72 protein-coding genes and 2 tRNA genes (1 of these 74 running past the window's edge) are annotated in these 115,343 nt (G+C 55.7%); 39 read left to right on the top strand and 35 right to left on the bottom strand.

The features are described 5' to 3' along the window. The 3 genes from ACGY09_RS00370 to ACGY09_RS00360 all read right to left on the bottom strand — a co-directional run. Positions 1 to 778: the 5' portion of a DUF1501 domain-containing protein gene (locus ACGY09_RS00370; RefSeq protein ID WP_397570049.1), read on the bottom strand. 602 nt of this gene lie to the left of the window's left edge; the window shows 778 of its 1,380 coding nt (coding positions 1–778); its start codon is at positions 776 to 778; its stop codon lies beyond the left edge, outside the window. 833 nt (positions 779 to 1,611) lie between these two features. After that, positions 1,612 to 2,286, bottom strand: coding sequence for a choice-of-anchor E domain-containing protein (locus tag ACGY09_RS00365; RefSeq protein WP_397570048.1), 675 nt, complete (start codon positions 2,284 to 2,286; stop codon positions 1,612 to 1,614). 320 nt (positions 2,287 to 2,606) lie between these two features. Then, entirely contained in the window at positions 2,607 to 3,239 is a 633-nt protein-coding gene (locus tag ACGY09_RS00360) for a hypothetical protein (protein ID WP_397570047.1), read from the bottom strand. 1,068 nt (positions 3,240 to 4,307) lie between these two features. On the opposite strand from ACGY09_RS00360, the gene ACGY09_RS00355 reads away from it, so the two are divergent. The 4 genes from ACGY09_RS00355 to ACGY09_RS00340 all read left to right on the top strand — a co-directional run bounded on the left by ACGY09_RS00355 (position 4,308) and on the right by ACGY09_RS00340 (position 8,237). Next, a complete protein-coding gene (locus tag ACGY09_RS00355; protein WP_397570046.1) occupies positions 4,308 to 5,258 on the top strand; it encodes a prolyl oligopeptidase family serine peptidase in 951 nt (316 codons plus the stop codon). Positions 5,259 to 5,598: 340 nt separating this feature from the next. Beyond that, positions 5,599 to 6,942, top strand: a complete 1,344-nt coding sequence (locus ACGY09_RS00350; RefSeq protein ID WP_397570045.1) for a Gfo/Idh/MocA family protein — start codon at positions 5,599 to 5,601, stop codon at positions 6,940 to 6,942. Positions 6,943 to 7,060: 118 nt separating this feature from the next. Continuing rightward, positions 7,061 to 7,873 carry a hemolysin III family protein gene (locus ACGY09_RS00345; RefSeq protein ID WP_397571915.1) on the top strand — a complete coding sequence of 271 codons (813 nt, stop codon included), beginning with the start codon at positions 7,061 to 7,063 and terminating at the stop codon, positions 7,871 to 7,873. After that, the gene (locus ACGY09_RS00340) at positions 7,839 to 8,237 is read left to right on the top strand and encodes a DUF4112 domain-containing protein (protein ID WP_373652073.1); all 399 of its coding nucleotides are present in this window, start codon (positions 7,839 to 7,841) and stop codon (positions 8,235 to 8,237) included. Before ACGY09_RS00345 ends, ACGY09_RS00340 begins: the two co-directional genes overlap by 35 nt. A 167-nt stretch (positions 8,238 to 8,404) precedes the next feature. On the opposite strand, the gene ACGY09_RS00335 is transcribed toward ACGY09_RS00340, so the two are convergent. The 3 genes from ACGY09_RS00335 to ACGY09_RS00325 form a co-directional block, all read right to left on the bottom strand. After that, the gene (locus ACGY09_RS00335; protein ID WP_397570044.1) at positions 8,405 to 9,946 is read right to left on the bottom strand and encodes a UxaA family hydrolase; all 1,542 of its coding nucleotides are present in this window, start codon (positions 9,944 to 9,946) and stop codon (positions 8,405 to 8,407) included. 75 nt (positions 9,947 to 10,021) lie between these two features. Next, complete coding sequence (locus tag ACGY09_RS00330) at positions 10,022 to 11,392, bottom strand: ABC transporter permease (RefSeq protein ID WP_397570043.1); 1,371 nt, start codon at positions 11,390 to 11,392, stop codon at positions 10,022 to 10,024. 88 nt (positions 11,393 to 11,480) lie between these two features. Then, on the bottom strand, positions 11,481 to 12,362 hold the full coding sequence (locus ACGY09_RS00325) for an NAD(+)/NADH kinase (protein WP_397570042.1): 882 nt from the start codon (positions 12,360 to 12,362) through the stop codon (positions 11,481 to 11,483). 449 nt (positions 12,363 to 12,811) lie between these two features. Here ACGY09_RS00325 and ACGY09_RS00320 point away from each other — a divergent pair, with 449 nt between their 5' ends. Further along, positions 12,812 to 13,366 (top strand): hypothetical protein, encoded by a 555-nt coding sequence (locus ACGY09_RS00320; RefSeq protein ID WP_373652077.1) that lies wholly within the window; start codon positions 12,812 to 12,814, stop codon positions 13,364 to 13,366. Positions 13,367 to 14,330: 964 nt separating this feature from the next. Here ACGY09_RS00320 and ACGY09_RS00315 read toward each other — a convergent pair. The 7 genes from ACGY09_RS00315 to ACGY09_RS00285 all read right to left on the bottom strand — a co-directional run bounded on the left by ACGY09_RS00315 (position 14,331) and on the right by ACGY09_RS00285 (position 24,630). Further along, positions 14,331 to 18,332: a PAS domain S-box protein gene (locus ACGY09_RS00315; RefSeq protein WP_397570041.1), complete on the bottom strand. Its 4,002-nt coding sequence runs from the start codon at positions 18,330 to 18,332 to the stop codon at positions 14,331 to 14,333. Positions 18,333 to 19,067: 735 nt separating this feature from the next. Next, a complete protein-coding gene (locus ACGY09_RS00310) occupies positions 19,068 to 21,050 on the bottom strand; it encodes a response regulator (RefSeq protein WP_397570040.1) in 1,983 nt (660 codons plus the stop codon). Continuing rightward, the gene (locus ACGY09_RS00305; RefSeq protein WP_397570039.1) at positions 21,043 to 21,954 is read right to left on the bottom strand and encodes a sensor histidine kinase; all 912 of its coding nucleotides are present in this window, start codon (positions 21,952 to 21,954) and stop codon (positions 21,043 to 21,045) included. Before ACGY09_RS00305 ends, ACGY09_RS00310 begins: the two co-directional genes overlap by 8 nt. Before the next feature lie 4 nt (positions 21,955 to 21,958). Beyond that, positions 21,959 to 22,972: an ATP-binding SpoIIE family protein phosphatase gene (locus ACGY09_RS00300; RefSeq protein ID WP_397570038.1), complete on the bottom strand. Its 1,014-nt coding sequence runs from the start codon at positions 22,970 to 22,972 to the stop codon at positions 21,959 to 21,961. Positions 22,973 to 22,976: 4 nt separating this feature from the next. After that, positions 22,977 to 23,387, bottom strand: coding sequence for an anti-sigma regulatory factor (locus tag ACGY09_RS00295; RefSeq protein WP_397570037.1), 411 nt, complete (start codon positions 23,385 to 23,387; stop codon positions 22,977 to 22,979). After that, entirely contained in the window at positions 23,384 to 23,755 is a 372-nt protein-coding gene (locus tag ACGY09_RS00290; RefSeq protein ID WP_397570036.1) for an STAS domain-containing protein, read from the bottom strand. Before ACGY09_RS00290 ends, ACGY09_RS00295 begins: the two co-directional genes overlap by 4 nt. Before the next feature lie 14 nt (positions 23,756 to 23,769). Further along, positions 23,770 to 24,630: an STAS domain-containing protein gene (locus ACGY09_RS00285; RefSeq protein WP_397571914.1), complete on the bottom strand. Its 861-nt coding sequence runs from the start codon at positions 24,628 to 24,630 to the stop codon at positions 23,770 to 23,772. 482 nt (positions 24,631 to 25,112) lie between these two features. Here ACGY09_RS00285 and ACGY09_RS00280 point away from each other — a divergent pair, with 482 nt between their 5' ends. Continuing rightward, positions 25,113 to 25,898: an IS5 family transposase gene (locus ACGY09_RS00280; RefSeq protein ID WP_397571913.1), complete on the top strand. Its 786-nt coding sequence runs from the start codon at positions 25,113 to 25,115 to the stop codon at positions 25,896 to 25,898. 420 nt (positions 25,899 to 26,318) lie between these two features. Here the strand turns inward: ACGY09_RS00280 and ACGY09_RS00275 are convergent, their stop codons facing one another. From ACGY09_RS00275 to ACGY09_RS00265, 3 genes are all read right to left on the bottom strand, one after another. Continuing rightward, complete coding sequence (locus ACGY09_RS00275; protein WP_397570035.1) at positions 26,319 to 28,451, bottom strand: serine/threonine protein kinase; 2,133 nt, start codon at positions 28,449 to 28,451, stop codon at positions 26,319 to 26,321. A 407-nt stretch (positions 28,452 to 28,858) separates the two neighbouring features. Next, positions 28,859 to 31,336 (bottom strand): DUF1549 domain-containing protein, encoded by a 2,478-nt coding sequence (locus ACGY09_RS00270; protein WP_397570034.1) that lies wholly within the window; start codon positions 31,334 to 31,336, stop codon positions 28,859 to 28,861. Between the two features lie 119 nt (positions 31,337 to 31,455). After that, a complete protein-coding gene (locus ACGY09_RS00265) occupies positions 31,456 to 32,262 on the bottom strand; it encodes a TrmH family RNA methyltransferase (protein WP_397570033.1) in 807 nt (268 codons plus the stop codon). Between the two features lie 312 nt (positions 32,263 to 32,574). Here ACGY09_RS00265 and ACGY09_RS00260 point away from each other — a divergent pair, with 312 nt between their 5' ends. The 3 genes from ACGY09_RS00260 to ACGY09_RS00250 all read left to right on the top strand — a co-directional run bounded on the left by ACGY09_RS00260 (position 32,575) and on the right by ACGY09_RS00250 (position 37,487). Further along, positions 32,575 to 35,166 carry a DUF2339 domain-containing protein gene (locus ACGY09_RS00260; protein ID WP_397570032.1) on the top strand — a complete coding sequence of 864 codons (2,592 nt, stop codon included), beginning with the start codon at positions 32,575 to 32,577 and terminating at the stop codon, positions 35,164 to 35,166. A gap of 11 nt (positions 35,167 to 35,177) precedes the next feature. After that, positions 35,178 to 36,581, top strand: coding sequence for a hypothetical protein (locus ACGY09_RS00255; protein ID WP_397570031.1), 1,404 nt, complete (start codon positions 35,178 to 35,180; stop codon positions 36,579 to 36,581). 165 nt (positions 36,582 to 36,746) lie between these two features. Beyond that, positions 36,747 to 37,487: a dienelactone hydrolase family protein gene (locus ACGY09_RS00250; protein ID WP_397570030.1), complete on the top strand. Its 741-nt coding sequence runs from the start codon at positions 36,747 to 36,749 to the stop codon at positions 37,485 to 37,487. A 258-nt stretch (positions 37,488 to 37,745) separates the two neighbouring features. Here ACGY09_RS00250 and ACGY09_RS00245 read toward each other — a convergent pair whose 3' ends face one another. Next, positions 37,746 to 40,487: a tetratricopeptide repeat protein gene (locus ACGY09_RS00245; protein WP_397570029.1), complete on the bottom strand. Its 2,742-nt coding sequence runs from the start codon at positions 40,485 to 40,487 to the stop codon at positions 37,746 to 37,748. A gap of 403 nt (positions 40,488 to 40,890) precedes the next feature. Here ACGY09_RS00245 and serC point away from each other — a divergent pair, with 403 nt between their 5' ends. The 3 genes from serC to rnhA all read left to right on the top strand — a co-directional run bounded on the left by serC (position 40,891) and on the right by rnhA (position 43,064). After that, a complete protein-coding gene (serC, locus tag ACGY09_RS00240) occupies positions 40,891 to 41,979 on the top strand; it encodes a 3-phosphoserine/phosphohydroxythreonine transaminase (RefSeq protein WP_397570028.1) in 1,089 nt (362 codons plus the stop codon). 272 nt (positions 41,980 to 42,251) lie between these two features. Then, the gene (infA, locus tag ACGY09_RS00235; RefSeq protein ID WP_010582529.1) at positions 42,252 to 42,470 is read left to right on the top strand and encodes a translation initiation factor IF-1; all 219 of its coding nucleotides are present in this window, start codon (positions 42,252 to 42,254) and stop codon (positions 42,468 to 42,470) included. 108 nt (positions 42,471 to 42,578) lie between these two features. Continuing rightward, positions 42,579 to 43,064, top strand: coding sequence for a ribonuclease HI (gene rnhA / locus ACGY09_RS00230; protein WP_397570027.1), 486 nt, complete (start codon positions 42,579 to 42,581; stop codon positions 43,062 to 43,064). A 416-nt stretch (positions 43,065 to 43,480) separates the two neighbouring features. Here the strand turns inward: rnhA and ACGY09_RS00225 are convergent, their stop codons facing one another. Beyond that, a complete protein-coding gene (locus ACGY09_RS00225; RefSeq protein WP_397570026.1) occupies positions 43,481 to 43,885 on the bottom strand; it encodes a rhodanese-like domain-containing protein in 405 nt (134 codons plus the stop codon). Between the two features lie 350 nt (positions 43,886 to 44,235). Between ACGY09_RS00225 and ACGY09_RS00220 the strand changes: the two genes are divergently transcribed. The 9 genes from ACGY09_RS00220 (at position 44,236) to ACGY09_RS00180 (ending at position 61,559) form a co-directional block, all read left to right on the top strand. Beyond that, positions 44,236 to 45,678, top strand: a complete 1,443-nt coding sequence (locus ACGY09_RS00220) for an AAA family ATPase (RefSeq protein WP_397570025.1) — start codon at positions 44,236 to 44,238, stop codon at positions 45,676 to 45,678. 312 nt (positions 45,679 to 45,990) lie between these two features. Then, on the top strand, positions 45,991 to 46,968 hold the full coding sequence (locus tag ACGY09_RS00215) for a LysR family transcriptional regulator (RefSeq protein ID WP_373652089.1): 978 nt from the start codon (positions 45,991 to 45,993) through the stop codon (positions 46,966 to 46,968). Positions 46,969 to 46,979: 11 nt separating this feature from the next. Beyond that, on the top strand, positions 46,980 to 51,554 hold the full coding sequence (gltB, locus tag ACGY09_RS00210; RefSeq protein WP_397570024.1) for a glutamate synthase large subunit: 4,575 nt from the start codon (positions 46,980 to 46,982) through the stop codon (positions 51,552 to 51,554). A 405-nt stretch (positions 51,555 to 51,959) separates the two neighbouring features. Then, positions 51,960 to 53,426 carry a glutamate synthase subunit beta gene (locus ACGY09_RS00205; protein ID WP_397570023.1) on the top strand — a complete coding sequence of 489 codons (1,467 nt, stop codon included), beginning with the start codon at positions 51,960 to 51,962 and terminating at the stop codon, positions 53,424 to 53,426. A 290-nt stretch (positions 53,427 to 53,716) separates the two neighbouring features. Beyond that, complete coding sequence (rpiB, locus tag ACGY09_RS00200) at positions 53,717 to 54,178, top strand: ribose 5-phosphate isomerase B (protein WP_397571912.1); 462 nt, start codon at positions 53,717 to 53,719, stop codon at positions 54,176 to 54,178. An 88-nt stretch (positions 54,179 to 54,266) separates the two neighbouring features. Continuing rightward, positions 54,267 to 55,559, top strand: a complete 1,293-nt coding sequence (locus ACGY09_RS00195; protein ID WP_397570022.1) for a DUF1080 domain-containing protein — start codon at positions 54,267 to 54,269, stop codon at positions 55,557 to 55,559. Between the two features lie 199 nt (positions 55,560 to 55,758). Continuing rightward, positions 55,759 to 57,147, top strand: coding sequence for a lactate utilization protein B (locus tag ACGY09_RS00190; RefSeq protein ID WP_397570021.1), 1,389 nt, complete (start codon positions 55,759 to 55,761; stop codon positions 57,145 to 57,147). A 399-nt stretch (positions 57,148 to 57,546) separates the two neighbouring features. After that, complete coding sequence (locus ACGY09_RS00185; RefSeq protein WP_373652095.1) at positions 57,547 to 58,377, top strand: OmpA family protein; 831 nt, start codon at positions 57,547 to 57,549, stop codon at positions 58,375 to 58,377. A gap of 278 nt (positions 58,378 to 58,655) precedes the next feature. Beyond that, positions 58,656 to 61,559: a tetratricopeptide repeat protein gene (locus ACGY09_RS00180; RefSeq protein ID WP_397570020.1), complete on the top strand. Its 2,904-nt coding sequence runs from the start codon at positions 58,656 to 58,658 to the stop codon at positions 61,557 to 61,559. A 61-nt stretch (positions 61,560 to 61,620) separates the two neighbouring features. Here ACGY09_RS00180 and ACGY09_RS00175 read toward each other — a convergent pair whose 3' ends face one another. Further along, complete coding sequence (locus ACGY09_RS00175; protein ID WP_397570019.1) at positions 61,621 to 61,941, bottom strand: hypothetical protein; 321 nt, start codon at positions 61,939 to 61,941, stop codon at positions 61,621 to 61,623. 611 nt (positions 61,942 to 62,552) lie between these two features. Between ACGY09_RS00175 and ACGY09_RS00170 the strand changes: the two genes are divergently transcribed. From ACGY09_RS00170 to ACGY09_RS00130, 9 genes are all read left to right on the top strand, one after another. Further along, positions 62,553 to 62,626, top strand: a tRNA-Arg gene (locus ACGY09_RS00170). Between the two features lie 269 nt (positions 62,627 to 62,895). Next, positions 62,896 to 63,972, top strand: coding sequence for a protease modulator HflC (gene hflC / locus ACGY09_RS00165; protein ID WP_397570018.1), 1,077 nt, complete (start codon positions 62,896 to 62,898; stop codon positions 63,970 to 63,972). Continuing rightward, on the top strand, positions 63,969 to 64,916 hold the full coding sequence (gene hflK / locus ACGY09_RS00160; protein WP_397570017.1) for a protease modulator HflK: 948 nt from the start codon (positions 63,969 to 63,971) through the stop codon (positions 64,914 to 64,916). Before hflC ends, hflK begins: the two co-directional genes overlap by 4 nt. An 80-nt stretch (positions 64,917 to 64,996) precedes the next feature. Continuing rightward, entirely contained in the window at positions 64,997 to 68,416 is a 3,420-nt protein-coding gene (locus ACGY09_RS00155) for a cation-translocating P-type ATPase family protein (RefSeq protein WP_397570016.1), read from the top strand. 87 nt (positions 68,417 to 68,503) lie between these two features. After that, a complete protein-coding gene (locus ACGY09_RS00150; RefSeq protein WP_397570015.1) occupies positions 68,504 to 69,973 on the top strand; it encodes a DUF1501 domain-containing protein in 1,470 nt (489 codons plus the stop codon). 506 nt (positions 69,974 to 70,479) lie between these two features. Beyond that, positions 70,480 to 72,570 (top strand): PDZ domain-containing protein, encoded by a 2,091-nt coding sequence (locus ACGY09_RS00145; RefSeq protein ID WP_397570014.1) that lies wholly within the window; start codon positions 70,480 to 70,482, stop codon positions 72,568 to 72,570. A 113-nt stretch (positions 72,571 to 72,683) separates the two neighbouring features. Beyond that, positions 72,684 to 73,988 (top strand): Gfo/Idh/MocA family protein, encoded by a 1,305-nt coding sequence (locus tag ACGY09_RS00140; RefSeq protein WP_397570013.1) that lies wholly within the window; start codon positions 72,684 to 72,686, stop codon positions 73,986 to 73,988. Between the two features lie 330 nt (positions 73,989 to 74,318). Beyond that, the gene (locus tag ACGY09_RS00135; protein ID WP_397570012.1) at positions 74,319 to 77,321 is read left to right on the top strand and encodes a hypothetical protein; all 3,003 of its coding nucleotides are present in this window, start codon (positions 74,319 to 74,321) and stop codon (positions 77,319 to 77,321) included. Positions 77,322 to 78,030: 709 nt separating this feature from the next. Further along, positions 78,031 to 80,283, top strand: a complete 2,253-nt coding sequence (locus ACGY09_RS00130) for a KUP/HAK/KT family potassium transporter (RefSeq protein WP_397570011.1) — start codon at positions 78,031 to 78,033, stop codon at positions 80,281 to 80,283. 31 nt (positions 80,284 to 80,314) lie between these two features. Here ACGY09_RS00130 and ACGY09_RS00125 read toward each other — a convergent pair whose 3' ends face one another. The 5 genes from ACGY09_RS00125 to ACGY09_RS00105 all read right to left on the bottom strand — a co-directional run bounded on the left by ACGY09_RS00125 (position 80,315) and on the right by ACGY09_RS00105 (position 89,665). Next, positions 80,315 to 81,253: an AAA family ATPase gene (locus tag ACGY09_RS00125; RefSeq protein ID WP_373652106.1), complete on the bottom strand. Its 939-nt coding sequence runs from the start codon at positions 81,251 to 81,253 to the stop codon at positions 80,315 to 80,317. A gap of 131 nt (positions 81,254 to 81,384) precedes the next feature. After that, positions 81,385 to 83,223, bottom strand: a complete 1,839-nt coding sequence (locus tag ACGY09_RS00120) for a glutamate mutase L (RefSeq protein ID WP_373652107.1) — start codon at positions 83,221 to 83,223, stop codon at positions 81,385 to 81,387. A 266-nt stretch (positions 83,224 to 83,489) separates the two neighbouring features. Further along, positions 83,490 to 83,807, bottom strand: coding sequence for a hypothetical protein (locus ACGY09_RS00115; RefSeq protein ID WP_373652108.1), 318 nt, complete (start codon positions 83,805 to 83,807; stop codon positions 83,490 to 83,492). 205 nt (positions 83,808 to 84,012) lie between these two features. After that, positions 84,013 to 87,600 carry an acyl-[ACP]--phospholipid O-acyltransferase gene (locus tag ACGY09_RS00110; RefSeq protein ID WP_397570010.1) on the bottom strand — a complete coding sequence of 1,196 codons (3,588 nt, stop codon included), beginning with the start codon at positions 87,598 to 87,600 and terminating at the stop codon, positions 84,013 to 84,015. Positions 87,601 to 88,807: 1,207 nt separating this feature from the next. Then, a complete protein-coding gene (locus ACGY09_RS00105; protein WP_397570009.1) occupies positions 88,808 to 89,665 on the bottom strand; it encodes a Ku protein in 858 nt (285 codons plus the stop codon). Positions 89,666 to 90,153: 488 nt separating this feature from the next. Here ACGY09_RS00105 and ACGY09_RS00100 point away from each other — a divergent pair, with 488 nt between their 5' ends. Both ACGY09_RS00100 and ACGY09_RS00095 read left to right on the top strand, forming a co-directional pair. Then, positions 90,154 to 91,281 (top strand): cellulase family glycosylhydrolase, encoded by a 1,128-nt coding sequence (locus ACGY09_RS00100; RefSeq protein WP_397570008.1) that lies wholly within the window; start codon positions 90,154 to 90,156, stop codon positions 91,279 to 91,281. 60 nt (positions 91,282 to 91,341) lie between these two features. Beyond that, entirely contained in the window at positions 91,342 to 92,388 is a 1,047-nt protein-coding gene (locus ACGY09_RS00095) for an NAD(P)-dependent alcohol dehydrogenase (protein WP_397570007.1), read from the top strand. A gap of 116 nt (positions 92,389 to 92,504) precedes the next feature. On the opposite strand, the gene ACGY09_RS00090 is transcribed toward ACGY09_RS00095, so the two are convergent. The 4 genes from ACGY09_RS00090 to ACGY09_RS00075 form a co-directional block, all read right to left on the bottom strand. Further along, positions 92,505 to 93,539: an acyl-CoA dehydrogenase family protein gene (locus ACGY09_RS00090; protein ID WP_397570006.1), complete on the bottom strand. Its 1,035-nt coding sequence runs from the start codon at positions 93,537 to 93,539 to the stop codon at positions 92,505 to 92,507. A 195-nt stretch (positions 93,540 to 93,734) separates the two neighbouring features. Continuing rightward, positions 93,735 to 94,499 (bottom strand): gamma-glutamyl-gamma-aminobutyrate hydrolase family protein, encoded by a 765-nt coding sequence (locus ACGY09_RS00085; RefSeq protein ID WP_397570005.1) that lies wholly within the window; start codon positions 94,497 to 94,499, stop codon positions 93,735 to 93,737. Between the two features lie 743 nt (positions 94,500 to 95,242). Then, entirely contained in the window at positions 95,243 to 96,550 is a 1,308-nt protein-coding gene (gene larC / locus ACGY09_RS00080; protein ID WP_397570004.1) for a nickel pincer cofactor biosynthesis protein LarC, read from the bottom strand. A gap of 196 nt (positions 96,551 to 96,746) precedes the next feature. Next, the gene (locus ACGY09_RS00075) at positions 96,747 to 97,547 is read right to left on the bottom strand and encodes an undecaprenyl-diphosphate phosphatase (RefSeq protein ID WP_375314917.1); all 801 of its coding nucleotides are present in this window, start codon (positions 97,545 to 97,547) and stop codon (positions 96,747 to 96,749) included. Between the two features lie 404 nt (positions 97,548 to 97,951). On the opposite strand from ACGY09_RS00075, the gene argJ reads away from it, so the two are divergent. Continuing rightward, positions 97,952 to 99,151, top strand: a complete 1,200-nt coding sequence (gene argJ, locus ACGY09_RS00070) for a bifunctional glutamate N-acetyltransferase/amino-acid acetyltransferase ArgJ (protein ID WP_397570003.1) — start codon at positions 97,952 to 97,954, stop codon at positions 99,149 to 99,151. A 209-nt stretch (positions 99,152 to 99,360) separates the two neighbouring features. Here the strand turns inward: argJ and ACGY09_RS00065 are convergent, their stop codons facing one another. Further along, positions 99,361 to 100,758, bottom strand: coding sequence for a sirohydrochlorin chelatase (locus tag ACGY09_RS00065; protein ID WP_397570002.1), 1,398 nt, complete (start codon positions 100,756 to 100,758; stop codon positions 99,361 to 99,363). Positions 100,759 to 101,509: 751 nt separating this feature from the next. Between ACGY09_RS00065 and ACGY09_RS00060 the strand changes: the two genes are divergently transcribed. Next, on the top strand, positions 101,510 to 102,907 hold the full coding sequence (locus ACGY09_RS00060) for a hypothetical protein (RefSeq protein WP_397570001.1): 1,398 nt from the start codon (positions 101,510 to 101,512) through the stop codon (positions 102,905 to 102,907). Between the two features lie 290 nt (positions 102,908 to 103,197). On the opposite strand, the gene ACGY09_RS00055 is transcribed toward ACGY09_RS00060, so the two are convergent. Together ACGY09_RS00055 and dusB are read right to left on the bottom strand one after the other, a co-directional pair. After that, positions 103,198 to 104,349, bottom strand: a complete 1,152-nt coding sequence (locus tag ACGY09_RS00055; protein WP_397570000.1) for a S1C family serine protease — start codon at positions 104,347 to 104,349, stop codon at positions 103,198 to 103,200. 261 nt (positions 104,350 to 104,610) lie between these two features. Beyond that, the gene (gene dusB, locus ACGY09_RS00050) at positions 104,611 to 105,711 is read right to left on the bottom strand and encodes a tRNA dihydrouridine synthase DusB (protein WP_397569999.1); all 1,101 of its coding nucleotides are present in this window, start codon (positions 105,709 to 105,711) and stop codon (positions 104,611 to 104,613) included. Between the two features lie 175 nt (positions 105,712 to 105,886). Between dusB and ACGY09_RS00045 the strand changes: the two genes are divergently transcribed. Next, positions 105,887 to 105,961, top strand: a tRNA-Pro gene (locus ACGY09_RS00045). A 331-nt stretch (positions 105,962 to 106,292) separates the two neighbouring features. On the opposite strand, the gene ACGY09_RS00040 is transcribed toward ACGY09_RS00045, so the two are convergent. Continuing rightward, positions 106,293 to 107,483 carry an ISAs1 family transposase gene (locus ACGY09_RS00040; protein ID WP_397568819.1) on the bottom strand — a complete coding sequence of 397 codons (1,191 nt, stop codon included), beginning with the start codon at positions 107,481 to 107,483 and terminating at the stop codon, positions 106,293 to 106,295. A 179-nt stretch (positions 107,484 to 107,662) separates the two neighbouring features. Between ACGY09_RS00040 and ACGY09_RS00035 the strand changes: the two genes are divergently transcribed. Further along, positions 107,663 to 108,418, top strand: coding sequence for a hypothetical protein (locus ACGY09_RS00035; protein WP_397569998.1), 756 nt, complete (start codon positions 107,663 to 107,665; stop codon positions 108,416 to 108,418). Between the two features lie 149 nt (positions 108,419 to 108,567). Continuing rightward, complete coding sequence (locus ACGY09_RS00030; RefSeq protein WP_397569997.1) at positions 108,568 to 108,942, top strand: transposase; 375 nt, start codon at positions 108,568 to 108,570, stop codon at positions 108,940 to 108,942. Here the strand turns inward: ACGY09_RS00030 and ACGY09_RS00025 are convergent. Continuing rightward, a complete protein-coding gene (locus ACGY09_RS00025) occupies positions 108,932 to 110,104 on the bottom strand; it encodes an ISAs1 family transposase (protein WP_397569996.1) in 1,173 nt (390 codons plus the stop codon). The genes ACGY09_RS00030 and ACGY09_RS00025 overlap by 11 nt on opposite strands. Before the next feature lie 96 nt (positions 110,105 to 110,200). Continuing rightward, positions 110,201 to 112,333 carry a recombinase family protein gene (locus ACGY09_RS00020; RefSeq protein ID WP_397569995.1) on the bottom strand — a complete coding sequence of 711 codons (2,133 nt, stop codon included), beginning with the start codon at positions 112,331 to 112,333 and terminating at the stop codon, positions 110,201 to 110,203. Between the two features lie 962 nt (positions 112,334 to 113,295). Between ACGY09_RS00020 and ACGY09_RS00015 the strand changes: the two genes are divergently transcribed. Then, a complete protein-coding gene (locus ACGY09_RS00015; protein WP_373652123.1) occupies positions 113,296 to 113,658 on the top strand; it encodes a four helix bundle protein in 363 nt (120 codons plus the stop codon). A 1,000-nt stretch (positions 113,659 to 114,658) separates the two neighbouring features. Here the strand turns inward: ACGY09_RS00015 and ACGY09_RS00010 are convergent. Then, a complete protein-coding gene (locus ACGY09_RS00010) occupies positions 114,659 to 114,853 on the bottom strand; it encodes a hypothetical protein (protein WP_397569994.1) in 195 nt (64 codons plus the stop codon). Between the two features lie 172 nt (positions 114,854 to 115,025). Between ACGY09_RS00010 and ACGY09_RS00005 the strand changes: the two genes are divergently transcribed. Continuing rightward, positions 115,026 to 115,343 carry an ArsR/SmtB family transcription factor gene (locus tag ACGY09_RS00005; protein ID WP_373652124.1) on the top strand — a complete coding sequence of 106 codons (318 nt, stop codon included), beginning with the start codon at positions 115,026 to 115,028 and terminating at the stop codon, positions 115,341 to 115,343.

Here is a 115,343-nt window from a genome sequence, read left to right as displayed (position 1 = left end):
TCAGCAGCGACAGCGCCAGTTCCTGCTGCTCGCCGAATGAATTCATCCGTCCGCCTGAGTCGCGCGAGACAGGGCTGCGATTCATTTCCTCCAGCAACTGCTGTCGAGCTATCAAACGGGGTGACGTAACACCCGGTTGCAGTCGAAGCGAATCGATACCAAAGTTGGGGTCGTTTGGGTCCTGGTTGATCTGCCACGGGTCGTGTTTCGGACCGAGAAATCCCGCATACTGTCCGGGCCAGGTCAGTGGACCTTCGATAAAGTAATTCGGCAGTGAGACCCCATTCGGAATGCCATCATTCCGTGGCCGCATCCAATCCAGGGCCGACGCAAAGTTCGGAAAATCAAACCGCGATTCCACTCGGTCCAGGTCGCTTCCGCCGCGAGGAATGGGGGTCGGTCGACCGGTGAGAGCCACATGAGTCGCCAGCAGATGATTGTGTTCGACATGCGACAGCGAACGAATCATCGACCACCGACCGAGTTGTTCGGCCAACTTAGGCAGATGTTCGCAAACGGCAACCCCGGGAATGGCCGTATCAATCGACGAAAACTCTCCGCGGATTTCCGCCGGGGCATTCGGTTTGGGGTCAAACATATCAAGCTGACTGGGGCCGCCACTGAGCAACACCAATAGCACGGATTTGGCTCGACCAGTACGGTATGACGGATTCGCTGAAGCTCTACGGGACGCACAAGGGAGTACGCTTCCTGCGACGCCTGCTGCACCGATACGAAGGACTTGACGGCGGCTGAGTTCAAAACGGGGTTGAATCATCAGAAAACCTCGCGGGAGTCGGTGGGAAATACAGTGGATTTTTACCGGCAGGGTTCAGCAACGTCGTCAATATTTCATTCATACTCGTAATGAATGCCGGGAACAAGTGCGATTGCCATGCGTACACGACGTCGTCCTCGTTTTGTAACTCCTGACAGGGAGCCAGATGGCGACGCTAGACGGTCGATTGCTCTGCACCGGGCGTCCGGCCCCATGACGACAATATTCGAACTGAAAAACTTCGAGATCAGACCAACCTGCCCGTTCTGGCCCCGATTTCTCTAGCGGGTTGCCATCGGAGTTCCGTCAGTGACGGTTCTGTTATCGGTTTTCCCCCCGTACGGAAATCAGTCCCCTGAGGGAATGTGCAGGCCAGGGGGATCGACAGCAAGTCCCAGAATCCTCAGAGACCTGGATCGACTGGGACGAGCAACGCAGATTGCTGCAGCGGACCGAGCGACTTTCCGCGAAAGTCATGGATCGCGTTTTCCGAGTGTCAGACAGCGCGTGAAAGAGGTCGCGAGAGACAATGAACCTGCCGTGCCATGGGGTGAGAGATCGCGCGGCGCAAAGGGCGTTCGTTTGAAACGAAGGACCAGGGTCAATACAGGTTATCGATTCAGCCGCTGCGGCAGTTCAGAATCGATGATCCTTCGAGATCCCCGGAGAGCGCACAGTTCCTAAAGGGTGCGGCGGCATACGCATTCAATCTGAAGACGAAGCGCAAGATGCCACTGCAGCGTTGAAAGACGATGCAGTGGCAATCAAAAAAAATCGGAACGTGAACGACCACGTCGATCCCGAGGTCCGCGCTCATTCAGCGCAAGTGTCAATCAGACAGCTTGCGTCTGTCGTCGCCGTCGGGCAAATCCAAACCCCGCGGCGGCCAGTCCCGTCGCACCGAGTGCAAAAGTTGACGGTTCGGGAACTGACGTGTACTCGTAGGTGATCGTAATCTCACCGCTGGCGATCGCGTTTCCCCCGAAGTAGACGCCATTGGCAGCAGTTCCATTGAACGTACCTTCGCTCCCAACAAACTTGAAATCGGCGTAAGCCACCCCAGTGCCGATAAAATCAGACCAGTTGGATGAGGCAACAGTATACTGCCCCGTGGTGTGAGTCGGGGTGCCTGGGAAGTTGTACGGGCCAATTCCTGACGCAACGGTTCCGGAACCGAAGAAAGCGGTCGCAGTTCCCGAAACCGATGACCCATCGGGAGCGATCACGCTGAACGGAACCGCTGCCTGAGCGTTGGTGAATCCCTGACTCTTGCCGGTGAAATTCGCGACCGAGACGACGACATTGACGTCGGCACTGAATGACACCGTCACCCCCGTCAACGTTCCCAGTGACGAATCAAACTTTTGCAGCGACACCATCTCTTCAAACGACGTCGGCTGCGGAGACACGGTGGCCGAATAGCTGACGATGCCAGCATCGGCCTGACCGTTCTGCAACACCGCAACCACGGCCATCAATGCAACGAGAAGAGTTTTTTTCAACATCATAGAGCTCTACCTTACCAGCAACACCTGTCGAACATTCTCGGAACTCCCAATGCTTTCCGAGTCTTCCTAAACGATCGAGCATCGAACCCCAATCAGGCTCGTTAACCCTGGCACATCCCGTTACCATTCGGCGTCTGAGCGAATCACGGTCGAGCCCCCGGCTTCGATCAGCGCAGCGATCAAAGACGTTTACCCGGGCATCCCACATTTGGTGGAAGGCCCGGTCACGTCTCACTCATTGCACGATCCCTGTTTGAGATTTCGGGATCGTGCACCGTCCCGACTGTGCGTCGCCGGACGAAAGGTCAGACCACTCACCACTATTCAGCAACACGCTTCCCCAGCCATCGTCGTCGCATTCCAACTGCGACACCCATCAGCGACGCACTCGCGGCCCCGTAGCCAATCAGCGGCATCCCCGAAGACTTCACCGCGGCTTGGGACAGATCAGTCGCTCCTTGCTCACCCGCACTCGCGTGACTTCCACTCAATTCGCTGCTGGGAGAATTCTTCCAGCGTTGAGCGAACTGTCCGAACATCGAGACTGGCTCACTCTCCGAACCAGCCGGTGGGATTGGCGACACGGCAGCCAACTGGGTGACAGACCGACCGGTCTCTTTGAATCCCAGGCCACCTTTCGTGTAGTCGAAAGCAGGCATCGCACTCTTGCGTGGTCCACGGGGACTCAGAATTTCTTTTTCAGGAACCAGCTTCGCATCGTGCAGATCATTAGCGAGCAATTCGGCCGCGTTTGGGAACTGGGCAGCACGGTATTCCAGATCAAACCCAACCACCGTCGCGGTCGAGAGAGCTGCTTTTGATTGAACACCGTCTGGAGTGATCTCTGCGAATTGAATTCGTGGAGCAAGCTCCAGAACAACTTCCGCCTGAGCTTGAGAGGCCCCGAAGGCATACAGAGCGGACAGCGTCGCGAGATTCTTCCAGTTCAACATTTGCAGGCCCTTCCTGGATTTATTGGTGACTGTCAATTTCGGGTGCTGCAGCATCAGCCACCGAATTCCGTCACAAAGATTGAAAGTTAAAATCGTTAACAACACGACATAGCAACAACGCACAAAGCGCACGCCGGGCCTTCACATGAGGCCAGGGCACACAAGACGGACGATGATCCCGAACGCAAACAGATTCGATTCACGACCAGAGTTCAGGACCGTAAACCAGATCGAGCGTCGCATGCTCAGCGAACGACACAGAAGTTGTTGTCTTCGCTGGATGCGCTCCCGGGAGTCATCACTCGCGGGATTGATCTTGAAATCAATGAAGGCTTAATGCCTTTGTGCTCCATCCCGGTGACCTTTGGAAGACGTCTCGGGTTGTGCGACTCATTTCTTTCCGACCACGTTCTGAGTCTAGACCGGTCGTCCGAATCGGCCACCGAATTTTTCAGAATTATTTATGAAAACTTCCAAACCGTGAATTCGCTCGGTCAAAGCAGGGTATTTCGACCATTCTGTCCGCGATCCATTCTGTCCGGAAAAGCTTCAGAAATCCGCATCAACACAGACCGAAAAGGTTCAAAACGGAGTGGCGACTCACTCCGTCGACAGGTCGATTTCGCAGGGGCGAGGTCAACAGCAACCCGACGATTCTGTCCCGCCCATCTCCTGAGACGTGTCGGCTTCGTTTGAGCATTCCTGCGCTGCCCTGTCCCTTACGGCTTTCCCATGTCATTCCCGGACCGCCAATCGCGGTTGTAAACCGGTTAGGTCCCCAGTCGTCTCGTGCATTGCGTTCAGCCAGCGGCGAAGTTCTTCTGCGTAGCAGCGACCTCCGGCTCACGACAACGGGCTGACGGATAGGGCGGTCGGGGGCATCGGAGTCGACCCGGTACCGAACATGTGGACCGAAGCGAAGCGTCCTGAATTCAACAGATCAGTCGCGATCATTCGTTTGCGGAACCGGCGGAATTCGGGGTAGCTTAGGCAACGACCTTTATGCGTTGCGTCTGCCGTTCGTCGCTGATTTTGCCTCGTGTCCCAAAGACCTGCAGGGAGCTATTGATGAAGCAGTTTCTCACCCTTGGATTGTGCCTGACCGTCGTACTGCAATGGACATCGACCGCGTCGATTGCGCAGGAACCACATACAAGAAAAGAGGACGTGATCTACGGTCGTAAGTTCGGCACGGCCCTGACCCTGGATGTCTTCAGCCCCAAGTCCGACGAGGGAAAGCCGGGCAAGGGGGCAGCCATTGTCTTTGTGGTGAGTGGCGGATGGTATTCGTCTCACGACCATATCAACCTTGGCTTCATCAATGAATTTTTGAAGCGGGGCTACACCGTCTTCACGGTCGTGCATGGCAGCCAGCCCAAGTTCACGATCCCTGAAGTCCTCGAAGACATGAACCGCTCGATTCGGTTCATTCGCAGTCGAGCCGCCGAATACAAGATCGATCCCAATCGAATCGGGATCTGCGGAGCTTCTGCCGGTGGCCACATTTCATTGATGATCGGTACAGCAGGAACTGAGGGAAATTCCGCCGCGACAGATCCGGTCGAACGCGAATCAAGTCGCGTCCAGGCCGTCGCCTGCTTCTTTCCGCCAACCGATTTTCTGAACTACGGCAAACCGGGGGAAAACGCACTCGGACGAGGAATTCTCAAGGACTTCCGCGCCCCCTTCGATTTTCACGTCTATGACGAGGCGAAAAAGGCCTTTATCCCGATCACCGACGAAGATCGCATTATCGAGATCGGTAAATCAATTTCGCCGGTCAACCACGTCTCCAAGGACGATGCCCCCACACTGATCGTTCACGGCGATGCGGACTTCCTGGTTCCCATTCAGCAAGCCGAAATCATCATCGAAAAACTCAAGGAAAATGACGTCCCCTGTGAACTCGTGGTCAAAAAGGGACAGGGGCACGGATGGGCCGACATCGGCAAGGATCTGCTGACGCTGGCAGATTGGTTCGACAAACACCTGGCCCAACCAGCCCAAGACAAGGAATAACCGTGTGCAGTCGCGGAGGCGGAGGCATTGAAAACCCGCAACCGCTGCCGGGTTTACTTCCGTCACTTACAGGTCGAGCTCCCTCACTCGTATGAGGCTCCGAATGGAGTGACGGCGAAAAGGACGCGTCCATTGCCATCTCTTCATTCGCCCGCTCGCGGTCCCCGGACGGATGCAACGAGACGAGACCGACGCCGAAACGGTTGCTGTGGGCAAATCTCGTCAGATCAGTATTGGAAAAGGTTGCAGGCCAAGGGAAACTGGCATCAGCGATCTCTCATTCGTGTTAACGTCATGTCGATTTTCGAGTGTCTCTATTCCTTCGGTTAAGGATCAATCGATGTCTGGGATCTCCCGTCGAACGTTTGCTAAAACCACGATCGCTGCGGCCGTCGCGACGGCTGCCAGTTCGCAACGCGTTTTCGGTGCGAATGAACGGGTGCGAGTCGGATTCATTGGACTGGGCAACCGGGGTGATCAGGTCCTCAGCGGTTTTCTCGCTCAGCAGGATTGTGAGGTTGTTGCCTTATGTGATCTGCACGAGCCGTATCGCGAGTACGCTGCGGGCCGGATCGGCACCCGTCCCGAACAGTTCACCGACTATCGAAAATTGCTGGACCGAAACGACATCGACGCCGTGGTCGTTGCCACCCCAGACCACTGGCATGCACTTCAGATGATTCACGCGTGCCAGGCTGGCAAGGATGTCTACGTCGAAAAGCCTGCGTCACTCTACGTCAATGAGGGACGGGCCATGGTGAAGGCGGCTCGCGAGAATCATCGGATTGCCCAGGTCGGAATTCAGCGTCTGTCCTCCGAGCATTGCCGGGTCGCCGCAGAGCTGATCCGCGACGGAGCCATCGGCAAAGTGACGGTTGTCAGATGCTTCCACGTCCAGAACGAATGGCCCAAGGGAATCGGTAATCCTCCCGACGAAGAACCACCACAGGACTTCGACTGGGACGCATGGACGGGCCCCGCCAGGAAACGCAAATACAACAAGAATCGAACTTTCTACCGTTTCCGCTGGTTCTCTGATTTTTCGGGCGGACAACTGACGAATATGGGTGTGCATTATCTCGCACAGATTCATCGTTCACTGGGAGTCGACGCTCCTCTTGCCGTCATGGCGATGGGCGGAAAGTTTGCCAACTTCGACAACCGCGACATTCCCGACACCATGGAAGTCGTCTGGCATTACCCCAGCGACACTCTCGTCATGTTCACCCAGATCAACGCCAACGGAGCATCTCCGAGCGGTCAGCCGTGCGAAATCGAGTTCCGCGGTACCAAGGGAACAATGTATTTCAGCACCCACGGGTTTGAGATTGTGCCCGACAAACTCGCTCCGAATGAGTTCGCGGTCCGTTCCCCCATCGGACGCCATCTGGAAAAATGGCGCGTCGGCGAGGCGCCTGTCATCGAACCGCAGAAGGCCGCAGGGGTGGTTCGCGATGCGGACCATGCCCGCACGTTCCTCGACAGCGTCAAGACGCGGCAGTTGCCTCCTTGCGATATCGAATACGGGCATCGGTGCACGTCAGCCGCACTCATCGCCAATATCGCTCACAGGACCAAATCGTTTTTGGAATGGGACGCCAGCACGGAACGATTCACCAACAATGAATCAGCCAACCAATGGCTGAGGAGCCAGTACCGCAAGCCGTACGAACTGCCAGAATGACACTGAAACAAGTCGGGCCAGGCGACAGAATGGCGTGGGAGTCCGGGCCCTGACCATTTAAGTGATCGTGATCGCAATAAGCGGCTGTTGAAGCGGAGATGCAAAAGGAGGCGTCAGTCTGACACCCGATATCCACCCGATCGACGTCTGGCCCTGGCTGGGAGTTCGTGAGCCATTTTGTTCTCTGAGTCATTACCTGGGCGCAGGCGTCTTTGCGGGATTAACGATCCCCTTGATCAGGCAAGGGAGAGGTGATCCCGTCCGGGTCGCCGGCCTGGCCACGTTTGGGATCGCAACAGTGATCCTCTTACTTCTCAGCGGCACCTACCATATTTTCTGGCCCGGTCCCCTCAGAGAATTCTTTTTGCGGGCTGACGTGGCCGCCGTATTTCTCCTGATTGCAGGGAGTATGACTCCCGTTCATACGATCCTTTTCACTGGCCTTGCGCGCTGGGGAGCGCTGGCACTGATCTGGTTCGTCGCCGTCACCGGAATACTCTGGCGATTATTGTTCTGCGGGACGTCGCCCGGGGTGACGGGAATCGCATTCTTTCTGCTGTTCGGCTGGGGCAGCGTGTTTTCCGCAATCGTCCTCTGGCGGCGTTATGGCTGGAAATTCGTGAAACCCGCCGTCCTTTCGGGACTCTCCTACACCATCGGAGCGATTGTCCTGATCCGCCGCGATCCGGCGCTCGTTCCTGGCTTGATCGGTTCGCACGAAATCTGGCATGTCGCGGTTTTATGCGGTTTGGCATTGCATTGGCAGTTTGTCAGTCAGTTTGCTTGCGGACACGGCCCCGCAGAGATTCGGCGTCCCTCGCTCACGGTGAAGGAAAACGACTATGGCAACTCTGAACCCTTTTGTGATCAATCGGCGTCCCTCGACGCAAGTCGAGGTGATCAGTCCGACTACGAAAAAAGCGACTGTTGAACCCGAGGTCATCTCGAACTCGGAGCGTCAACAGCGGATTCAGCAGCTTCAGGCAATTGCTGAACTTCTGGACGGACAGTTCAAACTGCCTGGAACGAACATCCAGTTCGGCCTGGATGCCCTGATCGGACTTGTCCCCGGCATCGGCGACTTCGTGAGTGGAGGAATCTCCATCTGGCTGGTCCGCGAAGCTCAACGGCTCGGCGCTCCCAAGTGGCTGATTGCACGCATGATGTGGAACGTCGTTGTCGACGTTTCAGTGGGTGCCGTTCCACTGGTGGGCGACGTCTTTGACGCCGCCTGGAAGGCCAACCGCAAGAACATGGCACTCCTGAATCGCCATTTCAGCGGCCAGTCGAAATGACAGGGTGAGCTCGGACCGATCGTGTAACGAATCGGTCAAGAGACCACGCCAATCGAAGGAAAACGTCCCCTGAAGCGTTTATTGATTGCTTCAGGGGATGGTTGTTCTCACGTCACAGCGAGAGAATCATTTGATTCACTCGCCGGCGGTTACGGCCAGATCCGGGATCAGGTTGTAGGACCAAACGTCCATGGGTGGAATTCTTCGTCGCCGATCCCCTGCAGTTCACTCTTCGTCTTCTTACCGCTGGCGACGGCGATGACTTCTTCGAAGATCTCGCGTCCGACTTCTTTCAGCGGAACACCGTCCAGGATTTTGCCTGCGTTGATGTCCATGTCATCAATCATCCGGTCATACATCGGGGTATTCGTGGCAATCTTGATTGTTGGAACCGGCTTGCACCCGTAACAGCTTCCGCGGCCCGTGGTAAAGCAGACCACATGTGCTCCCCCAGCGACCAGCCCGGTCACCGACGCGGGGTCGTAGCCGGGGGTGTCCATGATGACGAATCCTTTTTGATTGATCGCTTCGCCGTAAAGGTAGACTCCCTTGAGAGCAGAAGTTCCTCCCTTGGCGATGGCTCCGAGCGACTTTTCGTAGATGGTGGTGAGGCCACCTTTCTTGTTGCCGACCGATGGATTGATGTCGATCCGCTGACCAAACTTAGCGGTGTAATCGATCCACCACCGAATTCGTTCCAGCAGTGCCTCGCCCACTTCACGTGTGACGGATCGCCGCGTCAGCAGGTGCTCGCCACCGTAGATTTCGGGCGTTTCCGAAAGGACCGAAGTCCCGCCGTGTGCGACCAGCATGTCGCTGCAGTAACCCAATGCTGGATTCGCCGTCGTACCACTGTTGCCGTCGCTTCCACCACATTCCAGTCCCAGCATCAGCTCGGCAACCGGAATCGCCTCGCGACGGGCCCGATTCACTTCCGGCAGCATTTCGCGAATCTGTGCCACCGCCCGCGCCACCGTCTTGGCAACACCTCCCTGATCCTGAATGTTCATCACCAGCGGCTGATTCGGGGAAGGGGAGTTCCCCAGTTGCAGCAGGCCCCCGTTCTCCATCAGGAACGACGCTTGAGCAGTCTCGCAGCCCAGTCCGATGACGATGTAGGCACCGATATTAGGATGGCGGGCCACATTCGCCAGAGTTCTCGTCAACTGCTGATGGTCCTCACCACCGTATTGAATGGCGCAGCCACCTTTGTGGATCAGGGGCACGACCCCGTCGACATTGGGAAATTCGGCAAGCAATTCCTGGTTGAACTTGTCCGCTGCATACTTGGAGGTCGTTGCCGAGCAGTTCACGGTCGAGACAATCCCGATATAGTTTCGGGTCCCGAACTTGCCGTTCTGCCGGCGATACCCCTGAAACGTACGGCCTTCGATCAGACTCGGTTCGGGGGGGACTTCCGAACAGAATGCGTAGTCGAGGCTCAGATTACCTGCGACGACGTTGTGGACATGGACCCAGCTTCCGGCCGGGATCGGCTGCGAGGCAAATCCGATTGTCTGGCCAAACTTCTTGATTGGTTGCCCTTGTTCGATCGGCTGTAAGGCAATCTTGTGCCCCATGTCGATCGCTTCTCGAGCAAAGAACTCGTTCGAGTCGTCAAACCGGAACGATGTTCCCAGCGGAACATGCCTCGCGGCCACGGCGATATTATCATTCAGATGCAAACGAACGAACGGCGAGGGACCCATCTTCAGTTCCGATTTACAAAGAGAGATTTCAACGGACGATCGGTGTCGTTGAGGGATTCAAATCATGGCCAGATCTTATTCGTGCCGCAACGCTTCGATGGGGTCCATCCGGGCGGCAGAACGGGCGGGATAGATTCCGAACATGACTCCGATCGACACCGAGATCCCAAACGCGACTGGAAGACTCCAGATCGCGATCCGGGGTTCCATATCGGTGAACATCTTGGCCATCGGCGAATCGCCCGAAGTTCGATCGAGAATGTAGTTCTGCACCACGTGCTTGATCCCGAAAAACGCCAATGGCGTCGCCAGTCCCATCAAAATGCCGATAATCCCCCCGGCACCGGAAAGCACAATTGTTTCCATGAGAAACTGGTTGATGATGTCACGTTGACGTGCTCCCAGCGCTCGACGAATCCCGATTTCACGCGTCCGTTCGGTGACGGTCGCCAGCATGATGTTCATGATGCCAATGCCACCCACCACCAGACTGATGGCAGCGATCGAACCGAGCACAATATTGAAGATCTGACGAATCTGGTCGGCCTGTTTCAGCAGTTCCAGCGGGACGATGACATCAAAGTCAGCCTTTCCTGCATGCGTCCGCTTCAGTGATTCTTTCACCACTTCCGACGTCGGAACCACATCGTCCCGCGACCGCACTTTCAGCGTGATCTGATTGAGTTCCACCTGCTCTGCAGAGAACGTTCCACTCATGCGGGTGAATACCATGTCCCCGATCCGGCTTCGGAAAGTGCTGAGAGGAATGTAGATATCCTTGTTGTACTCCTGCCCCGAAAAGCTCCCCCCGATGGCTGCCGATGAGGTACGCGACTTCATCACCCCGACAATCATGTAACGGGCGTTTCTGACCAGGACCGCTTTGCCAATCGGATCTTCGAACGGGAAGAGCGTCGCCGCGGTTTCCGCTCCCAGGACCGCGACGTTCGCCACCAGGTCCTCATCTTCATTTGTGAGAAAACGGCCCCGCATGACCACCAGTTGGTTCATGTCCATGTATTCTGCAGTGCTTCCCACCAGACGCGCGTTGATCGTGTTCTGCAGATACCGGGCTTCGCTGACGATTTCACGCATGCGGACGGCGCCGGTAATCGTCGGGATCGTCTTCGTCAACAAATCATAGTCGCTTCTCAGCAGACCGTATTGCGGAACAACGAAGCCAGAGCGTCCACCACGATTGCCACCGCTGCCCGAAGACTGGGTATCTGCCGGGGGCTTCACGGTGAGAATAATGATATTAGTTGCCCCCAGCGCCAGGACCTGCTGTTGAGCCTGAGCACTGGCACCTTCGCCGATCGCGAGCATCGCGATCACAGAGAAGACCCCGAACACGATCCCGAGCATTGTCAGGCCCGACCGGAGCTTGTGCAGAAGCAAGCTCTTCATTGCCAGTCGAATCGTCCGGATTGTTTCGGAAAAGGGCATGGTTCGCTCGAGTAAAGTTCATTGGCGGTCGGCTTGGCCAACTCACAATAGTATACGAAGCTCTCCGGAGCGAGGGAAATTCAACGTTTCACGAGCCCTTCAGGTTGGAACGCTTTTCGTAAACAGTCTGCCCACCCCAGCCCAACTTGCGATGGAGCGTGTCGTAGTAACTGTGATCGAGCAGCCGCGCAAGTTGAAAGCTCACATCGGCCCGCCGGATTTCGATCCGGTCTCCCTCTTGCAGCCGTTCCTTGATCTGGCCATCGATCACCAGCGTCGCCCCATGAGGGACTTCGGGCAGAGTCAGCGTGTAGACACAATCGGCTCGGTCAACCAGCGGACGATTGGTCAAGGTGTGCGGACAGATGGGCGTGATCACAAAAGCCTGCAGGTCCTGACGCAGCAGCGGTCCACCCGCAGCCAGACTGTGCGCTGTCGATCCCACGGGAGTACTGATGATCAAACCGTCGCACCGGTACGTCGTAACGATCTCACCATTGATTGCCAGACGAATGTGCAGGATTCGCAATGCGGAACCGGTGAGGACTGACACTTCATTCAGCCCCAAGTGCCGCTGCTCGGTTCCATCCTCACGGATGAGTCGGCACTCAAACATCAGGTGGTCAATCACCTGGTAATCGCGCGCCAGAAAACGGGGGAACATCACCTGAAATTCGTCCGGTGACAGGTCAGCAAGGAATCCAAGACGTCCGAGATTGACCCCCAGGATAGGACGTTGCTTTGCCCCCAATTGTCGACACGTCCGTAAGATCGTTCCATCGCCCCCCAGGACGATCACGATATCAAAATGTTTGTCACCGATATCCAATTCATCTGGCGTGCCGAAGACATCCAGCTCAACGTCCGCCTGGTTCCGCAGAAACTCGATGATGGCCGGACGGATTGAGTCTACGGCGTCGCCATCGGATCGGCTGGTCAATGCCAGGTAAAGTTTTGTGGGGTTACGCATCGGTAAGAGGCTCAATCGAAGTCAGTCGCTCGAACATGGTCAACGAACCCCCGATGCAGAGAAACACAGTGACACAACTCGCTCAGATCCTCCGACGAAGAGTCTCATAATACACATCGGCTTCCTTCCGCGTGAGCCATACCCGAAGGACGATGACGACGTCACATTGTCCCCGCATCGGGCAGGTTACCCGTCCGAGCCCTCAGCTGGAATTCAGGTTCGTCCTGCGAAGGAAATTACTTCAGGCGCAATCTCGACGAAAACAGAATGGGACGTGAGTTTGATTGGACATCTGTGCGGGTCCGGCATTGGTGTTAAAACCGTTGAAACCCTACGTGTCGCTCGACGATTGAATCCAACTTTGTACAATGGCTGTTGTGGGGTGCGAGTGGAATCTTGCTGGCACCATGAGGTTTCGAATACTGAATTGTTCGACGGAGGAATCATCGATGAAGAAGTGTTTCGCAACGTTTGCAGCCGTGCTTGTCGCCACTGCCAGCTTCGCCATGGCCGCAGAAATCCAGTCAGGTCTTGAAAAGGGAAAGGGCGTTCCCGCATTCAACGTCAAAGACGTGACCGGGCCAAACAAAGACGGTGATGAACTCTGCTATCGCTGCCGCTACGGAAACCAGCCAGTTGTCAGCATCTTCGCAAAAGAAATGACCGAAGAAGTTGCCAAGCTGTCGAAGGAACTCGACAACGTCGTCGCCAAGAACCGTGATCAGAAGATGGCCGGTTTTGTCGTGCTGATGTCTGAGAATCCAGAAAAGGCCGCTGCCAGCCTCACCGCCGCTGCTGAAAAGCACAAAATCAGCCAGATGCCACTGACCACCTTCAAGGGAACCAAAGGTCCAGACGGCTACAAGATCAACACCAAAGCCGACGTCACCGTCATGATGTGGGTCGATGGTAAGGTCAAGGTCAGCCAGGGCCTGAACGCTTCCGACCTCAACAACGAAACCATCGCCAAGCTGGTCAGCGAAACCAAGACCATCCTCGAGTAGTCCCAAGAGCCTGCCTCGAGATTCGATGAATTACGAAGCACCCCATGTCCCCTCGGCATGGGGTGTTTTTTACGCGCTGTGCGCCGGTTGCACCCGCTTAAAATGACGGAGCTCCCATGAAGAGGTCGAACGCGACCTGGAAGCCGCATCGCCCGCCGAATCCCCATCGCATGCGATTGCCGTTCTCCTCAGTCACAACACTCTCCCCAGCGGCGGTAACTGCTCGACGGGAGAAATCACCATCATCATGAACGGCAATGACTGACCAAACGTGTGTGCGGTCAGGTCGTGCATTACCCTGGCCCAGACCCATGCGCGGTGTCGCAACGGAACCTGAACGGCGATTTGCCGCCGGGGGCCGGGTGGCTAGTAATCATGCGGCATGAAGATTGACATCTCCAGATTCGACGCGTTGCTGTACCTTCAGTCCCGGTGGTTGATTACTTGCGGCCGGGGGGGCGGAAATGATCGTGGCGGACATGAGTCGAAAGTCAACTGCGGCATCCACGTCTGGGATGTGGCGGCAAGCGAAGAGATCTCAAGCCTGAGCGAACACACGGGCCTGGTCCGAGATTGGCGTTTACGCCAGATTCGGGTTGGTTGCTGTCGGCGGGCTGGGACAATACGGTTCGGTCATGGAATCTCGCTGCATTGATGTGAGGCGGCGGATCCCAAAGCGCGGCACTCGCCGGGTCGGTACCACAATTCATTCAGACTTCTCGTTCCACGTTGCCGGTCCACAAGTGAACGTCGTGGTTCCATCGACTTGCTCAACATGGTCCGTTCAGGCTGCGTTTTCCTGCATGCAGAATCGACGAAGCTTCCAGCAGATTTGGGCCTGACTCGTGCCTGACAAGAAGTTTCCTCTGATCGCCTGACCGACGTATGGTACGCTCTCTCCTGCGGCGTGCACAACGAGTAGTACAGGTAACCGGCAGAAGGATGAATTTCGAAGTCGGGAAAGCTAGGGATCGACTGCGATCAGCTTCATCAGCGAAGCAGGTTCGACCGGTTTGACGAGATGATAATCGAATCCGGCGTCAGAGCTTTTTTTCCGGTCGTTTTCCTGCCCCCAACCCGTGAGAGCGATCAGAATCATGTCACGTCCCCAGGGCTCGGCTCGAATTCGTCTGGCAACGTCGTAGCCATTCACTTTCGGCATTCCGATATCGCAGACCACCACCCCCGGCCGAAATTCATCGGCCCCGGCGATCCCGGTTTCGCCGTCGTAACGAATCTGGACCTCGTTGTTCATGATTTCGAGAAACTTGCCGAGCGAGTTCGCGGAGTCTGCGTTGTCGTCGATAATCAGAATCCGGCGACTGTCTGACGGGACAGCGTGATCAACCACTCCGTTATCCACATGAGGCACTTCGACGCTCGACGGAAGGGTGGGTAAACGGACCGAAAATTCGCTCCCTTTGCCTTCTCCTTCGCTCTTCGCCTGGACCGAGCCGCCGTGCATCTCGATGAGTCCCTTCACCAGTGACAGTCCGATCCCCAGCCCCCCCGTCGATTTTTCGAGCGTCCGATCCACTTGGATAAACATCTCGAAGACTTCGGAGAGCATTTCCGGCGGGATGCCGATGCCGTCGTCTGCGACCGAGATGACCGCCGTGTCGTCATCGTTGACGAGCTTGAGACGAATGTGACCGCCTCGCTGCGTGTACTTAGCGGAGTTGGTCAACAGGTTCGAGATGACCTGCGCCAGGCGAGTAAAGTCCCCTTCGACATACACCGGTGTTTCTGGAAGACAGACAACCAGGTCCTGGCCCGCCTGCTCCACCACAGGTCGAGTGGTCTCCAGTGCAGCGTCGATCACGGAACGAAGTTCCAGTCGCTCCCGCCGGAGTTGTAATTTTCCGCGTGTGACACGACTCACATCGAGCAAATCATCCACCAACCGGACCATCTGACCCAGTTGGCGTTCCATCATCATGCGAGCCTCGTCAACCGTCCCCGTCGCACCAGCAAGGCGAAGGATTTCCAAGCCGTTCCGAATCGGGGCGAGCGGGTTACGGAGCTCGTGAGCCAGCGTCGCCAGAAACTCGTCCTTTCGCCGGTCAGCTTCACGTAGCTGGCCCACCAGTCGCTCACGCTCTTCTTCGATCAATTTACGAGCCGTGATATCCGCAACCGTCCCATCAAAACTCACCAGCCGCTCAGGTCTCTCGCGATCATAATTGGCTTTTCCTTTAGCCAAGACCCAGCGCACCGCACCGTCCGGGTTAACGACCCTGTATTCTTCATTGTAAAGTGCTCGATCCACGGAACTGGTGGCTGCCGACACCGCTTTTTGGACCCGTTCACGGTCATCCGGATGAATGCGAAGGAAGGTCGCTTCGTAATCCATCGGTTCGGTTGAGCCCCCCACGATGACACGGAATCTCTCGTCTGTCGTAAAATTGCCTGTCACCAGGTCGCGATGCCACGCCCCCAACTCAGCCGCGTCGAGTGCCAAGCGCCGCTGCTCTTCACTTTGACGCAATGCGACTTCAGCGCGGACCTTCACAACCGCGGTCCACGTCCGTTCAGCAGTTTCTTGGATGAGAGCGACTTCTTCCCGTGTCCAGTCTCGTCGTTCCGAAAAATGGACCGTTAACCCCGCCACAAAACGGCCACTTTTGACCAGGGGAACGTCCACATGAGCTCGAACCTGGATCCCCGCAAATGCCGCCCGCTCACTTGCTGACCGCCCGGGTTCGGTGGTTGCATCCGACTCGATATTCGTGTGGCCATCCAGCAACACTTTGTGAAGAGAAGGGCCGAACACCGAGACGTGATACCGTCCGGCCAGTGGACTGACACCGGATGTGTAATCCTGCTCAATAATGTACTCATCATCGCGAATCTCAAAGTAAACGACTCGGTTCGCCTTCAGGTATTCACCCAGTAGTCTGCTGGCCTTCAACTGGACTTCCACCGGATCTGACAGAGGTCGCAACGTATCCGCCAGACGAACGAGAAACGCCTGCTGCTCTTCCGCGCGTTTCCGCTCGGTCACATCCATCGCGACACCGAACAACCTCACACCGCCGTCAGGCTGGTCGAAGACGGTGTGTCCGCGTTCCTCAATCCAGATCGTCCGACCGTCGTCGGGGCGGATTAAACGATAGCACGTGAGGTAACCGGCTCGGGTTTCAATCGCCTGCTGGAAGGTGGCCTGATACTGTCCGACGTCGTCGGGATGCAGCAATGCCAGCCCCTGGTCAATGCCCCTTAAGCTTTCCCCTTCTGGCAGGCCGAAGACGTCCGCCGCATTCGCAGATACTCGAAGTTTTCCGTTACCGGGGGTCCACTCCCAGGCGACCATTCGGGCCGCAGTCAAGGCGGTTCTCAATCGCTCTTCCGTGGATCGAATTGCCTTTTCCGCTTCCCGCCGCTCAGTCACGTCACGGGTCGTTCCTGCGACAGCTTCCACTTCGCCGTCGGCCCCGAAGACCGGCACAAAGATGTATTCATAAAGTCGTCGTCCATTCGTTCCGGTGAAGGGGACCTCACCCCGGATCGCCTGTTTGGTGGCCCTGACTCGATCAATTTCCTGTTCATGCATCTCGGCATGCCACGGCTCATAACCGATCTCAAGAAATGTTTTGCCGATCGCCCCATCCCGGCCCCGTCCCCACATTTTGATGAGAGAGTCGTTGGCGTAGAGAACCCTGTGATCCAGGCTGAAGACATAGACGAAGTCAGGCGTGTTCGACAAGACGGTGTCATAGAGTCGCCGTTGACGATCCGATTCCGCAGCCATGCGAGCAATTTCCTGCTCTGCGCGAATCCGGTCGGAAATATCGATGATGAGCGACATCCCTTCGGACGGCGAGTCATCAAAGCGCGTCCCGGCGATAATCAGGGGCACGCGAGAACCATCTTTGCGGAAGTACTCCTTCTCGTAGGGCATGGCATGACCTTCCGTTCGGATGGTGCGGATGCCTTCCTCATTGCGAGAACGCCATTCACTCGGAGTCATATCGCGGAAGTTCAGACGCCCTGCGGAAATGTCGTCGCGGGTATAACCGGTCATGTGGAGGAACGTGTCATTCGCGTCCAGGATCAGACTGCGGTCAAGATCCCAGCGGATCATACCGACCACGTTCGACTCGAAAACCCTTCGAAGTCGTGCCTCACTGGCGGCGACCGCCTGCTGTTGGGCTTTCTGATCACTGATGTCGCGGAAGACGAGGATACAACCGACGATCTCTTTATCCCCGTGCCGGATCGGTGCCGCACTGTCGTCAATTGGTCGTTCCGCCCCATCTCGACTGATGAGAACAATGTCATTAGTCAACCCGACGACGATATCTGCGTTGATCGCCTTTAATGCGGGGTTTTCGATCGGCTGGCGGCTTCGCTCGTGGACAACGTGGAAGACATCTGTCAGTGGCAGCCCCATTGCCTCGCTGCTAGTCCATCCCGTCAATGACTCGGCGACGGGGTTGAGGCTGATCACGTTCCCCATCTTATCAGTGATGATGACAGCGTCTCCAATGCTGTTGAGCGTTGTTCCCAACCGTTCCCGCTGTTCCGCTTCCCGCATTGCGGTGCGGCGGAATTCGTCGGCCTGAATTCGCGCCTGGTCGATCAACTTCGCGGTTCGCCTCCGCTCAAGACGCAGTGCATGCCCCATCGCCACCATGACAGCACCAATCACACCGAAGAGAGCCAGCCCGACAATTGTTCCAATATCGGACGGCAGAAATGAATACCTTGGCGGTATGAAAAGATACGAAGCTGCGGTTCCGCTGGCGAAAATGCACAGGAGAGCCGGACGAGTTTGTCCCCCCCAGGCAACAGCGGCAACGGCTCCGAAGAAGGTGATGAACGGGTAGTCGTTACCAAGCGCAGCGTCAAGGAGCAGGCGCACAAGAGTCGCGGTCGCAACCGCGGCAATCGCGAATCCGTAGTCAATCCATGTCGCTCGTTGCGCGTCGCCTAACGCGCGCTCGTCAGAGGTCGCAAAGGTCATAAGTGGTCAGCCAAGACCTCGAAGTGACGTGGCCCGCCGGTGGATGTCGCGATGCTGCAAATGCATTCTCTCATTCCAACTCGGCAGTTCAAGCCATCTGTGTGTTGTGGGATCTCGCGTCACCCGGGCTAGACTCGTTACGAAGAGCCCTGTTCGCGAGACGGGAGATTGGTCAAAAAGCGCGATCAGTCGTTTATTCCAGTACCGCGATTCGAGCAATTAGAATGCCAGCGCCGGAATTGCTAGTGAGCAGGCTCGCCCTCGCTCCTCAATTCCTAACCACCTCTGTCGAGCACTTTTCGCATCCTTCTTTGACCACTGCATGAAATGGCGTACTCAGCGTATCGACGATTTGTCGGTGACTGCGGCTACCACAATTCTTCCAAACGGCACTATCGAAGATGAGGACGGCCGAGACGAAATCGAAGTGTACCAAGAAAGGGGCCGATCGGGGTGTAACGTGCGTGGCTTGCAGGTGCCTGAAGGTGCCATAAAACAGTATTCGATCACAGACGGGATTATAAATCGAGTCCTTTTGCGGCGATGGGACTCGTCCTGAGACGCACTGAGCCAAGGCGCCATCACACAGGAGCGTTTGATATTTCTGTTCTTGAAGCGCCAGTCAAACCCAGTAAGCAACAGATCGTCAGGGCCCTCGCAACATTTTTGGGCGCTTGGTTGGGCGTTCTGAACACAACAAGAGCTTTGAAGGGTCATTCACTTCAAAACTGCAGATCAGTGTGCCTCGTTGGTCACTTGGGGCTTCCTCAATAGGCTCGAAATTGCGCTGACGAGTTCGGCCGGGTTCACAGGTTTTTTCAAGTGTAACTGAAACCCAGCGTGTAACGCCTTACGACGATCTTCTGACCTGGCAAAAGCGGTCAGAGCAATGGCTGGGAGGCGGTGAAGATCGATCCCGCGATCTCGGATTTCACGCATGAGGTCATAGCCGTTTCGATTTGGCATTCCGATATCGCTGATGAGAATTTGAGGCCGAATTTGCTCAACATACTCAAGTGCTTCTGCCACACTTGCCGCAGTCGTGACTTCAACGTGGCAGTCGCGTAATAGCCGTTGCAGGAGGACTCGAGTGTCGGCGTCATCGTCCACCACCAGCACTTTCGTCCCCGCGATATTGCCCGCAGCAAGATAGTTGGAAACGAGATCTGGTCCTGAAGACAGTTGCGATTCAATCGACGGCTGGTCAGGGACGGTGTTGGACGTGACAGGTAAGCGAATAATGAATTCTGCACCTGTACCCGGTCCCTCGCTATGTGCTCGAACTGTTCCTCCATGCAATTCAACGAGATGTTTGACAATTGAAAGCCCTAGCCCGAGTCCACCGTGCTTGCGAGTGGAGCTTGCGTCCTCTTGACGGAAGCGTTCAAAAATATGCGGAAGAAAATCGGTCGCGATCCCTGAACCATGATCAATCACTGAGAGCTCAACCGCAGAATCATCCCCCTGCGCCGTCACCACGATGGAGCCACCCGGCTTTGAAAATTTGACGGCATTGCTGATAAGGTTCCAGATCACTTGCTGCAGACGAGAAGCGTCAGCGGTCACGGCTCCCGTATCTGAGGCGAAATGGCGAATGACTTCAACTTCTTTCGCGCGAATTGCGGGAGCCAGAGATTCTAACGCCCCTTCAGCGATCTCACTCAGATTCACAGGTTTAACTTCGAGATGAAGCTTTCCCGAAGTAATACGGGACACGTCCAAGAGATCGTCGATAAGTTGAGTCTGTATTTTGGCGTTTCTCTCAATCGCAGCAACGCCTTCGGCCAATTCGTGCTCTGGAAGTACCCCCGCATACTTAAGAACCTGGGCCCAGCCGACGATTGCGCTTAGCGGAGTGCGTAGCTCATGCGATAATGTGGCAAGAAAATCATCCTTAAGATGATTTGCGCGTTCTGCCGCAGCACGTGCCACTCGCTCACTCTCGAGTAGTTGCTCTCGTTCAGTTTCCACCCGGATCCGTTCTGTGGCGTCAAGGGCAATAGCCAACCAGATTCCTGGGTCGGAATGGGCACAAAACCTCCAATCGATCTCAATGTTTCTTCCGGTTGAATCGGTAAGTGGAAAGCTCCCCTGCCAGGAGTTCTGAGACTCAAGCTGCAACGCAATCTGCTTCAGCAGGTTTTGATCGGCGGGTGCGGCAAACTTGATGAGACGCTGCCCGAGCACGGCATCACGTTTCATTTTCAGTATCTGTAGTAACGATTGATTTATCTCTTCAAACGCGAGGTCCTTGTTGAATAGAGCCAGCCCATCTGCGACCTGGTCAAAGATCGACTTAAACTTGGCTTCACTCGTCAGCATTCCATCTTCGGCCTTCCTGGCTCTGATGAAAGCGTTCACCGTTGCCACGAGGACGAGGGGCTCCACTGGATGAGTCAAGTAGCCATCGGCTCCTGCCTCCAGGCCCTTCACTTTGTCGACATCGCTAGTAAAGGTGGCCGAGAGGTGGATCACAGGCGTCCGCTTGAATAATTCAATCGACCGCAGTTCTCTGCAAACCTGAAACCCATCCATATCCGGGAGGTTCACGTCCAGCACGATTACGTCCGGCCCCTTACTCGCAATCTTCAGTGCTTCCGCGCCCGTAGAAGCCTCTAGAATTGCAAATCCCGCGTTCTTCAGGACTCGACCCGTGGAATAGCGAGTGGCAGGATTGTCATCAACCACCATCACTTTGGGAACGTTAAGATTACTCATGACTGGAGCTCACAGAGTCAGGCGACGCTTCTACTTTTGCCGCCGGATGGCTCGCTACCTTCATCTCGACAGGTAGTCGAAGAGAGAATGAAGACCCTTCACCCAGCTCACTTTCGACGATGATTTCGCCACCGAGCAATTCGGCCAGTCGTTTGCAGAGCGATAGTCCCAATCCGGTGCCCCGTAATCTTTTCTGTATTGGGGAATCAATTTGAACGAAGTCCTTAAAGAGCGATCCGTGATGTTCTTTAGCAATTCCTATCCCAGTATCTTTCACCGTGAAGACCACAAAGCGTCGATCCTCATGAGTCGCTGACACCCGAACTTCTCCCTCCTGCGTGAACTTAAGTGCGTTCGAAATGAAGTTCCGCAAGATTTGAGAAACCTTCTGATCATCATGGTAGAGGCGAGGGACGCTCTGGGGATCGTCAAAGATCAGATTGACCGTGCTGGAAGAGAGGATAGGCTTAAACATCCCTCGGAGTGCAGCGAAAAGGTCGACAAGTTCAAACCACGCCGGGGACACGGTGATTCGTCCTGCTTCAACTTTTGCCAGGTCAAGCAGATCATTTGTCATTACGGTCAGCTCTTCCGCCGAACTTTGAATGAACCGCACCTGCTTTTCCTGTTCCTCGGACAGAGGACCGTCGAGACGGTCCATCAGAATTCGAGACAGGCTAAGAATCGCTCCTAAAGGCGTACGAAACTCGTGACTCATATAGGATAGAAATCGACTTTTCAGTATTGACGCTTGATGCAGTTCTGCTGCCTTATCATCCAGCTCGGAATAGAGCGCCAGAACGCCTGTGTTAGTTTCAGCTAATTCTGTGCGAAGAGCCTCGATTTGCGCCTTCAGCCTTACGTTTTCCTCCAAAAGAGACTCTTCGGAATGACTTGTATGCATTGGTTCATTCCCTCACAGTTTGGAATCTCGTCACGACAACGGTCGCATCATCGCGTGTGCGGCAGTAGTCCCGATAGAGCACCGCCGCGATGAGCGCCGGGTGACGTGTCCGTAGACCAGGATGGTCAGTGAGCGACCACCGGGTCCGCAAGCCATCCGAATGCATGATCAGGAGTCCGTCACCTCCCAACGGGTACTCATACTGCTCTGTCTTTCGCTGCTGCACCCCGACAATCCCGTTGTGCGAGATAAGACCGTAAACTCGGTCACCGATAATCAGATTTCCAGAGATGTTTCCCACACCGGCATATTGGAGTTTTTTCAGTTGGACGTCGACACAGGCGACAGCCGCGGCAGCTCCACGAGTACCGCTCAACGCAAGATGCGCTGACTGCAGGCTTGATTTTGAATCGACGAAGTTCAGCTTCTGGAAAGAGTTCGTCGCACAAAGGGCCGCTTCCTGGGCGAGTGGGCCGTGCCCCAGACCGTCGGCCACAATCACCTGAGCTTTACTCGATATCGTCCGGCAGGCCCATGCATCTCCGCAGACCTCTTCTCCCGGCATCGCAATTGAAACGGATCCGACATCAAAAAAAGGAGACCGGGATGCTCTGTTCCGCTCGCTTCCGACTCGGGCGACCATCACGGTTCCGGTCGCGACTTGGGAATAGATATCAAACTCCATTGACTGACGCTGAACGGCTCCCAGGCCCATACCCATCGTACCAGCCGTGGAGTAGCCATCCTGCAGGCATTGACCGATATTTTGTATACCAGGACCGGAATCAATCGCGATGACTTCGACCTCATCGTTCGAACTCAGAGGAGCGATTTGCAGCAGAATTTGTCCATTCTGCGCATGTTTCACGAGATTTTGGGCCAGTTCATTGACAACGATTGCCAATTTTCCATGTTCGATCTCTCCAAAATTCGCCGCCTTACCAAATGAAACTGCCCGACGACGAACTTCCCCGATCTGGCTCTCCTCGACGACATCGATTGCCAATTGCCGAATCATGAATCTATTTCCATCGTGTTATGGTGACGCGTGTTCCTTGTCCGACTTCAGTTGAAATGTGGAAATCGTTGACAAGGCGTTTCGCACCCGATAGACCTAAACCCATACCCTTACCAGACGTCCATCCATCGGTCATTGCCAGTTCGACGTCCGGAATTCCAGGCCCCTGGTCGACGAATGTCAGCCTGAGCCCCTTGGTCAAATCCTGTACGGGAAATTCGCAAACCATCTCTCCTCCGCCGCCATAAATCAGCGTGTTCCGAGCCAATTCACTTGCAGCGGTGACCATCTTCGTCTGCTCGACGAGGGAAAAACCCAATTGCTGGGCGAAGTGGCGAACGCGCTGACGTGCGAGGACTACGTCTTGTTCACTCCGCAGTGGTATCGTTTCGGACTTTGTGGCTCCAACTGTCATAGGCCTGTCACTCCTGCGTCGCTCAGCCTAAGCATTCGCATCGCTCGATCGACATTCATGGCGGTCTTGACACCTTCAAAGGTAATCCCCAACTCCACAAGTGTAATAGCGACGGCGGGTTGCATACCTACCACGACGACTCGTGCGTCGAGAATCTTGGAGATGTCAGAAATCTGACCAATCATCCTGCCAATGAAGGAATCGACCATATCCAGCGAAGAGATATCGATGAGCACCCCTTTTGCGCCGGTCGCTTCAATCATGGAAGTCAGGTCCTCCTGCAACGCGATCGCAACTTGATCGTGCATATCGATCTGGATGGTCACCAGAAGCAAATCGCCCATTCTCAGAATTGGAATTCTCTGCATTTCCATGTTCTTCTTTAGTTCTGAGTTCCGTTAACCGTCAAACCGAGACGCTTGAAAGCTAATCTCAGGGCTTCGGCAAGAGTCGATTTGGTGGTGATGCCCTGCAGGTCGACTCCCAGATGCACAATCGTCTGAGCAATTTGGGGACGAATGCCGCTGATGATGCAGTCTGCTCCCATGAGCCGGATAGCGGTCACCGTCTTAATAAGATGCTGAGCGACGAGCGTGTCGACCGTAGGAACGCCCGTAATATCGATAATGGCGATTTCGGACTCTGTGTCCACGATCCGCTGGAGCAGGGACTCCATCACAACTTGGGTCCGAGCGCTGTCAAGAGTTCCAATGATCGGGAGGGCCAGTACTCCATCCCACAGTTTGACAACGGGTGTCGAAAGCTCCAAAAGCTCCTCTTGCTGCCGGAGAATGACCGCTTCTCGGGTTTTCTGAAAAGTCTTTATCGTGTGTAGACTCAGCTTGTCGACCACTTCTGAGATCATCAAGAGTTCAACTGCAGACGCCTGCTCACTGGATGCTTGCTGCGTCTGCAATTGGGCGAAGATGTGCTTTTTCGACGACAAAACAAAAAGGGCGGTTTGTTCTGCCGTAAACCCTTGAAGCGCCTGAGACTTAGACATAGCCTCGAGGAAATCAATCGTGGGCTTCCATTCAGAAGTTTCCAGATTCTGAATTTGGCCTGATCGAAATCCGCTTCCAATCAACTTGATGAAATCACGACACTGATTTTTGAGTTCAGCGTCGTTGCTTCGCGCGATTCCGCCCATGAACTCTTGGGCGAGTTCAGCTATCCACCTCGATAGGATCTCATCTTCGTACTTGCGCAGCACATCTGAAATACGGCTCGTACTTTCTGCCATCGTCATAACACCTTTAAACTTCATTGCAAGTCGGGATTAGACTTCAATTCTCTCGTCGCCCCAATGCGAACTCGGACTCTCCGTCTGGAAGAGTTACGAAGTTCTTGGGATTTCTGCAATGAACCGCAGCCAAAGTGCTTGGAAGGGACCACTGTGTCGTCGAACAATGGACCGCGAGAGGGGCATTGGCGGTTAGCGCGAGTGGATCGCGGAGCGATGGCCTGCCTGATCGCTTTCCGACTAAATTTAGCAGCGTATTTTGCACAGAATGGTGGGGATTTCCAATAGCTGCTCTGGCACGTTATTGGAAATCGTTCGTACTTCGTAATCCCTGCAGTGGCAGAGCGTTTTCCACAGTTTCAAGGCGATGAGTGCAAGATTATCTCCTCAGACGAAGTCTTCAAATTGCCTGAAACGTAAAAAATCGCTACGACTCCGCATCCATGGATTCTCAGGTCAAGGAAGACGGAGCCGCAGCGATCATGAAGGATTATCCCAGCAGCCTCACGGATGAGCAATGGAAGGTGATTGAAAAACTGTTACCCAAGCGGGCCAAAGTGGGGCGACCGCCTGTGGACCGCAGAACCATTCTGGATGCGATCCTGTACCTGAATCGAACCGGTTGTCAGTGGCGTTACTTGCCTCTCGAATTCCCTCACTGGAAGACGGTTTACACTGTTTTCTGGCGCTGGCGTCGAGACGGAGTCTGGAATTCGATCCACGAAGCCCTTTGTCGAAAGGTTCGTCAGGCGACTGGCAAGAAGCCAACGCCGAGCGTGGCCATCATCGACAGCCAATCGATTCGTACCGCGGAAGGAGGAGCGGAAAGAGGCTACGATGCCGGGAAAAAGGTTACTGGTCGTAAGCGGCACATCGCCGTTGATTCGCAGGGGCTCATCTGGGGAGTCGTCGTTCATGCCGCCTCCTGGCAGGATCAGGACGGAGCTTGCTACCTTCTGCACAAGCTTGAGCCGTTCGGTCGATTGCGCCGCATCTTTGCGGATAGCGCCTATGGACGAGATGCACTACCGAAGTGGGTCAAAGAGTCATTCGGATGGATCTTGCAGACGATCTTACGGCCGCCGAACACCAGCGGATTCGTCGTCTTGCCAAAGCGATGGATTGTGGAGCGAACCTTTGCCTGGCTGGCGCGACACCGACGTCATAGCAAGGACTACGAGCATAACCCTGAGACCAGCGAAGCCATGATTCAGATCTCCATGATCGGACTCATGACTCGAAGGCTTGCTGACCAAAATCGGGTTTGAAGACTTCTTCTCAGGCTGTGGCGGATCGGGTTCGCGTGGTGTCTATTAAGCCAATCGCGAAAAGCCTCTCCAACGGAATCACATAAGAACTGCGGCAGGCAGTGACTCACTAGTTACCATTACCGCTTCGAAATCCGTTTCCTGCGGGAATAACTACGCAACCTCGCATAACGCCTTTTGCTTCCGGCGAGCATCAACCCGCCGACCCGCCGACCCGTTGCGGCGTCTGCAAGCTAGCCCGACGAAATCCTTCACCAGATCCGAAGTCGGGAAGAGATGTCACTTAAAATCGTTGTTCCTCATTCTTTGAGGAGCCCGTGAGTCGATTGCTGAGGTGGATCTATGGCCGAGGACGAGCCGGTCAGAAACATCGTCGGATGATTGGGGAGCCGACATTCGTGAGTTGAGACTCCGTGGCGGTTACCCGACGGTCGTTGGCGTCGCAATGCGAGTACTTTCTTTACCGACTGCCGCTTTTTCTCCGCGGAGTTGCTTCATTCGAAGTTTTCTTCTTACAAGTTCTTTCCTCAATTGGCGGCGCTGACCCATGCCAATCAGCACTGAAAGTATTGCGGCGGACAAAGCTACCCCGCCCGCGTATTTGAGCCCCCGTAATGCGGATGCCCTGACCGGGCCGACAATGACTTCTTCGGGCACCAGAACAACCGTTATGACCGGGAGCCCCTTTGCCGGTTGAAAGAATTCCATCGCTGCGACATAAGAGTTGCTGTCGTGGAGGAAGCTGAATGTTCGTGGCTCATCGGCCGTCAGGCTGCGAAGACCACCTGGAAAAATGGATTCCAGGCTACGCAAGGATGCTGACAGAAGTTCATCCGCCTCAATCGCTCCACTCTCGGGCGCGGCAAGTAGATTCCCATCCCCATCCAGCAAATAAGCTCTTCCCTGTTTACCGACGCTCGTCTTCGCAAGAAAATTGGACAGGCTGCCGAGGTGATAGTCGGCTGTAAAGACACCCCGTACTTCGCCTGTCTCCAGATCCCGGGTTGCAAATGCCGACGTAATTCCCAGGCCCTCGTCTCCGAACCACTGATATGGCTTTGTCCAGACAGGTTGCTGCGATTCCGAAGCGAGTTGGTAGAAAGGACGATTTCTTGGATCGTAGGTCCATTCGTCATTCCACCGCAGTCGAGCGTGGTCGCCGTCGGCGAACTCTTCACGGATGTGGCCTCCTGTATCGTCAAGCCAGGATCGCTGAATGACGATTCGGCCGCTGGGGTGCCGCCACGCTCCGGTGAAACGCCCTTCGGAGTCGCCATAGGAGAGCCAGGAGAGTTTCGTCTGGTATCGAAATCGCGCCGCAAGATGAGGAATCAATTCCTCTTGATCATCAACGGGCAACAACCCAGCATCGGCGAGCGACGAACACTCTTGCAACAAAGGCAAAGCAGGGTCCAGCAGCGAACGAACCTGCTGCGCCGTGGCCCAGGCGGTCCGTTCTGCGATATCATCCCAAAGTGCCTGGATCTCGCGTGAGCGATACCGGTAATACCCGAAGAGCAAAGCTGCAACGAGTAGAAACGTGGCGGCAATTCCAACAAGCCGCGCGTGGGCGCGAATCCGCTTTACGATCCACCCCAGTTTGCCGAGTTTTCGCGCCCGGGTCGGCAATCCCGTCGAAACGCGCGTCAGATCATCAGCAAACTCCAGTGCAGTCTGGTAGCGGTTTGCTGGATTTTTTTCCATCGCCATCAGAATAACAGCGTTGAAATCCGGACTGACGGTCACGAAATCGTTGAGAGGTACCGGGGGTTCGGTCACCACGCGGATCAGCAGATCTGTGATGGTGGCGGAAACGAACGGCCGGCGTCCCGTTGCCAGCATGTAGAGAGTCGCCCCTAACGCATAGACATCGCTGCGTGCGTCAACCTGTCCACGACGTGGATCAGCCTGCTCAGGAGCCATAAACGCGGGCGTCCCTTGGATCGACTGGTCAGGGTTCGCGGATTCGGGACTATCGCCAGAGATGATGGTCGCTTCATCGATCGAGGATTCCGTCGATTTTTTACTCGCTGTTGGCGGGGAGATCGCTCCTGGCTCACGTGACGTTGGCCGAGAGCTCGCATTCAGATCTTTTGCGATTCCGAAGTCCAGCAAGTGTGGCTCGCCCGTGGGGTCGATGATGACGTTCGCCGGTTTGACATCACGATGCACGAGTCCACGACTGTGCGCGTGATCGAGAGCCAATGCCAGTTGGCGGCCGAGCTCAATCAGTTCCAACTCTGTCAGCAATCCCCGGCGATTCAGCAGGGCATCCAGGGTTTCACCCTGCACATACTCCATGGCAATGTAGGGAGTTCCATCAATAATGCCGGCGTCGAAAACCTGCACAATGTTGGGATGTTTGCCTAACTTCGCTACCGACTTACCTTCTTGAATGAAACGCTCTGCGGCATGCGGATCAGCGATTTTGACGCCGATCGTCTTCAGCGCGCATTCCCGTTGCAGACTGCGATGGACGGCCAGGTAAACCACGCCCATTGCGCCACGACCGAGTTCATGAGAAATGTCATATGGGCCAAATTGTGATTTCATTGGCTCGATCATATCGCCGTATCAGCAGTCCCGACAGCATCAGTCGCGTCGCCGGCCATTCGCTGGAACGGAACACAGAACCTCTTCGCACCTGTCTCAATACTGTTGCTGTATCACCACTCTGATGCCCTGGACAGCACTCTCTTGCCTTAAGGCTCAGTAAAGTACGCGAGCAGAAGGCAACACCGACATTCCTCGCAATTAACAATCCGGAAGGGAACAACTAAGACATCCATCGGCCAGAGTATTCGAGGGGACGGATGTCTCGCCGTGCGAGGCACGTTCAGGGGCGACAATTTTGCTAACCGTGACGGGTGGATCTCGATCAGCGCGGCCAAGATAGCATGGAGAATCTCCGGCAAAAGATGCCTGCTGACGGCAGACATGTGATAACCTGACATTCCCCGTTACCGGTTGAAGAGGAATGCGGGACTATTGATGAGGGCCCACATCAGGTCCTGAGCTCCTTCCGCAGTACCGTTGGCCGCCAGATATTGCTCGCCCTTCGCCCGTTCATCATCCGTCGGTAGTCGATTGAACACAGACATATAGACGTCCTCGACCACCTGTTTGGGTTCGGCATTTGACGCGATGAGCCTCGCGATCAACCCCTGGGGATGGACGATTGCTTCTGAGATCGTCGGACCGTTGATCAAGGTCAACGTCTGAGCCAGACTCACTTCCGACGACCGCTCGCATTCGCAGGGTGACTCACGTGGAGCACGACCAAACATATCGAGAAAGCTGACAGTCTGGGATGAGTCAGGGAGTTGAGACGCATGGAAGCCGCCGGGGACTCCGGGCAGGTTCGTGGGCGCTCCCGTCGCCGTCATGATTGCGTCGAAGAGTTGCTCCGCTGCCAGACGACGTGGAGTCGCGTGGGAGTAATTCACGTCGTCGTCTTCATTCCACTGTGTCGTCGCAAACGTTCGCTGATAAGTATGCGAGTTTGCGATGGTTCGCAGCAGATGCTTCAGATCGAAATTGTGAGCAACGAAGTCAGCCGTGAGAGCGTCCAAAAGCTCCGGATTTGTCGGAGGATTGCTGAGGCGGATATCGTCGACAGGGTCGATGATTCCCTTCCCATTTAGATAACTCCAGTAGCGGTTCGCCAGGCTCTTGGCGAAATAAGGGTTTTCCGGTGCGGTCAGCCACGTCGCCAGTTTCACCCGTGGAATCTCGGACGATAGATCCACACCCTCAAGCGGGAAGGGGAACACAGCGGTGACTGGCTGACCGGTTCCTGCATGCGTCACCTGGACTGGAACGCGCATGTCGTAGATCACTTCTTCTTCCGGCCGCGCACCACCTTTTCGTCCCACACCTCCGAAGAAGGCGGAAAGCTGGTAGTACTGTGTCTGAGTCCATTTCTCGAAGGGATGATCATGACACTGGGCACAAACGAATCGAGTGCCGACGAAAACCTGCGTCATGTTTTCCATGACTTCGCGCGGCTCGCGTGCGATGCGGTAATAGTTGGCGGGTGGGTTCTCAAGCGAACTGCCACTAGCAGTCATCAGGTCGAACACGAATTCGTTGTACGGCTGGTTCGTGGCGATTCCCTGCCGGATCCAGTTACGAAAAGCCCAGACACCCTGTTCGTTGATGAACTTGCGATTCGACAGCAGCAGGTCACTCCACTTGAGCGTCCAGTGATCGACGTAATTCGCCGAATCGAGAAGCTCATCGATCTTGGCGGTGCGCTTGGTGCGGGAATCGCGAGGGTCGTTGAGGAACGCTTTCGTCTGCTCAATCGTGGGAGGCAATCCGGTGAGATCGAGAGAAACGCGACGGAGGAAGTCGGCATCGGTGCACAGGTCGGCCGGCTGAATCTTCAGGCGTTTCAACTTATTGTTGACGTGGGTGTCGATGAAGTTGAACTCTGGAGAATCCTTCCAGACGAAGCCTTCTCGCGTGCCGAGGACGATCGCCGTGTTGGACGCATAGGCCCCCTCGTAGCGAACGAGCACAGCGGTTTCACCCCGGCGTACGGCTTTCACCTGTCCCGTCGAATTGATCGTCGCGACTTCAAAGTTACTGACCTCAAACACGGCATCCCGTGTCACATCACGTGACGTTCCGTCATCAAAGTGAGCGATGACCTGAATCTGCTGAGTCTGTCCGGATCTGTCCATCACAGTCGAATCGGGAAATAACTGTAGCCGGGCAGGGCGGGTCGCTTCGCTGAATTTGCAGCCTTCGGCAATCCATTGCTCGATGATCTTGTAAGCACGAGAATCTTCATCGAAGAGGAAACCCCCTTCGTGCGGAACCCCTTGAGTCGGCTTCAGCAGCATGAGGCTGTCACTGGGGCGAGCGCGGTTGAATCGGCGTCCCGAGACATCATCGACGAGAGCCCGATAGTCGTACAAGGGGTCATAACCGCGAAGACTCAGCTTAAAGCCTTTTCGTCCCTGCTGCGCACCGTGGCAAGTCCCCTGATTGCAGCCGACTTTCGCCATGATCGGCTCAACATCGCGAACGAAGTCGACTTCTTTTGAATCCGTACTGAGAACATCGACGGGAACATTGATCGAGAGCCCTCCGGCCGAGACCGATACAGTCCCTGCACCAGTGGAAACCGGGTTCACGTAGTGATCCTGATCAATACTGATCGAGGGGTGAGCGGCGGTGAGCGTCGCCGAACTGGAGAGGTCGATTGTTTTGCCGGCAGTCGTTTCGCCAAAGACGAGCAGACTGCGAGCGTCTCGGATATCGCTGAGCACCAGTTTTTCTGGCACGGTCCAGATCCGGGTGAACTTCACCTCTTCAGCGACAGACGGCTGAGTACCCGAGTTGTCGTCGGGTTTGTCATTCGACAGCCCCACGAGAGGTAGACAGATGATGAGACCAAACAACCATCCAATCGGAAATCGCCGGCACATCGATATCACTCCAGGATCGGGCAGGCCGTCGCAATGCGACGACAGAGTACATCAGCCTTTTTCGATCCGATAGCGTAATCCATCCTCAGGGCCGGGTCAAATCGTGCTCCTGTGGATTGTCAAGCCTCCGGAGGATCGCTGCGGAAGTGGAACAGCATGATGCCAGCGGTGACGGCCACATTCAGGGAATCAACACCGCGCGACATGGGAATCGTGACCTTCTTGTCACAAAGACTCGTCCACGATTCTCCCAAGCCTGTATCCTCATTTCCCAGCAGAATACCGAAGCGGGGACTCCGCGTGGCTCGCTCAAGCGACTCCGCATCGGGACTGAGAATTGTTGCGGCCAGCTGGAACTGCCATTCTGCTTTAAGCCGCTCCAGGTCGCTGGCCAGGTCGAGTGATTCGATGATCGGTAACGAGAATGCGGCTCCCATGGAAACCCGGATCACGCGCCGAGAGTACGGATCGCAGCATGACTCACCGAGCAGCAGCGCGTCAATTCCGAACGCGGCACCAATCCGGATGATGGCGCCCATGTTTTCCGGATTATCGCAATTCGGGCAGACAACGACCGTCATTCGCTCTGTCTGCTGAGTCAGCACGATCTCGAGTGGCGCCCGGGCGGGTCGGTATCCACAGCCCAGCACACCGACGTGAAAGTCGAATCCCACCGTCTGATTCATGACGGACTGCGGTGCCACGTACAGCGGAACATCCGCCGGGACTTTCGTCGCGTACTCGGCTTCACGCTTCTCACTGATGAATACCGAGGCCGTCCGGAACTGGCTGTCCAGCATCCGTTCGACAACCTTCCTCCCTTCGGCGATGAAAAATTCACCTCCGCGCTGAAGATTCTTCGCCTTCAAGTTGCGATAGGGCTCGACACGAGGATCGTCAAGAGAATCAATTCGGATAATCGGCATAGTCACCGGGCTGCTGGATGGATCGCTTGAGAAACTGCTGCGAACTTGTAACGGCTGTCCGGTTGCAGAATCAATTGAACGGACAGCGGACAGTGAAGGGGAGACTTGATAACCTGCCTGCTGACACATGGCGATCTGACTATGCGCAGCCCCTCCAGTGATCAGGTCGCTGCCTTAAGCTCTTCTCCTCTCACGGGACCACCCGTCAGAGAACGTTATGTCTCAAGAAGTTTCTGTAGCTTAAATACCCGGTCAACTGTGCGGCGGTGACTCGGTGACATCGGCCGATCGCGACCGCGGCGGAAACATTATATGCCAGAAATCACCTGTGTTTTGCTCGGGTTTGCAATCGTCTTCGTGGGTTTGCCGTTCTATGCACTTTCAATTCTGAACAACATTCGTCGCGAACAGGAAGAGAATTTCCAGAAGCTAAGGATCCAAATTCGGGAACTGGAGCGGACGCTGGAAGAAAGGCTCCGGCCGGTCGAAATTAAGCAATCCCCCAAGGAAACCACTCCAGGCCGCGCCAACGAAGCGGACACGCGGCCAGCAGAGACCGCTCAACCGTCGGTCGAGATGCTGTTTCCGCCCGTACCGGGCACGCCCACTCACGTACCACCTCGAATGGCAGAGACCCCGACAGAAGCAGCAGACGTTGTTTTCGACGAGGACATGCCTGTCGTCCCCATGTCGGCGGCAACCTCGCTGCCAACACCCCCAGGACCAGGTCCTTCGCAGATTGCCGCGAGGCTGGAAGAGCTGCACCAAAGTCATCGACCCGCGTCACGTGTGCATGAGCGAGATCCGAGCAAATTCGAACTGGCTGCCAGAGAAACCCTGAACAAGATCTGGAACTGGATCATCGTCGGGGAAGAGCATGCCCCCGTCGGGGTCTCGATGGAGTATGCCATCGCCAGTCAGTGGCTCATGCGAATCGGAATTCTGGTTCTCGTCATCGGCGTCGGCTTCTTCCTGAAATACTCATTCGATCATAACCTGATCAAGCCCGTCGCACGGGTGGCGATGGCGGCGATTGCCGGGCTGGGACTATTGACCGCGGGGACCCGACTTCTGGGGGGACGCTATCAGATTATGGGGCAGGGTCTGATGGGGGGCGGACTGGCCATGCTCTACTTCAGCATTTACGCCGGTGCCAACTTCTATCACCTGATCGAACCGGTCGCGGCGTTCGCGCTGATGGGCGTTGTGACGGTGCTCGCGGGTGGAATCGCCGTTCGATTCGACTCCATGCTCGTTGCCGTAATGGGAATTCTCGGCGGTTACGGAACGCCGTTAATGCTATCGACAGGAAGTGTGGATCTACCTGGGTTGTACACCTACCTGCTGATCCTCGGCATCGGCGTTCTGGCCGTCTGCTACGCGAAGAACTGGCCGCTGGTCAACCTGTTGAGCTTCGTCTGTACCTATGCTCTCTATTTCGCGTCGATCTCAAATTATGACGTGACGCAGTTCTGGGAAGTGATACCGTTCCTGACAGCGTTCTTCATTCTTTTCTCGACGATGACGTTCCTCTATAAGCTCATCAATGGCTCGCCGTCGAACCTGCTCGATATCGGAGCCCTGCTGGTCAACTCACTTGTGTACTTCAGCGAGAGCTATCGCCTGGTCAACGCTGCGTACGGACGCCCCTGGGCCGCAGTTGTGACGCTAGGCCTCGGCCTGTTCTATACACTGCACGTCTACTACTTCCTGATGCGGAAGTTGATCGACCGGGGACTGCTGGTCAGTTTTCTGGGGTTGGCCTCCTTCTTCGTGATCGTGACCGTTCCCCTGGTTCTCTCTCGCCAGTGGATCACATTGAGCTGGGCGCTGCAGGCGCTGGTCCTGCTCTGGATTGCACGTCAACTGAGCAGCAACACGCTCAAACTGATCAGCCACCTGTTGTACGGCATCGTGATCTTCCGCTTCGGATTCATCGACTTGCGGAACCAGTTCGAGCCCTCCATCGATCGCAGTCTGTCATGGAATGGTTACTGGCCTCAGCTACTTGAACGCTGCATCCAGTTTGGTGTCCCCATCGCCTCACTGGTGATGGCTCAGCGGCTCTCGGATGAAAAACCGCCGCAGAAAGAGAGTGAAGGGAAGATCGCCGCCCGAAGTGATCTGCGAAATCCCTTCTCCAACATTCCCTTACCGAACATCCTCGCGATTTTCGGATTTGCGATGCTGTTTCTGTATCTGCATCTGGAAGTCAGTCGCACCATCGGCTTCACCTATTCGCCGCTCAGACTTCCCCTGCTGACAATTTTATGGATTGTCGCGTGCGGCCTCATCCTGCGTGAAGCAATCGTTCGCAACCACGACGTCCTGCTGAACATCGCCGCCCTTGGAATCCTCGCGGTCATCATTAAGGCGGTGGCCGTCGACCTCCGTTCGTGGTCGCTCAATGACAAGCTCATCTACAGTGGTCCTTACTCTTACAGCGACGCCGGCCTTCGACTCCTGGATTTTGGGCCGCTGATTGCCTTCCTGCTGATTGCTGCTTACCTGACAAAGCGGCGAATGAAGCGGATGGATGGTGTCATCGTGTTCGGAACACTCGGCATGGCCACGCTGTTTACGTATCTCACACTGGAACTAAATACGTTTCTGTCCATCTTCGTCCCGGGAATGCGAGCGGGTGGCGTGTCTATTCTGTGGTCGGTGTTTGCGTTGAGCTGGCTGCTGCAAGGGATCTGGCGAAACGTCCGGTCGCTGCGTTATGCAGGGCTTGGCCTGTTTGGAATCGTGATTGCCAAAGTCTTCTTCCGCGATCTGGCCGAGCTGGATTCTTTCTACCGAATTATAGCCTTCATCGTTCTGGGGGTGCTGATTCTGGCAGGGTCATTCATCTATCTGAAATACCGCGAAACATTCGCCGTGAAACAGTCCGAAACGACATGAAGGAACAACCTATGAATGGCAACGGCGTGCAGTTTCACTGGCTGAGCGGATTGCTGGGAGTCCTGCTTGCCTCGACGATCGTGATGGCTGACGGAACCAGCCATTACGAATACCGCTGGCGGCGCACACTCGAACTGCCCGAGCATGATCAGACATCGCTCTTTCGACTGCCGCTGGATGTTCAGTTCCATGATGCGACTCGCAAGGACTGGCCTGACGTGCGCGTCGTGAACGAGCAGCAACAGCCAGTTCCCTTCGTGATTCGGACCACGAAGGACGGAAAATCGCATTCGATTCGCCATTTCTGGCGCGGAACAATTTCAAACGCCAGGCTCGACACCGCCGAGGGACTCATGATTGAGGTCCAGTTGGGTGAAAAGGACCCTGTCCCCAATGGTCTGCGGATCCTCACGCCCCTCAAGGATTTTGAGCATCAGGTCCACGTCGAGTCATCTGAAAACGGGACGATGTGGACACCGCTGGGAGCCGCCTCACTGATCTTTGACTACTCTCGCTATGTCGATGCGAGAAACGTCTTTGTTCCCTTCGAAAGAACAGACCATCGCCAATTTCGACTGATCATCAAAGACGTGACGGCAGAACAACAGCAACTCCTGCTGGAGCTCAATCGTCGTCTGAAAGGGAATGAGGAAGTGGAGCGAGTTGAATCGACGAGTATCACGCTGCGTCCCTTTCGCATTGAGGGAATTGAATTCTATCGTGATGAATCGAAGATCCAGGCGGGACAACCGCAAACCGAGCAGTATTCGCCCGTCAGTCTGTCCGTGATGGAAAACGCGAAAGAGCAACAAACGACGCTCCTGATCGCCGTCCAGCAACAGCCCATCTCGGAACTCCATCTGATCACGAGCGCAGAAAACTTCAGTCGCGTCGTCACGATCGAGTCACAAATGGAAAATGCTGACGGCCTGGAAGAGTGGGTGCACGCGGGGAAGGGGACCGTCTCACGTTTCGCAATCGGCGCGATTCAACGGGAACAAGTCACCGTTTCGATTCCCGAAGTCCGGACCCGTCAATTCCGAGTGAGAATCGAAAACCGGGATAGCCCGCCTCTCCCGATTACCAGCGTCGAGCTGACAGGCCCGCTTTACGAATTGATCGTCGCGGCCCCTCCGCATTCGAAACTGATGCTGGAGTATGGGTCTCCGCACGCAAAAGCAAGACACTACGACGACGCCGCACTTCTCTCGGCATTGGCACAGGGCGAGAGCACCGTCAGTGTGACAGCCTCAATGCCGCTGGAAAATTCATCCGCTTCAACTCAACGCGGGGGGGACTGGCCGATCTGGAACGATACGCGAGTCCTGTTCGGAATGATCGCCGTTCTGACGGTCCTGCTCGGATGGGGGCTGTATCGAGCCGGTCACCGTATCGCGTCAACCAACCAGGAATAAGCCCGAACCGAGCTGGTCCGTGTGCCGATTTCCTACTCTTCCACTCGCAGAATCGAGCGCCGGGGAACGATCCAAGGCCCGTCGGCAAGGCCGTTTCTACCGTGCGTAATTCAACTCCGTTATGATTTCGAATGGATCCGCCCTGTCACTCTTACCGGAGATGAGATGAAACCTGATCTGATCTTGAAGTCGGCGTTACTGGTGTTCGTTTTCGGACCCATGTTCGCATTCGCCGACGAGCCTCCTCAGCAGGCTGCAAAACTTGACGTGCGTGTGCGACTTCAGTTGGACTATCTGATTTACCTTCCCAAGGACTACGACCAGCAGAAATCCTGGCCGCTGCTGGTGTTTTTGCACGGTTCCGGCGAACGGGGCAATGATCTGGAAAAGGTCAAAGTCCATGGTCCCCCGAAACTGATTGATCAGGGGAAAGACTTTCCCTGCATCGTGGTTTCACCCCAATGTCCTTCGGAGCGAGGCTGGGAGCCGATCGAGCTGACGGCACTGATCGACGAACTCGAACGGAAGTACAATATTGACCCCGACCGAATCTACCTGACCGGCTTGAGTATGGGGGGCCTGGGTGTCTGGGAACTGGCGAACTACATCCCCAACCGTATTGCGGCCATTGCCCCGATTTGCGGCATTGGTGAGCCGTTCTGGACGAAGAAATACACACACGTCCCCGTGTGGGCCTTTGTTGGTGCGAAGGACGATGCATCCACTGTCGCGAGAACCCAGGGGATGGTCGATGAGATCACCAAAAACGGTGGCTCACCAAAGCTGACCATCTACCCCGAAGCGGGACATGACGCCTGGACGCAGACGTACAACAATCCGGAATTCTATGATTGGTTATTCGCTCAGTCGCGAGCCAATTTTGCGAAGACAGACAAGAAGAAGTGAACTCGGCTTCCCACTTCGCACATTCGGTCCATCAAACACCAACGTCGCTGGCACCTGATTTAAGGTACCAGCGACGTTTCTTGTGCTGGGTCACGACGACCACGATTGAGACGACCCCGGAAGTCTCTCACGTCGACCGCGACCACGGTGTCCGACAGCCCCGTGCCGCTGACTGGCGAAGGCCATTTCTCGCTACTGTCTTTTCGGAGCAGGGGCAAGCGTGTTATCCATCTGAATCCGGGCTCCTTTGCTCAACTCTCAGTTCGGGATCGGGAGAACCGGGTTCTCATCTTTGGGGGGCTCCGGCGTCGTCAGGTTGGGGTTCAGTGGTGGAGGAGCCGGGGGAACATCGGCTGGCTCCGGAACGGTGTTCTTATTCGTAGCGGGAGGCTCTCCAGGTCCCGGTTTCTGGTCCGTCTTCGGCAGTTTGTCTTCAAACCGGCGAAGCAGGGCTTTGGCCACGTCATCCTCGGGTGCCAGACTCAAACACTTCTCCAGTTGCTTTACCGCTTCGACGGGATAGCCCAGGAATCCGTAGTGATATCCCAGCAGGAAACGCATTGCGGCGTCATCGGCCTTGGCTCGTGCCCCCTTTTCCAAAGCGCGGACCTGAGCCGTATAATCATCACCTTTACCGTAGAGATCTCGAAAGTTCTTGACCACCACATCCCATTTATCCTCAGGAAGTGCCTGCATCCCCGCCTGAATCGCACCTGCTGCTTCGTTGAACTGCTCTGTTGCGAACAGAGCCTGGGCAAGCATCAACATCAATACGCCATTCTCAGGATCATCCACCAGACTGTGACGCCAGGCACGAGCCGCTCCCTTGTAGTCGCGACTCTTGAATGCCGCTTCACCGATCTGAGCGAATTCTTCGGCCGTGGGAAGACCGCTCGCCGCTCCTGACGTCTTGTCCAATTCGGGAGGTGCTGCTGCTGTGGGTGGAACCGCGGGTGGTGCGTCGGTCGCCGTGGAAACCCCCAGTGCTGTCAATTGAGAAAGCGGGGCGTAAGCAACCGCGGACGAACCAAGCCCCAGCCCGCTGTAGCCCGCATAGCCTGGCATCGCACTGGCATATCCGTAGGTGATCGGTTGATAGGCACAGACAGGCTGATACGCCAGGCAACCCCAGTTGGAATAGGCATTGTTTAACCCGTAACCAAATCCATAGTCGTTCAGGCCGTATCCATACCCATAGCCATTGAGACCATAGCCCCCCAGACCATAACCACCGTAGTAACCGAGACCGTAACCCAGGCCACCATACCCCAGGCCGTATCCCAGTCCATACCCTAACCCCAGCCCTAGGCCCCAGCCGAAACCACCGTATCCAAACCGATACGGACGATAGTTATTCCAGTTTCCACCGTACCAGTTCCCATGCCCAGGACCGTTTCCGTGCCCCGGACCGTTTCCATGCCCAGGACCGTTTCCGTGCCCAGGACCGTTTCCATGCCCAGGACCGTTTCCATGCCCAGGACCGTTTCCATGCCCAGGACCGTTTCCATGCCCAGGACCGTTTCCATGCCCAGGACCGTTTCCATGCCCAGGACCGTTTCCATGCCCAGGACCGTTTCCATGCCCAGGACCGTCACCCTTACCCGGTCCTTTTCCGTGACCGGGACCGTCACCTTTACCCGGTCCGTTCCACTTTCCGGGACCGCTGCCACTCCAGTTACCTGGACGGCCGGGATGGTTAGAATTGGAATTTCCCTGGAATCGATTTTTAAAGTCGGATCCCGGACCCGACAGGAAATTCCCGTGATGCGAGGTTGAAACCGACGTCCTGTCATCACCTCGGTGCTTGGACAGGAACTGATTGCTGGAAAGGCTAGCGGTACGGATGGAGGCATTCGGACCGGTTCCTCCACCGGGCCGATCCCCACCACGGCCGATGCCTGAATTCTTGGTCAGAAATTGCCCGCCGTTGGCGTTGCCATTTCCAAGCCCATTGCCACGAGGCCCTGACAATCCACGCTCAAAACTCAAACTTTGCGGTTTTCCCAGGTTCTGGTCCGAATTCCCCCCTCGACTCGGGCCCTCGCTACGTCCCGGATTTCGCCCATGATTCTGGAAGAAGTTCGACTGAGATTGACTGAGCGACCCGGCATCTCGGCCGCTACCGATCGAGCCTGGATTCCCACGCCCGAGCCCCGGCGAACCCGCGTTCCCGCGTTGCGGAATACCGCCGACCGTGCTTGTCGGAGGATTTCCCCCCTGAAGGGCTCTTCCCGGTTGCGCCCCGGTCACTGGCCGTCCGCCCACCGGAGATCCGCCGTTGTTTCTGAAGTCCGATCCCATCGTGGGGTCGCTACCCCGGAAATTCGGACGTGAGTTGGAAATGGAATTCGGGACATTGAGATTAGGTTGACTCCCCCCTTGGCGCGGGGCAAACCCACCTCCCCCCGGATTCGAAGGAGCCCCCGGCTGAACGGAACTACGGCCGATTCGGGATCCCTGGTCGAAGTTTCGGAGTTGAATACCGCTCCCCCCGACGTTTCCACCCATGGGTGAACCACCGGCGCGTCCCCCGCCGATCTGTCCGCCACCGAAGCCCCCTCCGCCGCCGACGGGGCCGCCGCCGCCCATACGAGCACCACCGCCCCCGCCGATGCTTCCTCCGCCAGGACCGCCCCCCATCCGGGGCCCGCCCCCCCCACTGAAACCGCCACCTGAAGGCGCACCACCCATCCGGGCGCCGCCGCCTCCGCCGAATCCGCCGCCGCCAGCAGGTCCCCCGCCCCCCATTCGACCGCCACCGCCACCACCGCTGAAGTGAGCACCTCCTCCTCCGCCGCCACCCATGCGTGGACCACCGCCACCCCCGCCACCCCCGTGACCACCCCCGCCACCCCCGTGACCACCTCCGCCCCCACCGCGACCGCCGCCACCGCGACCGCCGCCACCACCCCCACCGCGGCCGCTCGCCTCAACCAGCGGAGAACCGATCAGAGACGCTCCGAGCAACACAACGATACTTATTCGAATACGGCGATTCATCACCATGTCCCTCTCGGAGACGAAAACCTGCCCTTCTCTTGTTTATCACAGTTCAGTCATCCTAACCGTCGCCCGATCCATTCGCAGGGGCTTTTGTGATCCGATCAGCAGAATATGCATTCTTCGGACCACCACGAAGGAACTGGCTTCTGACAGACGCATTGGTGTGGCGACCGAATTATTCCGATAACCGTCTGTGAACCTCGAAGTCCCATGATCTCTCTGTTCGTTTTGTAACATTTTCCCGGAAAAACAGGCCTGAAGGGGATTCTCTGGCTGCGGTTTGACGTGATTGTCATCCATCGCACATACTTACAGACGCAAGTAAAGATCTGCGACAATCACGTGACGCCATATTGACGACAGTGTGATGCGATCCTGACATGAAAAGGAATTGGTCGGAATGACTCAGCGAATTTGGAATTTCTCGGCGGGCCCCGCGGTACTCCCTGAATCGGTATTGGAAGAAGCACGCGATAATCTGTTGTCATTGGGATCAACAGGGATTGGCATTCTTGAACATTCGCATCGAGGCAAAGCGTTTGTTGCTGTCTACGAAGAGACAGAGGCGCTGGTCCGAAAAGTGGGCGGTGTTCCCGACAATTATCGAGTCCTGTTCCTGCAGGGGGGGGCTTCGACCCAGTTTTTCCAGATCCCGATGAACTTCCTGTCCCAGGATCGCACCGCAGACTACCTCGTCACCGGTTCCTGGTCGGAAAAAGCCGAAGAAGAGGCTCGCCGATTCGGCCAGACCTACATCAGTTGCTCAAGCAGCGACCGGAACTATTCCTACATCCCCGCAACCTGCACGTTCAGCCCGAACCCGGCTTACGCGCACTACACCTCCAACAACACGATCTTCGGTACTCAGTGGCCAGGACTGCCCCCTGTGCCGAAAGAAATCGACCTGATTTGCGACGCCAGCAGCGACATTTTCTCGCGCCCCATCGACGTCGCACGTCACGCGATGATTTACGCTGGGGCTCAGAAGAATCTCGGTCCTTCAGGAGTGACACTCGTCATCATCCGTGATGACCTGATCGAAAAAGGTCCCAAGAACATCCCCACGATGCTTCAGTACCGGACGCACGCCAAGAACGATTCCATGTACAACACGCCCCCCACCTTCGCGATCTACCTGGTGGGCCTGGTGCTGAAGTGGATCGAGCGCGACGGGGGGCTGAGCGGTATTGCGGAACGCAATCAGCGAAAAGCCGCCAAGCTCTATTCATTCCTCGATCAGAGCAAGCTCTTCAAGCCGACGGCCGACGCGAACAGCCGCTCGCTGATGAACGTCACCTTCGTCACGGGTAACGCCGATCTGGATGCCAAAGTCTGTTCGGCAGCCTCGAAAGCAGGCTTCGACGGCTTGAAAGGCCATCGAAGTGTCGGGGGAATGCGCGCCAGCATCTACAACGCTTTCCCGGAAGCGGGTGTCGATGCACTTGTAGAGTTCCTCAAGAACTTTGAAGCAGCGAACCCCTCTGCGTGATTGTGAAAATCGACATCCCACGTTTTGCTCGCCCGAGCAGGCGTGGGATGTTTTATTGATTGAGCGAGCGAGAATTTCTGGCCGCAGCCGGCATCGCTGCGGCCCCTAGCGGTCTGCACGCGGACAGGTCAGGGGAATCGCCGGAAAGTTTCGAAAATCGGTCAAATCCGGCAGTAGTAATGCGATAGTCGCACCGCTACAATGCCATTCGGCGCGTGACCACGGGTAGCTGGTCAGTCTTTCAGAATAACGACTCTCGGAGGTTTTGGTTTATGGCCAAAGAAGAGGCCATTGAAGTTGAAGGCGATGTTGTCGAAGCACTGGCAAACACTCAGTTTCGCGTGAAGCTCAAAACCGGCCACATGGTAATGGCACACGTCGCAGGAAAGATGCGTAAGAATTTTATCCGCATCGTGCCAGGAGATCACGTCGTGGTCGAAGTTTCTCCCTACGACCTGAATCGGGGACGGATCGTCTTCCGCGAACGTTAATCGCTGTGACGCAACTGTGATTTCACAGTCAGTGAACGTTACGCATGAATCGTCGCGTATTGAACATCACAGTGCCGCCGCCCACCTGAGCCCTCCATCCAGCATCCCATGCCTGCACCTCACCCTGACTCGTCCACTTTACCGTTCGTACAGGTCTTTACGGACGGAGCGTGCCGGGGAAACCCGGGGCCGGGAGGTTGGGGTTGCATCCTGCGCCACCCTGCATCAGGAGCGGAAAAGGAAATTTCAGGTGGTGTTCCGCTCACGACAAATAATCAAATGGAGCTTCAAGCGGTCATCTCCGGATTGTCCGCCTTGAAATCCCGCTCGAACGTTGAAGTCATTACTGACAGCAGTTACGTGGCCAAAGGCTGCGCAGAATGGCTTCCCGGCTGGAAGAAAAATGGCTGGCGGAGGAAAGAGGGAACCGCCTTGAAGCCCGTCAAAAACGTCGAGCTCTGGCAGCAACTCGATACCCTTCTCTCACAGCACCAGGTCCGCTTCACTCTCGTCAGGGGGCACATGGGCCACCCCGAGAACGAACGCTGCGACGAACTCGCCGTCGCCGCCGCGATGAAGTTCATGGGCGGCTGAAACTCCTCCGACATTTCTAACAGAGCCACAGTCTCGTGCGTGGCTCAACTCCCGTACGCCACGCAACCTTTCTGCAATTAACAAACGGCGATTACCCAAACCGCGCCTGCCATCAATTGAAGCGAGAATGCCACTGCATGACCGTCCTCGGTTATGCAGTGCCCTGTCTGACTTCAATCAACCAGAAAGCACTGCTTCTGCGAAGACTCCGAACCAGTGGCATTGGAAGGATAACCGCCTTCTCCTGCGCTTTTTAAGCCGAATCGATGGACTCCCGGTGAACTTGCGACTAACGGAGAAGGTCTCCAGATCGTTCGGGATATTGCCGCCACGCTGTAGCCACAAGCAACCCTCTTTTCGATGACTTCAGCGAAACGTCCGAAAGCAGCAATCATTCGCAGTTCGCAGGGCGCGACTTATTTCTCTTTGCTTCCCTGGAAGCCCGCTTCGATCAAGTTGTTATAGCCCTGCTTGAGTGGTCGAACTTCATAGCCGCGCTCAGCCAGGACCTTCGCCGCCTGCAATGATCGCTTGCCCACCGCGCAGTGAGTGTAGACGATTCGATCCTTCGGCAGTTTCTTGAGCTGGTCTTCCGTGACGGTCCCGTTGCGCAGATCGCTCAATGGGAGGAAAACCGCATCAGAAACGTGCCCCTTGTCCCACTCCGCTTTCTCGCGAACATCGACAAGTACCGCCTTCTGATCGGCGACGTTCTTTTTCACGGTCTCAAGTGAGTCATTGGAATGCTCCTGTGCATTCGCGGTGGCGAGGCTGAGACAAATAGCAAAACAGAAGAGATGCAAACTGGTGCGAGACGACACGGAATACCTCCTCCACATCTGAATTCGACACAAAATAACTTAACCCGCCGCGGCAGCTCCCCCACGATCCACGAAGCCACCGTCAGGCGACCTCGGGTGTGCTCCTCGCACAGGGACCGTTTACCAAAGACTTCGCAAGGCGATCACTTTACCACAGTGTCATTTGGAATGAGGAGAGCAATCGCATGTCGGGACGACGTCGATGGAATGGCCCAAGTCCACAATTCGAACCCGATCATCGCTCAAGTCCCAAACCGTCTCAAAGGCGTAAACTGATCTTCACAGCGCCACCTTAACGACATACACTCTTGGCGTCGGGTGTCGCCTTTTTTAAAAACAGGAGGAATGAAATGGACGGCGGGGAAGATTTGCTGCGGCGGCTGTCGGAAGTGACACCGCGATCGGTGGACTGGGTTTGGGAGGGATTGATTCCGCGAGGTAAGGTCACCCTGCTGACGGGAGAAGCAGGGATTGGGAAAAGCCTGGTCGCCCTGCAAGTCGCGGCGATGGTGACGCGAGGTCGGCGTCTTCCGCCTGGTCTGATCGAGAAAGTTCCGACTGCGGATTTCCAAACAGTACAGCGTGGCGTCATCGTCCTTTCTGCGGAGGATGCCGCTGAGGACACCGTGCTGCCTCGTCTGCTGGCCGCAGGGGGCGACGTCTCGCGCACCTTTGTATTGAGAACGGAGAGTGAATCAAGCAGCGAGAGACAACCCGTCGTTTCTCCAGCGCCGCTCTCGATTCCTGCCACGCAGGATGATCACATCGGACACGAGATCGAGAAAACGGCTGCGGAAGCCCCGCTTGATCCCGATTGCAGGGCGAAGGGGTCGCAGGAACAGGACGACGAACGTCTGTTTCGACTGAAACGAGATTTCCAAAAACTTGAGCGTGCCATCGAACAACTGAACTCCCAGGGGGAACAGATCGGACTGGTCGTGATCGATCCGATCGACCGCTTCCTGAGCCCGCAGGACAAAAAACGGGACCGGGCCCACACCGTGACCAAGCTGGTCGATCTGGCGGCACGGTTCGGCGCGGCGATCCTGGTCGTTTCCAGCGCATCGCTCAAAGCAGGGGGGCGAAGTAACACAGTCCTGCATCAGGAACTCGTCAACTCGGCACGTGCTGTACTGACGGTCGCCCCCGACCTGGAAGACAGGAACCAGCGACTGCTGCTTCCTGTCAAACTGAACCTTTCGGCGATGCAACCCGCACTGTCGTTTACGATCGAGCAGGGATCGCTGAACTGGTCGCCGGAACCGATCGCGCTTTCCAGTGACGACTACTATCGGGAAGCGATATTGAAACAGAAAAATCCCCTTGTGCGTGAGGAAGTCTACGAGATCCAGCGTGTCACACGCTGGTTGAAGGACCAGTTGACGCCGGGCCGTGCATCGTCGATCTGGATCCGCTGCAACGCCGGTTACTACGACATCAGCTATTCCACACTCCGGCGCGCCTTCAAGATTCTGGGTTGCCGGGCGATTAGGGAAAGCAATCAGTGGTTCTGGCATTTGCCCGGACAGGAACAATCGGCACCATCGGAAATACGGGAACAACCGCTCGAATCCCCCCAGGGTGAACTGACCGGGATCCTGCGAGAATCAATGCCGAAATGGCTGCAGGACGAAAACGCCCAGCAGACAGCGAAGATTCCCCCGCAAATAGCGATGAACGTTTTCTCTGGCTGCGGTGTCAGCAGTCCGATCGAAGAAGATGCTCATCAAGTTGCTCAACGTGCGCCGAACGGATTTTGGGACGACCGCTTCGTCGAGCAGGGGGGCTCCTGACGCCTCAACCGGGTACCGGAATCCGGCGAAATTCGCCTGCCTAGTCTACCGTCGCCTGTCGACTACCCCGCGAGGGGAAGGCCCCGTTCAGACTCATCCCTCCCTCACAGCGGGACGCGGGTGAGATCCGCGCCCAGAGGGGGACTGAAGGTGAATTTGATCAGCACTTGAGCGAGAAATCCCCTGCCGACCGGGAAAAAAAACCGCAAATCGTTTGACGATTAATGTCACCCATGGATAACATTTCGCATCGCTAAATCCGATACTTACTGAAGTGGCTTATTTCCCGCACTGATACTGTGTAGCCGGTGTATGAACCTCCGTGACCTCGAACTCTTCTGCGAAGTGGCTAACCTGGGAAGTTTTTCCAAAGCCGCGAAGGTTCATGGAATTTCACAACCTGCCGCCAGCGAAACAGTTAAAGCGCTGGAAGAACGACTGGGGTGCGACCTGCTGAATCGCTCCATTCGGCCGCTTCAGTTGACTCCTGAAGGAAGGATTTATTTTGATGGGTGCCGGCAACTGCTTGACGGTTACCGGCGCCTGGAAGATCGAATCCTTCAGCAGCGTGACAAGGTGGTTGGGACTGTTCGAGTCGCATCCATCTATTCGGTCGGGTTGCTGCAGATGGATTGCTATGTGAAAGAGTTCGAGCGGCTTTACCCCGACGCGGCTCTGGATCTGCAATATCTGCATCCTGAACAGGTTCTTGACAGTGTTCTGAATGAAACTGTCGACCTGGGATTGATGTCGTTTGCCCAGCGACGGGCTGATTTGATTTATGAAACCTGGCAGGACCAGAAGATTGTTGCAGTCGTTGCGCCGCAACATCGGCTGGCCAAGCGGACCAGCATTCAGGCCGCAGAACTGGATGGAGAATCGCTGGTTGGATTCACGTCAGAACTTCGAATTCGACATGAAATTGACCGCTGGCTGAAACAGGCCAAGGTCTCGGTAAACCTGGTACATGCATTTGACAATATTGAAAACATCAAGCGTGCGGTCGAAGTCGGGTCCGGATTGGGACTGTTACCGATTCCGACAGTACGTCGCGAAATCGAATTTGGCTCACTGGTCGCCATCGAAATCGAAAACGTCGACTGGGTTCGCCGGCTGGACATTGTTTACCGCCGGTCAAAACCCTTCACGACGGCCATCACTCGATTTCTGGAATTACTGCATCAGGATCCAGAGACTTTCTCGCTATCAAATGAAACCAAGTTGAATTCCGACTCCAACCGTTCAGTCGACCTGAACAAGATTACGTCATCTTCAACGCTACCCCGTTAGAAAACATCGAAATGACCGAGACTCTCTTTCAACGTCAGCCAGAACTGTTCAATTCGGACGGTACACCAAAGGCATATGGACTTTACGATCCTGCGAACGAACATGATTCGTGCGGTGTTGGTTTTGTGGCCCACATTAAAGGCCAGCAGTCCCGCCAGATCGTTGACGACGCATTGCGGATGCTCAAGCACATGTCCCATCGTGGAGCATGCGGCTGCGAGACGAACACGGGTGACGGCGCCGGTATTCTGACCTCCATTCCACATGACTTCTTCGTCAAGTCTGTTCAGCGCGACCTGCAGAAGGCTCTTCCTGCATTCGGCTCTTACGGCGTCGGTCTGATCTTCCTGCCAACGGATGCGGATCAGCGGAAGTCGGCCAAAGCGACGGTCGAGCAGTTGATTGCCGAACAGGGTCAGACGCTGATCGGGTGGCGTCACGTCCCCGTCGATCCAGATGGGGCAGACATCGGCCCATCCGCTCGCGCGGCCATGCCGCACTTCGAACAGTTGTTCGTGGCGTCGGCTCCCGGTCTGGACCAGGATGCGTTCGAACGACAGCTCTTCGTCATCCGCAAGCGAGCCAGCCACGCGATCCGGGAAGGCAACCTCGAGCAGGCACTGCAATTCTACGCCTGTTCCCTTTCGTCCCGCATCATGATCTACAAGGGGATGTTGACCCCCGAGCAGGTCGCTCCGTTCTTCGTTGACCTGCAGGATGCGGACTTCGTTTCGCACCTGGCGATGGTTCACAGCCGTTTCTCGACGAACACCTTCCCAAGCTGGGATCGTGCACATCCCCAGCGTTACATCGCTCACAACGGCGAGATCAACACCGTTCGCGGCAACGGAAACTGGATGTTTGCCCGTCAGGGGATGATGCAGAGTGCGCTGTTTGGCGACGATCTGCAGAAGCTTTTCCCACTGATCGAGCCACACTGCTCGGACTCGGGTAACTTCGACAATGCGCTCGAAATGCTGGTCATGGCAGGACGGACGCTCCCCGAAGCCGTGATGATGATGGTGCCGGAAGCCTGGCAGAATCATGACACGATGCCCGAAGACAAGCGTGCCTTCTACGAGTACCACTCGGCCCTGCAGGAGCCGTGGGACGGTCCTGCGTCGATTTCGTTCACCGACGGTAACGTCATTGGCGCGACTCTCGACCGGAACGGTCTGCGTCCCAGCCGCTTCTACGTTACGCATGATGATCGCGTGATCATGGCCAGCGAAGTCGGTGTGCTCGATATCGACCCCGCGAATGTCAAGACAAAAGGACGTCTGCAGCCTGGCAAGATGTTTCTGGTCGATTTCAAGCAGGGGCGACTGATCCCTGACGAAGAACTGAAGAAGGACTACTCGAACCGGCGTCCTTACAACGAATGGCTCCGTCAGCAGCGACTTCTGCTGAACGAACTTCCCGTGGCAGAACCGCCGCAGCGGATGGTGGGCGATGAACTGCTGCAGCACATGCAGTCGTTCGGATATACCACTGAAACACTGCAGTTCATGCTCGTTCCGATGATCACGACGAAGAAGGATCCCATCGGATCGATGGGTGATGACTCAGCACTGGCGTGTATGAGCGACCAGCCCCGTCTGATCTACGATTACTTCAAGCAGTTGTTTGCACAGGTGACCAACCCCGCGATCGACAGCACGCGGGAAGAAGTCATCATGTCGCTGGAGTGCTACATCGGCCCCGAAGGCAACGTCCTCGATTCGACCGAAGGTCAATGTCATCGCCTTGCCGTTCCGCACCCGATTCTCACGAATGAAGAACTGGCCGCAATCAAGCATTTGAACTATCGCGGCTGGAAGACCAAGACGATCGATATCACCTATCCGAAGTCTCAGGGACCGAAGGGCCTGAAGTGGGCTCTCGATCGGATCTGTGGCGAAGCGCGTCAGGCGATCGTCGACGGGTATAGTCTGATCGTCCTCTCGGACCGTCTGGCGAGTGCTCATCGTCTGCCCGTCAGTGCCTTGCTGGCGACGGGTGCTGTGCATCATCACCTCGTCCACAACGAAGAGCGGACCCGGATCGGGATCGTCGTCGAGACTGGCGAAGCCCGTGAAGTCCATCACTTCTGCCTGCTGACCGGGTACGGCGCCGACGCCATCAATCCTTACATGGCATTCGAAGCCCTGTGGCAGTTGCAGGATGAAGGGGAGCTGTCCGGGGAATGGACCCACGAGCAGATCACTGCCGCTTATCGCAAGGCGACGAAGCAGGGGATCCTCAAGGTGATGGCCAAGATGGGGATCTCGACCCTTGCCAGCTACAAGGGTGCCCAGATCTTTGAAGCGGTCGGGATCAGCGAAGACGTGATCAACAAGTGCTTCCGGGGGACCCCCAGCCGAATCAGCGGTGTCGGTTTCGAGATCCTCGGTGAGGAAGCATTCCGACGTCACGAACTTGGCTATCCGACGCGAGAAAACAACAAGCTTCCCGTGCTTCCCAACTTCGGACTTTACGCCTGGCGTTCCGCTGGTGAAAAGCATGCGTGGAACCCCCACAACATTGCCAACATCCAGCGAGCAGCCCGGCAGGGAGACAAGGCGGCTTACAAAGAGTTTTCGAAGATGGTGAATGAGCAGACGACACGTGAGTGTCATCTGCGAGGGATGCTGAAGTTTAAAGAGGGGCTGACACCCGTTCCTCTGGAAGAAGTCGAACCCGTCGAAGCCATCCTCCGTCGCTTCTGCACAGGTGCGATGAGCTATGGTTCGATCTCTGCTGAAGCCCACGAAACGCTGGCGATTGCCATGAACCGCATTGGCGGCAAGAGTAACACCGGCGAAGGGGGTGAAGACTATAAGCGTTTCCAACCCGAACCCAATGGTGACTCAAAGCGGTCGGCCATCAAGCAGGTCGCGTCCGGTCGATTCGGTGTGACCAGCTGGTACCTGACCAACGCTGATGAGCTGCAGATCAAGGTTTCACAAGGTGCCAAGCCTGGTGAAGGGGGCGAACTTCCCGGCTTCAAGGTCGACAAGATCATCGCCGCGACCCGCCATTCAACTCCGGGCGTCGGCTTGATCAGTCCTCCTCCGCATCACGACATTTATTCGATCGAAGACCTGTCACAATTGATCTTCGATTTGAAGAATGCCAATCCCTCTGCCCGCGTCAGTGTGAAACTGGTCTCTGAAGTGGGTGTCGGAACGATCGCGGCGGGTGTGGCCAAAGGTCATGCCGACAAGATCCTGATCTCTGGAGACTCGGGCGGAACAGGAGCCTCACCGCTTACCAGCATCAAGCACGCCGGTATGCCGTGGGAACTGGGAATCGCCGAAACCCACCAGACACTGGTCCTGAACGACCTTCGCAGTCGCGTGCGGCTGGAAACCGATGGTCAGCTCAAGACGGGTCGCGATGTGATCATCGCCTGTCTGCTGGGCGCCGAAGAATTCGGGTTCGCAACGGCACCACTCATCACGATGGGCTGCATCATGATGCGTAAGTGTCACTTGAATACCTGCCCGGTCGGGATCGCGACTCAGGATGTCGAGCTTCGCAAGAAGTTCACCGGCCAGCCCGAGCACGTGATCAACTACCTGTTCATGGTCGCCGAAGAAGCACGCGAGATCATGGCGTCACTCGGTTTCCGGACGATCGACGAGATGGTCGGACACTCGGAAGTGCTCGAATACGACAGCTCGATCAACCACTGGAAACTGAAGCACCTGGATCTGTCCCAGATCCTGACACCAGCGATCAAGCCGCACGAAAACGTTCAGACCTACTGCACGATTCCACAAAACCACGGGATCGAGCTGCAGATCGATAACGAACTGGTTCGCGAGGCCCAGGAGGCGATTCAGAATAAGAAGCCGGTGCGACTGAATATCGAAGTGCAGAATATTGATCGTGCACTCGGAACGATTCTCAGTCACGAAGTTTCCAAGAAGTGGGGCGAGCAGGGACTGCCAGACGACACGATCCGGGTCCGTTGCAAGGGCTCGGCCGGTCAGACGCTGGGTGGCTGGCTTGCGAAAGGGATCACCATCGAAGTCGAAGGGGATGCGAACGACTTCGTTGGGAAGGGGCTGAGCGGTGGTCGCCTGATCGTCTATCCGCCGGCAGCGTCCCAGTTCACTGCCGAGGAGAACATCATCATCGGTAACGTCGCACTCTACGGGGCAACGGCGGGTGAAGCGTTCTTCCGTGGTCGTGCGGCTGAACGGTTCTGCGTCCGAAACTCGGGGGCGAGCTGTGTGGTGGAAGGAGTGGGCGACCACGGTTGCGAATACATGACCGGTGGACGGGCGGTGATCCTCGGGGAAACGGGCCGCAACTTTGCCGCCGGTATGTCAGGTGGGATTGCCTATGTTTACGATCGGCATGAAAAACTGCTGTCCAACTGCAACCTGGAAATGGTGGCGTTGGAAAAGGTCGATACTCCTGCCGACATCGCAGAACTGAAAGAGCTGATCGCCAAGCACTACAAGCACACGAACTCGACCGTCGCGGCCGGGATTCTGCAGAACTGGGATGACGAACTTCCGCGGTTCGTAAAGGTCATGCCAACAGACTACAAGCGTGCCCTTGCCGAACAGTTGAAAGAGCTTGCGAGCAAATGATGTGAAAACGAGGTTCCCGGCGGGGCGTTCAAAACTCCTCCGGGAACACGTCTCGCGGAGTCCTCGCAACGACCTTCCCGTGAACGAGATTGCTGGCACCATCCCTGTGCCGTTTCAGCCATGAGGGAACTTGTGCGGATGGCTGTCCTGGAAACAAATCGATGCGGTGCCTGAATCGAATCGGGCACCGGGTCGTTAATGAAGTCGCCTGATTTTCCCGTGTCGTCGATGAGTGTTCATTGGCGAGAGTCATTCAGTAATCGCCAAACGCTTGATCGATGAAATGTCATCCTGAGCGGTGAGTCGATGTGTCGCAGACGGTTGGGATAAAAGCACAAACCCCGATCGAACCGACCAACCCGATTTCATCCGGATTATTCGCGTTTCTACAACTTTGGTATTCAAATGGGTAAGCCGACAGGTTTTAAAGAGTTCCAGCGACAGACGCCGAACGAAACCGATCCCCGGTTGCGGGTTCTGAACTGGAATGAATTTCATGAACACATGTCCGAGAAGGAGCTGCGTACGCAAGGTGCGCGCTGTATGGACTGTGGAGTCCCCTTCTGTCACACCGGGACACTTATGGCGGGCATGGCAGCAGGCTGTCCCGTCAACAACCTGATTCCCGAGTGGAACGACCTGGTCTACCGTGGCCATTGGCGCGAAGCGCTGGATCGCCTGCATAAGACCAATAACTTCCCCGAGTTCACCGGCCGCGTCTGCCCCGCTCCGTGCGAGGGGTCATGCGTGCTGGGAATCACAAATCCTCCCGTGACGATCAAGAGCATCGAATGCGCGATCATTGATCACGGATTCGAACATGGCTGGGTTCAGCCGAAACCGCCACAGTCTCGAACTGGCAAGCGAGTCGCCGTCGTCGGCTCGGGACCTGCGGGTCTCGCCGCTGCCGCTCAGCTCAATAGCGTTGGCCACGATGTGACCGTCTTCGAGCGTGCCGATCGAATTGGCGGGCTGCTCATGTACGGTATCCCCAACATGAAATTGGAAAAGCATATCGTCCAGCGCCGTGTTGACCTGCTCGCCACCGAAGGAGTCAAGTTTCGGACCGGTGTCGAAATCGGGCGTGATATCAGTGCGATGGACCTGCGCGAACAGTTCGACGCCATCGTCCTCAGCACCGGGGCGACCCGACCGAGAGATCTGCCGATCCCTGGTCGACAACTGAAGGGAATCCACATGGCGATGGACTTCCTTTCGGCAAACACGAAAAGCCTGCTCGATTCCCAACACTCTGATGGCCAGTACATCAGCGCGAAAGACAAGCATGTCGTGGTCATCGGTGGTGGTGATACCGGAAATGACTGTATCGGCACCTCGGTTCGTCACGGCTGCAAGGGCGTGATCAATCTGGAAATCGTGCCCGAATCACCCGCTAACCGTGCCCCCAACAACCCTTGGCCGCAGTGGCCACGTATCTTCCGCGTCGACTACGGCCACGCGGAAGTGGCAGCGATCTTCGGCGAAGACCCACGTCTGTTCAGCACGACGACCGTGGAATTCCTGGGGAATGACAAGGGGGAAGTTCGCGCTCTGAAAATTGCGAAAGCCGAACCGGCACCGCCGTTCAAAGTCATTCCCGGTACCGAACGAGAAATCCCGGCGGATCTCGTCTTCCTCGCTCTCGGGTTTCTTGGTCCTGAATCGACCGTCGCCGAACAACTCGGCGTCAAACTGGACCCACGCTCGAACTACGATGCAGCGCACGGCCAGTTCACGACCAACGTTCCCGGCGTCTTCGCGGCAGGTGACTGCCGCCGGGGCCAAAGTTTGATCGTCTGGGCGATCAATGAAGGCCGAGGGGCTGCACGGGAATGTGACAAGTACCTGATGGGACGAAGTGACCTTCCCTGATCCTGAACCCCGTCTCCGCAGTTCGCTGTCATGAGACACAATGGACACCCGAACCACAGACATTCCCCTTACCCCATCCGCGGGGTGAGGGGTGTTTTCTGCCCGGCGTCCCTCAGGTACAGGCAAGTGGCGATGGAACCTCTGTGGACAAAAGGACTCGTCGTCCCTGAGAGGATTCCGGGTCGCGATTCGAAAAATGGCAGCGAGTGTCGTGCAGCCATTGTTTCCCGCTACAATGTCAGCATCCTTCGATCACTGCTCTTTTTGACCTCAAACTCGGCTAAATGAATATGCGAATCGCTCTCGGCTGTGATCACGCTGGTTTCCCGTTGAAGCAACGTGTTGCTTCCCTGATTCAGGCAGCAGGTCATCAGGTGATCGATTGCGGCACCGACTCAAACTGCTCTGTCGACTACCCCGACTATGCGAGAAAAGTCGGTGAAACCATCATCGCCGACCAGGCCGATCGAGGAATCCTGGTTTGTGGAAGTGGTGTCGGGGTCAGCGTTGCCGCGAACAAGATTCCCGGTATTCGCGCCGCCATCTGTCATGACACTTACTCCGCTCATCAGGGCGTTGAGCACGACAGCATGAATGTCCTGTGCATCGGCGCTCGTATCGTCGGGGAAGAAGTCGCGACTGAACTGGTCAAGGCATTCATGAGTGCCGAATTCAGCAGCGATGAGCGGCATGTGCGTCGCCTCAACAAAGTGCTCGACATCGAACGCGACGCGTTGGCAGGCCGCTTTTAGAACCACGTCGTCTTAAGGCCATGTCACTGGTCAGCAAGGAACGCCCCTGAACTCAGCTGCTTTGGAAGACTCGAGGAGCCTTGGATCGATGAGCCGTTCATTCAGCCGGATTTTCTTTTGCCTGACTCTCGTCGTCGGCTGTGCGCAGCAGCCACCCGCGGACAAGAACGACGCGACAGTTTCAGATTCGCCCGGGGGCACAGCAGCTTCGGCCCCCGTCAAAGATCAGGGGCCTATTCTCGAAGCCCCCACTGCCGATGGCTCAAACTGGCTAGCCAACGAAGAAATCCAGGCCGGGTGGATCCGCTTGTTCGACGGCCACACCTTGTTCGGCTGGAAATCCAATAGCGCCCTTGAGTGGACCGCCAGCGATGGCGTAATCACTGCAAAGTCGAGCGACGCCGCCGACAAAGGGTTGCTGATGACGACCACCCGTTTTGCCGACTATGAGCTGCTCTGCCAGTACCGACTGGAGAAGGGTGGAAACAGCGGGATCTTCCTTCGTTCCGTGTTTAACCCGACTGCTCCTGACGTCGACTGCTACGAACTGAACATGTGCGATTCCCGAACGGAATTCGCGACAGCGAGTCTGGTTGGCCGAAAGAACCCCGCCAGCGTCGTGCAGGGCGATGGAGACTGGCACACGTTCCATGTCCGGGTTGAAGGACCTTCGGTCACCGTCAAATTCGATGGCAAGCAGGTTCTGGAATACACCGACGAAACAGAAAATCCACTCAAGACTGGCCACATCGGACTGCAGATGAACGGCGGAAAGATCGAGTTCCGCAATGTCTATCTGAAGCCGCTGGGAACCAGGCCTCTATTTGATGGAAAGACACTTGCAGGATGGCATGAGGTCCCCGGATCGAAGAGTCAGTTCACGGTCAGCAACGGAGCAATCCGAGTCCTGAATGGTCGCGGATTTCTGGAAACGGATCTGACAGCGGGGAATTTCGTACTTCAATTCCAGGCGGTGACCAACGGGAAAGAACTGAACAGTGGAGTATTCTTCCGGGCCATGCGGGGGACAGAAGAGGCTCCTTCACACGGTTATGAGTTCCAGATCCATAACGGCTTCAAAAACGGTGATCGCACACAACCCGTCGATCATGGTACCGGTGGAATCTTCAAACGTGTCTCGGCACGGCGCGTCGTCTCGGATGACTACGAGTGGCTGACATCAACATTGATCGCCGATGGCAACCACATTGCCACCTGGGTCAACGGAACGCAGCTGGTTGACTGGACAGACGAACGTCCGGCCAATGAAAACCCGCGCGAAGGAAGTCGAACGGCAGCCGGTCATTTGAGCCTTCAAGGCCACGATCCCACGACCGATTTGTCGTTCCGGAATCTGCTGCTGGGGGAAACCCCACCCTGATCTCCTCGCATCAAAGCTGACCGCTTCGCTGGTCGGCACCGTGCCGAGTTGCGTAACATACAAGGGGACTGTTCTCGATTGTCAGCGTCCAACCGTCGGATTCGATTCTGATAGAACGGATTGCGTCAGACCACCGGGACAAGTTCGAGTGTCAATTTTGACTGTCGCCGATCCTTCCTCTTCAACTCGCTAGTGCAGCATGTCCCAAACATTGGTCCACCACGAACACCCGGAAAACGCAAGCACATTCGTGGCAGATGACGCGCGAGCCCACTGGCACGATCAAAGCCTCTGGTTCGTACGCTCCAAACGCGACAAAGCCGCGTCCACTCTGCCCGAGTGGGAAGAACTGCGTCAGCGAGCATCGGAGATCAAGCTGCACACGATGTCGCGGTTAGGTGACTACCTGGAAGAGTTTGAACGGAACGCGACCCGACTCGGCGCGACGGTGCACTGGGCACGAACCCCGGCCGAACACAATCAAATCGTGCTGGACATCATCAAGAAGCATGACGCCAAGAAGGTCGTCAAAAGCAAATCGATGCTGACAGAGGAATGCCACCTCAACCCCTTTCTGGAACGGCACGACGTCGAAGTCGTCGACACGGACCTGGGTGAGTGGATTGTGCAACTGCGGAACGAACCGCCGTCACATATCGTCATGCCGGCGATCCACATCAAACGTGAGGAAATCGGGGACCTCTTTCACAAGCACATCGGTACCGACGCCGGTGCCACAGATCCTCCGTACCTCGTTAATGCTGCTCGTGATGAGCTGAGGCGCAAGTTCCTCGGGGCCGACGTTGGCATCACCGGGGTCAATTTCGCGATCGCGGAAACGGGCGGCTTTGTCGTGTGCACGAACGAAGGGAACGCCGACCTGGGTGTTTCGCTTCCGAAAGTTCATATTGCCTGCATGGGAATCGAAAAGCTGATCCCGCGTGCGAAAGACATGAGCGTCTTCCTGCGACTGCTGGCACGTTCGGCAACAGGCCAGCCCATCACAACCTATTCTTCGCATTTTCACGGCCCGATGCGCGGGGGCGAGCTGCACATTGTCCTGCTGGATAATGGCCGCAGCGATATCCTTGGTTCCCCCGAATTTCGACGATCCCTGAACTGCATCCGCTGCGGGGCCTGTATGAATACCTGTCCCGTCTACCGGCGGAGCGGGGGACATAGTTACGAGACCACCATTCCGGGCCCGATCGGCTCGATTCTGGCACCTTCGCGCGATGCCAAGACCCACCACAGCCTCCCTTTCGCCTGTAGCCTGTGCGGATCGTGCAGCGACGTCTGCCCCGTCAAGATCGACCTGCACACCCAGTTACTCACCTGGAGACGTGAGATCGCGGTTCGAGGTTATCTCCCTTGGACCAAGCGAATGTCGATGAAATTCGCAAGAATCGTGCTGGGGAATACCTGGTTGTTCACCGCATCAGGGAAGATTGGTCGCTGGCTGCTTCCCAAACTGCCTCGCTTTATGGTCTACAATCGCCTGAATGCATGGGGCCGACAGCGTGAATTGCCTCCCATGCCCAAACAGAGCTTCCGCGAACTGTACAGCAAGCGAAAACGTTCGGACTAAGGGGCGAAACGGGAAGGGGGCTGAACAGGTTCCAGAACCGCCTGAACTCATCGGCGGAATTCGCCGAACCCTGCAGCAGGTGTAGAGGTTTTTCGCGGATTCCATAGCGGGACCGCGAACTTTCGCTCAATATTCCTCTTGGCAGTGTTCAGGCCCCTCACTATAAATCCGCCGCGAATGGTTCGCGAGTTCTGTCCATTGCGGGAACGATGGACAGACGGATTCGATGAACCGTACGCCCCAATCTCTCTCTCCAAAAATTCAATTCAACTCTCATCGTACATTGACCGTTGCGTCAGTCGTGCAGTGGATGCTTTTCCTACGTCGTCATTGACCTTGACACACGTTCGAACCCCACTGTCGATCCCGCGTCGGCGCGCTTAAACCGAGGAGTCTTCGATGTTTGGTACGCGGGTCTGCATTACCACTGGTATCGTGATGTGCCTGATTATGGCCATCGGATGTCGGAGCGCACCTCCACGAAACGCCCTGCAGCAAAGCCAGTTGCGAGCTCAACAGCTCTACCAGCAGAACAAGATGCTGGCCATGGAACGCAACGGCATGGGACAAACGGCAAGCCAGCTTGCGGCCGAAAAGGCCGCGATGGAGCAACAGTACCTTGCGGCCAAGCAAAGTCTGGATGCAGCCAACGCCCGCCTGGGAAACCTCGCGTCAGCCAACAACGAGCTGGAAGACCGTATGCGAACCCTGCTGGTCGGAAACAAGCCTTCGAACAACCCGCTTTCGGATGAATCGAATCGGCGTCTGGAAGAGATGCGAAAGAAATACAAGGATTTCGATTTCGATCCACACACGGGCGTCAGCAAGTTCTCGACAGACTTGCTGTTTGCTTCCGGAAGCGACGACATTCAGCCTCGAGCCAAGCAGATTCTGGACGAGTTCGCCCAGATCATGAATCAGGGGGATGCTCGCAGCCTGAAGGTTCTCGTATCCGGTCATACCGATGACAAACCGGTCTCTCGCAAATCAACGGCTGACAAGCACCACGACAACATGGGTCTCTCGGCAAACCGGGCCCTGTCTGTGATGCGAGCCCTTCGCAAGTCGGGGATCAACGAGAACCGAATGGGTATCTCCGGCTACGGGGCTCACCAGCCAGTGGAACCCAACTCGACCGAACAGACTCGCCAGAAGAACCGCCGCGTGGAGATCTATGTTCTCGCTCCAGACACTCCAGTGGCCAGTGCCTGGGACCCCAGTATGAACTGACGGCAGCACGATGTTGTCATCCGCCTGCAAAGGTCGGGGACGCGTTGATTCGGGAATGGCCGCTGATGCGTATAATAAGCATCAGGTGCTCTCCCAGATCACCGCGACCTCGACCTTAACAGCATTTAATGGCCTTGGAATGGTTTGACGGAGGCCAGTATTCGACAGCGTGAGATCCTTAAATGGACCAGAGTCGGACTGTCAAGTTGCGTCGCAGAGGATGTTAAGGTAGCGTCGAACTGTTCTACGGTTTTGTTCCCTGATGCAGGTACCGCCGAATGAAGTCTTTTCTGCTGATTGCCGTCCTGACCCTGCACAGTCTGACGCTCAATGCCTCGCTGTTCGGTGAAGAAACATTCGCCACCCGATTCGCCGCGGCACGCGAGCACTTCCAGAAAGGACGCTACGAAGAAGCCATTGAAACTCTGGAAAAGCTGGAAGAGTCCAGGGCCCCCGACCTCGATCCAGTCCAAATCGCTTTACTGAGAAGCGAATCGCAGCTTGCACAGGGTGAACGAGCCGCAGCGGAGGAAACGATCGCTGCGGCCATCGCCTCCCATGAAAACTCGGCACCGTTACAGGCTCACTCGGCGAAGCTCCATTTCGGCCGCGGTCGCCTAAAGGAAGCGGAGACGGCTGTGGGACTCGCTCTTAAACTCGACCCCGATCAACTGGTCGCTCGACTCATACAAGCCCACCTCTATACCGAGAAGGGTGAACTCAAGAAAGCCGACGACGGCTACCGCTGGTTCGTGCGTTACTACAACCGGGCTCAACCTCGTGATCCCGAATCGCTACTCCTCGTGGCGAAAGGGGCATCACAGTACGCGCGCTGGCACAGTGCCTCTCAGATATTCGATTTTTGCGTCAATACCGTCGCCGTTGATGCATTGAAGGCAGATAAAATCTTCTGGCAGGCACACCTGGCATCCGGTGGACTGCTGCTCGAAAAATACAACAAGGCACAAGGTCGCCCCGAATTGAAAGCCGCTCTGGCAATCAACCCCAACGCGTCCGAGGTACATATCGAACTGGCCAAGTCGGCCATCGGTGACTACGACTGGGATGAGGTCGAAGAATCAGCGAAACGTGCCCTGACAATTGCCCCAGGTTCGACCGGTGCTCTTCAGGCACTCGCCACAGCCAAGCTCTACTTCCGTGACTTTGACGAGGTCGAAAAACTGCTGACCGAGGCTTTGGCTGTCAATCCGGTCGAGAGCGAGACACTGGCCCTGCTGGCATCCTTGCGCATGCTTCAGGACGGGTGGCCCGACCCCGCTCGCTGGAACCAACTCGTCAGCCATCTCGACCATATTCAGGACTTGAAACTGGAGGAGCCAACTCGCTGCGAACAGATCCTGATCGATGTCGCGACAAGAAATCCCAGGCCGGGCTACTTCCTGTCCTCATTAGCCGAAATCGTCAATATGTTCCGACAGCACACTGTGGCGGAACCATTGCTCAAGCAAGCGATTGCATTGATGCCTCAGTTGTCTCAGCCGAAGAATGCGTTGGGTCAACTCTATATGCAGACGGGCCAGATCGACGCCGCCCGTAAAACACTCGACGAAGCCTTCAAGATGGACCCGTACCATGTACGAGTCAGCAATATGCGTAAGGTCATCAAGGTTCTCGATGACTACGAGTCGTATCAGACAGAACACTTCGTGGTGCGAGCCGACGGCAAACTCGACAAGCTGCTTGCTCGCTATATGGCTGAGTACCTGGAGGAGGTCTATCCGGAACTGACGGAACTTTTCGGATTCGAACCCGAGACACGCACGCAGATTGAAATCTACAACACGGCCAAAGGACTGTCAGGACACCAATGGTTCAGCGCTCGCATGGTGGGACTTCCCTGGGTCCAGACGATCGGCGCCTCGACGGGTGTGATCGTCGCCATGCAAAGCCCCGGTTCCATGGAACAGCCGTTGAACTGGGCACGTGTGCTGAAGCATGAGTTCGTTCATGTGCTGACTCTCCAGCAGACGAAGTTCAATATCCCTCACTGGTACACGGAAGCCCTGGCAGTCCGCTCAGAAGGGTATCCAACACCTGTCGAATGGAACGATCTTCTCCTGAAACGCGTTCCCAAAGGGGAGCTCAAGAATCTTGATAACCTGAGCATGGGATTTATCCGCGCGGGCAATCAGGAGAACTGGAATTTCGCTTACTGCCAAAGCGTGCTGTACGCAGAGTATATGGTTGAACGTTTTGGTGAGCCCACGCTGGCGAAGCTGCTCGACGCGTATCGTCGGAACCTGACCACCGACCAGGCGATTCCGGAAGTCTTCAACGTCGATAAAACTGACTTCGAGAAAGGATATCGGGATTACCTCGACAAACTGGTCGCAGGTCTCCGCAAGAGTCAGGACGCTTCCGAAGAGGAATTGAGACCCGCTCAGATCGAAAAGGCGTACGAGAAAAACAAAGAGGATCCGAAAGCGGCAGCAAACTATGCGAAACTCATGTTAATCATCAAAAAACGTGAGGATGCAAAAACGATTGCAGAGGGAGTCCTGAAGAAGGAACCTTCTCAGCCCGTTGCGGCAACGGTGTTGTCACTGCTGCACCTGCGGGATGATCGCCTGGATGAAGCAGCGCAGGTGCTGGAACCGGCACTCGACAATGCTCATCCGAATAAGCAGGTCGTCGAACTTCTGATGAAGATCCGGTTGAAACAGAAGCGTCCCGAAGAGGCGATCACCCTGAGTGAACTCGGGAAGGAACATTTTCCTTACGAGAGCGAGTGGTGGAAGGGGACTGCCGCAGCCGCAAAACTGACAGGAAATACGGAAACCCGACGAGCGGCGCTGGAGACACTTGTCCGGATTGAGTCAGACGACCCTGCCCCCCGAAAAGCACTGGCGGAACTCGCACTTGAAGAAGGAAAATTCGAAACAGCGTATAAGTTTGGCAAGCTCGCGCTGCACATCGATGTACTCGATGCCGAAGTTCACAGGATCCTTGGCGAAGCACTGCTGGGCACGAAGGAATTTGGGCAAGCGATCCGCGAATTCGAGACCGCCCTGGAACTCAAGCCCAAAAGCACAGATGCACAGTTGGGGCTCGCTCAAGCGTATTTAGCCAGCGGGCAAAAGGAAAAAGCGGATGTCTTGATTGAGGAGGTTCTGAAAGGAGACAGCAACAACGCACGGGCTCAAAAGTTGCGAGGGCAATGAGTCGACGTGACTCGCCGACATCGCAAGCATTCACCCGGGCGTCGACTGCTCCGACTTCGCATTACCGCTGGTAGACTTCAGGGGGACAATTGTCGTGGTGCCGGCAACCATGCAAGCAGGTGCCTCCCATCCCCCAGATGGGATATCCGTGCGGTTGGTTTCCGCAACAGGTGTGTCGCGGGTAACCGTACTGCCGGAACGATCCCCCCGTCCCATCACTGACCATTCGTCCCCAGAGGCAACTCCAGATCTGCGAGCACTTTTTCTGCTTGTGGCAGTTGCAGTCACTGCCGTGGGGCTGCGCGTGTAATACGGATGCCTGCGATGCAAGGAGGACCACCAGAGTCAAAATGCCCGCGAAAGAGACTCGATGCTGCTTCATTGCCAATTTCTCTCTGTCTAAATCGAAAATTTCGTCTTCCAAGGCTTTAGAACTTTCCCATGGGAATTTGTCGTCCCAGCGCCTACCTTGGGAATTCTGCGGCTCCCCACTTTCCGTTCCTTGCTGCCCCCTCGGTATTGATCAATTCGGTATTCATCAACGGAACGGCGGTGCAGAAACGGATCCTCGTAATCGATGTATTCGGCAATTCCGATTTGAGGCATTCAGCCATTATTCACCTGAATCGTGAAAACGCCGAGACGAACCGACGAAGCCTCAAACCCGTTCACCGTGGTAATCCAGACTACGCAGTTTGAATTGTGAATCTGCATGGTCTGTATAGATGAATCAAAGTGATCATGCCATTTTTGCTGGTTTCGCCTTCCTTCAGAGGCGATTGGGGTGACAGAGTGGGCCCGAACTTTTTCGAAGTCACATTTTGTTGCAGGCTCTGAGGATTTACTGCCGAAGGAAGGGACACTAGAATGCGGACCCGCAGCAGCGATCAGCTGACCGCGGGCGATCCCGGAAGATCCTCTGGTGACGCAGGTGTCTCACTTGCTCTGCCAGTAGAACAGACTTCTCAGGATCTGCCGTCGCATCAACGAAATGCATCCGTAGCTCAATTGGATAGAGCATCGGTCTTCGGAACCGAGGGTTTGAGGTTCGAGTCCTCACGGGTGCACTTTTTCTTTTCTCGAGGACTTCTTCCTCGACTGCCGCCTGAATCGTTTGGCGGATCCTCCTGCCCAACCGCGGACGTGTCTAATCGACACAATGTCGGTGATCGGCGGGAGCCGACTCTTTTGGCACGACACACACCTTGCTGGTCGAATCCGTTATTGCAGGTGCTTCTCCCAACCACATACAATCCTGATCTTACCTATTTTAACAGACTCCGCGTCAGCCTCCTTCCTGTTCGCGTGTTTGCTCATTGAATCATTCGGAAACGGTATGGAATCAGACTCGACATCCCTCGCCCGCTCCGCAGGAATAGACCTCATCGGGAAGTGGCGATGGTTTGCTGCGGTGATTGCGGTCCTCTTTCTGCCGACGATGATCATCTTTGTGGATGAGACAGAAATCGCGATTGCAGAACGGTTTGGCCGCATAACAGCGGTTTATGATCAGCCGTCCCAAAGTGGCCTGCATTTCAAGCTGCCCTGGCCCGTGGAAAAAGTCCGTCGCTTCGATCGGCGACTTCAATTATTGACTCCGGCGGGCCGTGAAGCATTCACTCGTGATCGCAAGAACGTCGTGGTCGAAGCGTATCTGTGCTGGAAAATTGCCGAGGGTCAGTCAAAGTCGATTCTCGACCGACCGGTCGTACGCTTCTTCCAGGGATTGGGGAGCGTAGAAGTCGCCGAATCCCGACTGGCCAGTCGCCTTCAGTCCATCCTCACCGAGCAAATTGGACGAAGCGAGCTTTCAGAACTGCTGAAAGCGGCCCATTCCGAGGCGGGTCCCGCTGACGGACCGAGCCCCCTTGAGCAAATCGCCGCCAAGATCCGGCGTGAGTTTGAACAGCGCGCCGATGAAGACAAGTCACTCAGCGATCGACTGGGTATTGAAGTTGTCGACATTCGAATCCGACGGTTGAATCTGCCCACGGGTAACATGCAGGCAGTCTTCGAACGGATGCGCAGTGAACGACAGAAAATCGCAGAACGATATCGCAGCGCGGGTCTGGCAGAAAACCGGATGATCCGAAGCCAGGCAGACCGGCAGTCCAGTGAACTGATCGCGCGAGCCAATGCCGATGCCGAACGCATCCGCGGTGAAGGTGAAGCCCTTGCGATTCATATCCTGAATGAGGCACACGCGAAGGATCCCGAGTTCGCATCCCTGCTGCAGACACTAGAATCGTACCAGCAAATCCTCAATGACAAGACGACGCTGATTCTTTCCGGCACGAATAGTTTCCTGAAACTGCTGATGGAAGGCCTTCCCCCGCAGGGCTCGGAACCGACAAAAACGCCCGTCCACGCGGATGCACAACACCCCGATAATGTCCGGGGAGCCGACCAATGAAGAAGAGATACTGGCTCGGCATTGCTCTCGCGGTCTACCTTTTGAGCGGGTTCTTTGTGATTCCCGCAAATCAGAAAGGAGTCGTCCGCAGGTTTGGCCGTGTTCATCCCACGCTTCGATCGAGTGGACTCAACTTTGACCTCCCCTGGCCATTCACCAGGGTTGACCGTGTTAACTTCAACGAAGTGCGAACCCTGACACTGGGAGAGATCGAAGCGGATCCGAACTTCCTGGTGGTGGCTCCCTCGGCACGACCTTCGACTTTTCTGACCGGCGATAAGAACCTTCTGCTGCTGACCATCACCGTTCATTATCGTGTCTCGGAAGAGCACGTGGTGAACTGGCTCTATGGGTCCGACTCGGTCGTACGTCGGCTTCAACTCATTGTCGAATCTGCGACGACGGACCTGGTATCACGTTGCGGGGTCGATTTTGTCCACACGCAAGGACTTGCGGAACTTAATAATCATCTCCTTCGTGACGTTCGCCCGACCGTCGAGAAACTCAGACTCGGCTGTAGCGTCGAACAAGTTTCGATTGACCGGGCAGAACCACCATCCCGAGCAAAGGCGGAATTCCTGGATGTGTCCAACGCACGAGCGGACATGGCTCGTTCAATCCACGAAGCGAGAGCCTACGCAGAACAGAAGCTGGCGGAATCACAAGCCGACGCCCGAAAGATCCTCGATGACGCTGAGCAAGTCCGTCACCGACAATCGTCGGCGGCCCGAGGTTCCGCCGACCGCTTTGAAACGCTGGTAGCTCAGATCCATCGTGATGCCCAAGCCAGCGGGCGTTCCTACGATGAGGCAAAGCGTCTCGTGATGGAACGAATGACAAACGAAACACTGCGACAGGTCCTCGGAAAAGCCAGCAAGAAATATGTCCTGAATGCAGGAACGCCGTTCGACCTCATGTTTCCCGCAGCAAAGGGGAACCCGTGAACTGAAGCGAGATTCGTCACCGTCACCTGCCGGGAAATTCCTTTCCCGTGAGACTTAAACCGTAGCTCGATATTGATGCCATGCACTACATCCCTGAATCCACTTGTGAGATGCTCCGGAGCGATCCCGGCTCTACGGACGAGACCGCGTCGAGCTTTCATTACCAGGCAGCCCCCCTGTACGTACTGACGGCAATCGTGGCGGGGCTGGTTGGCGCAGACTGGATCCTTTCCTGGTCGTGGCAGGGACCTGTTCCCCCATCCGGTGCGGCATCGCTGTTCGGGTACCGACTGGCCCTGCTGGGAGCGATTCTGGGGGGCGCCAGAATCCTCTATCACACGCTGGATGGACTGTTGTCGGGGCGTGTCGGAGCCGATCTGGCGCTGACGATTGCCTGCCTGGCCGCGATTCTCCTCGGAGAACACCAGACCGCAGGACTCGTCGTACTGATCTCACTGATTGGCGAGAGTATCGAAGGCTATACCATTGACCGCGCCCGGTGGGCCGTCCGACAAACGTATGCACTCTGGCCCGACATTGTCCACCGCAATCATGAGGGAAGGGAAGAAGATATCCCCCTTGACCGGGTGAAGGTCGGAGACTCGATCATTGTACGTCCGGGCGAGCGTGTCCCGGTGGACGGCCGAGTGGTCGCAGGCCGGTCTGTCGTCGACCAAAGTCCATTCACCGGAGAAAGTCTGCCGGTGGACAAGAACCCAGGCGACCGAGTGCTCGCTGGGACCTTTAACCAGCTCGGTGCGCTGACGGTCATCGCGGAAACAGTGGGACAGAACACCGCACTCGCGTGCGTCTCGCAACTCGTTCGCACGTCGGTGGCTCAGAAAGGGGAACTGGAGCGAATCGCGGATCGACTGGCGCGGTGGTTCGTTCCAGTCGTCCTCGGTGCGGCACTCCTCACACTGGTTGGCTGGCGAGTGGCTCATGGAACCTGGCAAAGCGGTTATCTGCCCGCTCTCGGAGTCCTGGTCGTTGCTTGTCCCTGCCCGTTGATCCTTGCCACCCCCTGCGCTGTCATGGCCTCCCTCGCCTGGCTCGCACGCCGAGGGATCGTCGTCAAGGGCTCAACGGCTCTGGAACGACTTGCGACGGTCGACACCTTCGTCTTCGACAAGACGGGGACATTGACCCAGGGGACGCTCACACTGGGATCCTTCATTCCTACAACGGGACTTTCTCCTGACGAGATTATTCGCATCGCCGCAATTGCTGAGCGGAACAGCGAGCATCCCATCGCCCGCACGATTGTGAAGGGGGCTGAACAACGCGGCCTGACCGTTCCCATGCCGCTCGAGTTTGAGTCACTCGCCGGTGCGGGTGTGATCGCCACAATCGCCACTGACGCCATCCATCAGCCCCCTCCAGCGAGGGATTCACTCAAGGAAACATCCCCGCACGATGAAGACCTTTCCACGATCGTCGTAGGGAACCGGCGAGCCCTCGACGCTGGTGAGATCGAATTCTCAACAGACGCAGCCGTGCTGCTTAAAGAACTGGAAAAAGCAGGGGAATCTCCGCAGGTCGTGGCTCTAGATGGAGCCGTCATCGGGATCCTCGGCATACGGGAAACGATCCGGTCTGAGTCACAGTCAGTGCTACGTGAACTGCGTGATCTGGGAACGAAACAGTTCGCACTGCTGACAGGCGACCGTCCGCAGCCTGCGGATGCAGTCGTCAGCACGATTGGCAATATTGATTACGTTGCCACCGAACAACTTCCTGCGGATAAAGCCCGCTGGATTAAAACCGCGAAGCAGGCAGGCAGAAAAGTCGTCATGGTGGGCGATGGCGTTAACGATGCTCCAGCGCTCGCTGCCGCAGACGTCGGTATTGCATTAGGAACCGCCGGCGGTGATCTGGCCGCAGCAGCAGGTGACCTGATCCTGTTAGGTGATCCGCTTAGACCTCTGCCAGGACTGATTCGTTTGTCCCGGGCACTGGTGCAGAATATCTGGCAGAGCATCCTGCTGTTTGCATTCGGTTTGAATGGACTGGGAGTTCTGGTCTGTTCATTCGGATGGCTCGATCCAATCGGCGGGGCGATCTTTCATGAAATTTCGTCCCTGGCCGTCATGGCCAACGCCATGCGTCTGCTCTGGTTCGAAGCGGACGCTTCCTCGCTATCCGCACGATTCGTCAATCGGATACTCACAGGAGCAGACTGGATCGTCGCCAACGCTTCCCCCTCGGCATGGGTCTTCTGGATCATCGCGAGGTGGCGGATGGGACTCAAACTCGCCATGGTGAGTTTGCTGGCATTCTGGCTCGTTTCCGGCGTGATCATCATCAATGAAAATGAACAAGCGGTGGTGACACGATTCGGCCGCTTACAGGAACAGTTGCCCGCGGGACTCTATTGGAGATGGCCGTGGCCTCTGGAAAAAATTGTCAGGGTCAATTCCGGCGCGATTCGTAGCGTCGCCGTCGGTTACCGCCAGTCCCCGACTTCAGAACAGACTGCTGGCAGGGTTGAGGGAACCACGCCAACCGCAGGGGGCGACCCATCGGTTGCTCGTCGAAGCCTGTTCCAGCTTTCCTCTCGACAAGCAGACGTGTCGGTCTGGAAACAGGATCAACCAACAATTGAGTGGACCAGCGGTCACGAAAACCGCGCAGACGAGGCACTGACCGAAGAGTCAATCTTGTTGACGGCGGATGAAGTCCCCGTTGAACTCATGGCCGAAGTGCAGTACCGGATCAATAACCTGAAGCAGTATTTGTTTGCAGGCAGCCTGCAACCCGACAGCGTCGTTCGGACAGTGACAGAAGGAGTGTTGCGTGAAGTCGCTGCGACCGCGTCACTGGATAGCCTTCTCACAGAACAGCGCGCGGTGCTGGAGCGCAGATCACTCGCGACTTTACGTGAGCGATTGGAATCTTATCATCTCGGACTCGAGATCGTTGACCTCCAATGGCTGGACGTCCACCCGCCCCAGGCCGTTGTTCCTGCCTACCGTCAGGCTGCTGATGCCCTGGAAGACCGTGAGCTACTGATCAATGAGGCCGAGGCCTACGCTTCACGAACACTTTACGCTGCGATGGGCGAACGAGCCTTCCAGAAGTTGCAACAGACGGTTTCCGAAAAGGAAGAGAAATCCAGTTCGTCCCAAAGCCGATTCGACTGGAAGCTGACTGATCCATTGTGGCAGGAACTCACTCAGCCCGATTCCCGGGGAGAAGCCTGGCTCTCTGGAGCCTGTGCAGGAATCCTTCTCGAAGGTCAATCCGCCGCGGTCGGGTTCGAACAATCGGCGACGGGCATGTCCCAACGATTCGATCTCCTGTTCCAAGAGTTCGCTCGGAATCCGGAGCCGACCCGACGACAGCTCTATTGGACAACACTCACGAAGGTACTCTCCCAGCGTCCGCTGACGATTGTCGATCCCAAGGCGGCCGGAAAACAGCAATTGTGGCTGGGAGGGAGCAGCCCTGTATTCCCCGTGCCGAGAGAAAACCCTCCTGGAGCAGAACCCTCATTTTAGGTCCGGTTTCCACTTGGAGTTCAGCCACGAAACTGTCACATTAGTCAACGTTGATGTTTATCGCATTCCCCATTGTGAGTCTCGCCGATGCAATTCAGTGTGCCCCTGAATCAACGTGGATCCCGCTACGAGATAAGTCGGCGCAATGCAATTCAGTTCTGCGGAAGTGCCGTTGGACTGAACCTGGCAGGACTCATTCAGGCACAGGTGGGACAGTTGCTCGCCGGCACGAGTATGGACGAGATGTCGTCAACATCTGTCAAGCCGCTGAAATCCTGCATCATTGTGTTCTATTACGGCGGCCCAAGCCATCTCGACACTTATGACCTCAAGCCGCATGCACCAGCGGACATTCGGGGCGAGTTTCAGCCGATCGCCACAACTGTCCCTGGCCTGTTTGTGAGTGAACATCTGCCGCGAATGTCGCGCGTGATGCACAAAGTCGCCATCATCCGCAGCATGCACCACAATAACAGACTGCATGATTCGGCATCGACAGAAGCTTTGACGGGGCGCCCTTCACCGAACGGCGATCGTGAAGAGTTCGCCCCCATCAGTCAGTTCTACCCCTGTTTTGGTTCGGCACTGAGCTACCTTCGACAAAACCTGAGCATCCAGATCCCCCACGTCGCACTTCCCTTTGTCTTCCACAATGTCATTGATACCCCTTGTCAGGGAGGGGGCTTCCTCGGGACAAAGTTTGATCCGCTTCAGATCTCAGTGGACGTGGAATCAAACAGCTATCGAGCAGGAGCACTGTCACTTCCCGAAGGTCACACGAGAGCGCTGCTCACCGACCGGCGACGTCTACTGGAGACATTAGAACTTGCAGGAACAACCAGTCGGTCCACGGCTTTAGGGGAACAATGGAAGATGTTCTGCGACAGAGCGTATCAACTGCTGGAATCTGAGACGCTGCGCCGAGCGTTGGATCTCTCGGTGGAATCGCCTCAGATGCGCGATCGCTATGGTTTCGGTCCTGCACCACTCACCGTTGGCGAAGGAGGCGGCGGAGGGAATGGTGCGGAACTGGGTGTCGCCCGGGAAATGCGTGGTCAGAACCTGCTGCTCGCCCGCCGTATGGTCGAAGCAGGAGTCCCCTTTGTGAATGTCTATGACTTCCGGCAGCAAGGGCAGAATTGGGACTCTCATTTCAAAAACTTTAACCAGCATAAGACCCATTTATTACCTCTGGCAGATCAAAGCCTCAGTGCCCTGATCGAAGACCTCGACGATCGAGGTTTACTGGATACGACTCTCGTCGTTGCGATGGGGGAATTCGGACGAACACCCAAAATCAACGCGGACGGAGGCCGAGACCACTGGCCCGACTGCTATTCCCTCCTTCTGGCAGGTGGCGGAATACGAGGAGGTACCGTGTATGGGGCCAGTGACTCGCTGGGTGCATTTCCGGCGAGTGATCCCGTCACCCCCGCGGACCTCGCAGCAACCATCTACTGGCGATTTGGCCTGAATCCGGAAACAGAACTCCATGACCTGACGGGACGCCCAAACCGACTTGCCGAAGGCCGCCCCATTACATCTTTATTCAGCTAGGATATCGTCTGCCTGCTTGCGGGTCCTGATGATCAAAAACTTGAGCATATGAACGTTTGGAGACTGTTAACGGGTACTGTCAAAGAGACCGGGGAAGGGGTTCTGGACGAATTCTGTCAGCGGGCCGACGGACTGGACCGGTTGACCTGATGCCACAGAGAGTGGACACCCGGAGCGACGATCAGAACTTCCGTTCCCGTCCGCTGACACGAGCCAGAATCAACCCGCGTTCAATCAACCACCGTAATTTTCCGCCGTCCGGTCTTTTTACGCCACTCGGAGGTGCCGGTCTGGCGCATCGAAATCTTGACCAGATCGTTACGATATTGTCGAACACGCTGTCTACGTTTTGATCGAGTCGACCCGATCGGGTTCCGCGATGGAGAACTTTGCAGACATCAAGGTCTGAACTGAATCCGCCAGCGTCTTGCATAGCAGCGCTATCAGCATTCACGAAATGGATTCCGCACGCAGTTCGTGTGGCGATTTACCGAGGATTGGTCAACGTGAACACATCATTACTGGCAATCACCACGTGTCGCAGGGGGAATTCTGCCTGTTTTTCGCGGCTCGGCCCGAAGTTTATGCTGCTCGCCCTCTGGGGATTCTTCGCTATCACTGCAAACCTGATCGCTGCGGAGGAATCGCTGGAATCATTGGAAGAGACTGCATTCAAACAGGCAGCCGCTCTCGCTGCCCCCAGCATTGTCCGGATCGAGACCGTCGGGGGACTCGAGCAGCTTGAAGATATGCTGCTGGGAAATGGGCCTACGTCAGGTGTCGTCGTTTCTGCAGATGGTTACATCATCTCCAGCTCATTCAATTTTGTCTCGAAGCCCAGTTCTATCCTGGTGACGCTTCCCGACGGACGCCGCGTCGCTGCCCAACAGGTTGCCAATGACCGTTCAAAACTACTGACGCTGCTGAAGGTCGACGCAGAGGGCCTGACTCCCGCAAAAGCCGCCCCCAAGAATCAGATGAAAGTTGGCCAATGGGCACTCGCGTTGGGCCGAACCCTGGACAATTCCTCTCCTAACCTTTCAGTGGGAATCATCAGCGCGCTGAACCGCGTCTGGGGGAAGGCGATTCAGACCGATGCCAAGACTTCGCCGGTCAACTACGGCGGTGCATTGGTGGACGTTCAGGGGCAGATTCTGGGAGTGATCGCACCACTCTCGCCGATGGGAGGGGGTGAAGCGGCAGGTGTCGAATGGTACGACGGGGGAATCGGATTCGCGATTCCCCTCGAAGATGTTTACCAATCCCTTGATCGGCTGAAGCAGGGAAGCGACCTGTTACCGGGCCTCATGGGTATCACCTTCGCGGGAGGACAGGCATTGAATGTTCCCGTCATCGTCGATCGTGTCCGGTACAACTCACCGGCCCAGAAGGCGGGGCTGAAAACGAATGACCGTATCATCGCCGCAGACGGTGAAAAGACCGATCGAGTCGCACAGTTCAAGCACCTGATGGGACGAAAATACGCCGGAGACACCGTCAAAGTGGTCGTGGTTCGAGGGGAAACCGAGGTACCTATCGAGATTGATCTGGTCGGTCAGCTTGTTCCCTACGAAGTCCCCTTCCTGGGAATTTTGCCAGTCCGACAGGCAGAAAACCTGGATGCTTCGCAAGCGGGAGTCAGCGTCCGCTTTGTCTTCGCCGACAGCCCGGCACATCAAGCGGGACTAACACCCGGTGATCGAATTACGAAGATAAACGACGTCGATGTACAACAGGCGCGCCAACTGGCAGACCTGATCGGAAGGAATCGCTCCGGTGAACACGTCAAAGTGAAGTATACCCGCAGCGGGACAGAATCGTCGGTCGATGTGACACTGGGTTCGCTGCCGGATTCCGTCGTTGATGAGCTCGCCACCGAATTGATTTTGGGACCTGCCTCGCCGGAAGCGGAGCCCGCAGATCCATCGGAAGCCAAACCAGACGCCAATGTCGAAAAGAAGCCGGAAGTCCTACCGAAAACTGGCAAATTCACTGCGACGCTGGAAGGTAACGATCATGATTATTGGGCTTACGTTCCGGAGAACTACGTAGCGGGCCACCCTTATGGTCTCGTCGTCTGGGTTCACCCGATGGGAGATCCCATGGAAGCGACCGTTTACAAGTTGTGGAAGACGATCTGTGATCGTCGAGGCCTGATCCTGATCGCACCCAAATCAGAAAAGGTCGCTGGGTGGCAACCCGGTGAAGCAGAGTTTATTCGCGCCTTGATCGCCCATTTCCGGGAAAAGTATACGATTGACCCCAGTCGGATTGTGCTCCATTCGTTTGGTTCGGGATCAGGAATGGCCTGGCTGGTCGGAACGAAGTACAGAGACCTCATTCGCGGCGTTGTCGTCGCGGGTGCCCCATTGCTCGGAAGATTATCCGACAACGAACCGGACTATCGTCAGCAGTTTTTCTTCCTTTGTGGCGAAGACGACAAAGTCCTTTCCAAGGTGAAAGCTTCCGTCGACGGAATGCGAAAATTGAAGTTTCCCGTCTCTTTTACCCTGCTAAAGGGCGTTGGAGCGAAATATCCCGAAGAACATGCCGTAGAGGAGATTGGTCGTTGGGTCGACGCACTGGATCGGATATAGTAAGAGACTGGGAACGCATAATTCCCGGTGCGGGTCGGCCTGCACCGGTATGCATTTGACGGCTCCCGCGAGGCAGCGGCGGTCCAGATTCGGACAAAGTGACTGAAATTCCCATGAGTAGCGACAATCCCCAACGCAGTGCAGTAAATCGACGGGAATTCCTGGGTCGAAGTGCTCAGCGTGCGGCGGGTGTCGCGGTCGGCGTGGTGGGACTGACAGCGACTGCCTCTGCCGCAGTCGCGAGCGTTTCTGCCCAGGACCGAGTCCGCGTTGGCGTGATCGGTGTTCGAAATCAGGGAAAGCTGCTGGCCGGTGAGTTAGCTCGCCTGCAGGACATCGAGATCCGCAGCCTGTGCGACGTCGATGAATCCCAGTTTGCCCCCGCGCTCCATGCAGTTGTCGACGCTGGACAGAAAGCTCCCGCCATCGAACGGGATTTTCGTCGGCTTCTCGATGATCCCGGCATCGACGCAGTCGTGATCGCCACCCCCGACCACTGGCACGCCAGGATGACATCACTCGCCTGTCAGGCCGGAAAAGACGTCTACGTAGAAAGCCCCGCGACGCATTTCATCGCCGAAGGGCCGGAGATGATGGCAGCGGCGCAACGGTTCAATCGTGTTGTGCAAGTCGGCCTGCAGCAGCGAAGTGGTGCTCACTTCCTGTCGGCGATCGACTTCCTTCGCAGCGGACGACTGGGCCACGTCAAGCTGGCCAAAGCCTGGATCGTTCACCGTAGAAAATCCATCGGTCACAAACCGGACTGCGAGCAACCTTCGAATGTCGACTACGCGCAGTGGTTGGGGCCAGCACCCGAACGTCCCTTCAATCAAAACCGGTTCCACTTCAACTGGCGCTGGTGCTGGGATTTCGGCGGTGGTGAACTCGCGCATTGGGGAGTTCACATGCTGGATGTGGCGCGCTGGGGTCTGGATGTCGATCTGCCGCACCGGGTTTCTGCCGTAGGGGGGAAGTACGGGTTCAATGACGATCAGGAGACACCGGACACACTGTCTGTGCAGTACGCATTCGAACAGAAATCAATCCTGTGGGAACATCGACTCTGGTCATCACATGGAATCGAAGGCAGAAGCTCGGGTGTCTCTTTCCACGGCGACCGTGGAACGCTGGTTGTTGACCGGGGAGGTTGGAAAGTCTACGACTGTGCTGAGAGCGTGACTGCGGATTCTTCTGACTTGCAATCAGCCCACCTCAGGAATTTCGTCGACTGCGTGAGAAATCGTCAAACCCCTGCAGCCGACCTGCAAATCGGACACGCAGCCGCCACGCTCTGTCACTTGGGAAACATCGCCTATCGAGTCGGCTATGAAGTGAAGTTCGACCCGCAATTCTTGAACTTTGGATCAGACAATGACGCCAACGCGCTTCTGGTAAATTCCAGACCAATCGTTTCGTAGGAAAGCGATCCCGGAGTCGCGTATCGGCAATCACTGTCTTTCTCGTTTTTAGACCCGCCGGCGGTGTACGTACCAAGTCTCATTCTCAGGCAGCTCAACTGTATGCCCGATCGCCAATCGATCATTGAAGCAGCGAATCCCGATTTCCCTCTCGACGATCGGAAGCTGTAGTATGCCACACCGCTGGTGTGTCGATTCGAGAGATCACCAGCGACGACCATCCGCGGCCGCGTTCCCCCCTCGGCCGATTTGAGCGAGAATTCTCTCGGTTCAGTTCACATTGCTGACATGAAAACTCGCGTCATGTCCATTCCCCGGAGCAGACTCTTCATGCGAACTACTTTGCGCGTTTGTGGACTACTCCTGGTTCTGGCAGGACTCGCATGGTTGTTGTGGTACCAGAAAAAAGCCGAATTCGCCGAACAACGAATTACTCTCGAGCAAGAGCGGCTGAAATTCACGCCACCCCAGATTGAAGTCGACGGCATTCAATTCGGTGTCTCGATTGATGCATTGAGCGTTCAACCGTTGGCCGATGCAATTGCAGCCAGACCCGCCGTCGATGACCTCCTCGAAAAACGCAGAAAGGAGATCGTCTGGCCAGATCTCATCGTCCCGATGAAGGTCAATATGCGTACGACGGCAGACTTTAAAAAGGATTATCTGCGATACCGATTACGCGAACTCGACTCTTATCGCAGAATCACCAAGGATGCTGATGTCGCCCGGCTTGCCGGAGAAGTCTTTGTAGAGGCGTATGTACGCGCCACTGGCGGATTTCATGAAGAGAATGTCGACTATAAAGATCTACTGAAGTTAGGCCAGGCAGCTATTGATGCTGGAGCCGCCGACCCGTTACTTCGTACTTACTATGCTTGTGTGAAATGGGTTGCGAAAGGCGACAAACTTGAATCCGAACGGATCTGGAACGAGGTTGTCAGTGAGCTTCCTTCGACAGATTATCTCAAAACCGTGCAGGTCTATGCGAGGTGTCTGCTGCATGACGCCGCAGAGCCGACCGACATCGCCAATTCAACCAATCGCTGGCAACACGCCGTAGCAGCGATCGTTCAGTGGTTGGAAGAAGATGCGGCCAATCCGGAGTTTCTGGAATCTGTTTGCCATCGCCTGATCAATTTGTGGGACAATGCATCCCTGGAACGGCGTGAAATGCTTCTGGGGGGAGTTCTTCAATCGAAGAAGATCCATCCCTACGTCGTTCACCTGCTGACGGGCCAGTACTTCGCCACCCGAGCACTTCACTTGATGCAAGGTGAATACATCGAGTCAGGCATCGATCCCGATTCGAAATCTGTCGTCCTGCACAGAAAAGCCGTAGACCACCTGAAGTACGCGTGGCACTTGCATCCTGAATTGCCATATGCCCCACAGTCTCTGGTCGCTATCTCCAGGTCAAAAACACTTCCGGGAGACACCCCATACTTTTGGTTTCTCCAGTCGATTGAGGCGAGATTCGACTACTACCCCGCATACGAATCGCTTTTGAACTCATTACATCCTCGATGGGGTGGTCGCTACGAGAGCATGCTCCTGTTTGCGAATAACTGCGTCAACACTGATCGCTTCCAGACATTTGTTCCCTTCTTTGTCATTAACGTCCTGACAGATCTTTCGAAATTGGAAGATTGGTCTCTCAAGGAACACCCGGAAGCAATAAAACTACTGCACCACCTGGTCGCAGCGCGCAACACTTGTCATAAGGAACATCCACAAGAAGTCCTTCGAGACACATTCACTAACTACTCCGCTTTGATCATCTTGCAGCTGGAAGATTGCAAACTTTTCGAACTGGCAGCGGACTATATTCCTGCGGTTCTTGAAGGCATCAACTGGACCTTGTTGCAGGAAGAGTCACGACCGGGTCGTTATCTCACAGCGAGACTCAGGGCTGCACAAGGCGAGTTGCTGAAACCGATTCTGGATTTTGACGAGAAGCTGCGGACACCCTTCGAAGCATCAAATGGACCCGAATCGATTGCGGAACTGGAAAGCCAGTACAAAGAACTGAGAGACAGCGCATTCCAACAGAATCCCGCCGCAGCGGACTACTTTCGCCACGCCGAGACCATCCTCAAGCAGTTGCGACAGTTCTCCTCCGGAGAATTGGTGCCTCTGACAATTGATTCACAGCTCAGCGGATGGGAACCCTATTGTGATAATTATACTGTCACCGAGGAGAACCACGTGATGCTTTCCGGAAGGTGGAGTATGACGGGCCAGATAAGCCTGCGTCCCCTGGCCAGTTTCCGTCCACCTCTGGAGTTTGAAGGACGCCTTGAAATTTTGGAGCCAGAGCCCTATCCGTCTGACGCAGGTGTGGGGTGGTCCCGGGAGGGGATGAAAAGCGAGACTGACTTGTACTCATCGCTCTTACCGCACTTCACGATCAAGCCTTCAAAATTTGCGACGTACCCCTCGACAGAAAGGCTTCGGCACGATTATGCACAGATCGTCGTGGGGTCTACCCCCCGAATTGGAATGTTTCCACTCAGCTCAACAAAGTCGCATCATCTCCGAGTCAAACTTTGGCCCAAGGTGGCTGAATACCGCGTCGATGACGAAGTCTTACTCTCAATCAATCTGCCCGAAGAATTACCTCCCGATGGTTGGCTATGCCTCGGTGAAAATAGCCCCTTGAGCTCTCGTGCCCGAAGGTTGTCAAACGGCGCGATGGAGTGGAGTCAACTTCAGGTTCGCAGACTGGATACGGGATCTCCACCTCTTCCTGAGGTCTCACTCGAACAACGAGTCGCATACTGGGAAAACCGCTACGCCGATGATTCAGAAGACGCGGCCGCATTGCTTGGGCTTTGCAGTGTCCGCTTTGAGCAAGGCAAGGATGAGGCTGTCCTTGCATTGGCCGATGAAGCCCTGGCCAAATGGCCCAGGATCAATGGATTCAGTTACTGGAAAGCACTCGTCTTTTTTGATCATCTCCGCGATTACAAGGCGGCGGCCGAGCAGTTCAAAATCGTCCTCAGCGAGCCGCGCGACATCCCGGATGCCCTTTCTCGGTATGTCGAGATTCTCGCCATCGGTCCAGACGACTCGCTTCGTAACCTTGATTCAGCGAGACAGAGCGCCGAAATGAATGTGCGACTCACGCAGCAGCCACACGGACGCGCACTCGCCGCCCTCGCTGCTGTCTATGCAGAACTGGGAGATTTCGATCAGGCGATTCAACATCAGGAGGCTGCGCTCAAAGTGTCCGACGAAACATTGCGACTCGACTGGGAAGAACGCCTTCGCAAATATCAATCCCGGGAACGATACCGTCTGCCCATACGTTCGAATCCTGCCGGTGAAATGTGATCGCTTGATCTCTAGGAGCCGTGGCGTTGATGCTCGTGATCGTCACGCTCGTGCGAGCGCTCACCATTTCCCAGAGGAATTGATTCATTGAATCTGTTGCTCATCCTGAGGCGACAACAATCATCTCGACAGGGCGTGAAGGTTCTGGAAAGTGCCAATCCGGATTCGACCTAAGTTGCCGCACATTCTTGGCACCTGCACTGTTCAGCTGGACAATTTTTTCGCGTATGATCCTGGTGCCCTGTGTGATGCAATTCGTGTCGGAGCTTTCTCCCGTCCGACTTAGTCACCGAGGTGCGGCATCGACACTCGAATCGGGTGTGAAGATGGATGTCGCCGAGTCTCCTGTGAGTCCGATATGTCCATTTCAAGTTGGTGCGAGATGCCGCCGAGGATTGCCAATCCCGTAACCGCCCTCTCAGCCCACTTCGTGAACGGTCTACCATGGGGATCGCGCGATCTTCAAACCCCGACTGAATTAGCTCAACTTCCGCTCTTTTGCGGCAGTAGGTCCCAGGGATCAGCTCGCCCACGAGACTCAAACGAGACGTTCTCTGGCCATTCGAAACCACAAATCGTGGGGCCAATTGTTCAGCCATGAACGCAGTGCCGCAACCGTGTTGCTGATTATAAGACACAATACACAACTGCAGCGAACTTTTTCGTTGCTTCGCCGCATATCGCACGATGATACGTCCTGGAAAAATTAATGAGCCACACTGAAACCAGTTCGACCGACGGTGCTGCCGACGAATCTGACCATACAGCCGAACCGACTCCCCTCCCCACTGAGAGCCCCCGTCCGAGAAGCCTGTGGGTCAGGATCCGTGAAGCAACAGGTACCGTCTACGGCGACATCGGCACTTCGGTGCTCTACACGACGATGGAAATCACTCGTGAGACCGTACGACTGAAAAACCATCATTTGCCTCACAACGAATTGAACGCCCTGTTGCTCGGCGGCGGGGCCGATCTCCTCAACCGCAACGAAGTCCTGGGAGGACTGAGTCTCGTTTTCTGGGCGCTGATGTTTGTCACCATCAAATACGACCTGCTCGTCATGCGAGCCGATGATCGCGGGGAAGGGGGCACATTCGCTCTCTGGAGCCTGCTGCAGGGATATACGGGTCGTGTCGTAGGAATTACGGTGCTGAGCTATCTCGTGGTAGCCGCGGCAGGTCTGCTGGCATCGGATGGCATCATCACTCCATCGATCAGCATGCTCGGCGCATTCGAACCCCTGGGAGAAACTCCCGCGATCATTGCAACACTGTGTTGTCTGTTCGTGATGTTCAAAGTGCAGTGGCGAGGTACAAGCAAGATCGGTGGCTTCTTCGGCTGGTTCATGCTTCTCGTCTGGTTTCCCTGGATCGCACTGAAAGGGCTCCCATGGATCATTCGACGACCAGACATTTTTGAAGCGGTGAATCCCTGGTTTGCTCTGCAGTTTCTGATGAGCTTCCCCAGCGCCGGAGCGTTCGTCCTTCTCGGCGTCGTCGTTCTCGCCATCACGGGAGGAGAAGCGAAGTTCGTGGACATCGGCCACTTCGCAGTGACGAACCACGAACCTTCGTCGGTCAGCGAAAGTCTGCCTCCAGCGTTGTCCGGGCGATACCCCGTGATGATCTCCTGGCTTGTTTTTGTGTTGCCTTGCCTGCTGCTGAACTACGCAGGACAGGCTGCGTATATCCTGCAGGAAGGGGTACCTCCGCGAGGCAACTGCTTCTACGCATTGACGCCCAAATTTGGTGACGACACGACCAACTATGTGATGCTCGTGATTGATCTGTTTCTGTCAGCAATCGCTGCGTTCATAGCATCGCAGGCGTTAATCACAGGCCTCTTTTCCATCACCAAGCAAGCGATTGAACTCGGATTCATGCCGCGCTGCGACGTCCGGTACACCAGCCACGAAGCGGAAGGACAGGTTTACCTCCCTGCCGTCAACTGGCTGATGTTCGCAGGTTGTGTAGCAGTGACGCTGTCATTTAGAAGTGCTGGAAATCTTGCCGCCGCGTACGGAATTGCCGTCACAGCGACGATGGTCATCACCACGCTCTTCTTCGGATACGTAACCTTCTATCGGTGGAGATGGCCAATCTGGCTGAGCATCCTGGTTTGCTTACCCATCCTGCTCGTCGACCTGACATTCTTTACCAGCAATCTGCTCAAGATCATTCACGGTGGATACTTCCCGGTTCTGATTGCAATCGCTCTCACCACCATCATGCTCACGTGGCAGTGGGGCAGGTCGCAGTTGAGTTCGGCCTTCTACCGCTTTGGAGTTCGCGAAGGAAAGAAGCTCGACTGGTTGATCGCTCTGCGAGATATGCTCGATGACCTCGAACTTACGATGCAGGAAAATCTTCCCTATGCCCGAAAACTGGTTCAAGGTCGCCGCAAGATTGTCGAGAGCGATCGTGCCGCAGTGTTCCTTTGCTCCAGACCTATTCGAGGTATCGACGACTACGTGCCGATTGTGTTGCGCGTCTTCCTGAAGAAGTATGGCGTCTTACCTTCTTACATTGTTTTCCTGCACGTAAGGCAGATTTCGCAGCCCTACGCGAAGGTGACCCCGTCGCGTTATGAAGTCTTTCACCTGGGACATGACATCGACTCTGTCGTCGCAACCTTCGGCTATCTGGAACAGCCGTCTGTTCGCGAAACCTTGCGGGAACTGCAGTCCGCGAAGCAGATCAGGATTGCCGCCGACCGCTGGATCATCGAAGTGGGTGAAGAAGACGTCATCGCCGGGCAGGACCTGGGGCTGCTCCAGCAACTCAGACTCTGGTTATTCCGCTGGATCCTGAGGATCTCAACGCCCGCACATAAATACCTTGGCCTGGTTTACGATGCCGCCATCTCGAAAGAGATTATCCCCGTGGTCTTCAACAGAGATGATGCCAAGGTCGCTTTACCAGAACTGGAAATCGAGGCAACCGGAGAAGGTTCCCCCGCGTGAGCGTTCCACCCGGAGGCAGTACTTCACGGACTCAATTCGGCACAGGTATCTTGCTGAGAATCTGCTTAAGGACGGAATTTGCTCGGTCCCGCCGGCCTTCGTGCAGGATACCTTTGACCACAATTCGATGAGCAAGAACGGGAAGGACGAGTCTCTTGATGTCGTCAGTGACGGCGTACTGGCGACCTTCGATCAGGGCCAGTCCCTGGACAGCCCGATAGAGAGTGATCGCCCCTCGCGTACTGACGCCCAGATGAAGTTGCTCGTGGTTTCTCGTTGCATCCACGATTTCGAGGATGTAGTCATTCAGGGAATCTTCGACTTTCACAGCGCGAGCGGCGGACTGCAGTCGACGAAGCTGCTCCGTCGTAATGACCGAACCCAGTTTTTCACCCGGTTCTCCTTCCCGGTGATTGATCAGCACGTTCTTCTCGATCTCGCGAGAAGGGTAGCCAATCTCGATGCAGATCATGAAGCGGTCAAGCTGATTTTCCGGCAACGGATAGGTCCCTTCGAACTCGAAGGGGTTTTGCGTCGCGAGAACAAAGAATGGATCTGGCAAAGTATGTGTCTTACCCTCAATTGTCACTTGCCCTTCGCTCATCGCTTCGAGCAGGGCACTTTGCGTTCGTGGCGTCGTTCGATTGATTTCATCGGCCAGCAACACATTGGTAAAGATGGGGCCCGGCCGGAACTCGAATTCGCCACGATTCGGCAGGAAGACATTAGAACCGAGGATATCACTGGGCAGCATATCAGGGGTAAACTGCAGCCGTTTGAAATCGCAGGCCAGGCTGCGGGCGATCGCTTTGGCCAACGAAGTTTTTCCGACGCCGGGGGCGTCTTCCACCAGCAGGTGTCCTCCCGACAGCAAGGCAACGAGCGAAAGGTGAATCGCTTCAGGTTTGCCCAAAATGGCAGACGCAATATTTCGTTCCAGCGCCGCAATCAAATGCAGTTCGTCGGCCACTCAAATCTCTCCAAGTCAAACAATTCGCCCGGGTGCTATTCTATACAGTGTCCAGCTTCATCGGCGCCTCGTCAAACTCACCACGGCCACAAATTGATAAGTTGCCATGCGTCCGACACAAGCCAACGATCTCACGAATACATTCCCACAGACAGGTTCCATTTTTCGACCGTGGCCCGGCAGAGCGCCCGGTCAATCGGCAATTCCAGAGGCCTCCCCCGCCCATCCAGAATCACTCCTACGGTGCCTCCATGCACAGTCGCAGTGCGACTCTTGCCAGGCCCATTCCCCACGTCAGTATCTGCGATCGGTGAAAGAGTGACCTCGGCAATTTGTCCCACTGCCAGAGGCAACTGGATCAGTTCGCCGAACTGCAGTTCCCCTGTTCGTGACAGGCCATCCCCTTGAAATGAGTACTTACAGACCGGCTTGCCTGGTTTTCCCTTCACCTTCGGCGCAATGCACGTTCCCAGATACACAAGGCAGTCCCGTTCGAAAACTTCTAGCGCGGCTTTCAAGTGAACTGACGACAGCACCCCGAGGTGCGGCATCATGAAGATACTGTCCTTGGCCAGTCGAGTAATCCCTTCGGGTTCGAATGCGTCAATCAGCATCATCGCCGTTTGCTCCATCCGGGGTGCATGGGACAACACACCTCCCGAGGCGACAAGCAAATCCAGCCGCATGTTATCGACGATGGACCGCGGACCACGCTGCTGAACGAATGCGTCTCCGATCGAACGCTGCTGCTGCACTCCGCTCAGCGTCGTCGCAAACTGCTGATGCTGCAAATAAGACAGCCGCAGGGCTTCCCGTGCAACCGCCTGCTCAAAGATCAGAGCTTCCTGAGTTTGTGGAATCGTCGTCGGACGAATCATCTTGTTTTTGACACGATTTCTCAGTTCACGCTCGTCGCACTCAAACGGAATCCACCGCAATATTCTGGGAAGTGTCGCTTCCGCCAGAACATTCGAAATGGAATAGCTCATTCCCAGGTTCGCGCTGACCGTTCTGTTGAATGTCCCACTGAAAACCGAGAAGACATCCGTCGTGGCACCACCAATGTCGACCCCAACTGCATTGATGCCGTGTGTATCAGCGATCATCTGCAGGATGTCGCCGACGGCCCCGGGTGTCGGCATAATCGGAGCATCGGCCCAATTAATCAGTTTGTCGTAACCAGGTGCGTGAGCCATCACGTGTTCCAGGAACAGCTCATGAACGCGATCGCGAGCAGGCCCCAACTCCTCACGCTCCAGCACTGGTCGCACATTAGGTACGACCGATAACTCGACTGAGTCACCCAGCACGTCTTTGACAAGAGGAGCCGCATCCTGATTACCGGCGTAGATGAGGGGCATCTTATACTGCCCGCCAAAACGGGGCTGAGGTTTCGCCGGTGCGATGAGTTCCGCGAGTTGAACAACATGGGATTTTGTACCCCCGTCCGTCCCCCCCGCCAGCAGTATCATGTCTGGCCGCAGTTCACGGATTCGCTGAATTTGCTCGAATGGGCGACGTTTGTCGTTAGAGGACAAGGTCTCCATCACGATCGCCCCGGCACCCAGCGCCGCCCGTTCGGCACTTGCAGAAGTCATCTCGCGAACAACTCCAGCCACCAGCATCTGCAGTCCGCCTCCGGCACTGGAGGTCGAGATATAGATATCACAACCTTCATTTCCGCGAGCGGGTCGAATAATCTGCCCATGCTCGTCCACCAGCCGGCGTCCCGCCAGTTCTCCCACTTCAGTGGCAGCATTGATGACGCCTAATGTTACGTCGGCCGTCGGCTCTTCCACCGTCGTTGGGGCCTCACCCCGAAACGTCTGACGGTAGACCCCGTCGATCTTTTCAATCAGGATCGCTTTCGTCGTCGTGCTGCCACAATCAGTGGCAAGTATCACCTGTAACGAAGCAGGATCAGTGACCCGAGATGCCGCAGGAAGATGCTCGTTATCAGTTGAGGTCATTCAGCCGCCAATTTTCTAGATCGGGGGAAGGATACCAATCGCCGCGAATTCCGGGCGACGTGCCCGAATTACCCTTAAGACAAATTACACCAGGGCTGCCGTTTGTTACGACGTGCAATGTGCAATCAGAGTCGCTCGTCCGATACAGTTTCCAGATGCATCACCAGATGCATCCAGTGATGCCTCTCACTAACCTTCTCAACCAGATTGCCCCTGTCGTGCCTGCGTACAATCCCGGCAAGTCTGGGTTTACCCAGAAAACAAGCCTACTTTCCCTGCTCCTGCAATTCCTGCAGCCGCCTGGAAATGTACTCCAATGATCCTCGCTGTTCCAGAAACGATGCAAAGTCCCGAATACTGGCCCCATCGAGAATCAGTCCCAGAAACGGCTCGACCATTCGAAGTAACTGTCCGGTCACAAAATTGAGCGGCGCAGATGACTCGAGCATCATCTGGGCGGGTAACGTCATGTGGCGCCGAATGATCTCTCTGCAGACCGCATCAATCGCAGCTTGTTGGGACAATGTCGGCTGCACCGGGCCGGTGGGGTTGACCGCAAAGGCATGTTTAAGCCATTCAAGCATGTTCTGACTGCACAATCCTTCCCACCCGAACCGGCCATGGGGTTCCCACAAAATCTCGAAAACTCACAACCGTCTTCTGTCCTCGGTCCGTCACAAACTCCGGCTGCCCGCACTTGGCTTGCCGAGCCTCATCGCTCTGCCGCTTCGCAGCTTTCGTACGAATCGACAGAGCAACCCAGGCTCGTCCGCCGTGATCGGTTATACTTCAACGGGAGTTGGCCTTCGCAATGGCTGACTTCTCGCACGCAGCAAGTGCGGCCTGCTTGATTCCCTTCAAATCCAGTTTTCCCGTACCGAGAATGGGAATCTCGGGCACTTCGATAAAACCGTCACTGCCGGGTATCCACAACGTCGGCAGACCTGTCGCTGCGAGTTCATCAATGATCTGCCTGACTGGTTTCGACAGTGCCCGATGAAGCACAATCAGTCGTTCACCCTTCTTGGGGTCGGGCACGGCTGTCACAGCCAGAGGAATTCCGGGTTCAGTACTGGTCGGGTCTTCACAAATCTTCAGCAGCGATTCTTCGATGCGCAGATGAGGAACCATCTCACCACCGATCTTTGAGAAGCGGCTGAGTCGACCGGTGATCTTCACAAACCCTTCCTCATCCACCAGCCCCATGTCCCCCGTTTCGTACCAACCATCCTTCAGAACGACGGCCGTCTTCTCGGGATGGTTCAAGTAGCCGAGCATGATGTTCGAGCCCTTGATGCAGATAATTCCTTCCTTGCCGACCGGAAGTGGCTGTTTGGTGTCGGGGTCGATGGATCTGGCCACAATGCCAGGAAGGGGACGTCCGACGGTCCCGAGTTTGGTACCTTTCTGAGTGACTTTCTCGCAGCGATGGTCGGCCACGTTGACGCAGGCGGGACCGGATGTTTCAGTTGTTCCGTAGCCTTCGGACGGCATGATCCCGAATTTCTCTCGGAACTGTTCAGCCAGGTCCAGGGGTAGTTTCTCTGCACCGACGACGACCAGGTCGATCGAACTGAATTGCTCTTTGTCACATCTCTTAAGAAACCCTCGCAGGAAGGTCGGAGTTCCAAACAGAATCGTTGCCTTGTGTTGTTGAGCCAGCTCTCCGATCAAGCGTGCGTCCAGTGGATTGAAGTGAAAGACCACCTTCGCCTTCACGCACAGCGGCAGCCAGAATGCAGCCACATAGCCGAAACAGTGGAATAGCGGCAGAATTCCCAGGATGCAGTCCTTCTTCGTGATGTTGAAGACCTGATCCGCCGCTTCGACCGTCGCACTGACATTGTGATTTGACAGCATCACGCCTTTTGGCTCACCAGTAGAACCTGACGTGAAAATGATCGCGATGACGTCAGTCGGACGAACGCGTGTCAGTCCCAGCGATCGCTCGAGAACAGCAGCAGGAACCGCGTACGCTCCGACGGCCGCAGCGAGCTTGTCAAAGTTGGTCACCTTCGCCTTGAGGTCTTCAAGGAAAACGAACTCGACACCCAGATCAAGCGGCTTTTTCTCAAGCAACTTTCGGCTGGTGAGAATGTGCCTCACCTTGGCCTCCTTGATGCAGTGACGCATATCCGCTTCGGTCGTCGTAAAGTTCAAATTGACTGCCGTCCTGCCCGCCAGGGCCACGGACAGGTTGACGATCGCCGAAGCCGCCGTTGCAGGAAGCAGGATACCGACGTTCTGTTCGTCAACTCCGATCACTTCACGCAGCAACACACGCCTCATCGCCAGCACTGACGTCAGCAGTTTTCCCCCCGTCAACTCGACGCCACTGGAATCAGCGATCCGAGCCTGCCCCAGTGACTTCTTCATGGAGCGGATAAAAATGCGAGCGGGGGTCAATTCGTGCGTTCTACTCGTCTCCACAGCAGCAGCTCCCAGTTGTTGAACACAGTCCTGTACGTCAAACACAGATTGCGGTTGGCGAAGGGGCTCACCAAAAAAGATCGAAACCGGATGTCGCCATTTCTGAGGCCACTTTCGGAAGATCTTTCCCCCTCGATGGCTGAAAAAGCTGCCCCACAAACCGTGCAGGTAAACGGGGATGACCGGGGCGTCAGTCCCTTTGAGAATTCGCAGCATCCCTGGCTGGAATGGCTGAGTATGCCCCGTCCGAGTCAGTCCCCCTTCCGGAAAGATGCAGACCAGCTCTCCGTTCTGCAGCGCCTCACTTGCGGTTCGCAGGGATTGAATTAACGTCTTCGGCCCCCCATCAGCCTTAATGGGAATGGCATCGAAAATCTTTGCCAGCCAGTTCAACCTGGGGTTATAGACGAAATCGGCGTAGATAATAAAACGGACAGGCCGCGGCACAGTAATCAGAAGCAAGAGCCCGTCAACAAAGCTGATGTGATTGGGGGTCAGCAATGCCCCACCTGTCTGCGGGATATTTTTGAGCCCATGCGGCCGCACCTTGTAGAACAGCTTGACGGCCAGCCAGAATACGAATCGGATCGCGGCTTGGGGAAGCAATACGATAACGTACAACGCAACGGGAATTGTCCCCACTCCCACCATCAGGAAGATCGTACTTGGCGAAATGCCCATCCGATCAATCATCAAATAGTACAGGCCCGAGATCAGCAAGATCCCGCTGAACGCAAGGAAATTCGTCGCACCGATGACCTGCCCCAGATATCGAGGCTCACTCTCCTGCTGCAGAAATGACTCCAGAGGAACATCGAACAATCCCGCGCTGGCCCCGAGAAAGAACAGTGAGACACAGACAACCAGCATTGACCAGGCCGGATCTGCCTGTCCATACCAGCCCGTCAGACACAGCATCACTGACCAGAACGACATTCCGAGTGCCCCCAGCGGGACGATCCCGAGTTCCACGCGACCGCCCGACCAAAGCCCCGCCACGACACTGCCAAGCCCCAGTCCCATCACCAGCGATAACCCGAGAATGCCAATCTGCCGCTGAGATAATTCCAGATCTTTCGTCCCGAGTTGATCCATGTTCATCTGTGCTAAAGAAGCCAGAATCCAGAAAAACGCGATGCCGATGCCGGTCCGGAACAGCGACGTGCTGGACTTCAGCACCCGCAGTGAGGCGGCGGTTTCCGAGAACAGATTCCAGGTGAAGGAACGGGACTTGTCAGCTGCGCCGATGTGACGCAGACCAAAGCTAATCCCCCATCCTGCGACTGCGGTCCCTAGAATGAGCACCAGTGACGGCATCAGCGATTTGACTGTGATAGCGTCTTCGGGTGTCGGTTGAGCGTACGAGGCGAGAATATTCCCTACGAGACACCCCAGCGCTGCCGGCATCACAGTAACCAGTCCCAGCAGACCGTTCGCTTTTGAGAGCAGAGGGGGGTGAACTAACTCCGGGACCGAGCCGGATTTCGACGGAGAAAACAGCGCCGCGAGAACCCCCGTCAAAAAGACGACAGCAATCAGCAGCGACATGTTTACCCACATGAGGGCGACAAAACCCAAGGCCATCACGATGATCTCGGCAGCCTTGCAACAGCGGATCACCCATGCTTTCGAAAAGCGGTCCGCCAGAAATCCAGCAGGGCTCGAGAAGACGATAAATGGGACCGTGAATGCGGCCAATCCGAGAGAAATGGCAGCAGCAGCCCCCAGCTTCGGTTTCGCGATCGGTATCACCAGCCAACGAAAGGTGTGATCGTTCAGAACCGTCAGAAACTGGACGAGCAACAGACACAGGAATTCACGTGAGCCTAGCCCAACCGTAGTGTGCTCACCCCCGACAGCCTGGAGCGATGAATCTCCCGCCGCTGTCGACGAATCACCTTGTTCAGGAGGCGCAGGCTGTTCTGGTAATTCAGGAGACGTAGTCATCCCACGACCATTCTTCGAGGAAACAAAACGAGTGGAGAGGTGTAAATTCCGATACAGGACGTCGCAAAACGACACTATTGCGGAAGCCTCGAATTTTGGAAAGAGAGACCTGAAGGACCGCCCGCAAAGAACGCAGGATACCCCGATGAACTCCGGCAGAGGGCGACCACTCAGACCACGCTCAGGTGACCACCGGTTCAAAGATTCCCTCTTGTGGGACGCGCGAGCAGTCGCTACGCAATGTTTCTTCTGTCGCAAGAAAACAGGTGCGGCGAAACGAGGATTTGCAGCGCGATCATCAATGTGCGGAAGTTCAGCCGCCCTAGCCACCGCAGTAGGCTCTGACCAAGTCGAAGGGACAGAACCCACAAACGAAAGAGATTGAAGCGTCGCGCTTCGGAGCACACTTAGGGCAACTCATCGACGAAAGCCGAGCAGGACGATGAGTGTACGCGGAGCCGCAACGGGGCTGATAGACTTCGAATCACGGCCTACCGTCGATCCAGACCGGCGGCAGAGGGGGCGGAGGAATTGGGCGCGGCGCTGAACCTGAAATTCCTTGGCAGAATGTCAAGGTTGTCGACGTGAAGCGGTGTACTCCATTGGAGCGCATCACGGAACGCAAGCGCGCACTTAGAGCGGTGCCGCGGCCCCTAAGAATCGGCTCAGCTCCTGTGCACGTCCAAGTCGCAAGCGTTGTGCCAGGACATTTGCAGATTCGAGCCTTCGCCATTCAAGAGCTTTGCGACGCCCTCATTTTTACCAGGTGGGTCTTTTTCATTCATTCAGGAGACCCGGCGGAAATGGCCTTCTACGTGACGGCCATCTTTGCGAGTGTAGGAACCGACCCAAACTTTTGCTCGGCTATGCGGCGCAGGTCGTTCGCTCTTGTCGCTCTTTGAGAACTTGTTCGACTTGGCCCTCGTAGCTCCTTTTCGATGGACGCTGGCCCGTTCCATTTTCCAGCTGCTCTTTTTGCTACTCATCGTTCTTCCTCCGAAAACAGTCGGGACATCTCGACGCAACATCGAGATGTCACAGCAACTACCGGACCAACGAGGACCAATCAGGATACATCTCCGTCTTGAGCCGGTCGCGGCGTGATGACGGGTCCTGGTTGGTTACAGATATCTCCCTCAGACATCCCTACCCCTGGCGTGGACATTTCGTCAAAGGCCTCCCGCCAAGGGATAAATTCACGTAGGCCTCACGCGGAACGTGTTTTCCGCGTTTTCCGAGTGGGAGTCTGTTTGGGTTTGCCAGTCTGCGCAAGACTTTTCTGCAGCGCTTCCATCAGGTTGAGCGTCACAGGTTCGTCTTCATCCGCAATTGGTTCTTCGACATCGTGGCCTTTCATTTTTGATTCAATCAGATCTTCGACCCGTTCACGATAGGTGTCTTGGTACTGATTGAAATCAAAGTCGGGATCCGCCCACTGACGGACGATCGACCGAGCCATCTTCAGCTCTTTCGAACCGTTCGAAACCGATGCCTTTCGAGATTTTGGATCCAGAATTTCTGCAGAGTAATTCAGCATAGCCATCTGCAGCACTCCGCGCATTGGTCGCAGAAGCACGATCTGGTCTTTGCCCGACATGACAATCCGACCGACGCCGTATTGTTCTTCGAGTTCCATGGCTTTCAAGACCACATCGTAAGCTTTCTCTGACGATTTCCCGGCAGGAAGCACGTAGTACATCCGGCCGTCAAAATAGAGGGGATCAATCGTTTCAGGCGAAAGAAAGGCATCAACCTGCAGGCCTTTTTCACGTTCAGTCCGCAGCGCACTCAGTTCCTCCGGGTCGAACTCAACATACTTTCCTCTGGATACCTCGTAACCCTTAACGATTTCGTCTCCCTTCACTGGGCCATGAACAGGACAGACTTTTTCGTATTGAATCCGACGATGACACTTCGCGTGAAGCTGATGGAAGTGAATGTCGCTATCCTGCCGATTCAGCGCGTTGAACGCCTCCACGGGGAACGAGACCAGACCAAAACTGAGCTGCCCTTTCCAGCTCGCCCGTTGCCCGGTTGCCTTTGATTTGCCCTGTCGCTTCGCCATGTTGAGGTACCTCTTCCGTCGAATCGGGCGCATCGAAGTTCGCATGCTGCAGTATTCCAGGATCGACTAACTGCAAAAGTCGGGTCCGAAACATGAAGACCGATCCAGGTGCAAAAGCTTTCAGCTTATTTAGAACCAGATCCCTCCCAAAATCTGATGTTGCCCCGGCGGTAATCGACCCGCTGGGCACCGCTGTCTAATCCAGTAAGCGCGAATAACCCGGGTTCATAACGTGCATTGTGTACGTGGCAGTTTGCGAGTCGAGCTGATCGAGATCTAGACACGCTGATCAAATTCAGCCAATGCTCCCACGAGGTCAGAATAACCAGCATGAGGAGTCGCGGCGCAGTTGTGCACTTGGACCGTTCGACGAGTGAGGACAACAAATCGGAATTGATGGCAGCTTGCTCGAGATCGTGTTAGCTTGAAATCATGCCTTGCGCGTTCACAAGGCGACCACGCTGATTTCATTTTGCCGGGGTCATTCCATGATCAGAATCCATCAGGCCGTCATTCCGATTCTTTTGGTTCTTCTCTCAAGTGAGTTCTGCGTCGCGCGAGCGGAGCAGGGAGATTCTATTGAGAACAATGGAAAGCAAACACCGACGACCACGATGGAGACAGTCAAAGTCGCCAACGATCTGAAGGGCTTCGTGATGCACCCCTCTGGAAAGAAATTCATTCCTTGGGGCCACAATTACGCTTCCGCTGACATTCTTGAGCGGCTTTCGAAAGATCCCGAGCGAGTGAAGCGCGAATTCGCCGAAATGAAAGCGGCTGGAACGAATGTCGCCCGGATCCACCCCGAACTGCCCCGTCTCCTGCGGGGCCCGAGTGACGTGGATCAGCAGGGCATCGACGGAATCAAGCAGTTGCTCGACATTGCCCAGCAATCGGGGATCCATCTCAAAATTACGGGACTGGCGAACTACCGGATCAAGGACCGGCCAGTATGGTATGACAAGCTATCAGAGGCAGATCGCTGGAAGACACAGGCCTTTTTCTGGGAATCGATCGCTCGTGCCTGTGCCTCCAGCCCCGCCGTGTTTGCCTATGATCTGGTGAACGAACCGGGCGCTGCGGGGAAACCGGAAGAGGGGTGGTATATGGGCCGTATGGGAGACGTCGAGTTTTGTCAGCGTTTAAGCCTCACTCCGGGTGACCGAAACGGCGACGCGATTTATCGCGAGTGGACGCAGCTGGTGGTGGCCTCCATTCGTCGCCACGACCCGACACGTCTCATCACCATGGGGATGTTGCCGTTCCCCGGGGCTTATAAAGCGGCATCTGAGTATCTCGATTTTGTTTCACCCCACCTGTATCCCAAATCGGGAAAAGTGGACGAGGAAATCGCTCTGTTGAAGAAATTTGACTGGGGCAAGCCAATTGTGATTGGAGAAACCTTTCCTTTAACGTGTAGCCAAGACGATGAACGAGAATTCCTGCTCAAGAGCCGCGAATATTCCCAAGGCTGGATTGGTCACTGGCCTGACCACTCTCCAAAAGATCTGGATGCACGCAGAAAGTCGGGTACGGCAACGATTGAGGACCAGATCTGGCTATCTTGGGTCGAACTCTTCGAAGAAATCGGAACCGCAATGACCTCTCACGAATGATCTGCTCACTGGATGTTCAGAAGACACTTTACCGCATCACCTGATCTGGAGACACGATCCATGAAAGCCGCAGTCTTTGTCGAACCTGGTCGTATCGTTCTAACAGACAAGCCAATCCCACAGGTCGGTCCGCGTGACGCGTTGATCCGTGTAACGACGACAACAATCTGCGGTACCGACGTGCATATTCTTAAAGGGGAATATCCCGTTGTGCGTGGGCTGACAATCGGGCACGAGCCCGTCGGTGTCGTTGCTGAGCTTGGTGCAGCCGTGACCGGCTACTCCGTTGGCCAACGTGTGATCGCAGGCGCAATCACACCCTGCGGACAGTGTCACTCGTGCCTGGGAGGCAACCAGTCCCAGTGCGGCGGTAAGCCGATGGGGGGATGGCGACTGGGGAACACGATCGATGGGTGTCAGGCCGAGTACGTCCTGATTCCTGATGCTATGGCGAACCTTGCCCCGATCCCTGATAATCTGACCGACGAACAGGTCCTCATGTGCCCCGACATTATGAGCACAGGCTTTGTGGGAGCTGAGCGAGGGGGCGTTCGTATCGGAGACTCCGTTGCCGTGTTTGCTCAGGGGCCGATTGGCCTGTGTGCGACGATCGGGGCACGCCTTCGCGGAGCGAGTCAGCTCTTCGCGGTCGATGGACTGAATGAGCGGTTGACGGTTTCTCGTCATCTCGGCGCCGACACAACGATTAATTTTCGAGAACAAAACCCTGTCGATGCGATTCTGTCGGCGACAAATGGCCGTGGTGTAGATGTGGCCATCGAAGCTCTGGGGACCCAGTCAACACTCGAGAGCTGCCTGCGCGTACTCCGACCGGGTGGGGTGCTGTCCAGCTTGGGAGTCTATTCCGGCAAGCTGACATTGCCACCCGACGCGTTTGCGGCTGGCCTGGGCGACCACTCGATTATTACGAGTCTGTGTCCGGGCGGCAAAGAGCGCATGCGAAGACTGATGAATGTTGTGGAGTCAGGGCGAGCCGATCTACGTCCATTTGTGACGCACCGATTCAAGCTCGACCAGATTGAGGAGGCATACGACCTGTTCGTAAATCAACGCGATGGCGTCATCAAGATCGCCATCACGACCTGAGACATGTCAGTTTATCCTGTTCGCGGTCGCATTTCGGTGTTGTCGATTCGGCGATCCCGTTACTGTCTTCAGGCCGTATCGAAAGCGCACTGACCGCGCGGCGACCAGCCGTGCGGTCAGGTGGTCAGTTCCGATAAGACCCCTTCGACGACAGGGCGCGGGCAGGACCAAACCAGGAAAAAAAGTGCTTGCCTGGCCCATCGCTGCGCTGGGTGGGGTGCAACGAACCCGCCCCCCTTCGCAATCATGAGTGATGTCTGCGTGGATCGTAAAGCGAGCGTCGTGCAGTCTGCTCGCAAAGTGAGTACTTCCTGAGAATCCCTCGGCGGTGATGTCGCGAAAAGGTGCAGTCGCTGTCTTAGTTCGTGTCTGTTGGCATCCAGCTTGGAAGCAATCTCGGCGAGATCGGGACGCTTCACAGATTCCTGCTGGATGAATTCAATCGCTGCTGCGGACAGGCCAATCGCCAGACAGGAGGTTTCCAATCCACCTCCACCAACTTTGCCGAGTACGCTTTCCGCGGGGCCGGCCAACAGCATTTCAGGAGGGACTTCGACTTGGACACAACGGACCAGACTGGTCCGCGAACCGGTCAATGCGGACAGGGGCAGGGGAGGTTCGATGCTGACACCCGGTCGGTTTGTTTCCAGCATCACCAGAATCTGCCGCGAATCCGAAGTGGTTGCCCCAATGATGATGACGGCAGCGGCATCCGCTCCCGTCACCCACGGAATCTCGCCGTCAATCTGAAAGCCACCGGATTCGAGAGGCGTTGCCCGCAATGAGGGCCCCAAATGCTGCCTGGAAGTCGATAACTGTGACAGTCCCACAGTCAGGAACATATTTCCTTGGGCGAGAGCAGGCAGAAAACGTGACTGCAAGTGTTCTGGCCCTTTAAGCAGTTGCCGAACTCCCGCTTCACGCTGGCTCAGAATAAACGCCGTGGTCAGGCACGACGCGGCAAGCTCTTCAGTTCGGATCAGAATATCGACTGGAGCAAGCCCATCACCACCGTAGGCGCGCGGGATGGACCAACGGAGTGCGCCTGTTTTCTCAAGTACGCTCCAGGAGGAAGCTGGCCACTGGGGGTCACGGTCGGCTGCTTCACTCTGGCCGATCAGTCGCTCTTTGTCTTCTTTCGAAATCATCATCGACAATCCAGGAATGAAACCAGTTTCTCGTCACAGCCTTTACCGGCCCGATGCTCTCACAGAACAATCGCCCCGTCGCAAACGTGATTCAGAGTATGATGGAACAATGAAGATTCCGCACCAGATAACAAAGCACCCCGGCACTCGAAAATGCCGGGGTGACTGTAAATTGGCAAATCAGGCACAACGCCCGCATTATGCGGCCATTCGCTGAGGAATCTTGAGGATCGTGGGTTCGCTGCCATGAGCGGCGGCCAGGAATTCCTGGAAGATCTGCATGTCCAGAGCTGAAGCCGTATCGTCTTCTGGATGCCATTGTACACCCAGGCAGAACCAGTCAGGATCGATCGACTCGTAGCACTCGATGACTCCGTCGGTTGCGTGAGCCGAAGCTTTGAAACACGAGGCGAGCCGGTTGACGGCCATATGGTGTTCGCTGTTCACGCGGATTTCGCCGGGACCATAGATATCCCAGCAACGCGTTCCTTCGACGATCTCAATGATATGTCGGTTGTATCTTTCGACAGGATCGCGATGGTGCAGGCAACGGGGAACCGCTTCGGGAATGTGCTGAATCAGGGTTCCGCCACAGACGACGTTCAAGGTCTGCATCCCGGCACCAATGGCCAGGATCGGAATTCGTTTTTCCACGGCGAACTTGGCCAAGCGGCGATCAAAATCTTCACGACGAGCGGGCATCGGGCGAGTGTGAGGATGTGGTTCCATGCCAAGTCGCATTGGATCGAGGTCCATCGTGCAACCGGCCAGCACGATCCCATCACACATCTCCAGCGCCTGTTTCAAATCATCGTCACTACTGTAAGGTGGGATGAGCATTGGCAGTCCACCTGATTCAACGACAGAATCGTAGTAACCGGTGTTGAACCAGCTCAGAGCCAGAGCGTCTCTACGGGAAGGCCGATAGTCACCATTGATACCAATTACGGGTTTCGTCTTCATAAAATCCCTTTCCTACGTGGCACATCCTGTGCAAGACTGACAACCATGAACAATGCCGAAACAATCCGCTGGACGCGACGCGCCCCCCTCACCACGGACTGACGACAGACTCCGTAAACACCAAGTATCTGCGTTACCAATACGGCTGAGCACCGACTAAGAATGTCACTTGAAACTCAAGTGAAGCACCTGACGACGTCCAACTCCATCTAACGACTGATTTGCGAATCCATTCTGACAGCACCACCTGAATCCTTCAGGTCGTATTCCAGAATCCATTGAAGTGCATAAAAGAGCTTCAACAGTCTTCTCGAACCGTTTCGACGGTCACTGCTCGCCCTGATTGATGATTGGCGGCAGCGGCGTCCTCACGACCGGCGAAACTTACCGGTCATGAGGATGGATGTAAAGCATATCGACTATTTTGGGGTCAATACAAATTTTGAGCACTAAATATGGACGTCGCTCGAAATCCTGTTGAACTGGGTAGTTTTGAACCTCGTCGGCTCCCTCTTTTGAAGGCAGACCTTGCCACTCGCTGGAAATCACGCCCAGGTAAGCCATTACACAAAACAGGGGACATGAGCATGCAGAAAATCTGCTCAAGCTCCCGTCCCCTGAAATCGTTTACAAGTTCGAATTGGTCCCGCTATCGACCATTTCTGTGCAGAGAAACCGCTTTCAATTGCGATCGGGTCTCTTCGCAGACTCGGGTTCAAGACAAGGCTGAATGGATCCCGGTCCTAGTGATTGTGATCATGGTCATGTCCACAATCGTGGCCATGATCATGATCGTGATCGTGCCCGCAGTCGTGGTCATGATCGTGGTCGTGTTCACCCTCTTCGTCATCCCCATCCTCGTCGTCGTCGATGTCGTCTTCCAGGTGGAATGCGAATTGAGCGGCCATGTAGACATCGCGAAGCGGCAGTTCATGTGCCTTGGCGATTTCGACACAATGGTCAAATTCGGGCTTGAAGACGGCCGCTTCGTTTTCTCTCCAGCCGACCTTTCCCTTGATCGGACCAAAGTCCGTCTCAACGGTATAGGACATTCGGTCGCGAATTGACCGATGGACACGCTGACGCCGAATTCCAAATGTCTGAGTTTCGCTGAAGATGATGGACTCCAGCTTTCCGACCTCTTCCGAGCGACAAATCACACTCAACATGACCGCTGGCCGGTCCTTCTTCATTTGAATCCCGGTCGTGTAAACGTCCAGCGCACCCGCTTCAAGCAATCGTCGCTTCGTATACCCGAGAATCTCGCCTTGAGTGTCGTCCAGGTTCGTTTCCAGCAACATCACGCTATCGCCAGACGACTCGACGCCCGCCGTCTTACCGATGATCAGCCGTAGAATATTGGCTCGCCCCTCCAGGTCGCGCGTTCCTGCCCCGTAACCGATCGTGTCGATCGTCATCTCGGGCAGAGCATCGACAAAATGGCTGGCGAGGGTCTTCACAATGGCCGCCCCCGTCGGCGTGGTCAGTTCCGCATTGACCGGAACGTCGGATAAGGGGATCCCCTTGAGTAACTCCGCAGTTCCTGGAGTCGGAATAGGACAGACACCATGAGCGATTTTCACCTCGCCCCGTCCTGTCGGGATGCGGCTGCAGTACAGTTCTTCTACGTCCAGAAGATCAAACCCGATGGCCGCTGCCACGATGTCGACGATGGAATCAACCGCACCCACTTCGTGGAAGTGAACCTGGTGAACGGGTGAGCCATGCACCTTCGCTTCGGCCTCCGCAACCGTCTGGAAGATTCTCAGCGCCAGATCTCGCTGATTGTCATTGAGAACTTCGGAACGGTTGATAATCTGACGAATATCGCTGAGGTTCCGATGGACATGCTGTTCCGGATGTTCAACGCGAAAAAGCTTCGCTCGAAATCCACCGCGCTGCACTTCGTCGACATGGACTTTGACACCTGGCAGATTCAGCGAATCAATCCCTTCGCGAAGGGCATTCGGGTCAAGTTCCGCATCCAGCAGGGCGGCGACCGTCATGTCGCCGCTGATTCCGGATGCACAGTCTAAATACGCAATACGCATTGAACGAGTCCTCAAATGACAGGTTGTTTCGCTCCCCCATGTACAAGCTGGGATTACGATACGGAAAAGTCGATCCCGAGTCGCCAACGAGTCGATCCCAAAAGGAATCCCGATCGATTCCCTCCAGATCGATTATGGCGTCATCAGGTCAGTAGACGTCAGTGATTCTTTGTCGACAGCTTCGCCAGGGCTGAGGTCAGTGGCCCATCCCCTTCCAGATCAGCGTAGCAGTACCTGCTGCCAGACAGTAATAGCCAAAAACGTGGAGACGTTGTTTCGAAATCAGGGTCAGAAGCAGACGCAGGGCAATGATTCCGACGATGAATGAAACGCCCATTCCCATCAGCAAGACGCTACCCGGTATTGCTTCGGGATTGCCCCCTTGCTGCTTCAGCAATTTCACCGCATCAAGCAAGGCAGCCCCCCCAATCGCCGGTATCGCGATCAGAAACGAAAAAGTTCCTGCCGATTCCCGCTGAAGTCCTGCCAGCATTCCTCCGGAAATCGTGCTTCCCGACCGTGAAATTCCAGGAACGAGAGCGACAGCCTGGAAGCACCCCACCATCAGCGCGACCCACCAGGGCATCTCTTTTTCGTTGTAATTTCCCCCTTTTACTCTCTGACTGAGAAGCAGCAGTGTTCCCGTGACGAGTAGTCCGCAGCCAGCAATCCAGGCGTTCTCAAACAGCGGTTCCAGTCTCTTTTTAAATAGCACTCCCACCAGACCTGCCGGAATCGAGGCCAGGACAATCGCGGCACAAAGGCGCAAATCTGCTTCAAGAATAATTCGCTTCAGACGCTGAAAATAAACAGTGATAATCGATCCCAGAGTCCCCAGGTGAAGGACGATATTGAGCGTCATCGCCTCGTCTTCGACGGATTTTCCCTGTCGTAAGAGCTCATCAATGATAACCAGATGTCCCGAAGAACTGATTGGCAAGAATTCAGCAACTCCTTGGACGACAGCCAAAATCAGCACGCGAACGGTATCGTTCATTAAATCCCTTTTCGAACCTGACGGTATCCCTGCGAACGTGGGCGGAGTCTATCAAGCTGATCGCAATCCGGTCGAGTGAGCTGAGACTTCCGACCGTCAGAACTTCGCGAAATCCAGCCAAGTCGACTGCAGGGCGTGTTATCCAAGACAGCCTCCCGCAAAGGTGACGGATTTATTCATGGGCCTCTCATTCGATTGCCACCAGACGCGAACGTGGAACTGCACTCCCGTGTCAGGCTCTGGATAGCCACGCACCCCACCTCAACGCTATTTTAAACGGCGGGACCGTCAACTTGAGGAATTCTTGGCGGCAAAACCTCCAGGTGATCCAGTGCAATTGCCTGAGAGTCCTTTCTCCCCCCCCAACCCATTCAGTTCCAATGCTGCAAGGAATGACTGCGAATATGACAGAACAGACTCCACTTCCGGCCGGATTCTCCACAGCAGGCTTCCGGTGCGGAATTAAGAACGACGCTCCCAAACTCGACCTGGCCTTGTTCGTTTCCGACCATCCTTGCACCGCGGCGGGCGTCTTCACGACCAATCTTGTCTGTGGAGCCCCTGTCAAAGTTTCCCGCGATCGGTTGCCACGCGCCACGGCCAGAGCTGTCGTCATCAATTCAGGTAACTCCAATGCAGCGACAGGAGAACGGGGACTTAAGGACGCCCGTCGTATGACCGCGCTGCTTGCCGAGCAGATCGGAGTCAGTTCCGAGGACGTCCTGGTGGCGTCAACAGGAGTGATCGGCCGCTTCCTGCCGATGGAAGTGCTTGAGGCGGGAATCCCTGCCGCCGCAAAGGAACTCGCCAAGTCGCCCGAGTCATTCCTGAAGGCCGCTCAGGCGATGATGACGACTGATACGTTTCCGAAACTGGCGACCGCCACAGTCAAAATCCAGGAGCGTGAAATTCGAATCAGCGGAGCGTGCAAAGGGGCCGCCATGATCGCTCCGAACATGGCAACCATGCTGTGTGTCATCATGACCGATGCGAAACTGAGCGTTGACGCGGCCCAGACCATGCTGCGACATAGCGTGCAGGACTCCTTCAATTGTATTAGTGTCGACGGCCATGAAAGCACCAGTGATTCGGTGGTCCTGCTCGCCAACGGAGCCTCGGGTGCGGAAGTGGCCTCAGCAGAGGATCAAAAAGCGTTTCAGGCCGCTCTGGACGAAGTTGCTGTCAAACTGGCGACCGGCATCATTCGAGACGCCGAAGGGGCACACCACTTTGTTGAACTGAATGTGACGGGTACTCGCAATCGAGACGAGGCCTTCGTAATCGCGAAGTCGATTGCCGACAGCCCGCTGGTCAAAACGGCCATCTGCGGAGCCGACCCGAACTGGGGACGTATCATCTCGGCGGCCGGATATGCGGGAATCCCCCTGCTGGAAACGGACATGACACTCGTCATTAACGGCTTCCTATTGTATGAGTCCGGGACTCCTGTCGCGTTCGACGCAGCACAGGTCTCAAAAAGTCTTCGCGACAACCGGGTCGTCACAATCGATCTGAAGCTCACCCATGGCTCCGGCAAGGTGCGGTTCTGGACGTGTGACCTCACGAAAGAGTACGTAGAACTGAACGCCGACTACACGACCTGAATTCGTTGCTCGTAGACTCAATGCGGGTGCAGCGAGAATTTCGTCTGGCCTCTCTCCTCATCAATTCGGGGGAGAGAGGCCACGTATCGAGCACTTGCAGAAGCGAAACTGCACAGCGATTGACTCAGCGCCTCACAATTATCTGCATTCCGGCCGACGCGGCAGGAGCGTACGTTTCGCTACCGCGTGTGACGGAGTTCAAACACGAATCAGTCACGCCGCGGATCGCGCTGCGAGAACAAGTGCGCTTTCCAGTAGTGGACGGTCTTTGCAATCGCCGTGATGACATTCTTGATTTCTCGTTTGACGGTAAACCTGGGGCCGGCGGGGAGATACAAAATATCCCCTTCGCGTCGTACCACCACGTTCTCGACGATGATCGCACGCATCAGCCAGACCGCCATCTCTTCGCTCTCGCAGATCACGCCAACCCATCCGGGACTGCGACTGGTGATCAGGGGCAGTCCCGTCACCATGCGAATCCCTCGTTCGATCTCTCGCACGACAGCTCGATATTCTTCGGGTTCTGCCAGAACTTCGGCAGCCGTGACCGCCTCCAGCAACGTTCCTCGATGTGGTGGCCCCCCCGCGAGGGCCAGATCACAGAAACTCGTCCAGATTTCGTCCCAAGCTACGTTCCCATCACTGTCATACTTCAGGCCGGCCGTTCCCATCGAAGTTGGGGCAACGCTCTCATACTGCCCTTGATATTCCGGGGGCAACATTGAGTTCAGCTTGCGGTCCAGTTCCTCAAGCTCGCGAGCAGCTTCAGGCGTCATCTCCGCCTCGCTTACCCGGTTCTTGCCGGCAAGCAACTCAACATTCTTCAACTGTGAAACGAACTCCAGATACAACTGCAGCGACGCATCAGAACAGCCTTCCTGCTGCTTACTTGATAACCGATCGAGCAGGCTCGGATGCACGAGTGACGGGCTGACGATGGAGACGGTGACCCCCAACGGTCGCGCGACTTCGAGAGATTCTCTCTCAAGATCAGCGTGTGACTCCCCGTCGCCAAGCCACGTAACGATCAGCACGTGTCGGGCCCCCTCCCTTGCTGCGTGAGTGATCGCACGGGAGACGCCGGGACGAGCTTCATTCCAAAAGGCATACGTCGCACTTGGACCGGGCAGTTCGCGAGAGAGCAGGTATGCAATTCTCGGCAGATCTGCATTTGCGATCGGGTCACGAGTTCCATGTCCGACAACCACCGGTCCCACGGTTGACGGTTCATACCCAGCCTGAACAGTCGATTCGGTGGCAATTTGTTTCAGCCAATCGGTCCACTCCAGCCATGACAAGGGTGCTGCCGCATGGAAATGGACGTCCGACACGGCCCCTCTGATGGCGAGTAACATTCGAGCAAGGGGCAGCGACTCATTGAGGTGACTCGTCCCTAACGGCAGGACGACGATCCGACGAAGGCCTTTCTTCACGAACGACTGAACGAGCGAGATAGCCGATTCGACCGGATCGTCAAGAAAGCAGACTCCTGCAGCCTGTCCCAGGCGGGTTTCCAGGGCCGTGGCCAAACTGATGATGTCTGAACGATTCCACTGCGTCCCAAACTCGACCGGAATCACGATTGTACCGGACTTCGACGTCATATCGCTTCGCCTCAAGATACGAGCCTGAATCAGAAATCGGCAACAATTGCAGCACTTCCAGCCGTGCTGATGTCGTCATCGATTGCTCAAGATGAAATAGGAAAATGGTCTCAGACACTGGTTTTCCATGCCTGGTTTGTACGGGAAGGAGTGACCCTTGAAAAGCGATTGCATTTCTGATCGGGCCGCTCACCCCTCGCTGCGGACTGCAAAGGCAACGTTTATTGAACGCCCTCCACCCCATCTCGTAAACCGCCAACGTGCCAGCGCGTTTAAAACTGATCCACTATTCACGGACTTATGGAGCTTTCACAGCAAGGAGTATCAAGTTTGCGTCAGTAAACGTCGAAGTTGATGATTCCGGTGACTCTACCGGATATTTCGTTTGTAACGTCCCTGACAGTACCGTCGGAGAAAGATGTCGGAAACGGCCGCCTGAACAAAAGAATCGCTCATCTCAATGTTCGCTCGCCGCAGCGGAGCTTCCGTCGCCAGTTCATGCTACCGGGAGGCCCTTCATTCACGGGAAGCGAGCGTTGCTGGTGCTCGGCGAAACCCGTCATGTCAATTTGTGCTCATGCTTGTTTCCCAAGTCGTTCAGGTGACTGGACAAAGAGATCCCGCAAGTTCTTTTCATGGTCCACCGGTGCTTCTTCCAGCATGGTCGCACCGTGACACATGAGAATCCTGGCCAATCCCTTGCCGCTTCTGACTGTATTATGGCACTGTTTTCGATGAGAGGTGTATCTCAATGAAGTACCTGATCATGGGGGTGCTCACCGCATCCTGGTTGGGATTCTGGACCGAAGTCGCTTCAGCTCAGCGAACTTCCGATCGTGCCGTCCGGCGAGCCTCCGCCATCGACGAATCTGCCGACAGTGACGATCCTTCCGTTTTCAATAACCTCCCTGAACCGGCACTTCCCCCGGGTTCGCTGAATGATGTTCCCGCAGGAACCGATCCCGGGGTTCCGCCGACGTTCTTTGAACTGAGTTCCGATGCGGCCCCGCCATCCACTCGGTTTGGGGCGTATGGTGATACCTACGACGATCCTCGAGGATTCAAGTATTCCTGGAATCCCGACCAATGGGCCAAAGTGGGTGCGGCACTCCGTGCCTCATTTAACTCGCAAACTCGTCCCTCGCCGAATGACCTCGGCAGCTATTTCACGCTGAACAATATGCGACTGCTGACAAGTGGTCAGGTCACAAAATATGTCGGGTTCGAACTCAACTCGGATATCAATCTTTCGGAAACGGTTACTCCACAGGCACTGACCGTCCCGACGTCCTTCAGCCTGCTGGATGCCATCCTCAAACTGGAGACGAGTGACTACTTCAACGTCTGGCTGGGACAATTCCTGCCGCCGTCTGACCGCTCAAACATCGACGGACCTTTCTTCGTGAACGGCTGGGATGTTCCTTTCGTCTCCAACTATCCGCAAATCATCGATGGTCGTCAGATGGGGGGTGCCTACTGGGGCACCTGGCAAGGGGGAAAGATCAAGTGGAGCGTCGGTGCCTTCAACGGAACCGGTGCATCCCTGCTGTCGCCGTACACAAACCCTCCTGACAGCCCCCCCAATCCCAGCGGAAATATCCAGTTCGATGCCCGCGTCACCGTTAACTTTCTCGACCCTGAACCCGGCTACTACCACCAAAGCTCCTACTACGGCAAAAAAGACATTCTCGCCCTGGGTTTTGCCGTCCAGACTCAACGTCACGCACTGGGAACCGCCGAGGACCCGCGTAACTTCACGGGTGTCAGCCTCGACGCTCTCTTCGAAACGACGCTGGCCAACGATGGCGTGATCACCGTCGAAGGGGCGGTCTATCGTTATGACAATCAAGATCTTCCCACCAGCGGTCAGCAGGGGGATTGTGGTTTCATTTACGTCGGCTACATCATCCCGCAAGACCTGTCAGTCGGCCCCGTCCGAGGACGATTGCGACCCTTCACCCGCTACCAGCAATACAACCACGACTTCGAAGAAGCCTCCACGGGACTTTACTCCCGCGCACTGGATCTCGGTGTCGAATACGTCATCAACGGTCCCAATGCACGAGTCCTTGCTCTGTGGAGTGATCGCGGCGTTGTCAACAGCCCCTCAGTCCAGGTCTTCACCCTCGGAGCCTCCATGGTCTTCTGAGGGAATCCCGTCTTCCCTTTCTCATCGTCTCGCTCACCAAAAACCGCTGTGCGCAGAATACCTCCGTTGTTCGCGCGTGCATCGCGCTACAAACTGATGCCGCGTACTTCAAGGTCGACTCAGCAGAGCAGGGGACGGTTGGAACGACTGGTCTCGCGGGGTCCCCCCCCGAAAATCAAACGCCCCCACTCCACGTAAAAGACTGTGAGTTATCGGGACCCGAAAGCAGAGCGGATCGAGTCCTCGCGGATTCTGTCTCGCACGGTGCCACAGTCAGCGTTGAATTTCTCTTACCGTCGTGCCGCCTGAAGCACGACCTTCACCCGGATTTGTGAGCTGCCACGTAACAGTAGAATCGAAACTTCGTCGCCGGGCTTTTTCCCATCCAATGCCTTCGCCATATCGTTGGCACTCCGAATCGGCCGCCCTGCAACCTCGATGATGATATCACCGAGATAGATCGTCCCGTCGACATCCCGGTACGTCCCCTGAATCCCCGCCGCCTCAGCGCCGGTTCCTTCGAAAACACGTTCCACCAGCGCCCCTTGCGCAACTCCCAGCCGGCGTGAGATCAAATCGTCGAATACTTTGAATCCGGGCACACCCTGCTCGATTCGTCCCGACTTGATCAGTTGAGGCACCACCTGGTTCACAATATCCACCGGGACAGCAAACCCGATTCCCGAGAAAGCCCCCGACTCGCTCACAATCATCGTGTTGACCCCGATCAGGCGACCAGCACTGTCGAGCAACGGTCCGCCCGAATTCCCCGGATTGATCGCGGCATCGGTTTGAATGACCCCTTCGATCGATCGACCATTCATCGACTTGATCTCGCGCCCCAGACCGCTGATGACACCTGTCGTCAGTGTCTGATCCAGTCCAAACGGACTACCGATCGCAAATACTTTCTGGCCCACCTGAAGAGTGGATGACTCACCAATCGCAACTTTCTTGAGCCGTCCCGGAGGCGTGTCAATCTTCAGTACCGCGATGTCCTTGTCCATTTCGTAACCGACGAGCGATGCTGTCCAGCTGCTATTGTCCGCCAGCATCACCTTGGCCGCACGTGCATTTCTGACCACGTGGTAGTTTGTCACGACATGCCCCGCGTCATCGTAGATAAACCCCGTTCCAGTCCCTTCCGGAACTTCCAGGGCTCGGAAATTCAGGCTGTCACGGCGAATCGACAACGTCGTAATGTGGACAACACTCGGTGACGCTTCCCGAAAGATTTCGATGGTCGACTTTTCGTCTTCGGAGAGGTCTCCGCGTGGAGTAATCGGCCGAGACTCGCGAGCAGCGCGCCCCCCAAAACCGGGCAGGTAACCCGCGTTCTGCAGCATCATTCCGGCGACTGCAAGCAGCAGAACGGAGACGAGCCACGCCGGAACAGTAGGCTGTTCGGGTGGAGTCCCCCCGGAATTCAACCGGTCACTCATTCTTCATTTCCTTGATCCTCTGTCCTTCGCCATGCGACTCACCCTCCGACTCGGGAGGAACAGCGGGGAATAATTTACCATCGGCGGTGGCAGCACCAGAATACGGCATTTCAGGTGATCTTGCTCCCCACCCATATTGCTGAGGCCACGCCACGCATGAATGAAACCGCCTTCATCCGACCATCACGGTTCGGGGAGTCGTGATTCACTGACCGGGACATTTTTCATCGTGACACTTCATCGCAATTGCACCGGCTGGCACTACCATCGTTCAACCGGCCCCGACGGGACAGGGATCACCAGTTCCGGCAACACTCCCGTACGAGTTCCCCGGGTGGGGCCTGAGGCCGCAATCTCCCGCACGGCCGCCACGAACTCATCCCGCGTCCGCGCGGTCTGCATCAGATTCCTCAGGGACGCACGCACGCACATCGCTTTCAGATACCAGTGAGCCATCTTGCGGAACGAAACAATCGCTCGCTCAGTCCCGCGCTGCTGCTCCAGATAGCCGAACTGCCGTAGTAACAGTTCCAGACGGTCCTCAAAATGCCCCGGAGGCGAATAGCTTCCCGTCGTTTCCCACTCCACAAACTGCCGGAAAATCCAGGGGTTTGCCAGTGCTCCCCGCCCCATCGAAATTCCGTGACAGCCCGTCTCCCGAAACATTCGCTCGCCGTCGGCGATGGAGCGGATGTCTCCGTTTCCAATTACCGGAATCCGCTCAACCGCTTCAACCACTTTCCGAATACCACTCAGATCAACGGTCCCGCTGAACCCCTGCTCGCGAGTGCGGCCGTGAATGGCAACCGCGGCAATGCCGACCTGTTCAAACTCTCGTGCGAACTGAGGAGCCGTCAATTGAGTACTGTCCCACCCCAGCCGCATCTTCACGGTGACAGGAATCTTCACCGCTTCCACGACCGTCCGAACCAGGTCGAGCGTACTGTCAACCCGGCACATCATGCTCGCTCCCGCTCCTCCTTTGGTAATTCGCTGAACGGGACAACCCATGTTGATGTCGATGGAATGCACACCGCGCGACTCTAGAAACTGCGAAGCATCCCGCATCACGATCGGATCGCTACCGAAAATCTGAACGGCAAAGGGACTATCCGCGGGACAGGTCTCAATCAGGTGCAGAGTCTTCCCGCTTCCATCCAGCAGCCCGCGCGCATTCACCAGATCGGTCGTCGCCAGCCCCACGCCCCCAATCTCACGCACAATCCGGCGGAACGGCAGGTTCGTGTAACCCGCCAGAGGCGAAAGCAGGTATCGGGACGACAGGGTGAGCGGCCCGTAACTCAGAGGAGGCAGCTTCGCAAGTCGTTGTCGGGCATCAGCATCTTGAATATCAGCAGGCATCAGCATCTGTCTGGAAAAGCAAAGGAAAATTCGTCAAGCAGGTGACAACCGGCTCCCGGCAACAGGGAGAGGAGCCGAACGGATGTTAACGCCCCAGCCCCGGAACAACCAACGATTCGCTTGCCGACATTCCAAGCCCAAAATATACTCAGAACCGTATCGACCAGCACAAAAACGGGATGTAGCTCAGCTTGGCTAGAGCGCTACGTTCGGGACGTAGAGGCCGCAGGTTCAAATCCTGTCATCCCGATTTTTTACAATCTATTGCTCAGTCGTAAGTTACGGCAACTGGCTATTAGGATGTGAGACGGTGTAGAGACTGGCGAATACCCTATATCTACCCCGCTTACTTCTTCAATCGGCACAGTGCGGTACGAAAGCAATTGCTTTCGAATACCCATTGAAAGGGACCGCACGTGTCAGCACGCAAAAAAGAGCCTGCGTATCATCATCATCGCGCAAGTGGTCAAGCACGCGTCAGAATTGACGGGAAGGACCATTATCTTGGTGAGTACGACTCCCCCCAGTCCCGCGAACTCTACGAAGACATGATCCGGGAGTGGAGGCAAGGCCAGCGCATATCAAACATATTGACGAGTAATAACTTGTGTAAGGAAGTCTGTGTTCATTGAGCATCGGATCATCTTTCCGCGGAGGCTGTCTTTGATGGGATGGCTCTTGAGCAGCGTGACCGCGAAACGCCTGAGCCAGCTGAGGTTGTTTCCCAGCGTCCGTTCGCGCGTGCGGCTATCGTCTTCGCGGAAGGTCACATCAAGCACCCAGTGCATCGATTCGATACTCCAGTGGCCGCGGACAGCCTCACTGAAGCGTTTGCCGCTGAAATAATGACTGCTGATGTAGTAACGAACCTCGCAACTTTGTGGTCCGTTCCCCTGTTGTGACAACCGCAATGAATAACCGATGGCCTTCACCCAAGGCCACTCTTTCTTCAGCGGGAAGTCTCCCGGGACTACGGTCAAGTAATAAGAGCGTTCATCGAATCGACCGTGCCCCTTCTCGTTTGTCTCATGACTGTGATACTTCAAATCGTCTAGGTCAGTCTCAAGATGTTTCGCAAAGTAGTCTTCTATCGCCTGGCTCAGTGTCGGTTGGTTGTCTTTCACTGCGATGACAAAATCGCCCCCGCCATCGACGATCTGTTTTGCAATCTCTTTCTGACAGCCCATCGCATCGATCGTAATCAACGAATTGGTGAGACCAATTTGGCGGAGAAGTTCAGGGATTGCTGTGATTTCATTCGATTTTGCCTCCGTGGCCACTTGTCCCAGGGCGATCCCTTCTTCGCTTGCCCAGGCGCTGACGATGTGCAGCGCACTCAGTCCCTCAGCAACAGAACGCGAACCTCGACACGTCTTCCCATCGATCGCAATCAAGCGTTTCTTATTCTCTTTACCATCCTCTTCGGAGGATATCAGCTGGCTGGCAATCCATTGCTGAAAGCACTTCTGAAACGCTTCGGGGCTAAGCACCATCAGCAAACGTCGAATGCAATCGCGCGAGGGGATGCCGTTGGGCAGCGGCAAGAATTCCGACAACCATTCCTGACGATTTGCTGCCCAGCGATGAATGGCTGTGGGACCGTCGCTTCCGCAGAGGATTCCGCAGACGGCGATCACGATAATGTCTCCCAACAGGTGCTTCCGATTCCGTTCATGCCGAGGATCCGAAAGCGACTCGAAGTAAGATCCAATCGACTCGACATTCACCAGCTTTTCCGCCATGAAAGGATGCCCCGCTCCCGAGCGGCTCATCTCGTCCTGTGTCGATCAACAGAGAGTCCCACGAGAAGTGCCATGTCTAACATGTACCAGCGCAAAGGTCTTTGCGCCAGTCTTCCCAAATCGCCTATCTATGCGCGCTGGCCGTGCCCAAAGGACCTGTTGAACGCAAAGTATTCAAACTTGGCAATCACTGAACGAAAGTGCAGATTATGCGACGCCCCGAAAGTGCCAGAATCTGGAATTACGCAATACGCGGCACTGAACGTGTTTCGATTCCGGATGGAGCGACTGAGCAGGACTTTGCTGACGGAACTGAAATTGTCCCCCGTCTTTATGCGTATCTCGCAGCGACAGAGACAACGTTGTTGAGATTCGTCGCTTTAAGATTAATCGCGCTCTGGACGCCGGAGGTTGCGTCTTTCGAACAAGACTTTCAATCGTACTGCACCATCCCAGGGACGGTGTATGTGGATGCTCCGCCGCTTTATTTGGAGAGAGATTGGGAGGGCACTGACGCCGTGCGAGCATGCGTGCGCGAATTGGAGGTCGAAGGTCTTATTCGCGAAGGTCGTCCTGATCCAATACCTCACGAGGAAGGAGTACTCAATTTAACGCAAGACTGGTCCACCGAGGAAAGTATTCATCTTTGCCTGACTGATAAAGGCGCTGCTGAGTGGCTGCACATTGAGAAGGATATCTTGAATGCTGAGTTTCATGTGTTTGGATGGTCGGAATACGGGTACGTTTGTGTGTCTACACGTCCGCCTTACAGATGTCTATTTGGGGACCTGATCGACGAATGCAATTTATTCAGTTGCACAGAAAGCGGCCCGAAGCAATGTCGGATCGATTATGTGCCGCAGTGGCGTGGATCGTGGTGGCGACCGATTGTCCCTGGTTATGTGACATTGTGTCCGGTGGGCAAAACAGTGATGGATCCAGCGGGTTCGATCTCGATTAGTTGATAAAGATGCCAAGCTCTGTCGCCTGTTGAAGATCTTTCGGCGGGTAGCAAATCTAATATACTCGACCGGCCTTGTTAAGAAGGTCATATCTGGACGAGTTGTCGGTATTTTTGCGAAAGCGTGAATCAGAGGGTCAGCGGGTATTCTGATTGGAGACGGATCGTCTGTCGATCGGTCCGGAGTATGTCTTTCACGACAAATTCAATCGTTTACTCTTTGAACACAGGTTCGATCTATTCGTCGAGCAGTTGTGCCAGCCGAACAACAAGAGGGGCGGTCGCCCCTCGATTTCTCCGGGCGTCTGCGTCCGGATGCTGATGATCGGTTACCTGAAAGGGATCGACTCTCCGCGGGAAATCGCCTCACAGTGTGAAGACTCCTTGGCGCTGCGGCGGTTCCTGGGGATCAGTCTGTCGGGAGAGACACCGGACCATTGCAGCCTGACCCGTCGTCAACTACATGGAAACGAGCGGGGTCGCACTCTGCAGAGGGTGAGGTCAGGGCCAGCGCGTACTAACTCTTGATTCCCATTAGTGTTTTGAGCATCACGTTATCATCCCACCCACATCTTCTGCGGTTCATGGCGACGCTTTTCTTGTTTTGCTGTTGCTTGAGCAGCGAAAGAGTATGTCGGTTGAGCCACGCCATGTTCTCCCGAAGTTGCTTTTCTCGGATGCGGGACTCGTCTTCTCGATACGTGACATCCAAGGTCCAGTGGCAACTGTTTTCAATCGACCAATGACTGCGAACGGCCTTGGCAAAGCACTTCACTCCCAAGGGGAGGCTACTGATAAAATACCGGATGTCGACGGTTTCCTTGCCTCCACGATCGACCATCGAGATGACCGCCCCTAACGTCTTCAGTGACGCCCAGCGATCAGCACCCGCAAGAACATCTGGAATGGGGAGTTGCACATAGGTACGTGTCTCGGTGCGACCATGTCCGGTCTCCGTCGTTGTGTGCCGACGAGCGTCCACATCGGCGAAATCCGTTTGCATCTGTTCTTCGAGATAATCCGTCGCTGCCTGGTACAAGGATCCTTGATTCCCTTTCAGAGCGAGAACATAGTCGGCCTTCGCCGCAATGATCTGTTTGGCGATCGCTGTCTGGGTTCCCATGGCGTCGATCGTAATGATCGCGCCTCGGAGATCGACGAGTTTCAATACCTCGGGAATCGCCGTGATTTCATTCGACTTCTCGTCAGTCGCGACTTGCCCAAGGCTCAAGCCCATTTCGCTGGCCCAGATGCTGACAGAATGCAGAGCCCCCAACCCCTTCTTCCGGTCATGGCTGCGGCGTAATGTTTTGCCGTCAATCGCCAGCAGCAATTGATCATGATCCAGAACCTCCGCCGCTGCGGCCCGTAAGGCCTCCAGCCATTGCGTGAAGCACGCCTGAAAGGCGCCGGGGTTCAACGACATCAGCACTCGACGAAAGACATCCTTGCGAGGAATACCCTGCGGCAAGTCGAGCAGACCCAGCAGGAAGTCCTTCTTCAGTTCTGCCCATTCCGCGATTCCCGTAGGGCCACTGCAACCACCCAGCACGGCCATGATGGAGATCACGATGACACTCACGAGGGGATGCTTCTGATTGATGGAAGAACGAGGATCCTCGAGCTCCGCGAAATACGGAATGATTTCATCCAAGCTCAGACGAACGCTACCAGAGTCTTTCTTCGCCATGATCCACCTTAATGCCGCAGCTCGCTTCTTGTCGCAAACAATCGCATCAAGGTATGATGATTAGACCCCTGGCGCAACTTACCCCATCTCACCTATTTACCGCCGAGTGAGCGCTGGCCCTGCCTCATACAGCCACCCCTCATTGTACAATTCCATCGCGGGCTCAATGAACTGTTTGTACGGCTCTGAGGGAGGTCGTTGGTCGCAGAACTTGGCCTTGAGTTCTTTCGCCGAACACCCGCTCCCGAAGCGACGGGCGACAATTTTCATGATGCCCGAGACCCGCGCCTTTTTCACGTTGAGCTCGTTAGCGATTTCGGTGAAGGAATGCCCTTTCTGGAGCATCTCCCAAGCCCGTAGCACTTGTGTCTCTTCCAGCGGAAGCACTCGAAAGTTCAGGACGATCTCGGGATTGGCGGAAGTGTCGGCTTCATCAGCCTGGAGAGTGACCGACAATTTCGAGAACTCCAGAGACTGAATCCTAAAAATGCCCCGCCAAAACTTGCGTTTACGACCTTCTTCCTCGATCAGTTCCAAGCGCATTGACTTGCCAAGTAAGCGCAATAACGCCCGATTCGCGGCTTCGACGTCTCCTTGCAGCATCACATGGAGCTCCTGCAACTGAGCGGTTACCCATTCATCGGAAGGCGGCGTTGGCATTTCCAGAGCTTGAGCTTGCACTCGTTCAAGCTCGCGTGTTGCTTCGGCTCGTTCGCGGCGTCGATCTTGCAGACGCAGTGTGATATCCGGGTCCGGTTGGTCTTCTGATTCGACTTGATCGAGCAAGCGTTGAACTCGACAATCCAAGCTTTGCAGCCGTTTACGCAAATCATCAACCGACGTCGGATTCTGATGTCGTAGTTCCTGCCAGATCTCTTCTGCGCGCTGAACCACGGCATCCCGCCATTCCGAGTTATTCAGCAGTCGTTGACTAATCTCGTTCAAAATCAGCCGCTCAGCCACGCGGCGTGGCAGCATCGTCTTGCAGTCGCAATCTCCATCACGTGCTCCGCAACACTGCAAATAATCGCCATGCGAGCCGGTCACGTGGAATTTGTTGCCACATGACGGGCATTCCATCAAACCCGTCAGCAGTTGGACCCGGTTGTGGCTGCCATCCGAGCCGCGCAGACGTCCCTTCGCATCTCGATAGGCTTCCATCTGACGAGCATTTTCATCTAATTGTTCCTGGGCCTCGATGAACAGATCGTTGTCGATGATCTGCAAGTCGTCGCGGTGGCGGGTCCATTTTTCACACTTTGATTCGGCCCTTTCGACTTGCGTCACTCGGCCTGTGGCGGGATCACGAATGTTTTCGCGTTGACCCCAAGGCCAGATGCCGACGTATTTCGGGCATCGCAGCATATTGACCACCAACTGATGACTCCACTTAGCGGTGGTCGAACGATGATCTTTCGGTACTCGTTGCTCATTAAGTTTGCGAACAATCCACTGAATCGAGCGAAATTCGATAACAAACCAATGAAACACTTGCCGCACCCAATATGCCTGGTCTTCGTTGATTTGATAGATCCGGCGGGCGACTTCATTGCCCGCTCGCCGGATCGTCTCTCCATTGGGTGACGGAACAGACGTGTACCCGAACCGCCAATCTCCGACACTAAATCCTTTTTCCACTGTTCCGATCTGACCATTCCGTACATTTTCAAGAAGAATGTTTAGGAATTCTTCATGAACGAGGCTAAAGATGGAAGCGATAGTGTTCCATCCATTCACGTCCGAGTCGATGTTCTCGACAACACAGATGACGCGAATCCGGTGGAGGTCGACCAGCTGGCGCATCAGTGTCTTCGTAATGACGGACTCACGAGCCAGACGACTCAAATTGTAAAAGTAAATCACCTGGATCTTGCCACTTGCCGCGTCTGCCAACAGCCGATCAAGCCCCTCGCGATGGAGCAAGGTTCCTGACACCGCCTCATCCTTGTAAATCGCGTCGTCATCGATCCGCATATGTTTGTCGGCTGCGTGCGCTCGACAGGAGCGAGCTTGATCTGTGATGCTCTTCTCGTCCTGCTGATTGCTGCTGTAACGGGCGTAGCAGACCACGATCCCTTCGCCATTGTTCCTGTTGGACTTGCGTCGACGAGCGCCGAGCCGTGAAATGACGATCGGGCTTATCTCACTTAATGCCGACTTCGAGCGCGGTGGAGTGGTTACAGTCTCTTTACCGCAACTGCTGGCGTTCCCGACGTTGACGACTGCCATCAGCACGAGATGCCATACCGCACACAATAATAGCACACATTCGACCGGCGTCAGCTGGAAGAGTTTGCTGAAAGTACCGCGGCGCCCATCCATTCCGCACGGGTTAGTCCGTCCCTTGGACGGCGTTGAACAACAAACCCGGTGAAGTTCCGTACGCCGTGCATAACCGTCTCCACTTCGACCGCCCAACTGACTTCCGCGGTAGGCGCAACACACAGCGTCGTCACTGATAGGTGAACTCAAACGCTTACGGCGGCGGGATGACAAGTTTGGCAGGAGTGGTGGAGGCGTCTCGATCGCGGGAGTGTGACGTGCTGAGAATGTGCTGGGCACGATCCCAAACAACACGCAATAGAGCCAAATGACCCAGACCAACCGGTAGCTGCGATTGGCTGAGTTGTTTGAACTTCGGCTTGCAAGGCGACGTGTCTTATGAGGTTGTATGTCCGGGTGGGCACGACTCCCTGCCTCAATGCCGTCAAAGTTGGTAGGGCGATTTGTTTTTTTGAAGTTCGACAGGTTTTTGGTGCGGGCGATCCTGTTCATAGGTGATTGTCTTCATCAGGCCGGCTTAAATGGCCCGATCGAAGTGCGTGAAATCGATTGGCGAGGAAACTACCCACAAGTGTTGGCTTGAGCGTAGAACTCATCTGCCGTGAACTCATGCACTTGCGCAATCGCCTCATGCAAAAGTTCTTCTGATGTCATGTCGTTAGGAAATGTCCATCGCCGGTCATCCCGATTTTTTTGGCCCTTAGGCCACAAAAATAGAGAGTAGATGGGAGAAAGTAGAGAGTAGAAAAGACCAAGATCGGAGTGGCTTCGCTTTGCGAACGAGGTACTTTTCCAGCTCGGTGGACTACTTTCTCCCATCTGCTCGGTCTACTTTCTACTCACCACTCTCTTGGCTGTTTGGCTTTCTTCCGCAGCATCCAGCAAATTCTCCTTGTCAGGAGACCTTCATGACCTTTGCTTTCGAGAAGCTGCTGGTCTACCAGAAGTCCGTCGACTTCGCGGACTCCGTTTGCGTCGTTACGGAACAGTTTCAACGCGGCTACGGTTTCCTCGTCGATCAACTCAACCGAGCCGCGTTATCGATTTCATCCAACATCGCCGAAGGGAACGGCCGCTTTACCAAAGCGGATCGCAAACATTTTTTCGGCATCGCACGAGGCTCCGTCCAAGAATGTGTCCCTCAACTTGAGCTCGCCAAACGTCGAGGTCTGATCGACGAGTCCAAACATGCCGAACTCAAGTCTCAGCTTGAAGAGATTTCGCGCATGCTATCGGGTTTGATCAACGGTCTTGAAAATCGAGAGACATAGAAACTCAGCTTGCACGCCATCCCAGAAAAGGTCCAATAGCCGTCCTGTCATTCCGACATCAAAGCCGGGGATTCTCGAGGGGACGGTCTCTTTGCCCAGTCTCAATCGACTGAGTTCGTCTTTCTGTCCAACTTCCACTCTGTCGTCTTTCATTGGAAGAGATCGATCGGTCCCGGGTCTTCGTCTACCTTCCGTCGAGGCCTCCTCAGTGTCGCAGCGCGGCCTCAGCTCGAGACATTCGCCGCTGTCCAAACGAGCACGCCTCGTCGTCCTGGGGCTCTGGTGAAAAGGGGGGACTGACTCTCCGTCGGTTTCGAAATCAACCGGAAAACGCATGGAACCAGGCGCCAGCCCACTTCATTCCAATTGCATTGAGTTGGCCACCCCGATCAAAGAGGCGAAGTGAACACTTCCTGTTGTGGATCTACATTAAATCACCTGGCCAGCTGGCCAGCCCCTCTCAAAAGCACATAACTCGTTATCCTTGCCACACATGGGACTGGCCACCGACTGGCCAGGGGCTGGCCAACTTGGCCAGCCGGATCCCCGCTTCTCTCCTCGGTATCAACATCTTGATCTTTCCTCCCTCACCGTTTTGACAGCGACTTCTTCAACACAACGAGTCTTAGCGGAGGACAGCACAACTGCGCATCGAAACCTCCCTCAAGACTGGGCGACGTCAAACGATCTTCGAAATGACCTATTCCAGCTTACGTACCAAAGACTCAGGCATGGAAATAGTGCAGCCTTCCAATCGATTAGAACATGGTTTCCCTGCGTCAGCGGCAGGAAGCTTTTGTCGCTGCGACGGGCTCGAGTACGGTTGGCGACGGGACCAGTCTTGCCGTTCCGCTCGTCGAGCGGTTATGGGGCCAGAAATCGATCGGCGGTCGATCGATGCTTCGTTGCCGTGTTGTTGGTCTTTGTGGCGGAGTTGCGGATTTGATCTCTTTTCGCTGCAGGACCATTGCCGGGGTTGGCGATCTCTGGGAGTTCTGGTTCAGACTGCTGAGCTGACGCCGACGTTGGACTGAAGTGGAGTCTGGAGTCTCCAGTCGATCCGCCATCGCCGCGCGAATCGGTTCAGATCGATGTCCGCAGCACAAGCGACGAGGGCGGCTTCATCGAGAAGTCCCACTGCCCGAAATCGGCTTTTGCCAGCATCGGCAGCGCTGTTGATGCTCGTGGTGGGCACGCATCCCCACAGTCTGACACAACAGCCGCAACTACCCGCCATTATCGCACCAACACAGGTCCATGGTTGCTCGGAGCTGCTTTTGACAAAATCGGTGACCGTCGCGCGAAAAACTGTTTGACAGTTCGGAACATTCCGATATATTTAACCAACACAAGTGAGGAACAGACCCATGGCAAATGCTGAACCACGACTGACCGAACTGGACGCGCTCGGGGAAGCGGCGGAGTGTCTTCGGGTGCTGGCCCATCCACATCGATTGCGGATGATCCAGATGCTCTTGTCGGGAAACTACACCGTCGGCGAATTGGCCGAAAGCTGTGATTTGCCTACGGCCATGGCGTCTGAGCACTTACGACTGATGCAGCGGTGCGGCTTCCTGGACAGCCAGAAAGATGGACGGAAAGTCTTCTACCGGGTCGTGGAACCGCATTTGAAGAATATCATGACGTGCATTGTGGAGCGTTTCGACAAAGCCGTCGCCAGCTAA

The organism is Schlesneria sphaerica (assembly GCF_044336245.1).
In the GTDB taxonomy this organism is placed as follows: domain Bacteria; phylum Planctomycetota; class Planctomycetia; order Planctomycetales; family Planctomycetaceae; genus Schlesneria; species Schlesneria sphaerica.
This window is presented reverse-complemented; position numbering and strand designations above follow the sequence as displayed.

What these genes read in the sequence shown, in the direction of transcription:
- larC (WP_397570004.1), bottom strand. Translation starts at nt 96,550, where the DNA reads ATGCGTATTGCGTATTTAGACTGTGCATCCGGAATCAGCGGCGACATG.
- ACGY09_RS00290 (WP_397570036.1), bottom strand. Translation starts at nt 23,755, where the DNA reads ATGCAGAGAATTCCAATTCTGAGAATGGGCGATTTGCTTCTGGTGACC.
- ACGY09_RS00250 (WP_397570030.1), top strand. Translation starts at nt 36,747, where the DNA reads ATGAAACCTGATCTGATCTTGAAGTCGGCGTTACTGGTGTTCGTTTTC.
- ACGY09_RS00100 (WP_397570008.1), top strand. Translation starts at nt 90,154, where the DNA reads ATGATCAGAATCCATCAGGCCGTCATTCCGATTCTTTTGGTTCTTCTC.
- ACGY09_RS00295 (WP_397570037.1), bottom strand. Translation starts at nt 23,387, where the DNA reads ATGACAGTTGGAGCCACAAAGTCCGAAACGATACCACTGCGGAGTGAA.
- ACGY09_RS00220 (WP_397570025.1), top strand. Translation starts at nt 44,236, where the DNA reads ATGGACGGCGGGGAAGATTTGCTGCGGCGGCTGTCGGAAGTGACACCG.
- ACGY09_RS00150 (WP_397570015.1), top strand. Translation starts at nt 68,504, where the DNA reads ATGCAATTCAGTGTGCCCCTGAATCAACGTGGATCCCGCTACGAGATA.
- ACGY09_RS00315 (WP_397570041.1), bottom strand. Translation starts at nt 18,332, where the DNA reads ATGACCTTTGCGACCTCTGACGAGCGCGCGTTAGGCGACGCGCAACGA.
- ACGY09_RS00115 (WP_373652108.1), bottom strand. Translation starts at nt 83,807, where the DNA reads ATGCTTGAATGGCTTAAACATGCCTTTGCGGTCAACCCCACCGGCCCG.
- gltB (WP_397570024.1), top strand. Translation starts at nt 46,980, where the DNA reads ATGACCGAGACTCTCTTTCAACGTCAGCCAGAACTGTTCAATTCGGAC.
- ACGY09_RS00195 (WP_397570022.1), top strand. Translation starts at nt 54,267, where the DNA reads ATGAGCCGTTCATTCAGCCGGATTTTCTTTTGCCTGACTCTCGTCGTC.
- ACGY09_RS00355 (WP_397570046.1), top strand. Translation starts at nt 4,308, where the DNA reads ATGAAGCAGTTTCTCACCCTTGGATTGTGCCTGACCGTCGTACTGCAA.
- ACGY09_RS00255 (WP_397570031.1), top strand. Translation starts at nt 35,178, where the DNA reads ATGAATGGCAACGGCGTGCAGTTTCACTGGCTGAGCGGATTGCTGGGA.
- ACGY09_RS00060 (WP_397570001.1), top strand. Translation starts at nt 101,510, where the DNA reads ATGAAGTACCTGATCATGGGGGTGCTCACCGCATCCTGGTTGGGATTC.
- argJ (WP_397570003.1), top strand. Translation starts at nt 97,952, where the DNA reads ATGACAGAACAGACTCCACTTCCGGCCGGATTCTCCACAGCAGGCTTC.
- ACGY09_RS00105 (WP_397570009.1), bottom strand. Translation starts at nt 89,665, where the DNA reads ATGGCGAAGCGACAGGGCAAATCAAAGGCAACCGGGCAACGGGCGAGC.
- ACGY09_RS00205 (WP_397570023.1), top strand. Translation starts at nt 51,960, where the DNA reads ATGGGTAAGCCGACAGGTTTTAAAGAGTTCCAGCGACAGACGCCGAAC.
- ACGY09_RS00075 (WP_375314917.1), bottom strand. Translation starts at nt 97,547, where the DNA reads ATGAACGATACCGTTCGCGTGCTGATTTTGGCTGTCGTCCAAGGAGTT.
- ACGY09_RS00280 (WP_397571913.1), top strand. Translation starts at nt 25,113, where the DNA reads ATGAAGGATTATCCCAGCAGCCTCACGGATGAGCAATGGAAGGTGATT.
- ACGY09_RS00155 (WP_397570016.1), top strand. Translation starts at nt 64,997, where the DNA reads ATGCACTACATCCCTGAATCCACTTGTGAGATGCTCCGGAGCGATCCC.
- ACGY09_RS00095 (WP_397570007.1), top strand. Translation starts at nt 91,342, where the DNA reads ATGAAAGCCGCAGTCTTTGTCGAACCTGGTCGTATCGTTCTAACAGAC.
- ACGY09_RS00335 (WP_397570044.1), bottom strand. Translation starts at nt 9,946, where the DNA reads ATGGGTCCCTCGCCGTTCGTTCGTTTGCATCTGAATGATAATATCGCC.
- ACGY09_RS00135 (WP_397570012.1), top strand. Translation starts at nt 74,319, where the DNA reads ATGCGAACTACTTTGCGCGTTTGTGGACTACTCCTGGTTCTGGCAGGA.
- ACGY09_RS00040 (WP_397568819.1), bottom strand. Translation starts at nt 107,483, where the DNA reads ATGAGCCGCTCGGGAGCGGGGCATCCTTTCATGGCGGAAAAGCTGGTG.
- ACGY09_RS00185 (WP_373652095.1), top strand. Translation starts at nt 57,547, where the DNA reads ATGTTTGGTACGCGGGTCTGCATTACCACTGGTATCGTGATGTGCCTG.
- ACGY09_RS00300 (WP_397570038.1), bottom strand. Translation starts at nt 22,972, where the DNA reads ATGATTCGGCAATTGGCAATCGATGTCGTCGAGGAGAGCCAGATCGGG.
- ACGY09_RS00005 (WP_373652124.1), top strand. Translation starts at nt 115,026, where the DNA reads ATGGCAAATGCTGAACCACGACTGACCGAACTGGACGCGCTCGGGGAA.
- ACGY09_RS00245 (WP_397570029.1), bottom strand. Translation starts at nt 40,487, where the DNA reads ATGAATCGCCGTATTCGAATAAGTATCGTTGTGTTGCTCGGAGCGTCT.
- ACGY09_RS00035 (WP_397569998.1), top strand. Translation starts at nt 107,663, where the DNA reads ATGCGACGCCCCGAAAGTGCCAGAATCTGGAATTACGCAATACGCGGC.
- ACGY09_RS00175 (WP_397570019.1), bottom strand. Translation starts at nt 61,941, where the DNA reads ATGAAGCAGCATCGAGTCTCTTTCGCGGGCATTTTGACTCTGGTGGTC.
- ACGY09_RS00265 (WP_397570033.1), bottom strand. Translation starts at nt 32,262, where the DNA reads ATGCCGATTATCCGAATTGATTCTCTTGACGATCCTCGTGTCGAGCCC.
- ACGY09_RS00025 (WP_397569996.1), bottom strand. Translation starts at nt 110,104, where the DNA reads ATGGCGAAGAAAGACTCTGGTAGCGTTCGTCTGAGCTTGGATGAAATC.
- rpiB (WP_397571912.1), top strand. Translation starts at nt 53,717, where the DNA reads ATGCGAATCGCTCTCGGCTGTGATCACGCTGGTTTCCCGTTGAAGCAA.
- ACGY09_RS00190 (WP_397570021.1), top strand. Translation starts at nt 55,759, where the DNA reads ATGTCCCAAACATTGGTCCACCACGAACACCCGGAAAACGCAAGCACA.
- dusB (WP_397569999.1), bottom strand. Translation starts at nt 105,711, where the DNA reads ATGCCTGCTGATATTCAAGATGCTGATGCCCGACAACGACTTGCGAAG.
- hflK (WP_397570017.1), top strand. Translation starts at nt 63,969, where the DNA reads ATGAAGAAGAGATACTGGCTCGGCATTGCTCTCGCGGTCTACCTTTTG.
- ACGY09_RS00350 (WP_397570045.1), top strand. Translation starts at nt 5,599, where the DNA reads ATGTCTGGGATCTCCCGTCGAACGTTTGCTAAAACCACGATCGCTGCG.
- ACGY09_RS00110 (WP_397570010.1), bottom strand. Translation starts at nt 87,600, where the DNA reads ATGACTACGTCTCCTGAATTACCAGAACAGCCTGCGCCTCCTGAACAA.
- ACGY09_RS00180 (WP_397570020.1), top strand. Translation starts at nt 58,656, where the DNA reads ATGAAGTCTTTTCTGCTGATTGCCGTCCTGACCCTGCACAGTCTGACG.
- ACGY09_RS00330 (WP_397570043.1), bottom strand. Translation starts at nt 11,392, where the DNA reads ATGCCCTTTTCCGAAACAATCCGGACGATTCGACTGGCAATGAAGAGC.
- infA (WP_010582529.1), top strand. Translation starts at nt 42,252, where the DNA reads ATGGCCAAAGAAGAGGCCATTGAAGTTGAAGGCGATGTTGTCGAAGCA.
- ACGY09_RS00320 (WP_373652077.1), top strand. Translation starts at nt 12,812, where the DNA reads ATGAAGAAGTGTTTCGCAACGTTTGCAGCCGTGCTTGTCGCCACTGCC.
- ACGY09_RS00130 (WP_397570011.1), top strand. Translation starts at nt 78,031, where the DNA reads ATGAGCCACACTGAAACCAGTTCGACCGACGGTGCTGCCGACGAATCT.
- ACGY09_RS00090 (WP_397570006.1), bottom strand. Translation starts at nt 93,539, where the DNA reads ATGATGATTTCGAAAGAAGACAAAGAGCGACTGATCGGCCAGAGTGAA.
- ACGY09_RS00310 (WP_397570040.1), bottom strand. Translation starts at nt 21,050, where the DNA reads ATGAGTAATCTTAACGTTCCCAAAGTGATGGTGGTTGATGACAATCCT.
- ACGY09_RS00260 (WP_397570032.1), top strand. Translation starts at nt 32,575, where the DNA reads ATGCCAGAAATCACCTGTGTTTTGCTCGGGTTTGCAATCGTCTTCGTG.
- serC (WP_397570028.1), top strand. Translation starts at nt 40,891, where the DNA reads ATGACTCAGCGAATTTGGAATTTCTCGGCGGGCCCCGCGGTACTCCCT.
- ACGY09_RS00325 (WP_397570042.1), bottom strand. Translation starts at nt 12,362, where the DNA reads ATGCGTAACCCCACAAAACTTTACCTGGCATTGACCAGCCGATCCGAT.
- ACGY09_RS00365 (WP_397570048.1), bottom strand. Translation starts at nt 2,286, where the DNA reads ATGATGTTGAAAAAAACTCTTCTCGTTGCATTGATGGCCGTGGTTGCG.
- ACGY09_RS00020 (WP_397569995.1), bottom strand. Translation starts at nt 112,333, where the DNA reads ATGGCAGTCGTCAACGTCGGGAACGCCAGCAGTTGCGGTAAAGAGACT.
- ACGY09_RS00065 (WP_397570002.1), bottom strand. Translation starts at nt 100,758, where the DNA reads ATGACGTCGAAGTCCGGTACAATCGTGATTCCGGTCGAGTTTGGGACG.
- ACGY09_RS00285 (WP_397571914.1), bottom strand. Translation starts at nt 24,630, where the DNA reads ATGGCAGAAAGTACGAGCCGTATTTCAGATGTGCTGCGCAAGTACGAA.
- ACGY09_RS00015 (WP_373652123.1), top strand. Translation starts at nt 113,296, where the DNA reads ATGACCTTTGCTTTCGAGAAGCTGCTGGTCTACCAGAAGTCCGTCGAC.
- ACGY09_RS00360 (WP_397570047.1), bottom strand. Translation starts at nt 3,239, where the DNA reads ATGTTGAACTGGAAGAATCTCGCGACGCTGTCCGCTCTGTATGCCTTC.
- ACGY09_RS00270 (WP_397570034.1), bottom strand. Translation starts at nt 31,336, where the DNA reads ATGTGCCGGCGATTTCCGATTGGATGGTTGTTTGGTCTCATCATCTGT.
- ACGY09_RS00120 (WP_373652107.1), bottom strand. Translation starts at nt 83,223, where the DNA reads ATGACCTCAACTGATAACGAGCATCTTCCTGCGGCATCTCGGGTCACT.
- ACGY09_RS00085 (WP_397570005.1), bottom strand. Translation starts at nt 94,499, where the DNA reads ATGAAGACGAAACCCGTAATTGGTATCAATGGTGACTATCGGCCTTCC.
- ACGY09_RS00305 (WP_397570039.1), bottom strand. Translation starts at nt 21,954, where the DNA reads ATGCATACAAGTCATTCCGAAGAGTCTCTTTTGGAGGAAAACGTAAGG.
- ACGY09_RS00275 (WP_397570035.1), bottom strand. Translation starts at nt 28,451, where the DNA reads ATGAAATCACAATTTGGCCCATATGACATTTCTCATGAACTCGGTCGT.
- ACGY09_RS00215 (WP_373652089.1), top strand. Translation starts at nt 45,991, where the DNA reads ATGAACCTCCGTGACCTCGAACTCTTCTGCGAAGTGGCTAACCTGGGA.
- hflC (WP_397570018.1), top strand. Translation starts at nt 62,896, where the DNA reads ATGGAATCAGACTCGACATCCCTCGCCCGCTCCGCAGGAATAGACCTC.
- ACGY09_RS00055 (WP_397570000.1), bottom strand. Translation starts at nt 104,349, where the DNA reads ATGAGTGACCGGTTGAATTCCGGGGGGACTCCACCCGAACAGCCTACT.
- ACGY09_RS00140 (WP_397570013.1), top strand. Translation starts at nt 72,684, where the DNA reads ATGAGTAGCGACAATCCCCAACGCAGTGCAGTAAATCGACGGGAATTC.
- rnhA (WP_397570027.1), top strand. Translation starts at nt 42,579, where the DNA reads ATGCCTGCACCTCACCCTGACTCGTCCACTTTACCGTTCGTACAGGTC.